114 protein-coding genes and 7 pseudogenes (2 of these 121 cut by a window edge) are annotated in these 110,685 nt (G+C 69.0%); 70 read left to right on the top strand and 51 right to left on the bottom strand.

Annotated features, from left to right (window positions below; all coding sequences use genetic code 11):
* On the bottom strand, positions 1-456 hold the 5' portion of the coding sequence (locus tag A4R44_RS07310) for a hypothetical protein (protein WP_198545195.1). It extends 414 nt beyond the left edge of the window; the window shows 456 of its 870 coding nt (coding positions 1-456); it begins with the start codon at positions 454-456; the stop codon falls past the left edge of the window.
* 61 nt (positions 457-517) lie between these two features.
* Here A4R44_RS07310 and A4R44_RS07305 point away from each other — a divergent pair, with 61 nt between their 5' ends.
* The 12 genes from A4R44_RS07305 (at position 518) to A4R44_RS07250 (ending at position 10,534) form a co-directional block, all read left to right on the top strand.
* Positions 518-1,285 carry an SDR family oxidoreductase gene (locus A4R44_RS07305; RefSeq protein WP_067577532.1) on the top strand — a complete coding sequence of 256 codons (768 nt, stop codon included), beginning with the start codon at positions 518-520 and terminating at the stop codon, positions 1,283-1,285.
* 78 nt (positions 1,286-1,363) lie between these two features.
* Complete coding sequence (locus A4R44_RS07300) at positions 1,364-2,110, top strand: ABC transporter ATP-binding protein (RefSeq protein ID WP_067577530.1); 747 nt, start codon at positions 1,364-1,366, stop codon at positions 2,108-2,110.
* A 14-nt stretch (positions 2,111-2,124) separates the two neighbouring features.
* Positions 2,125-4,548: an FtsX-like permease family protein gene (locus A4R44_RS07295; protein ID WP_338080352.1), complete on the top strand. Its 2,424-nt coding sequence runs from the start codon at positions 2,125-2,127 to the stop codon at positions 4,546-4,548.
* A 40-nt stretch (positions 4,549-4,588) separates the two neighbouring features.
* A complete protein-coding gene (gene pyrE, locus A4R44_RS07290; RefSeq protein WP_067577527.1) occupies positions 4,589-5,152 on the top strand; it encodes an orotate phosphoribosyltransferase in 564 nt (187 codons plus the stop codon).
* 92 nt (positions 5,153-5,244) lie between these two features.
* Entirely contained in the window at positions 5,245-5,799 is a 555-nt protein-coding gene (locus A4R44_RS07285) for an RNA polymerase sigma factor (protein WP_067577526.1), read from the top strand.
* Positions 5,790-6,347, top strand: coding sequence for a hypothetical protein (locus A4R44_RS07280; protein ID WP_067577524.1), 558 nt, complete (start codon positions 5,790-5,792; stop codon positions 6,345-6,347). Before A4R44_RS07285 ends, A4R44_RS07280 begins: the two co-directional genes overlap by 10 nt.
* Entirely contained in the window at positions 6,344-6,706 is a 363-nt protein-coding gene (locus A4R44_RS07275) for an Asp23/Gls24 family envelope stress response protein (protein ID WP_067577519.1), read from the top strand. The genes A4R44_RS07280 and A4R44_RS07275 overlap by 4 nt, the downstream gene beginning before the upstream one ends.
* Positions 6,703-7,005 (top strand): hypothetical protein, encoded by a 303-nt coding sequence (locus tag A4R44_RS07270; protein WP_067577517.1) that lies wholly within the window; start codon positions 6,703-6,705, stop codon positions 7,003-7,005. Before A4R44_RS07275 ends, A4R44_RS07270 begins: the two co-directional genes overlap by 4 nt.
* 51 nt (positions 7,006-7,056) lie before the next feature.
* Complete coding sequence (locus A4R44_RS07265; protein WP_067577515.1) at positions 7,057-7,320, top strand: hypothetical protein; 264 nt, start codon at positions 7,057-7,059, stop codon at positions 7,318-7,320.
* 276 nt (positions 7,321-7,596) lie between these two features.
* Positions 7,597-7,995, top strand: a complete 399-nt coding sequence (locus A4R44_RS07260; RefSeq protein ID WP_067577513.1) for a DUF2784 domain-containing protein — start codon at positions 7,597-7,599, stop codon at positions 7,993-7,995.
* Positions 7,996-8,011: 16 nt separating this feature from the next.
* Positions 8,012-8,671 carry an RNA methyltransferase gene (locus A4R44_RS07255; RefSeq protein WP_067577511.1) on the top strand — a complete coding sequence of 220 codons (660 nt, stop codon included), beginning with the start codon at positions 8,012-8,014 and terminating at the stop codon, positions 8,669-8,671.
* Positions 8,672-9,538: 867 nt separating this feature from the next.
* Entirely contained in the window at positions 9,539-10,534 is a 996-nt protein-coding gene (locus A4R44_RS07250; protein WP_067578108.1) for a glycoside hydrolase family 76 protein, read from the top strand.
* A 3-nt stretch (positions 10,535-10,537) separates the two neighbouring features.
* On the opposite strand, the gene A4R44_RS07245 is transcribed toward A4R44_RS07250, so the two are convergent.
* On the bottom strand, positions 10,538-11,404 hold the full coding sequence (locus A4R44_RS07245; RefSeq protein WP_067577509.1) for a LacI family DNA-binding transcriptional regulator: 867 nt from the start codon (positions 11,402-11,404) through the stop codon (positions 10,538-10,540).
* A gap of 134 nt (positions 11,405-11,538) precedes the next feature.
* Positions 11,539-12,558 carry a LacI family DNA-binding transcriptional regulator gene (locus A4R44_RS07240; protein ID WP_067577507.1) on the bottom strand — a complete coding sequence of 340 codons (1,020 nt, stop codon included), beginning with the start codon at positions 12,556-12,558 and terminating at the stop codon, positions 11,539-11,541.
* 131 nt (positions 12,559-12,689) lie between these two features.
* On the opposite strand from A4R44_RS07240, the gene A4R44_RS07235 reads away from it, so the two are divergent.
* From A4R44_RS07235 to A4R44_RS07200, 8 genes are all read left to right on the top strand, one after another.
* Positions 12,690-13,709 (top strand): substrate-binding domain-containing protein, encoded by a 1,020-nt coding sequence (locus A4R44_RS07235; RefSeq protein ID WP_067577505.1) that lies wholly within the window; start codon positions 12,690-12,692, stop codon positions 13,707-13,709.
* Positions 13,706-14,695 (top strand): ABC transporter permease, encoded by a 990-nt coding sequence (locus tag A4R44_RS07230; RefSeq protein ID WP_067577503.1) that lies wholly within the window; start codon positions 13,706-13,708, stop codon positions 14,693-14,695. Before A4R44_RS07235 ends, A4R44_RS07230 begins: the two co-directional genes overlap by 4 nt.
* Positions 14,692-15,513, top strand: a complete 822-nt coding sequence (locus tag A4R44_RS07225) for an ATP-binding cassette domain-containing protein (protein ID WP_067577501.1) — start codon at positions 14,692-14,694, stop codon at positions 15,511-15,513. Before A4R44_RS07230 ends, A4R44_RS07225 begins: the two co-directional genes overlap by 4 nt.
* A 7-nt stretch (positions 15,514-15,520) precedes the next feature.
* On the top strand, positions 15,521-16,387 hold the full coding sequence (locus A4R44_RS07220) for a PfkB family carbohydrate kinase (RefSeq protein ID WP_095213248.1): 867 nt from the start codon (positions 15,521-15,523) through the stop codon (positions 16,385-16,387).
* Positions 16,384-17,019 carry a nucleoside/nucleotide kinase family protein gene (locus A4R44_RS07215; protein ID WP_009084950.1) on the top strand — a complete coding sequence of 212 codons (636 nt, stop codon included), beginning with the start codon at positions 16,384-16,386 and terminating at the stop codon, positions 17,017-17,019. Before A4R44_RS07220 ends, A4R44_RS07215 begins: the two co-directional genes overlap by 4 nt.
* A gap of 7 nt (positions 17,020-17,026) precedes the next feature.
* Positions 17,027-17,545: a hypothetical protein gene (locus tag A4R44_RS07210; protein WP_067577497.1), complete on the top strand. Its 519-nt coding sequence runs from the start codon at positions 17,027-17,029 to the stop codon at positions 17,543-17,545.
* Between the two features lie 12 nt (positions 17,546-17,557).
* Positions 17,558-18,301 (top strand): SDR family oxidoreductase, encoded by a 744-nt coding sequence (locus A4R44_RS07205; RefSeq protein ID WP_093572385.1) that lies wholly within the window; start codon positions 17,558-17,560, stop codon positions 18,299-18,301.
* 132 nt (positions 18,302-18,433) lie between these two features.
* The gene (locus tag A4R44_RS07200) at positions 18,434-18,844 is read left to right on the top strand and encodes a VOC family protein (RefSeq protein WP_067577494.1); all 411 of its coding nucleotides are present in this window, start codon (positions 18,434-18,436) and stop codon (positions 18,842-18,844) included.
* 4 nt (positions 18,845-18,848) lie between these two features.
* Here A4R44_RS07200 and A4R44_RS07195 read toward each other — a convergent pair whose 3' ends face one another.
* The 4 genes from A4R44_RS07195 to A4R44_RS07180 all read right to left on the bottom strand — a co-directional run bounded on the left by A4R44_RS07195 (position 18,849) and on the right by A4R44_RS07180 (position 23,655).
* Positions 18,849-19,526, bottom strand: a complete 678-nt coding sequence (locus tag A4R44_RS07195) for a DedA family protein (protein WP_067577492.1) — start codon at positions 19,524-19,526, stop codon at positions 18,849-18,851.
* Between the two features lie 165 nt (positions 19,527-19,691).
* Positions 19,692-20,516 (bottom strand): YceI family protein, encoded by an 825-nt coding sequence (locus A4R44_RS07190; RefSeq protein WP_067577490.1) that lies wholly within the window; start codon positions 20,514-20,516, stop codon positions 19,692-19,694.
* Positions 20,513-23,131, bottom strand: a complete 2,619-nt coding sequence (locus A4R44_RS07185; protein WP_067577488.1) for an MFS transporter — start codon at positions 23,129-23,131, stop codon at positions 20,513-20,515. Before A4R44_RS07185 ends, A4R44_RS07190 begins: the two co-directional genes overlap by 4 nt.
* The gene (locus A4R44_RS07180) at positions 23,128-23,655 is read right to left on the bottom strand and encodes a MarR family winged helix-turn-helix transcriptional regulator (protein WP_067577486.1); all 528 of its coding nucleotides are present in this window, start codon (positions 23,653-23,655) and stop codon (positions 23,128-23,130) included. The genes A4R44_RS07185 and A4R44_RS07180 overlap by 4 nt, the downstream gene beginning before the upstream one ends.
* A gap of 251 nt (positions 23,656-23,906) precedes the next feature.
* On the opposite strand from A4R44_RS07180, the gene A4R44_RS07175 reads away from it, so the two are divergent.
* The gene (locus A4R44_RS07175) at positions 23,907-24,332 is read left to right on the top strand and encodes a PPOX class F420-dependent oxidoreductase (protein WP_067577484.1); all 426 of its coding nucleotides are present in this window, start codon (positions 23,907-23,909) and stop codon (positions 24,330-24,332) included.
* Positions 24,333-24,366: 34 nt separating this feature from the next.
* Here the strand turns inward: A4R44_RS07175 and A4R44_RS07170 are convergent, their stop codons facing one another.
* Positions 24,367-24,978 (bottom strand): TetR/AcrR family transcriptional regulator, encoded by a 612-nt coding sequence (locus A4R44_RS07170; protein ID WP_067577481.1) that lies wholly within the window; start codon positions 24,976-24,978, stop codon positions 24,367-24,369.
* 89 nt (positions 24,979-25,067) lie between these two features.
* Between A4R44_RS07170 and A4R44_RS07165 the strand changes: the two genes are divergently transcribed.
* Positions 25,068-26,582, top strand: coding sequence for an MFS transporter (locus A4R44_RS07165; protein WP_067577479.1), 1,515 nt, complete (start codon positions 25,068-25,070; stop codon positions 26,580-26,582).
* A gap of 895 nt (positions 26,583-27,477) precedes the next feature.
* Here A4R44_RS07165 and A4R44_RS07160 read toward each other — a convergent pair.
* On the bottom strand, positions 27,478-28,053 hold the full coding sequence (locus tag A4R44_RS07160; protein WP_067578106.1) for a TetR/AcrR family transcriptional regulator: 576 nt from the start codon (positions 28,051-28,053) through the stop codon (positions 27,478-27,480).
* A gap of 90 nt (positions 28,054-28,143) precedes the next feature.
* On the opposite strand from A4R44_RS07160, the gene A4R44_RS07155 reads away from it, so the two are divergent.
* From A4R44_RS07155 to A4R44_RS07145, 3 genes are all read left to right on the top strand, one after another.
* A complete protein-coding gene (locus A4R44_RS07155) occupies positions 28,144-29,025 on the top strand; it encodes an SDR family oxidoreductase (protein ID WP_067577477.1) in 882 nt (293 codons plus the stop codon).
* Between the two features lie 74 nt (positions 29,026-29,099).
* A complete protein-coding gene (locus A4R44_RS07150) occupies positions 29,100-29,681 on the top strand; it encodes a bifunctional 2-polyprenyl-6-hydroxyphenol methylase/3-demethylubiquinol 3-O-methyltransferase UbiG (protein WP_067577475.1) in 582 nt (193 codons plus the stop codon).
* A 50-nt stretch (positions 29,682-29,731) separates the two neighbouring features.
* Positions 29,732-31,126 (top strand): FAD-binding oxidoreductase, encoded by a 1,395-nt coding sequence (locus A4R44_RS07145; protein WP_067577473.1) that lies wholly within the window; start codon positions 29,732-29,734, stop codon positions 31,124-31,126.
* A gap of 62 nt (positions 31,127-31,188) precedes the next feature.
* On the opposite strand, the gene A4R44_RS07140 is transcribed toward A4R44_RS07145, so the two are convergent.
* From A4R44_RS07140 to A4R44_RS07125, 4 genes are all read right to left on the bottom strand, one after another.
* Positions 31,189-31,893: a DedA family protein gene (locus tag A4R44_RS07140; protein WP_067577471.1), complete on the bottom strand. Its 705-nt coding sequence runs from the start codon at positions 31,891-31,893 to the stop codon at positions 31,189-31,191.
* Positions 31,894-32,033: 140 nt separating this feature from the next.
* Entirely contained in the window at positions 32,034-32,633 is a 600-nt protein-coding gene (locus A4R44_RS07135; protein ID WP_067577470.1) for a hypothetical protein, read from the bottom strand.
* 32 nt (positions 32,634-32,665) lie between these two features.
* A complete protein-coding gene (gene nagA / locus A4R44_RS07130; protein ID WP_067577468.1) occupies positions 32,666-33,856 on the bottom strand; it encodes an N-acetylglucosamine-6-phosphate deacetylase in 1,191 nt (396 codons plus the stop codon).
* Positions 33,857-33,908: 52 nt separating this feature from the next.
* Positions 33,909-34,484, bottom strand: a complete 576-nt coding sequence (locus A4R44_RS07125; RefSeq protein ID WP_051172562.1) for a SigE family RNA polymerase sigma factor — start codon at positions 34,482-34,484, stop codon at positions 33,909-33,911.
* 197 nt (positions 34,485-34,681) lie between these two features.
* Here A4R44_RS07125 and A4R44_RS07120 point away from each other — a divergent pair, with 197 nt between their 5' ends.
* A complete protein-coding gene (locus A4R44_RS07120; protein WP_067577466.1) occupies positions 34,682-34,960 on the top strand; it encodes a YciI family protein in 279 nt (92 codons plus the stop codon).
* Here the strand turns inward: A4R44_RS07120 and A4R44_RS07115 are convergent.
* The 4 genes from A4R44_RS07115 to A4R44_RS07100 form a co-directional block, all read right to left on the bottom strand.
* Positions 34,957-35,955 (bottom strand): PDR/VanB family oxidoreductase, encoded by a 999-nt coding sequence (locus A4R44_RS07115; protein WP_067577464.1) that lies wholly within the window; start codon positions 35,953-35,955, stop codon positions 34,957-34,959. The two genes, A4R44_RS07120 and A4R44_RS07115, sit on opposite strands and share 4 nt — an antisense overlap.
* Positions 35,952-36,812 (bottom strand): metal-dependent hydrolase, encoded by an 861-nt coding sequence (locus A4R44_RS07110; protein WP_067577462.1) that lies wholly within the window; start codon positions 36,810-36,812, stop codon positions 35,952-35,954. The genes A4R44_RS07115 and A4R44_RS07110 overlap by 4 nt, the downstream gene beginning before the upstream one ends.
* Positions 36,809-38,278: an NAD(P)/FAD-dependent oxidoreductase gene (locus A4R44_RS07105; protein ID WP_067577461.1), complete on the bottom strand. Its 1,470-nt coding sequence runs from the start codon at positions 38,276-38,278 to the stop codon at positions 36,809-36,811. Before A4R44_RS07105 ends, A4R44_RS07110 begins: the two co-directional genes overlap by 4 nt.
* Positions 38,279-38,353: 75 nt before the next feature.
* The gene (locus tag A4R44_RS07100) at positions 38,354-39,121 is read right to left on the bottom strand and encodes a helix-turn-helix transcriptional regulator (protein WP_067577459.1); all 768 of its coding nucleotides are present in this window, start codon (positions 39,119-39,121) and stop codon (positions 38,354-38,356) included.
* A 69-nt stretch (positions 39,122-39,190) separates the two neighbouring features.
* On the opposite strand from A4R44_RS07100, the gene A4R44_RS07095 reads away from it, so the two are divergent.
* Complete coding sequence (locus A4R44_RS07095; protein ID WP_067577457.1) at positions 39,191-40,234, top strand: zinc-binding dehydrogenase; 1,044 nt, start codon at positions 39,191-39,193, stop codon at positions 40,232-40,234.
* On the opposite strand, the gene A4R44_RS07090 is transcribed toward A4R44_RS07095, so the two are convergent.
* The 3 genes from A4R44_RS07090 to A4R44_RS07080 all read right to left on the bottom strand — a co-directional run bounded on the left by A4R44_RS07090 (position 40,231) and on the right by A4R44_RS07080 (position 42,599).
* Positions 40,231-40,704 carry a pyridoxamine 5'-phosphate oxidase family protein gene (locus A4R44_RS07090; RefSeq protein WP_067577455.1) on the bottom strand — a complete coding sequence of 158 codons (474 nt, stop codon included), beginning with the start codon at positions 40,702-40,704 and terminating at the stop codon, positions 40,231-40,233. The genes A4R44_RS07095 and A4R44_RS07090 overlap by 4 nt on opposite strands.
* 8 nt (positions 40,705-40,712) lie before the next feature.
* The gene (locus tag A4R44_RS07085; RefSeq protein ID WP_067577453.1) at positions 40,713-41,603 is read right to left on the bottom strand and encodes an SDR family oxidoreductase; all 891 of its coding nucleotides are present in this window, start codon (positions 41,601-41,603) and stop codon (positions 40,713-40,715) included.
* Positions 41,604-41,684: 81 nt separating this feature from the next.
* Entirely contained in the window at positions 41,685-42,599 is a 915-nt protein-coding gene (locus tag A4R44_RS07080) for an aldo/keto reductase (protein WP_067577451.1), read from the bottom strand.
* 62 nt (positions 42,600-42,661) lie between these two features.
* On the opposite strand from A4R44_RS07080, the gene A4R44_RS07075 reads away from it, so the two are divergent.
* The 3 genes from A4R44_RS07075 to A4R44_RS48845 all read left to right on the top strand — a co-directional run bounded on the left by A4R44_RS07075 (position 42,662) and on the right by A4R44_RS48845 (position 45,172).
* On the top strand, positions 42,662-43,483 hold the full coding sequence (locus A4R44_RS07075; protein WP_067577449.1) for an LLM class F420-dependent oxidoreductase: 822 nt from the start codon (positions 42,662-42,664) through the stop codon (positions 43,481-43,483).
* Positions 43,484-43,587: 104 nt separating this feature from the next.
* Positions 43,588-44,619 (top strand): class II fructose-bisphosphate aldolase, encoded by a 1,032-nt coding sequence (fbaA, locus tag A4R44_RS07070; protein ID WP_067577447.1) that lies wholly within the window; start codon positions 43,588-43,590, stop codon positions 44,617-44,619.
* Between the two features lie 106 nt (positions 44,620-44,725).
* On the top strand, positions 44,726-45,172 hold the full coding sequence (locus A4R44_RS48845; protein WP_198545194.1) for a hypothetical protein: 447 nt from the start codon (positions 44,726-44,728) through the stop codon (positions 45,170-45,172).
* Between the two features lie 474 nt (positions 45,173-45,646).
* Here A4R44_RS48845 and A4R44_RS52225 read toward each other — a convergent pair whose 3' ends face one another.
* Both A4R44_RS52225 and A4R44_RS07060 read right to left on the bottom strand, forming a co-directional pair.
* Positions 45,647-45,847 (bottom strand): alpha-L-fucosidase, encoded by a 201-nt coding sequence (locus A4R44_RS52225; protein ID WP_369805854.1) that lies wholly within the window; start codon positions 45,845-45,847, stop codon positions 45,647-45,649.
* A 166-nt stretch (positions 45,848-46,013) separates the two neighbouring features.
* Positions 46,014-47,183: a hypothetical protein gene (locus A4R44_RS07060; protein ID WP_198545193.1), complete on the bottom strand. Its 1,170-nt coding sequence runs from the start codon at positions 47,181-47,183 to the stop codon at positions 46,014-46,016.
* A 234-nt stretch (positions 47,184-47,417) separates the two neighbouring features.
* On the opposite strand from A4R44_RS07060, the pseudogene A4R44_RS07055 reads away from it, so the two are divergent.
* Positions 47,418-47,832 (top strand): annotated as a pseudogene (locus tag A4R44_RS07055) (DUF3151 domain-containing protein).
* Positions 47,833-47,942: 110 nt separating this feature from the next.
* Positions 47,943-48,821, top strand: a complete 879-nt coding sequence (locus A4R44_RS07050; protein WP_067577441.1) for a Scr1 family TA system antitoxin-like transcriptional regulator — start codon at positions 47,943-47,945, stop codon at positions 48,819-48,821.
* On the opposite strand, the gene A4R44_RS07045 is transcribed toward A4R44_RS07050, so the two are convergent.
* The 3 genes from A4R44_RS07045 to A4R44_RS07035 all read right to left on the bottom strand — a co-directional run bounded on the left by A4R44_RS07045 (position 48,818) and on the right by A4R44_RS07035 (position 52,157).
* Positions 48,818-49,324, bottom strand: coding sequence for a GNAT family N-acetyltransferase (locus A4R44_RS07045; protein WP_067577439.1), 507 nt, complete (start codon positions 49,322-49,324; stop codon positions 48,818-48,820). The two genes, A4R44_RS07050 and A4R44_RS07045, sit on opposite strands and share 4 nt — an antisense overlap.
* Before the next feature lie 65 nt (positions 49,325-49,389).
* Positions 49,390-50,574: a GGDEF domain-containing protein gene (locus A4R44_RS07040; protein WP_067578104.1), complete on the bottom strand. Its 1,185-nt coding sequence runs from the start codon at positions 50,572-50,574 to the stop codon at positions 49,390-49,392.
* A 323-nt stretch (positions 50,575-50,897) separates the two neighbouring features.
* Positions 50,898-52,157 carry an MFS transporter gene (locus tag A4R44_RS07035; RefSeq protein WP_067577437.1) on the bottom strand — a complete coding sequence of 420 codons (1,260 nt, stop codon included), beginning with the start codon at positions 52,155-52,157 and terminating at the stop codon, positions 50,898-50,900.
* A 317-nt stretch (positions 52,158-52,474) separates the two neighbouring features.
* On the opposite strand from A4R44_RS07035, the pseudogene A4R44_RS07030 reads away from it, so the two are divergent.
* Positions 52,475-54,297, top strand: a pseudogene (locus A4R44_RS07030) (FAD/NAD(P)-binding protein).
* On the opposite strand, the gene A4R44_RS48835 reads toward A4R44_RS07030, so the two are convergent.
* The 4 genes from A4R44_RS48835 to A4R44_RS07015 all read right to left on the bottom strand — a co-directional run bounded on the left by A4R44_RS48835 (position 54,287) and on the right by A4R44_RS07015 (position 56,682).
* The gene (locus A4R44_RS48835; RefSeq protein WP_198545192.1) at positions 54,287-54,439 is read right to left on the bottom strand and encodes a hypothetical protein; all 153 of its coding nucleotides are present in this window, start codon (positions 54,437-54,439) and stop codon (positions 54,287-54,289) included. The pseudogene A4R44_RS07030 and the gene A4R44_RS48835 sit on opposite strands and share 11 nt — an antisense overlap.
* Positions 54,440-54,546: 107 nt before the next feature.
* Complete coding sequence (locus A4R44_RS07025) at positions 54,547-55,170, bottom strand: glycosyl hydrolase family 18 protein (protein WP_198545191.1); 624 nt, start codon at positions 55,168-55,170, stop codon at positions 54,547-54,549.
* 49 nt (positions 55,171-55,219) lie between these two features.
* Complete coding sequence (locus A4R44_RS07020) at positions 55,220-55,858, bottom strand: HNH endonuclease family protein (RefSeq protein WP_067577435.1); 639 nt, start codon at positions 55,856-55,858, stop codon at positions 55,220-55,222.
* Between the two features lie 152 nt (positions 55,859-56,010).
* Positions 56,011-56,682 carry a hypothetical protein gene (locus A4R44_RS07015; protein WP_202506295.1) on the bottom strand — a complete coding sequence of 224 codons (672 nt, stop codon included), beginning with the start codon at positions 56,680-56,682 and terminating at the stop codon, positions 56,011-56,013.
* 76 nt (positions 56,683-56,758) lie between these two features.
* Between A4R44_RS07015 and A4R44_RS07010 the strand changes: the two genes are divergently transcribed.
* Positions 56,759-58,045 carry an adenylosuccinate synthase gene (locus A4R44_RS07010; RefSeq protein ID WP_067577432.1) on the top strand — a complete coding sequence of 429 codons (1,287 nt, stop codon included), beginning with the start codon at positions 56,759-56,761 and terminating at the stop codon, positions 58,043-58,045.
* A gap of 51 nt (positions 58,046-58,096) precedes the next feature.
* Here the strand turns inward: A4R44_RS07010 and A4R44_RS07005 are convergent, their stop codons facing one another.
* Complete coding sequence (locus A4R44_RS07005; protein ID WP_067577430.1) at positions 58,097-58,594, bottom strand: OsmC family protein; 498 nt, start codon at positions 58,592-58,594, stop codon at positions 58,097-58,099.
* 150 nt (positions 58,595-58,744) lie between these two features.
* Here A4R44_RS07005 and A4R44_RS07000 point away from each other — a divergent pair, with 150 nt between their 5' ends.
* Positions 58,745-59,647 (top strand): TIGR03564 family F420-dependent LLM class oxidoreductase, encoded by a 903-nt coding sequence (locus A4R44_RS07000; protein WP_067577428.1) that lies wholly within the window; start codon positions 58,745-58,747, stop codon positions 59,645-59,647.
* Here A4R44_RS07000 and A4R44_RS06995 read toward each other — a convergent pair.
* A complete protein-coding gene (locus tag A4R44_RS06995; RefSeq protein ID WP_067577426.1) occupies positions 59,628-61,265 on the bottom strand; it encodes a Na+/H+ antiporter in 1,638 nt (545 codons plus the stop codon). The two genes, A4R44_RS07000 and A4R44_RS06995, sit on opposite strands and share 20 nt — an antisense overlap.
* Positions 61,266-62,433: 1,168 nt before the next feature.
* Complete coding sequence (locus A4R44_RS06990; protein WP_067577424.1) at positions 62,434-63,978, bottom strand: amino acid permease; 1,545 nt, start codon at positions 63,976-63,978, stop codon at positions 62,434-62,436.
* A gap of 168 nt (positions 63,979-64,146) precedes the next feature.
* On the opposite strand from A4R44_RS06990, the gene A4R44_RS06985 reads away from it, so the two are divergent.
* A complete protein-coding gene (locus A4R44_RS06985) occupies positions 64,147-64,599 on the top strand; it encodes a hypothetical protein (RefSeq protein ID WP_095213221.1) in 453 nt (150 codons plus the stop codon).
* Positions 64,600-64,667: 68 nt separating this feature from the next.
* Here the strand turns inward: A4R44_RS06985 and A4R44_RS06980 are convergent, their stop codons facing one another.
* On the bottom strand, positions 64,668-65,804 hold the full coding sequence (locus A4R44_RS06980; RefSeq protein WP_067577422.1) for a glycerophosphodiester phosphodiesterase: 1,137 nt from the start codon (positions 65,802-65,804) through the stop codon (positions 64,668-64,670).
* Between the two features lie 241 nt (positions 65,805-66,045).
* On the opposite strand from A4R44_RS06980, the gene purD reads away from it, so the two are divergent.
* From purD to A4R44_RS06935, 10 genes and pseudogenes are all read left to right on the top strand, one after another.
* On the top strand, positions 66,046-67,305 hold the full coding sequence (gene purD / locus A4R44_RS06975; protein ID WP_067577420.1) for a phosphoribosylamine--glycine ligase: 1,260 nt from the start codon (positions 66,046-66,048) through the stop codon (positions 67,303-67,305).
* Positions 67,306-67,404: 99 nt separating this feature from the next.
* Entirely contained in the window at positions 67,405-67,794 is a 390-nt protein-coding gene (locus A4R44_RS06970; RefSeq protein WP_037354127.1) for a PE domain-containing protein, read from the top strand.
* A complete protein-coding gene (locus tag A4R44_RS06965) occupies positions 67,775-68,377 on the top strand; it encodes a DUF3558 domain-containing protein (RefSeq protein ID WP_095213220.1) in 603 nt (200 codons plus the stop codon). The genes A4R44_RS06970 and A4R44_RS06965 overlap by 20 nt, the downstream gene beginning before the upstream one ends.
* A 9-nt stretch (positions 68,378-68,386) precedes the next feature.
* Entirely contained in the window at positions 68,387-69,985 is a 1,599-nt protein-coding gene (locus A4R44_RS06960) for a PPE domain-containing protein (RefSeq protein WP_067577419.1), read from the top strand.
* A complete protein-coding gene (locus A4R44_RS06955) occupies positions 69,982-70,740 on the top strand; it encodes an ESX secretion-associated protein EspG (protein WP_067577416.1) in 759 nt (252 codons plus the stop codon). The genes A4R44_RS06960 and A4R44_RS06955 overlap by 4 nt, the downstream gene beginning before the upstream one ends.
* A gap of 187 nt (positions 70,741-70,927) precedes the next feature.
* Positions 70,928-71,239 (top strand): hypothetical protein, encoded by a 312-nt coding sequence (locus tag A4R44_RS06950; RefSeq protein WP_067577414.1) that lies wholly within the window; start codon positions 70,928-70,930, stop codon positions 71,237-71,239.
* 22 nt (positions 71,240-71,261) lie between these two features.
* A pseudogene (locus tag A4R44_RS50060) lies at positions 71,262-71,546 on the top strand (WXG100 family type VII secretion target); the annotation flags it as partial.
* 1,734 nt (positions 71,547-73,280) lie between these two features.
* Positions 73,281-73,496, top strand: a pseudogene (locus A4R44_RS45365) (transglycosylase SLT domain-containing protein); the annotation flags it as partial.
* A 41-nt stretch (positions 73,497-73,537) separates the two neighbouring features.
* Complete coding sequence (locus A4R44_RS06940) at positions 73,538-74,704, top strand: pyridoxal phosphate-dependent aminotransferase (RefSeq protein WP_067577413.1); 1,167 nt, start codon at positions 73,538-73,540, stop codon at positions 74,702-74,704.
* 124 nt (positions 74,705-74,828) lie between these two features.
* Complete coding sequence (locus A4R44_RS06935; RefSeq protein ID WP_067577411.1) at positions 74,829-75,014, top strand: hypothetical protein; 186 nt, start codon at positions 74,829-74,831, stop codon at positions 75,012-75,014.
* 66 nt (positions 75,015-75,080) lie between these two features.
* Here the strand turns inward: A4R44_RS06935 and A4R44_RS06930 are convergent, their stop codons facing one another.
* Together A4R44_RS06930 and A4R44_RS06925 are read right to left on the bottom strand one after the other, a co-directional pair.
* Positions 75,081-75,662: an HAD family phosphatase gene (locus tag A4R44_RS06930; protein ID WP_067577409.1), complete on the bottom strand. Its 582-nt coding sequence runs from the start codon at positions 75,660-75,662 to the stop codon at positions 75,081-75,083.
* Between the two features lie 16 nt (positions 75,663-75,678).
* A complete protein-coding gene (locus A4R44_RS06925) occupies positions 75,679-76,695 on the bottom strand; it encodes a low specificity L-threonine aldolase (protein WP_067577407.1) in 1,017 nt (338 codons plus the stop codon).
* 141 nt (positions 76,696-76,836) lie between these two features.
* On the opposite strand from A4R44_RS06925, the gene A4R44_RS06920 reads away from it, so the two are divergent.
* The 3 genes from A4R44_RS06920 to A4R44_RS06910 are packed head-to-tail and all read left to right on the top strand — an operon-like array spanning position 76,837 to position 78,671.
* Complete coding sequence (locus A4R44_RS06920; protein ID WP_037808752.1) at positions 76,837-77,346, top strand: SigE family RNA polymerase sigma factor; 510 nt, start codon at positions 76,837-76,839, stop codon at positions 77,344-77,346.
* Positions 77,339-78,028 carry a hypothetical protein gene (locus A4R44_RS06915; RefSeq protein WP_067577405.1) on the top strand — a complete coding sequence of 230 codons (690 nt, stop codon included), beginning with the start codon at positions 77,339-77,341 and terminating at the stop codon, positions 78,026-78,028. The genes A4R44_RS06920 and A4R44_RS06915 overlap by 8 nt, the downstream gene beginning before the upstream one ends.
* Positions 78,029-78,065: 37 nt before the next feature.
* The gene (locus tag A4R44_RS06910) at positions 78,066-78,671 is read left to right on the top strand and encodes a TetR/AcrR family transcriptional regulator (RefSeq protein WP_067577403.1); all 606 of its coding nucleotides are present in this window, start codon (positions 78,066-78,068) and stop codon (positions 78,669-78,671) included.
* Between the two features lie 6 nt (positions 78,672-78,677).
* On the opposite strand, the gene A4R44_RS06905 is transcribed toward A4R44_RS06910, so the two are convergent.
* Together A4R44_RS06905 and A4R44_RS06900 are read right to left on the bottom strand one after the other, a co-directional pair.
* Entirely contained in the window at positions 78,678-79,091 is a 414-nt protein-coding gene (locus tag A4R44_RS06905) for a Rid family hydrolase (protein WP_067577401.1), read from the bottom strand.
* Positions 79,092-79,104: 13 nt separating this feature from the next.
* Entirely contained in the window at positions 79,105-79,761 is a 657-nt protein-coding gene (locus A4R44_RS06900; RefSeq protein WP_067577399.1) for an HD domain-containing protein, read from the bottom strand.
* A 72-nt stretch (positions 79,762-79,833) separates the two neighbouring features.
* Between A4R44_RS06900 and A4R44_RS06895 the strand changes: the two genes are divergently transcribed.
* Positions 79,834-80,766 (top strand): GlxA family transcriptional regulator, encoded by a 933-nt coding sequence (locus A4R44_RS06895; RefSeq protein ID WP_067577397.1) that lies wholly within the window; start codon positions 79,834-79,836, stop codon positions 80,764-80,766.
* On the opposite strand, the gene A4R44_RS06890 is transcribed toward A4R44_RS06895, so the two are convergent.
* Genes A4R44_RS06890 through A4R44_RS06880 form a run of 3 tightly spaced genes read right to left on the bottom strand, consistent with a single transcriptional unit; the run spans position 80,742 to position 83,046 of the window.
* The gene (locus tag A4R44_RS06890; protein WP_067578098.1) at positions 80,742-81,452 is read right to left on the bottom strand and encodes a FadR/GntR family transcriptional regulator; all 711 of its coding nucleotides are present in this window, start codon (positions 81,450-81,452) and stop codon (positions 80,742-80,744) included. The two genes, A4R44_RS06895 and A4R44_RS06890, sit on opposite strands and share 25 nt — an antisense overlap.
* On the bottom strand, positions 81,449-82,435 hold the full coding sequence (locus tag A4R44_RS06885) for a beta-propeller fold lactonase family protein (RefSeq protein ID WP_067577395.1): 987 nt from the start codon (positions 82,433-82,435) through the stop codon (positions 81,449-81,451). Before A4R44_RS06885 ends, A4R44_RS06890 begins: the two co-directional genes overlap by 4 nt.
* Entirely contained in the window at positions 82,432-83,046 is a 615-nt protein-coding gene (locus tag A4R44_RS06880; protein ID WP_067577393.1) for a bifunctional 4-hydroxy-2-oxoglutarate aldolase/2-dehydro-3-deoxy-phosphogluconate aldolase, read from the bottom strand. The genes A4R44_RS06885 and A4R44_RS06880 overlap by 4 nt, the downstream gene beginning before the upstream one ends.
* 80 nt (positions 83,047-83,126) lie before the next feature.
* Between A4R44_RS06880 and A4R44_RS06875 the strand changes: the two genes are divergently transcribed.
* The 7 genes from A4R44_RS06875 (at position 83,127) to A4R44_RS06845 (ending at position 89,639) form a co-directional block, all read left to right on the top strand.
* A complete protein-coding gene (locus A4R44_RS06875) occupies positions 83,127-83,807 on the top strand; it encodes an SDR family NAD(P)-dependent oxidoreductase (RefSeq protein ID WP_067577391.1) in 681 nt (226 codons plus the stop codon).
* A gap of 8 nt (positions 83,808-83,815) precedes the next feature.
* Positions 83,816-84,964, top strand: coding sequence for a galactonate dehydratase (dgoD, locus tag A4R44_RS06870; protein WP_067577390.1), 1,149 nt, complete (start codon positions 83,816-83,818; stop codon positions 84,962-84,964).
* Between the two features lie 34 nt (positions 84,965-84,998).
* Complete coding sequence (purB, locus tag A4R44_RS06865) at positions 84,999-86,426, top strand: adenylosuccinate lyase (RefSeq protein WP_067577388.1); 1,428 nt, start codon at positions 84,999-85,001, stop codon at positions 86,424-86,426.
* A 145-nt stretch (positions 86,427-86,571) separates the two neighbouring features.
* Positions 86,572-87,375 (top strand): ABC transporter substrate-binding protein, encoded by an 804-nt coding sequence (locus A4R44_RS06860; protein ID WP_067577386.1) that lies wholly within the window; start codon positions 86,572-86,574, stop codon positions 87,373-87,375.
* Between the two features lie 20 nt (positions 87,376-87,395).
* Complete coding sequence (locus tag A4R44_RS06855) at positions 87,396-88,157, top strand: ABC transporter substrate-binding protein (RefSeq protein ID WP_067577384.1); 762 nt, start codon at positions 87,396-87,398, stop codon at positions 88,155-88,157.
* A gap of 4 nt (positions 88,158-88,161) precedes the next feature.
* Positions 88,162-88,902, top strand: a complete 741-nt coding sequence (locus A4R44_RS06850; protein WP_067577382.1) for an amino acid ABC transporter permease — start codon at positions 88,162-88,164, stop codon at positions 88,900-88,902.
* A complete protein-coding gene (locus A4R44_RS06845; protein WP_067577380.1) occupies positions 88,899-89,639 on the top strand; it encodes an amino acid ABC transporter ATP-binding protein in 741 nt (246 codons plus the stop codon). The genes A4R44_RS06850 and A4R44_RS06845 overlap by 4 nt, the downstream gene beginning before the upstream one ends.
* Before the next feature lie 249 nt (positions 89,640-89,888).
* On the opposite strand, the pseudogene A4R44_RS50055 reads toward A4R44_RS06845, so the two are convergent.
* Positions 89,889-90,068 (bottom strand): annotated as a pseudogene (locus A4R44_RS50055) (NUDIX domain-containing protein); the annotation flags it as partial.
* 113 nt (positions 90,069-90,181) lie between these two features.
* Here A4R44_RS50055 and A4R44_RS45355 point away from each other — a divergent pair.
* Positions 90,182-91,076: pseudogene (locus A4R44_RS45355) on the top strand (MOSC domain-containing protein).
* Here A4R44_RS45355 and A4R44_RS06840 read toward each other — a convergent pair.
* Positions 90,959-91,753: an S-adenosyl-l-methionine hydroxide adenosyltransferase family protein gene (locus tag A4R44_RS06840; protein ID WP_067577378.1), complete on the bottom strand. Its 795-nt coding sequence runs from the start codon at positions 91,751-91,753 to the stop codon at positions 90,959-90,961. The pseudogene A4R44_RS45355 and the gene A4R44_RS06840 sit on opposite strands and share 118 nt — an antisense overlap.
* 47 nt (positions 91,754-91,800) lie before the next feature.
* Here A4R44_RS06840 and A4R44_RS06835 point away from each other — a divergent pair, with 47 nt between their 5' ends.
* The 4 genes from A4R44_RS06835 to A4R44_RS06820 all read left to right on the top strand — a co-directional run bounded on the left by A4R44_RS06835 (position 91,801) and on the right by A4R44_RS06820 (position 95,821).
* Positions 91,801-92,682, top strand: a complete 882-nt coding sequence (locus tag A4R44_RS06835) for a phosphoribosylaminoimidazolesuccinocarboxamide synthase (protein WP_067577375.1) — start codon at positions 91,801-91,803, stop codon at positions 92,680-92,682.
* A 61-nt stretch (positions 92,683-92,743) separates the two neighbouring features.
* Positions 92,744-93,565: a helix-turn-helix transcriptional regulator gene (locus A4R44_RS06830; RefSeq protein WP_095213217.1), complete on the top strand. Its 822-nt coding sequence runs from the start codon at positions 92,744-92,746 to the stop codon at positions 93,563-93,565.
* Between the two features lie 30 nt (positions 93,566-93,595).
* Positions 93,596-94,432, top strand: coding sequence for a patatin-like phospholipase family protein (locus A4R44_RS06825; protein WP_067577373.1), 837 nt, complete (start codon positions 93,596-93,598; stop codon positions 94,430-94,432).
* 858 nt (positions 94,433-95,290) lie between these two features.
* Positions 95,291-95,821, top strand: coding sequence for an NADPH-dependent FMN reductase (locus A4R44_RS06820; RefSeq protein WP_095213216.1), 531 nt, complete (start codon positions 95,291-95,293; stop codon positions 95,819-95,821).
* Here A4R44_RS06820 and A4R44_RS06815 read toward each other — a convergent pair.
* Both A4R44_RS06815 and A4R44_RS50050 read right to left on the bottom strand, forming a co-directional pair.
* Positions 95,811-96,095, bottom strand: a complete 285-nt coding sequence (locus tag A4R44_RS06815) for a hypothetical protein (protein ID WP_067577371.1) — start codon at positions 96,093-96,095, stop codon at positions 95,811-95,813. The two genes, A4R44_RS06820 and A4R44_RS06815, sit on opposite strands and share 11 nt — an antisense overlap.
* A 264-nt stretch (positions 96,096-96,359) precedes the next feature.
* The gene (locus A4R44_RS50050) at positions 96,360-96,641 is read right to left on the bottom strand and encodes a hypothetical protein (protein ID WP_232791518.1); all 282 of its coding nucleotides are present in this window, start codon (positions 96,639-96,641) and stop codon (positions 96,360-96,362) included.
* On the opposite strand from A4R44_RS50050, the gene A4R44_RS50045 reads away from it, so the two are divergent.
* Entirely contained in the window at positions 96,525-97,118 is a 594-nt protein-coding gene (locus tag A4R44_RS50045) for a class I SAM-dependent methyltransferase (RefSeq protein ID WP_369805853.1), read from the top strand. The two genes, A4R44_RS50050 and A4R44_RS50045, sit on opposite strands and share 117 nt — an antisense overlap.
* Positions 97,119-97,207: 89 nt before the next feature.
* Entirely contained in the window at positions 97,208-97,906 is a 699-nt protein-coding gene (locus A4R44_RS06805; RefSeq protein ID WP_198545190.1) for a DUF2334 domain-containing protein, read from the top strand.
* Here A4R44_RS06805 and A4R44_RS06800 read toward each other — a convergent pair.
* Positions 97,903-98,538 carry an MBL fold metallo-hydrolase gene (locus A4R44_RS06800; protein ID WP_067577367.1) on the bottom strand — a complete coding sequence of 212 codons (636 nt, stop codon included), beginning with the start codon at positions 98,536-98,538 and terminating at the stop codon, positions 97,903-97,905. The two genes, A4R44_RS06805 and A4R44_RS06800, sit on opposite strands and share 4 nt — an antisense overlap.
* A gap of 200 nt (positions 98,539-98,738) precedes the next feature.
* On the opposite strand from A4R44_RS06800, the gene A4R44_RS06795 reads away from it, so the two are divergent.
* Both A4R44_RS06795 and A4R44_RS06790 read left to right on the top strand, forming a co-directional pair.
* The gene (locus A4R44_RS06795) at positions 98,739-100,235 is read left to right on the top strand and encodes an aldehyde dehydrogenase family protein (protein ID WP_067577365.1); all 1,497 of its coding nucleotides are present in this window, start codon (positions 98,739-98,741) and stop codon (positions 100,233-100,235) included.
* 9 nt (positions 100,236-100,244) lie between these two features.
* Positions 100,245-101,408, top strand: a complete 1,164-nt coding sequence (locus A4R44_RS06790) for an alpha-hydroxy-acid oxidizing protein (RefSeq protein ID WP_067577363.1) — start codon at positions 100,245-100,247, stop codon at positions 101,406-101,408.
* A gap of 4 nt (positions 101,409-101,412) precedes the next feature.
* Here A4R44_RS06790 and A4R44_RS06785 read toward each other — a convergent pair whose 3' ends face one another.
* Positions 101,413-101,754 carry a hypothetical protein gene (locus A4R44_RS06785; RefSeq protein WP_067577361.1) on the bottom strand — a complete coding sequence of 114 codons (342 nt, stop codon included), beginning with the start codon at positions 101,752-101,754 and terminating at the stop codon, positions 101,413-101,415.
* Positions 101,755-101,852: 98 nt separating this feature from the next.
* Between A4R44_RS06785 and A4R44_RS06780 the strand changes: the two genes are divergently transcribed.
* Positions 101,853-103,037 (top strand): glycosyltransferase 87 family protein, encoded by a 1,185-nt coding sequence (locus A4R44_RS06780; protein ID WP_067577359.1) that lies wholly within the window; start codon positions 101,853-101,855, stop codon positions 103,035-103,037.
* Here the strand turns inward: A4R44_RS06780 and A4R44_RS06775 are convergent.
* A complete protein-coding gene (locus tag A4R44_RS06775; protein WP_067577357.1) occupies positions 103,034-103,846 on the bottom strand; it encodes a bifunctional 2-polyprenyl-6-hydroxyphenol methylase/3-demethylubiquinol 3-O-methyltransferase UbiG in 813 nt (270 codons plus the stop codon). The genes A4R44_RS06780 and A4R44_RS06775 overlap by 4 nt on opposite strands.
* Positions 103,843-105,423: a GMC family oxidoreductase gene (locus A4R44_RS06770; protein ID WP_067577355.1), complete on the bottom strand. Its 1,581-nt coding sequence runs from the start codon at positions 105,421-105,423 to the stop codon at positions 103,843-103,845. Before A4R44_RS06770 ends, A4R44_RS06775 begins: the two co-directional genes overlap by 4 nt.
* 311 nt (positions 105,424-105,734) lie before the next feature.
* Between A4R44_RS06770 and A4R44_RS47790 the strand changes: the two genes are divergently transcribed.
* The 3 genes from A4R44_RS47790 to purQ all read left to right on the top strand — a co-directional run bounded on the left by A4R44_RS47790 (position 105,735) and on the right by purQ (position 106,986).
* Positions 105,735-105,893: a hypothetical protein gene (locus tag A4R44_RS47790; protein ID WP_157904831.1), complete on the top strand. Its 159-nt coding sequence runs from the start codon at positions 105,735-105,737 to the stop codon at positions 105,891-105,893.
* A gap of 179 nt (positions 105,894-106,072) precedes the next feature.
* Entirely contained in the window at positions 106,073-106,312 is a 240-nt protein-coding gene (gene purS, locus A4R44_RS06760; RefSeq protein ID WP_037808692.1) for a phosphoribosylformylglycinamidine synthase subunit PurS, read from the top strand.
* On the top strand, positions 106,309-106,986 hold the full coding sequence (gene purQ / locus A4R44_RS06755; protein WP_067577351.1) for a phosphoribosylformylglycinamidine synthase subunit PurQ: 678 nt from the start codon (positions 106,309-106,311) through the stop codon (positions 106,984-106,986). Before purS ends, purQ begins: the two co-directional genes overlap by 4 nt.
* Before the next feature lie 63 nt (positions 106,987-107,049).
* Here the strand turns inward: purQ and A4R44_RS06750 are convergent, their stop codons facing one another.
* From A4R44_RS06750 to A4R44_RS06740, 3 genes and pseudogenes are all read right to left on the bottom strand, one after another.
* Complete coding sequence (locus A4R44_RS06750) at positions 107,050-107,469, bottom strand: pyridoxamine 5'-phosphate oxidase family protein (RefSeq protein WP_067577348.1); 420 nt, start codon at positions 107,467-107,469, stop codon at positions 107,050-107,052.
* 73 nt (positions 107,470-107,542) lie between these two features.
* Positions 107,543-109,285 (bottom strand): ABC transporter ATP-binding protein, encoded by a 1,743-nt coding sequence (locus tag A4R44_RS06745; protein WP_067577346.1) that lies wholly within the window; start codon positions 109,283-109,285, stop codon positions 107,543-107,545.
* Positions 109,282-110,685: pseudogene (locus A4R44_RS06740) on the bottom strand (ABC transporter ATP-binding protein); it runs 224 nt beyond the window's last position. The gene A4R44_RS06745 and the pseudogene A4R44_RS06740 overlap by 4 nt, the downstream one beginning before the upstream one ends.

Below are 110,685 nucleotides of genomic sequence, written 5' to 3'. Positions count from 1 at the left end.
GCCGGCCAGACCGGACTCGGCGCTCGTCTTGCTGCTGGAGAGCGCTTCGGTGCCACCGGGCAGCCGGACTCCGTGCCGCATCGACTGGTCCAGACCGGCCACGTGCGCACCGTCGAACGGCTGTGTGTGGTGCACGCCGAGGTCGTTGCCGGTGAGCACCCGGCCTGGCTCGCCGAGACGCAGGTCGTGGGTCTGGGACTGGCCCGCGGCGTCCGGAGCGAGCGCCTGGTGCAGGTTCGACGCGGCGGACGCGGGCAGGTCGTGCGTCGCGATCGCCTCGTCGCGGGTGAACTGGAGGTCGGAGGAGGAACCGTGCTGGTGCAGGTCGAGCGGCACTTCCCTGCTCGGGGTGTCCGCCAGCGCCGCAGCCGGGCCGGCGAGCAACAGAGCGAGGGGTGCCGCACCGGCGGCCATCCGGGGCAAATATCCGGGCGTCCGCTTGGTGTGCTTGCCCATGTGCCGGACCATACTGCGCCACCAGCGCAAACGCAGCTGAAAAACGGGTAGCTTCACCCACATGACCACCACTGCCATGATCACGGGAGCCACCGCGGGCATCGGTGCGGAATTCGCGCGCCGGCTCGCCGCCGACAAGCACGCACTCGTCCTCGTCGCCAGGAACGAAGAGCGGCTGACCGCGCTGGCTGAGCAACTGCGCGCGGAGCACGGCGTCGAGGTGACCGTGCTGTCCGCCGATCTGTCCGAAGTGGATGGTCGCAGCCGGGTCGCTGAGCTGCTCGAAACCCGGCCGGTCGACCTGCTGGTCAACAACGCCGGCTTCGGGCTGAGCGGCGAGTTCTGGGAGATCCCGGCCGAGGACCTGCGACGCCAGCTCGACGTGAACGTGACCGCCGTGCTGCAGCTGACCCGAGCGGCGCTGCCCGGCATGGTCGACCGCGGCCGCGGCGCCGTCATCAATGTCAGCAGCGTCGCCGGTTTCTTTTCCGGCCGCGGCTCGACCTATACCGCCAGCAAGAACTGGGTCACGTCGTTCACCGAGGGCATCGCGATGTCGCTGCCGGAGGGCGTGCAAATGATGGCGCTGTGCCCCGGCTTCACCCACACCGAGTTTCACGAGCGTGCCGGGCTGCGGCGGGAGGGACCGAAGGCGTTCTGGCTCGACGTGGTGCAGGTCGTCGACGAAGCCCTCGCGGACCTGCGTCGCGGCAAGGTGATCTCGGTGCCGAGCCTGCAGTACAAAGCCCTGGTCGGGATCGGCGGACTGCTGCCGCGCCCGGTGCTGCGCAAGCTCGCCGGCGGGTTCGGCAACCGCCGCCGGACCTGAGAGGTAGGGAGAGCCCTACCCCGTCCCGGCGTGTGCGCCCCAGGGTGTTTTCCCCCGGCAGGCCATAGCGTTTTCCCCATGGCGACTGGGGAAGCGGTGCGGCTCGAATCCGTCCGCAAGGAATACGGCCGGGTTACGGCACTGGACGGGGTGAGCCTGTCCTTCCCGCGCGGCGGGTTCACCGCGGTGATGGGCCCGTCGGGCTCGGGCAAAAGCACGTTCCTGCACTGCGCGGCCGGGCTCGACCGGCCGACGAGCGGTTCGGTGCTGCTCGACGGCCAGGAACTGGGCAAGCTCTCCGAAACGCAGCTGACGAAGCTGCGCCGGGACAAGATCGGGTTCGTCTTCCAGGCGTTCAACCTGCTGCCCGCGCTGACCGTCGAGCAGAACGTCGTGCTGCCGCTGCGGCTGGCCGGCCGTCGTCCGGACCGCCGCCGCGTCGCCGAGATGCTCGGGCACGTCGGGCTGGGCGACCGGCGCAAGCATCTGCCGGGTCAGCTGTCCGGTGGCCAGCAGCAGCGGGTGGCCATCGCTCGCGCGCTGGTCAGCCGCCCGGCGGTGCTGTTCGCCGACGAACCGACCGGCGCGCTCGACACCCGTACCGCCGGCGAAATCCTCGGCCTGCTGTCGGAATCGGTGCGCGGCGGACTGACCGTCGTGATGGTGACACACGACCCGGTCGCGGCCTCCTACGCCGACCGCGTCGTCTTCCTCGCGGACGGCCGCGTCGCCGGAGAACTGCACCGGCCGACCGCGACGGCGGTCGCCGAACGCATGACGCACCTTGGCACCTGGGCCGACCGGATGCCGGTGGGCGGCTTCTGATGTTCAGTCTTGCCTTGCGCACCTTGCGTTTCCGCACCGGCGGGTTCATCGCCGCATTCGTGGCCGCGTTCCTCGGCGCGGTGATCGTGTCCGCCTGCGCCGGCCTGATGGAGACCGGGATCCGGTCCGCCACGCCGCCGCATCGACTGGCCTGGGCGTCGGCTGTCGTTGCCGGACAACAGGATTTCGAGCTCCGGAAGCATTCCGAGAAGCCCAAGACCCAGTCGGTCGCGCTGCCGGAGCGGGTCCGGTTGGACCGGTCGCTGGCGGAGACGATCCGCGCGACGCCCGGCGTGTCCACTGTGGTCGGTGAGGTGAACTTCCCGGTATCGCTGGGAAAGCAGCCTCTTGTCGCGCACGGTTGGGAGTCCGCTCGGTTGCCCGGACCCGCGCCGCGTGCTGACGAGGTGGTGCTGCCCGTCGCCAGCGGCGTGTCGGCGGGGACCACGGTTGACCTTGCAGTACAAGGGAAAATCAATCGCTACCGCGTCGCTCGGACGATTGATGGCTCTGACGTGTTCTTCGCAGGCGACGTGGCCGATCAGCTTTCCGGGCACCCCGGCAAGGTCGACTACTTCGGTGTCGTGACGGACAATCCGGCCGCGTTGCACCTCGGATCGGGGGTGTCCGTGCTCACTGGGGATGAGCGCGGCCTCGCCGAATTCCCAGCGGCGCAGGCGAGCGGCGGTCGGCTGATCCCGCTGTCCGGCGTCGCGGGCGGACTGTCCATTTCGGTCGCGGTGTTCGTCATCGCCAGCACGCTGATGCTGTCGGTGCGCCAGCGGCAGCGAGAATTGGCTCTGCTGCGCGCGATCGGCACGACACCGCGGCAGCTGCGGCGCATGGTTCTCGGCGAAGCGCTGGTCATCGGCGTGCTCGCGACCGGAGTCGCGGCCGCACTGGGCCCAGTGTCCGGCCGATGGCTGTTCGAACAGTTCACCTCGGGCGGGTTCATCTCGCCCGCCGTGCAGTTCCACCAGGGCTGGATCCCGATGATCATCGCGGCCGGCGCGACGCTGCTCGCTGTCGGGATTTCCGCACTGGTGGCCGGATTCCGGGTCGGCCGCATCCGGCCGACCGAGGCGCTCGCCGAGGCCTCCGTGCCGCGCGGCTGGCTGACTCCGTTGCGGCTGATCGTCGCGCTGCTGTGCTTCGGCGGCGGGACCGCGCTGGGCATCGTCACGCTCGCGGTGATGACGGGACCCATCGCGGCGAGCACGGCGGGTCCGGCGGTGATGCTGTGGGCGATCGGCGTCGCGATGATCAGCCCGGGCGTCACGAAGCTGACCGCGATCCTGTTGCCGGGCCCGATGCGGCTGATCAGCGGCGTCACCGGCTGGCTCGCGATCACCAACACGCGCAACGCGGCCACCCGGGTGGCCGGCGCGGTCACGCCGATCATGCTCGCCGTCGGCATCGCGACCGCCAACATCTACCTGCAAACCACGACCACCGCCGCTTCCGCGCAGGCCTTCGCCGAAGACCTCCGTGCCGACGCGGTCGTCGCGGGCCCGACCGGGGTCTCTCCGGAGACCATCGACCGAATCCGGAACGCGGACGGCGTCGCGGCGGCCTCGCCGTACGTCGCCAGCCGCGCGTTCATCACCGCGCCGTTCGACGGCAACCAGACCAAAAAGGGCTACCCCGCGCTCGGCTTGACCGACGCGTCGACCAATGCCGCCACGGTCGTGCGCGGCAACCTGGCCGACCTCACCGGCGACACGATCGCGCTGCCGGACACCGCCGAGGTGTCCCGATCGGTCGGCGAATCCGTCACGCTCCGTCTCGGCGACGGGAGCGACCGGACCCTTCGCATCGTCGCGATCGTGCACCAGCGGGCCGGAGCCGAACAGCTCCTGCTGCCCGCCGACCTGCTCGCCGGACACACCACGTCCGGTCTCGCCCGGCAGGTGCTCGTCCGCGCCGAGCCCGGCGTCGACCAGGCCCGGCTGACGCGAAGCCTGACCGCCGCGACCGCGGGTCTTCCGGTGTCCGTCGGCGACCGGAGCACGCTGGCCGCCGCGAACACCAAGAACGACGAGACCGGCGCGTGGGTGAACTACCTGCTGGTCGGCATGATCGTCGGCTACACGGTGATCTCCGTGGTGAACACCCTGGTCATGGCCACCTCGCGACGCCGGCGGGAGTTCGGGCTGCAGCGGCTCGGCGGCTGCACCCGCGGCCAGGTGCTGCGGATGGCCGCCGGTGAAGGCGGTCTGATCGCCGCGATCGGCATCCTGCTGGGCACCGTGGTGTCGGCGGGCGCGATCGTGCCGTTCTGTCTCGTCGCGACCGGCCGGGTGCTTCCGGAGGGACCGGTGTCCATCTATCTGGTGATCATCGCGACCGCGATCGTGCTCGCGCTGACCGCCGCGGTCCTGCCCGCTTGGGTGGCCACGCGGACGCGTCCGGTGACGGCCGTCGCGACCGGGGAGTGACACGCGGAAGTTGTCGGTGCCGTGTGTAAGACTCTCGGCCGTGGCGTACCCCGGGTTGGATCAAACTGCGAAGCTCGAACTGGCCAGGCTGGTCAGCGAACTGGCCGTCGTGCACGGCAAGGTCACCTTGGCCTCGGGCAAGGAAGCCGACTACTACATCGACCTCCGGCGGGCGACGCTGCAGCACGCGGCCGCCCCGCTCATCGGCAAGCTGCTGCGGCAGCTCACCGCTGACTGGGACTACGTCGCGACCGGCGGGCTCACCCTCGGCGCGGACCCGGTGGCGCTGGCGATGCTGCACTCCGCCGCCGCCGAGGGCGTGGTGCTCGACGCGTTCGTCGTCCGCAAGGCGATCAAGGAACACGGGATGCAGCGCCGGATCGAGGGCGTGGAGGTGCGCGGGCAGCGGGTGCTGGCTGTCGAGGACACCTCCACTACCGGCGGGAGCGTGCTCACCGCGGTCGAGGCGCTGCGCGAAGGCGGGGCCACCGTGGTCGGCGTCGCGACGGTCGTCGACCGCGACACCGGCGCGCGGGAAGCCATCGAGAAGGCCGGGCTCGAGTACCGGTACCTGCTGAGCAAGGACGACCTCGGGCTCGATTGAGGGCTTGGCCGAGCGCGAGTGAGCACAGTCACTCACAATGCGTGCGTGACGAATGCCCGCCTCACAGTGTCCCCCTGACGGAAGGGGGTGCCGTGACCACGACCAGTGTCCCGCTCGACGACGCCACCCTCGTCGGCCGTGCGCGAGACGGCGACGTACGCGCGTACGAACAGCTTGTGCAGCGTTATCAGGCCCCGATGTTCCGGCTTGCCCTGAAAATGCTGCATCATCGCGGCGACGCCGAGGACGTAGTGCAGGAAGCGTTCCTCGGCGCGTGGCGGAAGCTGGCGCAGCTGAACGACGACAACGCGTTCGTCGGCTGGCTGTACCGCGGAACGACCAACCGCTGCCTCAACGTGATCCGGGCGCGCCGCCCGCAGGCCGACGTCGACCTCGACCTGGCCGAATCGCCGCGCCGCGATACCCAGCCGGAGCACGCGGTGCAGGTCAGCGGCCAGCTCGCGGCGCTTGACGAGGCGCTTCAGACACTCACCCCGCAGCAACGGGCGTGCTGGCTGTTGCGTGAGGTGCACGGCCGGTCGTACGACGAGATCAGCGAGATCGTCGGCGCGAACCCCACCGCGGTCCGGGGGCGCATCGCCCGGGCCCGTGCGCAGCTGGCGGAGGTGATGAAGCCGTGGAGGTGAACCAGGACTACGGATTGCCGTGCGGCCGGGAACTGGAAGCGGTTTGGGAGCACCTGGACGAGGCCGACGACCACCAGGCGGAATGCGTCCATTGCCGCACCGCGCGGGAAAGCCTGCTGTCCCTGCGCTCGGCGACGCAGGAACTGATCGACGAGCCCGACCCGACCCCGCCGGACCTGGTCGGCCGGATCATGTCGGCCGTCCGCGCCGAAGTGCGCCGCGGTCAGATGCTGGATCTTTCCGCTGGTGAACCGGGTTCGGTCGAAGTGAGCGAGCAGGCGGTCGCGGTCGTGCTCCGCTACGCGGCCGACTCCGCGGGCAACGTCCGCGCCCGCCGGGTCCGGGTGCGCAAGGTCGGCCTCGACCTGTCCGGCGCGGCCCAGATCGAGGTCGAACTCACCCTTGCGACGCGGCTCGGGAACACCAGTGGTGCTGACACGTTGGCCCGCGTACGGGAGCTGGTGTCCGCTGCCGCGACCTCGCGAGTGGGTATTTCGTTGGCCAGGCTGGATTTGCTGGTGGAAGACGTGTACGAGGACGGGGAATGACCGCCGAATACGTGATCGCCGACCCGGTGATCGCGAGCGTTGCCGCCCGTGCGGCCGCCGAAACCGCCGGAGTCGTGCGCCTGGAACCCGGCCTGCTCGGCTTGGCGACCGCCTGGACCCGCACCGCCCGGCAACGCTGGAAGGGCCTGGAACCAGCCCCCGCGGACGGCGTCCGGGTCCGCGCCCACGAGGACCGCCTGACCATTGAGGTCGACGTGGTCATCTCGGACGCGGACCAAGCCGCCGCCGTGGGCCGCGCCGTGCAGCGAGCGGTGTTCCGGGAAGTCCTCGCGCAGACCGGCCGCTCCGTGGACGCCGTCCGAGTGTCCATTTTGGACATCGAAGTGGGGCGGCGGTGACCGATCCGCGTTCGCTGGCCGGAAGAATCGCCGACGCCCTCTCGGCAGTCGAGGGCCTCCGTCCTGCGACGAGCGTGGCCGCGGAGATCAGCTGGCTCCCGACCGATCCCGCTGGTGGATCAGTGGATCTGAGCACGGAGTCGGTGGAGATCCGGGTGGTGGCTTTGCGGTTGCCGCTGCCGCCCTTGCTCTCGGCAGCCGAGGCACGAGTGCGTGCGGTACTCGATGGGACGGAGTGGGCGGACGCGCGCATCCGCTTGGTAGTGACGGACATCGACGGGGCAGCGTTCGCTGACTGAACGCGGCCTTTCCCTCGCCGGTATCGTCGGCTTCGCGCCGCGGGAGGGCCGATGATCCGGATCCAGGTGACCAACAAGGACGACAAGCCCCGGACCTGGAACGTCGAACCCTATGGCGACGAAGTCGTGCTCGCCATCGATGACGTGCTCTCGATCGAGTCCGCGCACCCCGTCGACATGGCCTTCGAGGTGACCCTTTACCTCGACTCCGAGGTCCTCTGGGCGACGGCGGACCCGGACGGCCATCCCCTGCTGCCCGACGACCTCAAGCTCAACGGGGTCACCCTCTGGCCGGGCTTCGGCGGCGCGGGCTGAGTTCCTTCTCCCGCGTTTGTCAAGCGCGTTTCCGCCCGCTTTCGCCAACGATTCGCGTGCTGTCCGCGGGTACGGAACGAAGTCATTTACGTCGCGTCGGGTCCCCTCGCGCGGGTGTTCCGGCCAGTCTCCTACCCGGAGTGATCCCTCCGTTACCTGCCGGGTGAACTCGTTGCTCCGGTGGGTCGAACATCACATCAGGTCCCCCTATTTCCCGCTTCCTGGACCGGTAATCGGAGTAGCGTCGCTGGTGGGTGCACTGGGAAGGGGGCGAAGGTGGACACGACGGTCGCGCACGTTCTGGCCGATGTCACCGTGGCGGTGCACGTCCTCGCCCTGCTCTTCATCGGCTTCGGCGGGTTCCTCGCGTGGCGGTGGCCGAAAGTCATTTTCGTGCACATTTTCTTCGCGGTGTGGGGCGTGCTGGTCAATGTCACGCCGATTCCGTGCCCGCTCACCGCGCTGGAGGATTTCTTCCGGCATCAGCAGGGTCTCGGCGACCTGCCCGGCGGGTTCAACGCGTATTACCTCTACGGCACGGTGATCCCGCGCTCGCTGCTGCCGGTGGTGGTCGTGGTGGCGCTGGCGGTGCTGGTGATCTCGTACCTGGGCGCGTACCTGAGGTGGCGCCACCGCCACGACGACAGTCCGGCGCACGGCGTCAGCCTCGGCTGAGCGAGAATCGTCCTTCGTGACGACGGAACAACCCGAAGCGGGCCCCACCGAGTGGGTGAACCGCGAGGAGGTAGGCGTCGGTCCATGGCCAGGCCCCTGGCCGGACGACCCGCGCTACGACCCCGAACTCCTGACCAACGGCGACCGCCGCAACGTGGTCGACGCCTACCGCTACTGGCGCCGCGAAGCAATCGTGTCCGATGCGGACACCCGGCGGCACGCGTTCCACGTCGCGATCGAGAACTTCCAGCACGACCACAACATCGGCACGGTCGTCCGCACGGCGAACGCCTTCGCCGCCGCGGAAGTGCACATCGTCGGCCGCCGCCGCTGGAACCGCCGGGGCGCCATGGTGACGGACCGCTACCAGCACCTCCGCCACCACGAGAACGTCGCGAGCCTGCTGGAATTCGCCACGACGGAGGGTTTGACGGTGGTAGCGGTGGACAACACCCCCGGTGCCGAGCCGGTGGAAACCGCCGAGCTGCCCCGGAAGTGCCTGCTGCTGTTCGGCCAGGAAGGCCCCGGCCTATCCGAAGCGGCCCAGACCGACTCGGCGAAAGTGGTGTCCATCGCCCAGTTCGGCACGACAAGGTCGATCAACGCGGGGGTCGCGGCGGGCATCGTGATGCACGCGTGGATCCGGCAGCACGCGGACCTGTCCAAGGCCTGGTGACCTCCGCCGCCTCACCACCGCCGGGTTGCTCGTGAGTGGCTACGCCGGTTAGAACCGGGATAGCCACTCACGAGCACCCAAGCGTTGGCCGCACGATTCCGGCAGGGCGGGCGGCGTGGAGAGGCAAGTTTTCCGCAGCGCAGGCAGAATCAATCCATGACCGCCGATTCTCCCGAGCCCGCCAATTCCGCTGCACGCGGCGCCGCGGCCCACCCCGCCACGGCGCGCGCGGTCACCCCGGCTGACCGCCCGGCGACGGCTGATCGCGCGGCAAACCCGGCCAAGGATGCGGCAAACCTCGGCGAGGGGCCAGCGCACGATGCTGAACGTCCAGCGGCGGCCGGGGGCGCGGAAAGCCCGGCCGAGGGTGCCACGAGCCCGGCCGGGGGCGCGGCGAACCCGGCTAGAGACGCGGAGAGCCCGGCTGAGGGTGTCGCGAACCCGGCTAGAGACGCGGAGAGTCCAGCTGAGGGTGTCGCGAACCCGGCTAGAGACGCGGAGAGCCCGGCCGAGGGTGCCGCGAACCCGGCCAGAGGCGCGGAGAGCCCGGCCGAGGGCGCGGCGAACATCGGCGAGGGGGCAGCGGCCACCGCTGAACGTTCAGCAGTGGCCGAGAGCGTGGCAAACCCGGCCAAGGACTCCACCCACCCAGCCGGACGCCCCGCGACGGCCGGGCACCCCACAGCGGCCAGGCGCCCTGCGGCGACCGAGCGTGCCGCTGTAGCCGAGCGCCCCACAGTGGCCGGGCGTCCTGCGGCGACCGAGCGTGCCGCTGTAGTCGAGCGTCCTGCGGCAGCCGAGCGCCCCACAGCGGCCGGGCGTCCTGCGGCAGCCGCGCGCCCCACCGCAATCGAGCGCCCCACCACAATCGAGCGTGCAGCCGCAGCCGAGCGTGCGGTCTGCGCCCGGCACCTCCGCCGCCTCTGGGCCCTTCCCGGCACCGTCCTAGGCCGCAGTGGGTGGCCGCCCACTGTGAGTCAACGACTGCACTGGCACTGGAACTACTGGTGGCAGGCCCATCTCCTCGACAGCCTCGTTGACGCGCAGCTCCGCCAACCCACCGACGAACGCGCACGGCTGATCAACCGCTTCATCGCGACCGTGCACCGGCGCAATTTCGGTTCCTGGGTCAACGACTACTACGACGACATAGCCTGGCTGGGGCTCGCGTTGCAGCGAGTACGCCAACTCCAACTATCCACAGTGGACGAACCGATCGACGTTATCGGCAGACGGCTGCACGAAGGCTGGACAGACGACCTTGGCGGGGGAATTTGGTGGCGGCGCGGCGACTCCTTCAAGAATACTCCCGCCAACGGCCCGGCCGCTATCTTTCACGCCCGGAAGGGTGATCAAGAACGCGCCGGCGCGATGACGCGATGGCTCACCGACACTTTGGTCGACCCGGAGACCGGCCTCGTCTGGGACGGGATCCGGGCCGGCACCGGCGAGGTGGTCAAGCATATTTTCTCGTACTGCCAAGGGGTTTACCTCGGGGCATGCCTGGAGCAGTCCCGCTGGGGCGAGGCAGCGAGCACCATCCAGGCCGTGGAGAAGCACGTGGCACCACAAGGAATCCTCCCCGGCTCGGAGGGTGGCGACGGCGGGCTCTTCTCGGCGATCGCCGCCCGCTATCTGGCGCTCGCGGCCAAGAACCTGCCCAGGCCGGAAGCGGAAACAGCGAAGAAGCTGGTGCGAAACTCAGCGGAAGCGTGCTGGAACGGGGCGGCACAAGAGAAAACCGGACCGTTGTTCAGTGCGTACTGGGAGAAGCCGGCACCAAAACCGCCCGGTAAGGCTGAGCGGGACTTGTCTGTCCAAATTGGAGGATGGATGCTGCTGGAGGCCGCGGCAACCCTGTGAAGCTCAGCAGCCGCACGAAGCGCGATGCAGGAACCGCGGCGCGAGGCGAACAGACTCCGGCCGACGCTCCGGCTCGCGGCAGCGTGCCAGCAGCAACTGCACCGCCCGGCGGCCGATTTCCGAGATGGGTTGCGCCATCGTCGTCACGCCAGGGGAAACCGTGCGCGCCCAGTCCATGTCGCCGTAACCGACGACCGCCAGTTCCGACCCGATCCGGATGCCGCGGCGGTGTGCTTCCCACTGCACGCCGATCAGCATCGCTTCGCCGGCGACCACCAGAGCGGTGGGCGAAGGCCAGCCGTCCAGGAGTTTCGCCGCAGCTCGGGCAGCGCCGCCTGCGGTGGATTGGCCGGACGCCACCAGTTCCGGGTGGTATCGCAGCCCGGCGCGGCCAAGGCCAAGGCGGTAACCCAGCGCGCGTTCTTCGCTGACGGTGGTGCCCTCGGTGCCGGTGATCAGCGCGATCCGCCGGTGCCGTCGCGTGGCCAGATGCTCGACCAGCGCGGACATGGCCTGGAAGTTTTCCGAACCGACCTGGTCGACGTCGTTGCGGCCGGCGATCCGGTCGACCAGGACCGTCGGCACGCCGGTTCGCACGAGTCCGTTCACCACAGCCTCGTCACCAGGGGCGGGCACCAGAAGGACGCCATCGACGTGATCCGCCCGCAGCGCGCGCAGCACTTCGGCTTCCTCGCGCGGGCAGTCGCTGGTGTCGGCCAGCAGCAGGTCGCAGCCCGCCCGTGCGGCAGCGCCGCGGATGGCACGCAGCAGCTGGTCGTGGTACGGGCTGGCGTGCCTCCCCAATGCCACCCCGAACCGATGGGTGACCGGCAGATCCCAGTGAGGGACCTCCGGCGCCAGAACGGTCATTTCTCATGGCCCTCGTCGTCGGTACCTACCCAACAGTAGCCACTGTCGTGCCGCACAAGAGAGGGTCCGAGACGATCGGGTCCCGAGAATCACTGAGGTGAGTGAACGGCTGCGTGCCCGGTTACGCGGGGCAGTCAGGACGCGCACCCGCACGAGGCCCGGTGCCGCAAGGTCGGCGGCAACCGCACAGTCTCGGCGGGCCGTCCGGGATCCGCCAGCCGAGCGAGCAGCAACTGCACCGCCCGGCGGCCGATTTCGTCGATCGGCTGGGCCATGGTCGTCAGCGGCGGGNCGAGATCGGCCCATTCGACGTCGTCGTACACCACCACCGGCAGGTCCTGGCCGATCCGCAAACCCCGTCGCCGCGCCTCGTGCAGGACGCCGACCATCATGCTGTCGTTGGCCACCACCAGCGCGGTCGGCGGGTCCGGCAGCGCGAGCAGCGTGCTCAACGCCAAGCCGCCACCGTCGCGCGAGGACTGTCCACCTGCCACCAGGTCAGGCGACCAGCTCAAGCCCGACCGGCCGAGTCCGAGCCGGTAGCCCAGGACGCGTTCGTCGCTTGTCGTGAGCCCTGGCGCGCCGGAGATCATCCCGATCCGGCGATGGCCCAGCGACGCCAGATGCGCGGTCAGCGCCGAGGTCGCCTGGATGTTCTCCGCGCCGACCTGGTCGATGTCGGTCCGGGTGGTCAGCCGGTCCATCAACACGGTCGGCACGTCCAGTGACACCAGTTCGCCGAGCACCGACCCGTCGCCGGGCGCGGGTGTGATCAGCAGGCCGTCGACCCGGCGCGACCGCAGCGCGCGCACCACGTCCCGTTCGGTGCCCGCGGTGTCGTGCGTGTCCGCCAGCAGCACGGTGTATCCGTTTGCCGACGCCTCTCGCTCGATCGCGTGCATCAGCGCCGCGAAGTACGGATTCGCGACCAGCGAGATCGCCATCCCGATGGAGCGCGTGCCCCCGGTGACCAGCGAACGCGCGATCGCGTCGCCGGTGTACCCGGTGGTCTCGATCGCCCGCAGCACCGCGGCTTTCGTCTCCTCGGCCACCGCCCGCGTGCCGTTCACGACGTGTGAGACCGTCGTGATCGACACGCCCGCCATTTCGGCGATGTCGCGCTGGGTCGGGCGGGCGGAGCGGGGTCGCGGCATGTCTGTCCTTCACCAAGAGAGCGAAACCAAGAACGTCGGCAAGCGTTTGCGCAAACGCTTGCGCCAGCCTCAGAGTCTGTCTACCTTCCCGTCCATCGGCAAGCTCGCACCTCGATTCGGAGGGCATCTCCATGAGACACCGGAGTCTCACCGCACTCGCCTTGGCGGCCGCTGTCGCGGTCTCCACCGCCGGGTGCACCGTCGAACGCCACTGGGGCGGCAGCTCCAAGACCGGCGGCAGCGGCAAGGCCAAGGTCGGCCTCGTCACGAAGACCGACACCAACCCGTACTTCGTCGAACTGCGCAATGCCGCGTCCGCCGCGGCGAAGGCCAATGGCGCGGACTTCAGCGCGCTCGCCGGGCAGTTCGACGGCGACAACGACGGCCAGGTGCGCGCCATCGAGAACCTGATGCAGCAGGGCGTCAACACCATCCTGATCACGCCGAGTTCGTCCACCGGTGTGCTCAAGGCCATCAAGGACGCCCGCGACGCCGGCATCCTGGTGATCGCCCTCGACACCGCCACCGAACCGCCGGACGCGGTCGACGCCACCTTCGCCACCGACAACTTCGCGGCGGGCGAGCAGCAGGGCGCCTACGTCAAGGCGGCGCTGAAGGGCGCGGACCCCAAGCTCCTGATGGTCGACGGCACCGCGGGCAGTTCAGTCGACACCCAGCGGCACGGCGGCTTCCTCAAGGGCATCGGGCTCAAGGACGGCGCGCCGGAGATCAAGGGCCACACCAACGCCAACGGCGATCAGAGCCTCGCCCAGCAGGGCATGGAGAACCTCCTGCAGCGCACTACCGATCTCAACGCGGTGTACACGATGAACGAGCCGATGGGCCGCGGCGCGTACGCGGCTCTGAAGGCGCGCGGGCTCAACACCCAGCTCACCGTCGGCTCGATCGACGGCGGCTGCGAGGGCGTGCAGAACGTCAAGAACGGCCAGTTCGCCGTCACCGTGATGCAGTTCCCGCGGAAGATGGCCGAACAGGGCGTGCTCGCGGCGGTCGAGTACGCGAAGACCGGGAAGAAGCCGAGCGGGTTCGTCAACACCGGCTCGACCGCGATCACCGACCACCCGATGCCGGGTGTGCCGAGCAAGGACACCGCCTGGGGTCTGCAGAACTGCTGGGGAGGCGGGAAATGACGAGCGCGACGGTCAACAACCGCGAGCGCGAGACGCTCGGCGAGTTCTTCCTGCGCGCCCCGGCGGTCGGCCCGGCGCTGGCGCTGGTCGTGGCGGTCCTGGTGTTTTCCTTTGCCACGGACACCTTTTTCAACCTGGACAATCTGTCCACGGTGGTCCAGCAGTCGCTGGTGGTGGGCACGCTCGCGCTCGGCCAGACGCTGATCATCCTGATCGCGGGCATCGACCTTTCCAACGCGTCGTCGATGGTCGTGGCTACGCTGGTGATGGCGAAACTGGCGGCGGTCACCAACGTTTTCTTCGCCCTGCTGGCCGGTGTCGTGCTGACCGTCGTCGTCGGCCTGTTCATCGGCACGCTGGCGACGCGGATCAAGTTGCCCGCCTTCATCATCACGCTCGGCACGTTCACCGGCTTGACCGCGGTGGCGAAGCTGATCGCGGGCGGCCAGGCGGTTCCGGTGTCGGACGGGCTGCTCACCTGGCTCGGCACGAAGCGGTACCTCTTCGGCGGCATCCCGATCACCTACGGCATGACGCTCGCGCTGCTGATGTTCCTCGCCGTCTGGTACGCGCTCACGAAAACCGCGTGGGGCAAGCACGTTTACGCCGTCGGCAACGCGCCGGAGTCCGCGCGGCTGTCCGGGATCAAGGTCAACCGCACCGTGCTTTCGGTCTACCTCGTCGCCGGCCTGTGCTTCGGCATCGCCGCGTGGCAGGCGCTCGGCCGCACGCCGAACGCCGACCCGAACCAGTTCCAGCTCGGCAACCTCGACTCGATCACCGCGGTCGTGCTGGGCGGCACGAGCCTGTTCGGCGGACGCGGTTCGGTGCTGGGCACGTTGTTCGGCGCGCTGGTCGTCGCCGTGCTGCGCTCGGGGCTGACACAGATGGGCGTCGACGGCAACTACCAGGACCTGGCGACCGGCGCGTTGCTGATCGCCGCGGTGGTCGTGGACCGGATCGCACGGAGGCAGCAGCAGTCATGACTACTACGCAGCAGCAGCCGACTCTTTCCGCCCGCGGCCTGGTGAAGCGCTACGGCCGGGTCACCGCCATCGACGGTGCCGATTTCGACCTCTACCCCGGCGAAGTGCTCGCCGTGGTCGGCGACAACGGGGCCGGGAAGTCCAGTCTCATCAAGGCGTTGTCCGGCGCGCTGGTGCCGGACGCCGGTGAGATCAAAGTGGACGGCAAGACGGTCCACTTCAAGTCCCCGTTGGACGCGCGGCACTACGGAATCGAGACGGTGTACCAGGATCTGGCGGTCGCGCCGGCGCTGGACATCGCGTCGAACATGTTCCTCGGCCGGGAAAAGCGGCTCAAGGGGCCGTTCGGCATCGGGCTGCGCAAGCTCGACACCGCGACCACGCGCACCGAAGCGCAGCGGATCCTGGACGACCTCGGCATCAAGGTCAAATCCATTACCCAGCTGGTGGAAACGCTGTCCGGCGGGCAGCGGCAGGGCGTCGCGGTGGCGCGCGCGGCGGCGTTCGGCACCAAAGCGGTGATCATGGACGAACCGACAGCCGCGCTGGGCGTCGCGGAATCCGCGAAGGTGCTGGAACTGATCGGCCGGATCCGCGACCGCGGCCTGCCGGTGGTGCTGATCAGCCACAACATGCCGCACGTCTTCGAAATCGCCGACCGCATCCACGTGCACCGGCTCGGCAAGCGCGTCGCCGTGGTGACGCCGAAGTCGCACAGCATGAACCAGGTGGTCGGCCTGCTCACCGGTGCGTTGAAGCTCGATGACAACGGTGAGGTCGTCGAGGTCGCGTCCACCACGCACGCCGGGTTGACCTGACGTGCGAGTGCTGCTGGCGGGATTGTGCACCGTCGATGTCGTGCAGCGGGTCGCGGAATTTCCGGAGCCGAGCGAAAAAGTGCAGTCGCTGCAGGTGGATGTCGCGGCCGGTGGGCCGGCGACGAACGCCGCGGTGACCGTCGCGGCGCTCGGAGCCGAAGCGACCCTCCTGACGGCTCTCGGCACCCACCCGCTGGCCGCGCTCGCCCGAGCTGACCTCGAAGCCTGCGGCGTCGACCTGGTCGATCTCGCTCCAGAACGCACGCAGGCACCGCCGGTCAGCGCGGTCGTGGTGCGGGACGGCGACGGCGAACGCACCGTCGTCTCCCGCAACGCCGCCGCCGGCAAGCCGGTCGAACTGCCTGACCTCGCCCCGATTTTCGAGCGCGTGGACGCCGTCCTCGTCGATGGGCACCACCCCGAGCTGGCGCTTGCTGTCGCCAACGAAGCCCGCACCCGCGAAGTGCCGGTCATTCTCGACGCGGGCAGCTGGAAACCGGTACTGGACCAGTTGCTGCCACTGGTCCGCGTGGCAGCCTGTTCAGCGCGGTTCCGTGCTCCCGCACCGAGTTTGGCCGAACGCGGAGTGTCAGTGACGATCACGACGGCAGGCCCGGAGCCGGTCGCCTGGAGCACTACGGAAGACTCTGGGCAGGTCCCCGTGCCGCTCGTCGAAGCGCGGGACACCCTGGGGGCCGGAGACGTGTGGCACGGGGCGCTCGCGTACGCGGTCGCGACGCGCGAAGGCGCGGTCGCCGACTGGATCGGATACGCGAACGCGGTGGCCGCGGAACGGGTCCGGCACGTCGGTCCGCGTTCGTGGACCGGGCCGGTCGGGGAACTGGCGAAGAGCAGAGAAGAGGGAGTGCGATGACGGCGTTCGAGGATCTGCTGGCGCGGGCCGAGAAGCTGGCCAAACCGCGGGAACGGCACGTGCTCGGCATCATCGGCGCGCCCGCCTCCGGCAAGACCACGCTGGCCTGGGCGATCGCCAACGCGCTCGGTTCGCGGGCCGCGGTCGTCGGGATGGACGGTTTCCACCTCGCCCAGGTCGAACTGCAGCGGCTCGGCCGCACCGATCGCAAGGGCGCGCCGGACACCTTCGACGCGGCCGGCTACGTGCACCTGATCCGCCGGCTCGCCGAAGGCCGCGAGACGGTGTACGCGCCGGAGTTCCGCCGCGAGATCGAGGAGCCGATCGCCGGTGCCGTCCCGGTCGCGCCCGAGGTGCAGCTGGTTATCACCGAGGGCAACTACCTGCTGCTTCCGGACGACCCGTGGAGCGGCGTGCGGCAGTACCTCACCGAGGCGTGGTTCCTCGCCCCGGACGAGCCGGAGCGGATCGAGCGGCTGGTGTCCAGGCACCGGCGCTACGGCCGTTCGCTGGTCGAGGCCCGGCAGCGCGCGCTCGGCTCCGACCAGCGCAATGCGGACCTGATCGCGAACACCCGCGACCGCGCCGACCTCGTGCTCGAGAACCTGCCGCTGACGAATTTCGCCCTCTGAGCAGGTGATGTTCGACGATCCGGCGACGAGGGATCCCTACGCCGGCGCGGTCACCTGGGATCGTGCCGGCGACGCCCGGATCGCCGTGCTGTACCCGCCGTACATCCCGCTCGTGCGCACCCACCTGAACGGGCTGCGCGCGCTGGTCGAGCGGCGGTTGTCCGAACCCGCTGGTCAGGGGTCGGATCCGAGGCTGGCGTTGCTGGTCGAGCGGATGCGGGAGACCACCAGCGAACCGCAGCTCGAACCGGAGGTGCTCAGCGAGGTCCGGACCCGGCTGGACTGGGCGTTGTCGGTGCTGCCGGAGCACGGCGGCGTCCTCGAACTGCACACTCCGATGCACCAGTGGTGGTGGGGACGCGCGCTGCTCGACGTGTGCACGGCGATCACCGCGCTGCTGGGCGCGTGGCTGCGGGGCGAAGCGGTCGACGGGCAGCACTGTCCAGACGATGCGACGTGGTGGATGTGGATGGCGCAGATGCGCTGGCTCGACGCCCAGTTCGTCGAGCCGCTCAAGCCAGGCTGACAAGGAGTGCTCGTGGGGGTTTTGGTCGTCACCGGCGGCAGCCGGGGCATCGGCGCGGCGATCTGCGAACTGGCCGCGGCCCGCGGTTACGACGTGGTGGTGAACTACTCCGGCGACCCGGCCCCGGCCGAGGAGGTCGCCGAACGGGTGCGGTCCCACGGTGGGCAAGCGCTTGCGCACCGCGCCGATGTGTCCGACGAGCAGCAGGTCAGCGACCTTTTTTCGGCGGCGGCCGAGCTGGGCCCGCTCGTCGGGGTGGTGAACAACGCGGGCGTCACCGGCAACACCCCCGGCAGGCTCGACGAGCAGAGTGCCGAGACCGTGCGCCGGGTGCTGGACATCAACGTCACCGGGGTTTTCCTGTGCTGCCGCGAGGCGGTGCGGCGGCTGTCGACGCGGCACGGCGGTTCCGGCGGAGGGATCGTGAACATCTCGTCCACGGCGTCGCGGACCGGTTCAGCGGGCGAATGGGTGCACTACGCGGCGTCCAAGGCAGCGGTGAACACGCTCAGCTTCGGCCTCGCCCAGGAAGTCGCCGACGAGGGAATCCGGGTCAACGTCGTGTCGCCCGGCCTGGTCGAGACCGGCCTGCACGCCGCCGCGGGGATGCCGGACCGGCCCGAGCGGTTCAGCGCCGTGATCCCGCTCCGGCGCGCGGGCCAGCCGGAAGAGATCGCGGCGGCCGTGCTGTGGCTGCTGTCCCCGGAGGCGTCCTTCACCGTCGGCGCGGTGCTGGAGGTCGGCGGCGGCCGCTGATTCATCTCGGACAGTGAGACGCCCGGAGACGGGCAGATCACGATTGACCCCAGAACTCGGTGAACTCGCCAGTAGCGGCCGTTCCGGTGTGCGAGTCTGGCACGAGGGGTTGAAAGGACGGCCGCGAAAGTCATGCCCAAGCTCACGTCTGTGCACCATCTGGCGCTCACCGTGACCGATGTGGACCGAAGTGTTCCCTGGTACGTCCGGGTGCTCGACCTTGAGGAAAGCCATCGGCGCGAAGACCCGGAAACCGGGGTGCGCAAGGTAGTTCTGCGTTCGGCGGGAGACGGTTTCTCCGTGGTGCTCGTCCAGCATCCAGACACCGAACGGCCCGCGTTCGACGAAAGACGCACTGGTCTGGACCATGTCGCGTTCTCGGTGTCGTCCCGCGCCGAGGTCGCTGAATGGGAGGACCGCCTGCGCGAGTACGGCGTCTCCTACCTGCCCGCGACGCAGTCGCAGACCTTCGAAGGTTCCGCGGTGATCGTGTTCCGCGATCCGGACGGCATCCAGCTGGAAGTCTGGTCCGACCCGTCCTGAAAACTCAGGCGCGCGCGTCGTCGGGCTCGTCGACCGGACGCCGCATTTCCTGGCGGTAGCGCAGCACGCCGTAGGCGGTGCCGAACACGAAGAACGCGATGCTCGCCCACAGCGCGGCGGTCTTGACCCACGGGATGGCGTCGAGCAGGCCCGCCCCGTAGTAGCCGAGCAGCACCAGCGTCGGCACCCACAGCAGGCCGCCGACAGTGGTGGCGAGCAGGAACCGCCGCGAATCCATCCGTGCGGCACCGGCGATGAGCGGGGCCAGCGTGCGGATCCACGGGATCCACCTGGCCGCGACGATCGCGAAGAATCCCTTGCGGTCCAGGAAGGCTTGCGCGCGTTCGAGGTTGTGCCGGTTGAGCATCCGCCCGCCGCGCCGGGCGATCAGCGTGGTGCCCGCGCCGCGGCCGATGTAGTAACCGATCTGGTTGCCGAACACGGCGGTGACCAGCGCGGCTCCGGACAGCAGCCACGCGTTGAGGTCCGAGCCGTGCTGTGCGAGCACCACGCCCGCACCGAACAGCAGCGAATCGCCCGGCAGGAACAGTCCGATGATGAGCGCGCATTCGACGAGCACGAACGACAGCACGATGACCCAGACGAGCACCGGGCCGGCGGTGTCCAGCCAGCTCAGGCCGATCCCCGCGGCGTGCGCGGGCTGGGCGGCGTCGAGGTTCACGCGAAGAGCCTACGTGGCTGGGACCGGCTGCAGTACGCAACCATCGAATCCTCCGCATTCGGTGACTTTGGGTATTGCTGGGGTAACCAGACTGTTCACCCTTTTCGCCCAGGACAACGAACCGGCCGCCCGGAACAGTTCCCGGGCGGCCGGTCGCGGTTTTCTCTAGAACTGCGGCAGGGACTCGCCCTGCACCGCCTCGATGTCCAGCTCCACCTTGACGGTCGTGCCGATCGCGGCCACGCCCGCCCGCACCATCGCGCTGTAGTTGATCGCGAAATCGTTGCGGTGCAATTGCGTTTCGGCGTGGAACGCGGCACGCACGCCGCCCCACGGGTCCGGGCCGTGCCCGGTGTAGCGCAGGTCGAGCGTGACGTCGCGGCGTTCGCCGTGCAGCGTCAGCACGCCGCGCAGCGCCCAGTTGTCCGTGCCGAGCTGGGAAAGCCCGGTGCTTTCGAACGTGATGAGCGGATACGCGTCGACGTCGAGGAATTCGGCCGAGCGCAGGTGGTCGTCCCGCATCTTGATGCCGCTTTCGATGCTGCCCGCCTTGATCTCGGCGTGCACGCTCGACCGCTCGATCGGCCGGGCGACCTCGATCCGCCCGGCCACGTCCGGGAACCGCACCTTGATGCTCGCGATGCCCATGTGCCGCGCGGTGGCGACCACTGACGAGTGCATCGGGTCGATCGTCCACGGACCCTCCGGCGGCAGCTCGACCGCGCCGGAGACCGGCACGAGCGCGATGTCGCCGAGCAACCCGGCCCCGTCGGAGCCGATCTGCACGGTGCGGGCCAACGGCGTGTACCCCGGCGCGGTGATCACGGCGGTGTAGACGCCCGGGGGCAGCGGGTCAGTGACCACTGCCCCCTTCGCGTCCGTGACCTGCCGCGCGACCTGTCGTCCGTTCAAGTCGGTGACCGTGAGCACCGCGTTCTCGACCGGCCATCCGCCGTTCGAGCGCAGCTGTGCGCGCAGGCCCCCGCTCATGACCGATCGACCAGCTCGTCGAGCGCCTGGTCGTAGCTCAGCCGCACGTCGTGCTGGGCTTCGCCGTCGTTCAGCGTCACCTGGCTGGTGGCGGGCGGGTAGCCGCTGGCCACGACCGTGTAGGAGCCGATCGGCAGATCGCTGACCACGTAGCGGCCCTCGCTGTCAGTGCGGGCCACCGCCGCGACGTTGCCGTTCGCGTCGAGCACGGTGATCCGCGCGTCCGGCACGATCCGGTCGCCCTCGGTACGCGCGACGCCCTGGAGCAGCACCGCGCCGGCGAGTTCGACGTCGTGGCGCAGCACGCCGCTGTCCGGCACCGTCAGCGTGACCGCGACCGGGCGGTAGTGCGGGCCGCTCGCGACCAGCGTGTACTGCCCGGCGCCGACGCCGCTGAAGGTGTAGACGCCGTCCTCAGCGGTGATGAACGCGCCGTTGACCTCGCCGCGCGAGTCGGTCAGCGTGACCGTCGCGTTCGCCAGCGGGGTCGCGGTGCCGATCGAACGGACCACCCCGGTCAGCTCGCCGGAACCGGTGAGCGTGACGTCCAGGTTCGCCGGGTGCCCGCCGACCACCACGCTGGAGGCCTGCGGCTGGTGTCCGGGAGCGGACACGATCAGCACGTACGTTCCCGGACCCTGGGTCGGGATCGAGTAGCTGCCGTCGCCGTTGCCGGTCGCCCGCGCCACCTGACGGCCCTGCTGGTCGATCAGGGTCAGCGCGGCCGCGCTCACGTGGCTGCCGTCCTGACGGCGCACGTGGCCGGTGACCGGGACGCCGCCGGTGGACGTGCCGAATTCGGTGTCGGCCACCGAGTTGGTGATCGGCATCGGCCGGGCATCCGCCACCGCCTGCGCGTCGCCGTGGCCGTTGGTCAGGGCGTGCCTGCCACCGGCTCCGACGAGCATCGGCTCCTTCGGGGCCTCCTCGAACAGCGAACCCGTCTTGATCTCGGCGGTGTCGTCCGCGGCCGGAACCGGCTCGTCCAGGTCTTCCAGCAGCGCCTCGCCGCCCTCGACCGCGGCGGCGGCCGGGTTCATGCCCGCCAGCGGGATCTCCTTCATGAACAGCAGCACCAGCGTGGCCAGCAGGGCGACACCGCCCGCGACCCAGAACACCGTGGTGATGGACTCGGTGAAGCCGATCAGGATCGGCGTGCGCACCGCTTCCGGCAGCGTCTGGATGACGCTCGTGTTGCTCGACAGATCGCCCAGCTGACCGCCCGCGCCCGGAGGCATGTGGCCGCCGAACGCCTTGCTGATGTTGCCCGGCAGCACGTTGAACAGAATCGTCAGGAACACCGCGACACCGGCGGTACCGCCGATCTGGCGGAAGAACGTGGCCGACGCGGTCGACACGCCCATGTCCTTGCGCGGGCCCGCGTTCTGCACCGCGATGATCAGTGTCTGCATGCACTGGCCCAGGCCGAGGCCGATGATCAGCGCGGCCACCAGCGGGTGCCAGATCGGGGTGTCGTACTTGACCATGGCGAAGAAGAACGCGCCCGCGGCGATCAGGATCGTGCCGATGACCGGGAAGATCTTGTAGCGCCCGGTCTTCGAGGTGATCCGGCCGGAGATGATCGAGCTGGACATGATGCCGACCATCAGCGGCAGCATCAGCAGACCCGATTCGGTCGGCGTGTAGCCCTGCACGACCTGCAGGTACTGCGGGATCATCGTGATCGCGCCGAACATCGCCACACCGACGATCACGCCGCCGATGATGGCCACGGTGAAGGTCGAGTTCTTGAACAGCCGCAGCGGGATCAGCGCGGCGTCCTTCATCAGTTTTTCGACGACGATGAACAGCACGACGCCGACGCCGCCGATGATGTACATCCAGATCGACTTCTGGTCGCCCCAGCCCCACTTCTGGCCCTGTTCGGCGACGATCAGGAACGGCACCACGGCGATGACCATGGTGAGCGCGCCCCACCAGTCGATCTTGTGGTCATGACGGTTGTGCGGGACGTTCAGCACCTTCGCGACGACGAACAGCGCGATGATGCCGATCGGCACGTTGATCAGGAAGACCCAGCGCCAGCCGTGCAGGCCGGCCAGGCTGTCGAAGCCGGCGAAGAAGCCGCCGAGCACCGGGCCGAGCACGGTCGAAATGCCGAACACGGCGAGGAAGTAGCCCTGGTACCGCGGGCGTTCCCGCGGCGGGACGACGTCGCCGATGATCGTCATGGCCAGCGACATCAGACCGCCTGCGCCGAGACCCTGCACCGCGCGGAACGCGGCCAGTTCGTACATCGACGTCGAGAACGACGCGGCCGCCGAACCGGCGACGAAGATCGCGATCGCGGCGAGGTAGAACGGCTTGCGGCCGTAGATGTCGGAGAGCTTGCCGTAGATCGGCGTGGCGATCGTCGAGGTGATCAGGTACGCCGTGGTCGCCCACGCCTGCAGGTCGAAGCCGTGCAGGTCGTTGGCGATCCGGACGATCGAGGTGCCCACGATCGTCTGGTCGAGCGCGGCGAGGAACATGCCGCACATCAGGCCGCTGATGATCGTGACGATCTGGCGGTGGGTCAGCCCCATGGCGCCGTCGCTGTGGCCAGCGGGCGCGCCCCCTTGCGGCTGAGGTTGTTTTTCAACGGTGGACGTCATGCGTTCGAGGCCCCCTTGGCCTGTGCCGTCGCCGCGGTGTCGGACAGCGACGGATTGTTCTTTTCGATACCTGTGTTGAGCCGCGCGAGAAGCTCGTTGAGCGTCTCGCGCTCCTCCTGGCTCCAATCGCCGAGTACATCGGCCAGCCACCGGGCGCGGTGCTTGCGGTTTTCGTCGAAGACGCGGATGCCTTCGGCGGTCGGCGCGAGCAGGCAGGCGCGGCCGTCCTCGGGGTCGGCCTGCCGTTCGACGAGTCCGTGCTGCACGAGCGAGCTGGACTGCCTGCTGATCGTGGAGATCTCGGAATGCAGGAACTCGGCCAGCTTGCTGGTGCGTTGCGGGCCTTCGTGGACGAGGCAGAAGAGGATCGCGTACGCGGCCCTCTCGATCCCGTCCGGCCCGTGTTTGGCGACCTGGGACTTCGCCTTGGTGATCAAGCGCATGAACCGGACCAGCTCGTGCCCGAGCTGGTCGGCAAGGTCGAGGTCGGCCTCTGGCCTGACGGCGGAGTTCTGAGGTGCCATGTGGGTCTTCCTTGGGGTGGAGCAAACCATTGGTTGGCGACTGCAACTAGTTGCCTTAAGCAAGAGTGTGCCCGTACGGCGTATTTCGCAAGCGGCCGACCCCTGGTTGTGTCACAAGACACTTTAGTTGCCGCATGCAAGCAGATTTCAACCGGAGGGGTATCGTCCGGTTTCTCCCGATATGGGGACGCCGCTGGTCACTAGGGGTTTCGGGCGGGAACAGATCCCTTGCGCCGGGGTTACATAGAGGTATGACTGACGACACAGCGCTCTACGACCTCATCGCGGCGGGCAAGCAGGGGGTCCTGGCAACCCTGAAACGGGACGGCCGTCCGCAGCTGTCGACGGTGACGCATTACTTCGATCGTGACGCCCGCCAGTTGCAGGTGTCGATCACGGACGCGCGTGCGAAGACGAAGAACATGCGCCGGGATCCGCGGGTGAGCTACCACGTGGCGTCGTCGAACGGGTGGTCGTACGCGGTGGCAGAGGGGCGCGCGGTGCTGTCGCCGGTCGCTTCGGCGCCGGACGACGAGGCGGTGGAGGCGCTGATCGCGCTGTATCGCAAGGTGTCGGGCGAGCATCCCGACTGGGCGGAGTACCGCGCGGCGATGGTGGCGGATCGGCGGCTGGTGCTGACGGTGGAGATCGAGCGGGTCTACGGACTGGCCCGCTGAGGTCTCGGCTGGGTTTGCGGTACGTGCGGGGAAATCAGAGATCTCCCGGGTTCCCCTCACGTACCTGAAGCCGGGCGCCGCTGAGGTGTCCCGCCGCGACCGTCGCCTTGGCCGGTGCCCCGGCCTCGATCCGGTCCGCGATTTCCTCGATCTGTTCCAGCAGGCTGCCGGTCACCTCTTCGCCCAGTGCCGCGCGCATGTAGAGACCCTCGCCGACCAGCATCACCAGCTCCGCCGTCACCGGGTCCTCGACGTGCTCCAGCATCAGCTCGCGGGTGCGCTCGGTGCAGCGCCGCGACACCTCCGCCGCGATCGGGTCGTTGAGGACCAGGCGGAGCGCGGCCATCGTCGTGCGGTGCAGCGCCAGGTCGCGGGTGACGTCGGTGATCGACGAGCGCAGGTAGTGCCGGACCACGCCCTCGGGAGCGCTCCGCGCGCGTTCGAGGTCATCGTCGGTCAGCCGCTCCAGCCGTTCGAGCAGGCCGTCGCGCAGCGCGTCCTTCGAGCCGAAGTGGTAGAGCAAGCCGCCCTTGGACACCCCGGCGTGCGCCGCGACCGCGTCGAGCGTGATCTCGGCCGGGCCGCGGTCGGCGAGGATGACCTCGTACGAACCGAGGATGCGTTCACGTGCTGAAGGTTTAGCCATCACCTTGACTGTACCGTCCGGACGGTTTATCTTCTACCTCAGGAACGAAACTGTACCGTCTGGACGGTACAAGGAAGGAAGAGTGCGCCATGGTGCGGCGCGGAGGCCAGTGGTGGGCTTTGGCGGTTCTGGTGCTGCCGGTCCTGTTGATCAGCGTGGACACGACAGTCCTGGGGTTCGCCCTGCCCTATCTCAGCGAGGATCTCGCGCCCACGGGCGCGGAACAGCTGTGGATCGTCGACGTCTACTCGTTCGTCCTGGCCGGATTGCTGGTCTTCATGGGCACGCTGGGCGACCGGATCGGCAGGCGGCGGCTGCTGCTCATCGGCGGTGCCGCGTTCGGTGCGGCCTCGGTGCTGGCGGCGTTCGCCACGTCGCCGCTGATGCTGATCGTTGCGCGGGCGCTGCTGGGCGTCGGCGGCGCGACGTTGATGCCGTCCACGCTGTCGCTGATCCGCAGCATCTTCACCGAGGACCGCACGCGGCGCACCGCGGTCGCGATCTGGAGCGCGGCGTTCTCCGGCGGGATGGCGGTCGGCCCGGTCGTCGGCGGCTGGCTGCTTGAGCACTTCTGGTGGGGTTCGGTCTTCCTGATCAACGTGCCGGTGATGGTGCTGCTGCTCGTGGCGGGCCCGTTGCTGCTGCCGGAGTTCCGCGATCCGAACCCGGGCCGCTTCGACCCGTGGTCGGCGCTGCTGTCGCTCGGCACGATGCTGCCGGTCGTCTACGGCGTGAAGGTCGCCGCGACGGAAGGGCTGACCTGGCCGGCCGGTGCCGCGATGGTGCTCGGCCTCGCGCTGGGCGCGGCGTTCGTGCGCCGGCAGCGGCGGCTCGACCAGCCGATGCTGGACCTCGGGTTGTTCGCCAACCGCAGGTTCGCCGGGTCGGTGATCACGAACCTGCTGGGCGTGTTCGCGCTGGTCGGGCTGCTGTTTCTGCTGCCGCAGTACCTGCAGCTGGTCCTCGGCCTGAAGCCGCTGGTCGCGGCACTGTGGATGCTGCCCGCGACGGTCGCCGGCGTCGTCGGCGCCCTCGCCGCCGCCTGGCTCGCCCGCCGAGTCCGGGTGCCGGTCCTGATCAGCCTGGGCCTGCTGTTCGGCGCGGCCGGCTTCCTGGTCCTGACCACCATCGGAGCCGACGCCGGACTGGCCGCGGTCGTAGTCGCGTTCGTCCTGGTCGGCGGCGGGGTGGCCCTGTCGGAAACCCTGACGAACGACCTCGTGATCTCCGCCGCCCCGGTCAACCGCGCCGGTGCCGCGTCGGCGATCTCGGAAACGGGCTACGAACTGGGCGGCGCACTCGGCACGGCCCTGCTGGGCAGCCTCGCCACGGCGGTCTACCAGTCAGGCCTGCCAGCCACCGCGCCCGCCGCAGCCCACGACACCCTGGGCGGCGCGGTGGCCACCGCGCACTCCCTGCCCGTCGCCGAGGGTGCGGAGCTGCTGAGCGCCGCCCGAGAATCCTTCGTGACGGCACTGCACACGAGCGCGTGGGTGGGTGCCGCGATCCTCGTGTACACGGCGCTGCAGGCGTACTTCCTGTTGGGTCGTCGGCGAAACCGCCTGAAGAAAGCCCAACCGGAGGAGCCCGCGATGTCTGCGTGATTCGGTCCCTGTCAGGCAGGTGAGCACAAACCACCTGCCTGACGGGCGGCGCAGTTTCGGTTGCTGGGCAAGGGAATGCTTCAGACCGAACGGCTATCCGCCAACGCGGGTGCCACCCGGCCGAGGAGGCGCGGGCGGGTGGATTCGCTGGCACTGCTCGGATCTCGCTTGGTCAGTCCAGCCAAGCGCTTGCCGCGCAGGGCTCTTCCAGATACTCCGCTGGCTCGTCGTCGTCTTCGTGGCCGCTCTCGGGCGATGCGGGGTTGCCGCGTGTGTCGGTCAGGGCCCCCGGTTCGCTGGCGAGGGCGGTCGGTNCGGCGATGCGGGGTTGCCGCGTGTGTCGGTCAGGGCCCCCGGTTCGCTGGCGAGGGCGGTCGGTCCAAGGCGGGCGGGATTGGGCTGGGTTCGGCTCCCGTCTGGTCCGCCCCGTGAAATGCTTGCCGCCCGAAGCTCCCTCCAGCGCTGCGACCGGAACTCCGCTGGGGCACCGTCGCCTTTGCAGCCGCTCCCCGGCGATGCGGGGTTGCCGCGTGTGTCGGTCAGGGCCCCCGGTTCGCTGGCGAGGGCGGTCGGCCTAAGGCGGGCGGGATTAGGCTGGGTTCGGCTCTTGCCTGGTCCGCCCCGTGAAGCTTCCCCTGTGCTGCGACCGGAACTCCGCTGGCTCGTCGTCTCCGTGGCGATGCGGGATTGCCGCGCTTGACGGTCCGCGCTTCCGGGTGCACTGGCGAGCGCGGCGGATGCCGTCCAGCTCAAGGCGTGCGGGAGCGGCTGCTGGCGCGGGCGGTTCGGCTATTCCTTGATGGTGCAAGCTCCCGCTGGTGAGGGTCGAGGTCTCTTGTCCGGCCCGGATCCCGTCCGGCCCAAGGCGTGCGGGAGCGGACGGGCTCCCGTCTGTTCAGTCCAGCGAAGCACTCGCCGCCCGAAGCTCCTCCAGCGCTGCCACCAGAAACTCTGCCGGATCGACATCCCCGCGATCGCTCTCCGACCATTCGAAATACCCCCGCTTGAAAGCCAGCACCCCCAACTCGCTAGCGAGCGCCGCAGTCGCATCGGGCAGCCCCCGAGCGGTCAGGGCCGCAGTCATCGCGGCAGCGAGGCCGACGCTCTTCAACGCGTCCCGCTCCTGGAGTTCCGTACTGGCCGCAACGGCAGCCTTCAGCCGAGGGGCGAGTTCCCGGTTCATCGGGCCCATCGCGGTCGCAGCGCGGCGCAGGCCGCCGGCGACGGCTTCCAGCGGGCTGGCGTCAGCGGGAGCGTCGGCGATTCCTTCCGCGAGCAGTCGGCTCAGCGTTTCCTGACCGGCCACCAGCAGTTCCCGCTTGTCCGGGAAGTGCCGGAAGAACGTGCTCTTGGTGACGCCGGCGCGCTCAGCGATCTGCGCGACCGTCGTGGCGTCGTAGCCCTGTTCGGCGAACAGGTCGACGGCCGCTACGACCAGCCGTTCGCGTGCTCCGGGTTCCCATCGGGCCATGAAAACCATCCTATGTGACGAGACCTTTGTCCCGTCACTCTGGTAGTGTCTGACGGGACAAGAGTCCCATCACTGTGAGGGGGAAATCCCATGCGCGTGTTCGTCACCGGAGCGACCGGTTTGATCGGCTCCGCGGTCGTCGCCGAACTGCTGGGCCACGGCCACTCCGTCGTCGCGCTCGTTCGGTCCGACGCCTCCGCCGCGGCGGCCGAGAAAGCGGGGGCTGAGCCGGTGCGGGGTGCACTGGCTGACTTGGATGTCATCCGCGAGGCCGCGGCCAACGCCGATGGGGTGGTTCACCTCGCTTTCGCCAATGCGTTCAGCAGCGACGAAGCCCTCGCGAACGCGGTCGCCGAGGAAACGGCGGCGCTCAAGGCGCAGGCCGAAGCGCTCCTCGGAAGCGATCGGCCGTTGGTCACGGTTTCCGGGACGCCGTATGCGCCGGGTCGCGCGTCGACCGAGGCTGATCCGGTTGCGACCGACGGGCCCGTCGGCGGGAGGGGGCGCACGGTCGCCGAGATTGTGGAGCTTGCGGATCGTGGGGTCCGGACATCCGCGGTACGCATGCCGCGCACGGTGCACAACAACGGGAAGGGCGGGTTTGCCGGTCTGCTGACCACCATCGCCCGGCAAACGGGAGTGTCCGGTTATCCGGGCGACGGCACGCAGCGGTGGCCGGCGGTGCACGCGCTCGACGCGGCGGTTCTCTTCCGGCTTGCTTTGGAAAACGCGGAGCCCGGTACGTCCTGGCACGCGGTCGCCGACGAAGGCGTTCGGGTCGCTGACATCGCGGCGGTGATCGGACGGCGGCTGGGGCTCCCGGTCGAATCGGTGCCGGAGGAGACTTACGGGCCGCTCGGGCCGGTTTTCGCGGCCGACCAGCCCGCGTCCAGTGCGCACACCCAGCAAGTGCTCGGCTGGGCACCGGAACATCCCGGCCTGTTGGCGGACCTGGAGAACCTTCGGGGCTGATGTGCGGTTCCGGCAAAGAACCTTGCCCTCCGGCGCGCTCAGCGGAATCGTGCACGGCGGAGGTGGCAGCGAAAATGGTTCCGTCCGGGGAGACCGCGCAGTTCTGGGAGGACCTCTACCGCAGCCGTGAGCAGGTGTTCAGCGGCGAACCCAACGGGGTGCTCGTCACCGAGGTCGAGGAGCTGCCGCCGGGGCAGGCGTTGGACGTCGGGTGCGGCGAAGGGGCTGATGCGCGGTGGCTGGCCGCGCACGGCTGGCAGGTGACGGCACTCGACATCTCGCGTACCGCGTTGCAGCGGGCGGCCGCGACCAGCTCCGGGATCGCCTGGGTCTGTTCGGATCTGGCCGCGATTCCGGTGCCGGCGAGGGCGTTCGACCTGGTCAGCGTTCAGTATTTCCCGCTTCGCGAAGCCGACGGGGTGCTGCGGAAGCTGCTCGACGCCGTCGCGCCCGGCGGGACGTTTCTCTTCGCCAGCCACGATCCTCGGGAGCTGTCGCCGGAGCATGCCGGTTACTGCCAGGCTGACGACATCGCGCGGGCTCTCGGCGACGAGTGGACCGTCGTCGTCAACGAGAGCCGGCCGCGGGTGATGCCAGCTCCACCGGGCACCACGCACACCCGTGACACTGTGCTTCGCGCGCAGCGGACCAGCTAATATCGGAATTAATATTCCACACTGCGGAGATTCCGGTTTACCATGCGGAGATGAGCAACGACGCCCTCCTCCAGCGGCTTCGGGACGACCTCGGCCCGGCCGCGGTGCTCACCGACGCTGACGTCACCGATGCCTACGCGCGCGACATGATGCCGCTCGCTCCCTCGGGAAAACCGTTGGCGGTGGTGCTTCCGGCGGATACCGCAGGAGTGCAGGCGACTGTCCGGGCTTGTGCCGAAGCGAGAGTCCCCATCGTGCCGCGCGGGGCGGGCAGCGGGCTTTCCGGCGCGGCCAACGCCATCGACGGCTGTGTCGTGCTTTCGCTCGTGAAACTGAACGAGATCGTCGAGGTCGACGCGGGCAACCGGCTCGCCGTCGTGCAGCCGGGCGTGGTCAACCTCGACTTCCGGTCCGCCGTCGAGAAGCACGGCCTGTTCTATCCGCCCGACCCCTCCAGCTACGACTGGTGCACCATCGGCGGCAACCTCTCCACCAACGCAGGCGGCCTCTGCTGCGTGAAATACGGCGTGACCACCGATTCGGTGCTCGGCCTTGAGGTCGTGCTCGCGGACGGATCGCTGCTGAAAACCGGCCGCCGCACGGTCAAGGGCGTCGCGGGCTACGACCTCACCAAGCTGTTCATCGGCAGCGAGGGCACGCTCGGCGTCATCACCCAGGCGACCGTCTCGCTGCGGCCCCTTCCGCAGGCCCCGGCCACTTTTGTCGCCGGATTCAACACCACCGAGGCGGCCGGCGAGGCGGTCGCGCGGGCGGTGCGCGAGGGGTTGGTGCCGTCGCTGCTGGAGATCATGGACGCGGCGTCGATCAAGGCCTCCGAGACCTACCTCAACACCGACCTCGGCGCGGGCTCGGACTGCCAGGCGCTGCTGCTCGGCCAGTCCGACGCGGGCGGCGAGGCGGCCCGCCGCGAACTGGCGCTGCTTGAGCAGATCTGCACCGACTGCGGGGCGGACCTGGTCTACGCCACGGACGACCTCGAAGAGGGCAAGATGCTGCTGCAGGCCCGCCGCGTCGTGCTGACCGCGCTGGAGACCTACGGCGTCTGGCTCACCGACGATGTCAGCGTGCCCCGCACCCGGATCGCCGAGCTCATCCGCGGCTGCGAACGGATCAGCGAAAAAGCCGGGCTCAAGATCGCCGTCGTCGGCCACGCCGGGGACGGGAACATGCACCCGACCATCGTGTACGCGCCCGATTCCGAGGACGAGTTCGCGCGCGCCCAGCAGGCGTTCGACGAGATCCTCGACGTCGGCCTGTCGCTCGGCGGCACGGTGACCGGCGAGCACGGCGTCGGCAAGATCAAGCGCGAATGGCTCGCCCGCGAGATCGGCCCGGTCGGGATCCGTGTGCACCGGCAGATCAAACAGGCCCTCGACCCGGAAAACCTCTTCAACCCGGGCTCGATGTTCTCGATGACCGACTGACCCCGGAAACGACGAAGCGGCGTCCGGAACCCCGGACGCCGCTTCGGTCGAATGCGGAAACCTCAGTCGCGCACGCGCGGAATCTGCTGCGTGACGTCGGCCGAATCGTCGGCCGGGCGGTCCTTCTTCTCGCGGCGGCTCTTCAGGTACTCGATGGCGATCGGCACGACCGACACCAGCACGATGAGGACGAAGATCGCGTCGACATTGTCCCGGATGAAGCCGATGTTGCCCAGCAGCGACCCCAGCACGGTGATGCCCGCGGCCCACAGGATGCCGCCGATGACCGTGTAGGTGAAGTAGCGCTTCGGGTCCATCCGGCCGATGCCGGCGATCCAGGTGATGAACGTCCGCACGAACGGCACGAACCGGGCCAGCACGACGGCCTTCGGACCGTGCTTCTCCAGGAACGTGTGCGTCTTGTCGACGTACTCCTGCTTGAAGAACTTGGAGTCCGGCCTGCTGAACAGCTTCGGCCCGGCGAAGTAGCCGAGGTAGTACCCGACGACGTTGCCCAGCAGCGCGGCGACCGTGACCAGCACGCACACCAGCCACAGCGGAGCCTTCAGCGTGCCGTTCGCGATGAACAGGCCCGCGGTGAACAGCAGCGAGTCGCCGGGCAGGACCGGGAAGACGCTGCTCTCGATGAAGATGATCAAGCACAGCACGGCGATCACGGGGGCCGTCAGCCCGTTCAGCAGATGCTGCGGGTCCAGCCACGACGGCAGCAGGGACATGGTGGTCACTGTGTTCTGGGCGAGAATCACACCGAAAACGGTACAGGGTGACTCAGTGTCGCCTCATCGGGCAAGGAATCGCAGGTCATCGGTGTGGGATCGGGGTTAAGAACTCGGCCCCGGAGTGCCTGCCGGAATGGTCGTCCGGGCAAGCGGGCGCGGTGGCGGGCTCAGATCAGCGTCAGCAGGCCGATGACGGACCCGGCGGCGAGGCCGAGCAGCACCGCCAGCAGCAGGACCCAGTGCGCGGGCAGGGGGCCGCTCTGTGCCGCCTGAGCGGGGCGGCGGACGGTCGCGTCGGAGGCCCCGACCGGCGGGATCGAGCCGGTGGTGCCGGGCGAGGTGCCGGCCGCGTCGAGGGCGGCGCGCTCGCGGGCGAGCGAGTCGGCTCCCGCCCCGGACAGCAGACCGTAGTTGGGCGGCAGTTCGGTGGTCGGGCCGGTCTGCGACGGCGCGCCAGTCTGGGCCGAGGCTCCGAACGAGCCGGTTCCGGAGGCCGGAGTGGCGCCGAACGAGCCGGTTCCGGAGGCCGGAGCGGCGCCGAACGAGCCGGTTCCGGAAGCGCCAGGGCCGGAGATGCCGGGACCACCGGCCGCGCTGAACGAGCCCGTGCCGGAAGCGCCGGGCTGGACCGCGCCCGGCGAGCCGGTGCCCGAAGCTTCGGAACCAGCCTGTTCTTCTGCCGGGTTCGCCACGGCGTGCGGAGCGAAGACGGCTTGTGCACGCAGCGCGTCGGCCAGTAACCGTTCCGGGTCTTTCGGCTCGCTCATCCGCTCCGTCCGCCTGTCGAAGTGCTAGCTCGTCACGTGCTCAAGGTAGCCCGGCCCGCCTCGGCCACCCATTCGCCCCGGTGCAGTACCCGGGACGGGCGCAGGTCGTCGTCCAGGATCACGGCGTCCGCGGCGAGGCCGGGGCGCAGTGCGCCGGTGCGGTCGGCGATGCCGAGCAGTTCGGCCGGTCGAGCCGACGTCGCCCGGACGGCGTCCAGTACGTCGAGTTTCGCACCCTTCACCAGGTTGCGGAAGGCGTTGTCCATGGTCAGCGTGCTTCCGGCGAGTGAACCGTTGTCCAGGGTGGCGACGCCGTCGTGGACGTCGACCTCCAGCCTGCCCAGGGTGTAGCGGCCGTCGGCGGCGTCGGTGGCCGACATGGCGTCGGTGATCAGCACCGTCCGGCCGCGGCCCGCGTGCTGCGCGGCCAGCCGCACGACCGTCGGGTGCAGGTGGACCAGGTCGCAGATCAGCTCGACCGTCACGCGCTCGTCGTCGAGCAGCACGCCGACCGGGCCCGGTTCGCGGTGGTGCAGCGGGCGCATGCCGTTGAACAGGTGGGTGGCGACCGTCGCGCCGGCGTCGATGGCCGGAACCAGCTGGTCAGCGACGCCGTCGGTGTGGCCGATCGCGGCGATCACGCCGGACTCGGCGAGCTGCCGGACGGCCTTGACGCCGCCGTTCAGCTCGGGTGCGAGCGTGACCATCCGGATGGAGCCGTGTCCGGCGCGCAGCAGCTTCTCGACGGTGCCGGTGTCCGGTTCACGCAGAGTGTCCGGATCGTGCGCGCCGCAGCGGGCCCGCGAGATGAACGGGCCCTCCAGGTGGATGCCCGCGAGGTCGCCCTCCTGCACGAGTTCGCGCAGCGCGGCGATCTGCTCGGTGAGCAGGTCGATCGGGTCGGAGACCAGGCTCGCGAGCATGGTCGTGGTGCCGTGGCGCCGGTGCGCGCGGACCGCGGTGCGGATCTCGTCCGGGTCGAGCGTCGAGAACGACGCGCCGCCGCCGCCATGGCAGTGGGTGTCCACGAAACCGGGCACGACCAGCGCCCCGGCGACGTCGACCGGCGCGGCATCCGGGCTGCTCGGGGGCGTTCCGGTGCCTACCGCGGCGATCTGCCCGCCGGACACGGCGAGCCAGCCGTCGTCGAGTACGCGGTCCGGGGCCACGACGCGGCCGCCCGTGATGACGAAGTCTCCGGGGTGCTTCACGCGGTCCAGCATATATTGGTCTGGACCAAGGGGGGTCGACCAGCGCGAGATTGGTCCGCCCAGGTCACTGAGGCGGCTGCATCGCCTTTTGCAGCGCCTCCAGCGCCCGGCTGGCGGTTGACTTCACGGTGCCCTTCGAAATGCCCGCGGCTTCCGAAATCTCCGCTTCGCTCAGCCCGCCGTAGTAGCGCAGCACGAGCACCTCGCGCTGGCGCGGCGGAAGCTTCGACAGGGCGTTGACCACGGCCTGGTGCTCGCTGGAGAGCATCGCGAGGCTTTCCGCGGACCGGGCGTTCACCGCGTGCGGGGGCACGTACTCGCGGGCGGTCTTGCGCCGGCGCAGCACGCTGCGGGATCCGTTGACCACTGCGGTGCGCAGGTAGCCGACGGCCGCGGCGGCGTCGCGCAGCCTGCCCCAGTTGCGGTGCAGGCCGGTGAACGCCTCCTGCACGACGTCCTCGGCCGTCGCGGGCTCGTCGACCAGCAGGATGGCGAGGCGCACGAGCCGCATCCGGTGCTGCCGGTAGAGGTCTTCCAGGTTCAACGGGGCAGTCGGCGGCTGCGCCGGGACCGGCCCGTCCATGGTCCGCAGGTGGCCGAGGGTCGCCTCGACGCTGCGTTCCGCGTTCCCCTCCAGCATGTATCCCCGCCTGTCCTCGACGTGTCCGCTCCGCAGGCCCCAACGCGTGCGCGATAGGCACAGCGTGCACACAGGTTCCGCCCGCGCCTAGCCTATCGGGTTGGCCTCCCGCTGCCACCGCTCGCATGGTGCGTCCGCCCGGCGGTCACCGGTAGCGTCTGCGGCGTCACTGTCGTGCTCACCCCAGGAGTAAGCGCATGGCCTGGTACCTCGTCGAGATCCGCTACGTCCCGGAGAAGCTGGCCGACGTCCGGCCGCGGCATCGGGACTACCTGAAAGAGCACGTCGACGCGGGCCGCGTCGCGGTGGCCGGTCCCCTCGCCGACAACTCCGGCGGGCTGGTGCTCTGGCAGGCCGAGGACGAGACGGCGCTGGCCGAGCTGATCGACAACGACCCGTATGCGCTCGAAGGCGTCGTGGCCGAGCGAACGGTGCGCGAGTTCAAGCCGGTGCTGGGGACCTGGGTCGAGCCCTAAAGCTCCAGGACGGCGGGCCCGCGGTCGACGCAGATCCGCACGCGCCCGCCGTCCTCGGCCGCCACCTCGCAGGTGCCGCAGAAGCCCTGGCGGCACGAGTACGGCACGTCCGGCAGCACCTCGCGCACCACGTCGAGCGTGGAGCGGTCGGCAGGTACGTCGAGGGTGCGGCCGCTGCGCCGCAGGACCACGCGGAACGGTTCGCCGTCCACGATCGGCGGCGGCGAGAACCGTTCGAAGTAGACCGCGGCGGCACCCGTGCGAGCCAGGTCGACGCGGACGCCGGTGATCATCGGCATCGGGCCGCAGCAGTACACCGACGCGCCGGCGGGCATTTCCTCCAGCAGTTCCGCGCCGGACGCCGGGATGCCGAACTCCGTGTCCGGCCGGATCCGCACTCGCTCGGCCGGAAGTTCGTCGAGGAACGGCATCGACTCCCGGTCACGGCCGGTGTAGACCAGCCGCCAATCCGCGCCGCTCGCTTCCGCGCGGTGCACCATCGGCAGGATCGGCGTGATCCCGATTCCGCCCGCCACGAAGTGGTACGCGGGCGCGGCGACGAACGGGAAAGCATTGCGCGGCCCGCGCACGGTGACGCGGGTTCCGGCGGTGAGCGCGTGCACCTCGGCCGATGCGGAACCGATGCGCCGCACGGCAATCCGGTAGTGCGACAGGTCCGAAGGCGAGCCGCACAGCGAATACTGCCGGACCGTTCCGGAAGGCAGGATCAGATCGATGTGTGCGCCTGGCCGCCACGCGGGCAACGAGGTCGAGTCGGGCCGCACGAGCCGGAGACTCACCACGCCCTCGGCCTCAGCGCGCACGGCCTCGACGACCAACGGCAGCCGACGGTCGATCTCCCGCACCGGCGGACGCCGTCGACCGGAAACCTCGGCCAGCCTTCGATAAGCCGCGCCGACCGCGACCAAAGTGGACATCAGCCGGTCGCGCCTGCCGCTGCCGTCGAGCCGGGGCGGGAACCGCGGTGCGGTCATCGCGGAGCGTCGGCGGCCTTGGCCGCGGGCGAACTCGCCAGGTACGCCACCGCCTGGTCGGTGTTGCCGGTTTCGGTGGGGTGATAGGACTTCCGGAAGTACGGCCGGATCTCGCGCAGCAGGTCGCGCGGTCCCGGCAAGAGTCCGAGCCGGGCGGCGCGCCGGTAGGCCCGCCAGCTGGTGCGGCCGGGGCGCGTCGGGTCGTTCTTCATCAGGAACCGGGTGCCACGCAGGAAAATCCACGCCAGCACCGGCGTCACCACGAGCATCGAACGCACCCGCCGACCGTAGCGGCCGTCGAGGTGGCAGAACAGGTCGTAGGCCACCGACCGGTGCTCGACCTCTTCCGCACCGTGCCAGCGAAGGAGATCCAGCATCGTCTCGTCCGCGCCGGCCGCGTCGAGCGCCTTCGCGTCGAGGATCCACTGGCCGAGAAACGCGGTGTAGTGCTCGATCGCCGCGACCAGCGCGAGCCGTTCGATCAGCCATTCCCGGCTCGATCCGGGCCGGTCGCCCAGCAGCCGCCGGAACATCCACTCCATCTGCGCGATGTAGGGCCGCACGGAAACCCCGGCGGACTCCAGGTGCTCCGCCGCGCCGTCGTGCGCCACGGCGTGCATCGCCTCCTGGCCGATGAACCCGAGCACGTCCTCCTTGAGCCGCTCGTCGCGGATCAGCGGCACGGCCTGCTTGAACACCTCGACGAACCAGCGTTCGCCCTCGGGCAGCGCCAGGTGCAGCACGTTGATGCTGTGCGTGGCCTGCGGCTGCCCGGGAATCCAGTGCATCGGCAGCTTCGACCAGTCGAACTCCACGTCGCGCGCGTGGAGCACGATCTGCTCGTGGTCGGCGCTCATGACCGGCCGCTCAGTTCGTAGTCGCTCGGCTCGACGCGCCGCGTCTCCAGCCAGTAGCGCCAGGTGAAGCCCGGCCAGATCGTCCGGTTGACGCCCTTCGAGTCGAGGTACCAGCTCTTGCAGCCGCCCTGGGTCCACACGCCCTTGACCAGCTTGTCCTGGATCTGTTCCTGGAACTCGTCCTGCACTGACGGCCGCACGTCCAGTGCCGCCGCACCGCGGGAATCGGCCAGCCGGATCGCGTCGACCACGTAGCGGGATTGCGATTCGATCATGAACACCACGGAGTTGTGGCCGAGCGCGGTGTTCGGGCCGAGCAGGAAGAACAGGTTGGGGAACCCGGACACGGTGATCCCCTTGTGCGTCTGGATCCCTTCGGTGGCCCAGGTTTTCGCGAGATCGCGGCCGCCGACGCCGGTGATGTCGAGGTACTCCAGCGCGTCGGTCACCTTGAAACCGGTGCCGTAGATGATCGCGTCGACCTCGTGCTCGACCCCGGCGGTGTCGACGATGCTGTGCGCGCGGACCTCGGCGACGCCGTCGGTGACGACATCGACGTTCGGCCGGTCCAGTGCCGGGAAATAGTCATTCGACAGCAGGACGCGTTTGCAGCCCATCGTGTAGTCGGGCGTGACTTTCCGGCGCAGCGCGGGGTTTTTGATGCCCTTCGCGATGTGCCTGCGCGCGAGAACCTCGGCGGCCCGCATGAGTTTCGGATGCCCGTTGAACCCGATCGCGCGGGATTCGAGCATCCAGTACAACGCGTTGCGGTACAGCCGCTGCGTGCCCGGAACGCGTTTGAACAGCTGCCTTGCCCAGCCCGGCATCGCGTGGTCCGGCTTCGGCATGATCCACGGCGGCGTGCGTTGGAACAGGGTCAGTTCGCCGACCTCGGGCGCGATCTTCGGCACGAACTGCACCGCGCTCGCGCCGGTGCCGATCACCGCGACCCGCTTGCCCGCCAGGTCGAACTCGTGGTTCCACTGCGCCGAATGCCAGGTCTGGCCCTTGAACTTGGAGATCCCGGGCAGTTTCGGGATCTGCGGGATGTGCAGTCCGCCGACGCCTGCGACGAGGAACTGCGCGGAGAACTCGGCACCGCCCTTGGTTTCCACGGTCCAGCGGCGTTCGCTCTCGTCCCAGTGCGCGCCGGTGATCTCGGTGCCGAACCGGATCTTCTCGCGCAGCCGGTACTTCTCGGCGACGCCCTTGAGGTAGTCGAAGATCTCCGGCTGCGGCGAGAACGACCGGCTCCAGTCGGGGTTCTGCGCGTAGGAGAACGAGTACATGTGGGACTGCACGTCACACGCGCAGCCGGGGTACGAGTTGTCCCGCCAGGTGCCGCCGACCTCGTCGGCCTTCTCCAGGATCAGGTAGTCCCGGATGCCCGCTTTTTCGAGCTGGATCGCCTGGCCGAGCCCGGAAAACCCGGTGCCCACGATCACGACCTTGAACCGCTCGGTCATCTTGTCGGCCTCCGCTGCGCTGGGGGTCTGGCAGCGTTGATGTTACCTCAGGTAACAGTTACTCGAAAGTACTTCCTACTCGTCAGTACCGCTCGGCAGGCGGTAGACCACCAGCGTCTGCTCCGGACGCTCGGCCACGTGGAACGCGGCGTGCGTCGCCGTCACCACGCCAAGCCTGGGGTGCCGAAAGCGCTTCTGACCCGCGTGGCTGAACTGGATTTCGTAGTGCGGCCACCACTCGCGCACCTCGGGGCTCGCCTCGGTCAGCTCGGCCACCAGCCGGGTCACCCGCGGGTGGCCGGGATGGCGTCCGGCGATCGCGCGCAGCCGGGCCAGGATGTTGCGCGCTTCCTGCTCCCAGTCGACCAGGACCTCCCGGGCGGCGGGATCGGTGAATATCCAGCGGACGACGTTCGCGCCCGGCTCGATGTTCCGGAACAGCTCCGCCGCGGCGTCGTTGTAGGCGAGCAGGTCGTAACAGATGCCGGTGACGTACGCGGGGTTGTCGCCCAGCATCGCCGGGACGCCCGCCACCTCGGGCGCGGCTTCCTCGGGTGCGTCTTCGGTGGCGCCGCCGCCACCGGCGAGGCGGCGCAGGTGTTCCTGCTCGGAGCTGGTCAGCCGCAGTGCCCGGGCCAGGGCGTCGAGCACTTGGTCGGATGGGCGGACGTCGCGGCCCTGTTCGAGATAAGTGAGCCAGGTGGCGCTGATCCCGGCCAGCAGGGCCAGTTCCTCGCGGCGCAACCCGGGCGTGCGGCGGCGTCCGGTGATCGGCAGGCCCGCGTCGGCCGGGGCGATCCGCTCGCGGCGGCTGCGCAGGAAAGTGCCCAGTTCGGCGCTCACCCTAGCACCTCCAGTACCAGAATAATGCGATTCTGGATACCAGCTTAACGGTGCGCGAAGCTAAGTCGCATGCGAGCTTGGAACGTTGATGCGCAAGGCCTGCGCCTCTCTGAACTTCCGGAACCCGCGCTACCGGGCGGCGGCGTGGTCGTGGAGGTGCTCGCCGCGCATCTCCCGGCCTACACGAAGGCGGTGGTGACGGGCGGTCGCGGCGGTCTGCCGCTCCCGCTGATCCTCGGCCCCTCGTGCATCGGCCGCGTGACCGACGTCGCGCCGGACGTCTTCCACGTCGCGCCGGGCGACCTCGTGCTGGACACAGCGCTGCTCAACGCGGGCGACGGCGACGAGATCCTGGTCGGCTGGGCCGGCCTCGGCGCTTCCGGCGGCAACGAGCGCACGGACCGCATGCGCGAGATGTGGCGGGACGGCACCTTCGCGGAGAAAGCGTTGTGCGCCAAGGAAACAATGGTCAAGCTGCCCGGTGCCGAGAATTACCCGGACCCCGCGCGGCTGGCGTTTCTGCCGTGGCTCTGCGTGGCCGCCGCGGGCTTGCACACCGCGGGTCCGCTGGCCGGACGCGACGTCGCGGTGATCGGTGCGACCGGTCAACTGGGTGGCGCTGCCGTGCTGCTGGCGCTGGCGGAGGGTGCGGCGACGGTGACGGCGGCGGGCCGCAACAAGGTGGCGCTCGACCGGCTGGCCGAACTCGGTCCGCGCGTGCGTACCCACCAGCTGACCGGCGATCGTGCGACGGACGCGGCGGCGATCGGCCCGGTGGACGTCGCCCTCGACGCTCTCGGCGCCACCCCGACGGCGGACGCCACGATGGCGGCCTGCGACAGCTTGCGGGTGCGCGGCACCCTGGTGCTCATCGGCGGTGTGCGCCAGGACCTGACCATTCCGTACGGAGAATTCACGCACCGCAGGCTCACCCTGCGCGGCTCCTGGATGAGCGACGACGAGACGGTGCGGACGGTGTGGAACCTCGTCCGCTCGGGTGCGCTGGACCTCTCCGCCGTCGAGCTGCTGAAGGTGGGTCTCGACGATCCGGAATCCGCTCTCGACCTGGCGGAACGTACTGCCGGGCTGAGTCTTGTCGCCCTCGTGCCCTAGTAGCCGCCGCCGAGTTTCGAGTGGTCCCAGCTCGCGATCTTCGTCGGACGCAGGATCAGCCCGATCCGCTTCGGAGCCTGCCCTTCGATGAAGGTCCGCAGCTCGGCAGGCGCCGGCGCGCCCGGTTCGGCCCCGGAGTAGCGCATCATCAGCGCGATCCCCATCGCCGTGACCTGCTCGGTGTCCTCGACGAACTCGACGTCTGCCTCGAACGAAAGCCCGCGCAGCTGGTCATACGAATCGCCGCTTTCGATCAGCACGGTCGCCTCGGGCAGCCGGCGCAGGTTCTTCGCTTTCTGCGAGGTGCCATAGGTCCACGTCGCGACCCCGCCCTCGTGCGGGTAGTACCAGAGGGCGGTGAGGTGCGGCCTGCCGTTCGGGCCGATCGAGGCCACGGTGATGACCTTCTGCTCGGCCAGGTAGGCCTGCACCTCGTCCGGTGTCATCCGGATCTGGTCGCGACGGGACATGGCGCTGCTCAGTTGCGCTTGGTGGCCGCGCGCCCGCCGTGGCCGTTGACCGACGACTCGAACGCGCCGCGCTCCTCGACGTCCTTCAGCGCGGCCCGGTCCGCCGCCGGCACCCGCGTCCGCGCGCCGAGTTCGACGATCGGCGGCAGGAACGAGCGCAGCAGCTTGAGCCCGCCGACCCAGCGTGGCACGTGGATCGTCCGGGCGCGGCGCAGAATCCCGGCCTCCAGGTCGTCGAGCGCGACGTCCAGCGGGTAGGTCTTGCCGAGCAGGCCCGGCATCCCGGAACGCAGTTTGCCGAACACCGGGTGCGCGTCGGCGCTTTCGACCAGGTCGGTGCGGATCCAGGTGGGGTGCGCGACGCCGACCTTCACGCCGAGGTGCGCTACCTCCGCGCGCAGGCTGTTGCAGAACGCTTCGACGCCCGCCTTCGCGGCGGCGTAGTTCGCCATGCCCGGCGCGTGCGTGATCGCGGCGAGCGAGGAGATGCCGAGCAGGTAGCCGCGGCGTTCGATCACGTGCGGCATCGTGACGCGGAACGTGCGCCACACGCCGAGCAGGTCGACCTCGATCACCCGCTCGAACGCGGCGCGGTCCACCGAACGCACGAACCCGGCGGTCGCGATGCCCGCGTTGGCGATGACGATGTCGATGCCGCCGAAGTGCTCGACCACGCCCTCGGTGACGCGCTCCAGGTCGTCCCAGCTGGTCACGTCGGCTTCCCAGGATTTCGCGCTCGGGCCGATCCGCTTGGCGACCGCTTCCTGTTCGGCTGCCTCAAGCCCGACGAGCGCGACCTTGGCTCCGCGCGCGGCGAGCCGCTCGGCCAGGCCGGCTCCGATCCCGCGAGCGGCTCCGGTGATGAGCACGACCTTGCCGTCGACCTGCTTCTGAGCCACGGTGCCCTCCTGAGCCGGTTTTGCCTGTCCGGAGGGCACCGTACAACAACCTACCCGCAGTAAGCTACTCTTCGGTAAGTATCAGTTCGACGCTTCGCCCAAAGCGGTGAGTTCGGCGTCGGTCAGGGTCAGCTCGACCGAAGCGAGCAGGTCAACGAGCTGCTCCGGGGTCCGCGCGCTGGCGATCGGCGCGGCGACGGTCGGCTGCTGACGGAGCCACGCGAGCGCGACACTGGCGACCGAAGCCTGGTGCGCGGCAGCCACTTCGTCCAGCGCGGCGAGCACTCGTTCGCCGCGGGCGTCGAGGTACTCCAGCGCCCGCGGAGCGCGCGGCGAGTCCCCCGGCTCGTCCTTCGAACGGTACTTGCCGGTGAGGAATCCCTTGGCCAGTCCGAAATACGGCAGTGTCACCAGGTTCTCCCTGGCGACGAGCGGGGCCAGCTCCCGCTCGTAATCGCGCTCGACCAGGTTGTAGTGCGGTTGCAGGGCAACGTATCGGGCGAGGCCATTCTGGTCCGAAATGGACAGTGCGGAGGCGAGCCGGTCCGGCTCGTAGTTGGACGCCGCGAGGTAGCGGACCTTGCCGTCGCGGACGAGCTGGTCGAACGCAGCGAGGGTTTCTTCCTGCGGGGTGTCCGGATCGTCCTTGTGCGCGTAGTACAGGTCGATGTGGTCGGTTCGCAGGCGGCGCAGCGATTCCTCGACCGCCTCGGCGATGTTCTTCGCGGCGAGGCCGGGTCGCTCGTCTCCCGCGCCGACCTTGGTGGCGATGACGATGTCGTCGCGGCGGCCGCGCTTGGCGAGCCAGTCGCCGATGATCGTTTCGGAACCGCCTCCGCCGCCGTAGGTGTTGGCGGTGTCGAGGAAGTTTCCCCCGGCCGCGGTGTACGCGTCGAGAACAGCGAATGACGTGGGTTCGTCCGCGGTGTGGCCGAAGACGTTGCAGCCGAGGTTGAGGCCGTGGATATCCAATTCCGTGGTGCCGAGCTTCGTCATGCTTTCGAACCTAATCCGGCCGGGACGGGAGGAAAACCGGGTTCTCGCGCGTTGGGCGGGACATGGCTATCGAACTGGGCAAGCTAGGCGTTTGGCGGAACTCGACCGCGGTCGACGGCGCGTTCGCCGCCGAGGTGGAGAAACTGGGCTACGGCACGATCTGGCTCGGCGGTTCTCCCGGCGGCGACCTGGCGATCGTCGACGAACTGCTGGCCGCGACCGAGGGGATCAAGATCGCCACCGGGATCGTCAACATCTGGGCCGACGCGCCCGAGGACATCGCGCGGGCCTTCCACCGCATCGAGGGCAAGCACCCGGGACGGTTCCTGCTCGGCGTCGGCGCGGGCCACCGCGAGCACACGCAGGAGTACAAGAAGCCCTACGCGGCGCTGGTCGAGTACCTGGACGCACTCGACGCGGCCGGGGTGCCCACGGAATCACGCGCGCTGGCCGCGCTCGGCCCGAAGGTGCTCGAACTCGCCCGCGACCGCACCGCGGCCGCGCACCCGTACCTGACCACCCCGGAGCACACCCGGGCCGCTCGGGAGATCCTCGGCTCCGCGGCGGTGCTCGCGCCCGAGCAGAAGGTCGTCTTCGACACCGACCCGGAGCGGGCGCGCGAGACCGGCCGCAAGACGGTGCAGGTCTATCTCGGCCTGTCCAACTACACCGCGAACCTGCGCAGGCACGGCTTCTCCGAGGAGGACGTCGCGGGCAAGGGCAGCGACCGGCTGATCGACGCACTCGCGGTCCACGGCGACGGAAAAGCGCTGGCCAAGGGCCTGCGAGCACACCTCGACGCGGGGGCTGAGCATGTCAGCGTGCAGCCGCTGGACGAGGATCCGTTCCCTGCCTACCGGGCAATCGCGGCCGAGCTGCTCTGAATCGCTCCAGTCGGTTTCGTCTCGTGTGCGGTGGGACCGGTCGCCCCGGCCGGTCCACCTCGTACGATGCCGCTGTAGAAGCCAGTCGTCTCGAGGAGGAACCGATGCCCATCGCCACCCCCGAGGTGTACGCGGAGATGCTCGACCGGGCGAAGAAGGACGAATTCGCCTTCCCGGCCATCAACGTGACCTCGTCGGAAACCGTGAACGCCGCGATCCGCGGGTTCGCCGAGGCGGAGAGCGACGGGATCATCCAGTTCTCCACCGGCGGCGCGGAGTTCGCGTCCGGGCAGAAGGTGAAGGACATGGTTGTCGGCGCGACCGCGCTGGCCGAGTTCGCTCAGGTGGTGGCGGCGAAGTACGACGTCAACGTCGCGCTGCACACCGACCACTGCCCGAAGGACAAGCTGGACGGCTTCGTCCGCCCGCTGATCGAGATCTCCGCCGAGCGCGTCCGCGCCGGCGGGCTGCCGCTGTTCCAGTCCCACATGTGGGACGGTTCGGCCATCGACCTGGACGAGAACCTGCAGATCGCGCAGGAACTGCTCGCCAAGGCCGCGGCGGCGAAGATCATCCTCGAGGTCGAGATCGGCGTCGTCGGCGGCGAGGAAGACGGCGTCGAGGCGGAGATCAACGAGAAGCTCTACACCGCCGAAGGCGACTTCCTGAAGACGATCGACGCGCTGGGTGCCGGCGAGAAGGGCCGCTACCTGCTGGCCGCGACGTTCGGCAACGTGCACGGCGTGTACAAGCCGGGCAACGTGAAGCTGCGCCCGGACGTGCTCAAGGGCGGACAGGAAGCGGCGTCGAAGAAGCTCGGCCTCGCAGCCGGCTCGAAGCCCTTCGAACTGGTCTTCCACGGCGGCTCCGGCTCGCTCCCGGAGGAAATCCGCGAGGCGGTGTCCTACGGCGTGGTGAAGATGAACGTGGACACCGACACGCAGTACGCGTTCACCCGCCCGATCGCGGACCACTTCTTCAAGAACTACGACGGCGTGCTGAAGATCGACGGCGAGGTCGGCAACAAGAAGGTGTACGACCCGCGCAGCTACCTGAAGGCCGCCGAAACGGGCATGGCGACCCGGGTGGTCGAGGCTTCGCAGGCGCTCGGCTCGGCTGGCAAGAAGCTGGGCTGACGGGGTTTTCCCGGGAGGCTGTCTCGATCTTTTGATCGGGGCGGCCTCCCCGTTTTTTCCCGCGAGGCAGCTCGCTTGGCGCATTGCGGAACCGGCCACTGAAGTGGTGCTCGATGCGATCGAGAAGTCCTCAGGGGCCGCGAAAAGGTCGGCAACCGGCGCGCAATCGGTTGATCTGGCTGGCGTCGCACCGGGATTGCCTGGCGGGACGGCAATCGAGGCGGCGCGGATGCTCGGCGACAGGTGGGGGCGCGAGTTGCTGGCCTGGACGAAAAACATGGACGAGTATGCTGGCCAGCTTACTGCGGCGGCCCGCCGGTACCGCGCAGAAGCACATGATCTGCGGGTTGTCCCTGTGCGCTGGAACGCCGCAGCTGTCGGCGGGGGTTCTGACGCGCTTAACCAGCGCTGCAACGCTCTTCACCTCTGGTGGCAGATCCACAACTTCCGCGTGCCCGGCAACACTCCGTCGAACGAGTACCTCTGGGTCGAGAACAACGCGGACAGTTTTCGTATGGCGTTTGAAGCGAACCCGCAGGGCGGTTTTTCCTGACCAGCACCTCGCCCTGCGTATGGCCGAATGGGACGCCCCGCCCCATCTACGACCGAGGCCGGAGTCGCCAGGATGACCCACGGCCGTCGGAGCTCGCAGCTGGAGCGGAGCCCGGGCAGCGCACAGTGGTCATTGATAAGGTACGAGATCTCGTCTTCTTCGAACAGGTCATCGAATATTTCACAGCCCTCGATGAACAATCGAGGTTCACTGTTGGCATATTGAAAGTAGGATTCGAGCAAAAGCCCGGGTTCGCAACGGCTTGCTCAAGGCCAGGCTAACCCAGGCCTTCTGTGAGGTCAGAACGCCGGTGACGGTGGACGACACGACGCCAGCCAACCCTGATATGCGGCAAGAATCTGTACTTTTCCACGATTAACCTGCTGGCAGTGGATCGTCATGGGCATCCTCCTTCGGCCGACTCCAAGGCGTCTGGGTCGGCAAGCGACCAATCACCCGGCCAATGGAGCGGGCTCAGGTTGAACGCGCCGCGCGTTCGGGTGTAACAAAGATCCCCGTCCATGGCTCGGGTCCACCGCACGCGCGGCTGGTGATACGCAGCCAACGGCCCAGGTCCAGCAGGCGCGAACTCAACCAGTCCGCGATCGTGCCGTCCTCTCGTGGGCCGATGTTGAGCAGCAGGTTTCCGTTCTTGCTGACGACTTCGGCGAGCAGGCGGAGCAGTGCGCACCGCCAGCTGCCAGCCTTCGGCGGTCCGCTCCGGAAACCCGGCCAACGCGTTGCGCCGGAAGGGATCCCGGAACCGCTCCGCGATCAGTCGCGTGGCTTGCCGCTGGACCTGCCTGCGGGCGTGCGCGCTGAGTCGCACGGCACCCCCGCGTTACGCCGCGACCGCACGCCGCGAAGCCCACCACTCCTTAGCCGGACCGGCCCCAGCCCACAGCGCGAACACCGCCGCCAGCGCGACCAAAGCCGTCCAATACGCCACCGGCGGCGCGGATTCGGTCTGTTGCTCCCCGAGCAGCCAAGGCCGCAACTGCGACTGCACCCAGAACGCGCCATACCCGAGCGCGGTCACCAGAACCGCCCCCGCCACCGCAGGCCGCGGCAGGAGGAAAGCCAGGTCCACCGCGATCCCGACGGCCAGCAGATAGAACGGCACCGTCGACACCGGGAAGCCCAGCGCCAGCAGCAGCGGCCACATCACGCACCGGTACGCGACGTACGCACCGGCCACGGTCAGCCCGGCCCAGCGCCGTCCGACGGTCTTGCGAGCGAGCACCAGGATCAGCGCCGAAACCCCGATGCCCCACAGCGGGTACACCCACTCCGGGATCGGCATCGTGAAGTGCACCACCGCGGCCCGGTCGACCGGGTGGCCGATCTGGTTGGCGGCGAAGGAAAGCAGCGTCGGCTCCGCCTCGGGCGCGCCGCGTTCCCAAGCCCGCAGGCCGAGGATGCCGTACTCCTGCTGGCCGTTCGGGAAGAAGGTGTTCTCCAGGAAGAACGCCCACAGCGCGAGCAGCACCCCGGTGCGGAAGCGGCCCGGCGGGGACAGCCGCAGCCAGCCGAGCAGGACGCCCGCCTGCATGATGCCGGTGCCGAGGTACAGCATCATGTGCGACGGGCTCCACGCGGTCAGGTCGAGGCCGTTCACGCGGTGGTTGATCACGTCGAGCGGCGCGGCGACCAGGAACACGATCAGCCCGGCCTGCATGAGCCGCAGCGAGCGCCGGTCGCAGCCGAGGCCGGTGTAGCTGTGGATCGCCACCAGCACGACGATGATCACCGTGCCGACGGTGTTGATCAGGTGCGGCGGGGCGAGGTCGTCGCGCAGCCACTTGAAGTGCCACGACATGTCCCACGACGACCCGACGAGCTTGAACGCGAACGCGGTCAGCCACATGCCGTAACAGAACCGCAGCACCCATGCCGGCGTCGGTGCTCCCGGCGCGCCGCGGTGCCAGTGCGTCGCGAAGAAAAGCCTGGTCTTGCCCACGGGTCCGCGCGGGACCGCGGGGCCGGCGACGTCTTCAACCGCCTTCGTCATAGGCGCCATCATTCCCTGCCGCAAGAGACCGCGGCGGGAGAAGGGGCAAAAACCGGGGTTCACCCCTACGGGTGGCGGACTTGCCCTCGCGCCTTCTGGCACGGCAGGGTGTCGGCCCATGATGCCGAAACGAGCTGTCGCCGCCGTGCTGATCGCAGCACTCGTTCTGGCCGGCGGAGGCGTGCTGACCAGCCTGTTCCTCTGAGCTGGGAGCATCGTGGGCACAATGGCGGCATGACGCACAACCTGCTGGGCCCCGAGCCCACGCTGCTGCCCGAGCACACCGAAGCGCAGGCCGCGCTCGACTCCGGGACGGACCCGTCCGCCGTGGCCGCCGAACACCCCGGCTACAGCGAGGCCTGGGCCACGCTCGCCGAACGCGCGCTCGCCGACGGCGAGACCGTCGCCGCCTACGCCTACGCCCGCACCGGCTACCACCGCGGCCTCGACCAGCTCCGCCNGCCGCGCCGGCTGGAAGGGCTTCGGCCCGGTGCCGTGGGCGCACCGGCCGAACCAGGGTTTCCTGCGCGCGCTCGCCGTGCTCGGCACCGCGGCGGGCCGGATCGGCGAGTCCGAGGAGTACGAGCGCTGCAAGACGTTCCTCGCCGACTCCGACCCGGCCGCGGCCGAGGCGACCGGCCTGAAGTGACGCGGGCCGCCGGTCGCGCACGGGCGAAAACCAGGGCGCGACCGGCCGTCTGCCCACCTTCGGGTGACAGCTAGAGGTGTTCGCATTTGGTGACACCTACAAAGGCGGCCATGCGAGGCACGGCCATGCTCACCCCCCGGATCCGCACCCTCGGCACCGCGTTGCGCGAGGCCCGGATCGACGCCCGTTTCGGACTGCGCGAACTCGCCCGGCGAGTCGGCACCAACCCCGCGCTGGTGTCGAACTGGGAGCTGGGACAACGGATTCCCGCGCTGGAGGACGTCGCGGGCATCCTCGGCGCGCTCGGCGTCGTGGGTGCGGAGAAACAACGGATCCTGCAACTGGCGCGCGGCACCGCCGAACCGGGCTGGGTCGCCCGCGGCAAGCAGTCCGCCCCTGACCACCTCGGCGGGCTGCTCGCCTGCGAACGCGCCGCGACGTCGGTCGTCGAATGGCAGCCGCTTCTCGTGCCGGGACTGCTGCAGATCCCGGATTACGCGCGGGCGCTGTTCCTCGCCGACGGATTGTCGCTGAAGGACGCGGAACGCCAGGCGGAGCTCCGGATGATGCGCCGTCCGCTGGTGGTCGGTCCCGGCGCGATTCCGTGTGAGGTGTTGCTGGGCGAGGCAGCATTGCGCAATCCGGTCGGCGGACCCGCGACGATGGCCCGGCAGCTGCGTTTCCTCGCCGACCTGATGGCGACGTCGGCGAAGCTGTCGGTCCGCGTCGTGCCCGCGGGCAACGGCGGGCATCCGGGTCTGGCCGGCCGGTTTTGCGTGTACCACGTGGAGGTCGGCGACCCGATCGTCTACTTCGAGCACCAGCACTCGGGGGCCTTCCTCCTCGACGAGGGGAACGACACCTACTGCGAGGTCGCGGACCGGATCCGCGAGGTCTCCCTGGATTCCCGCGCGTCGGCGGCGTTCGTGCAGCGCACCGCGCAGGAGTTCAGGGAGATCGCGCAGCGGAAAAAAGCCGGAGGGGCCTAGGGACAGGCTCGGTTAGCCGGTACGTCGGCCGCGATCCGCAGGTCGCTTTGCAGCAGGTTCTTCGACACCGAAAACCCGTGCCGCAGATAGGCCGGGATCGCGCGATCCGAGGAATGCACGGTCACCCGCTCCAGTCCGGATTCCGCGGCCAGCCGCAGCGTCGCCTCGATCAGGAGCCCGCCGACGCCGCTGTCGCGCGCTTCCGGCACGACGTAGACGCATTGCACGTCGCCGCAGACCCGCGAAAAGTCCTGCGGTGTCGGCACTCTGGGGGTCAGCGCGAGGAACGCCATGCCGAGCACGTGTTCATCCCGCACCGCGACCACACAGCGATGCGTTTCGGCGTGTGCGCGGGCCCAGGCGGCGAACTCGCGTACGAAATCGGCCTGATCACCGTGCAGCGGACCGCCTTGGCCGGCAACCCATCGCCAGCGCAACGCGGCGACGGCGGGGAATTCTTCGTCGTGGGCTGGGCGGATCTCGGTGAGCGACACAGGTGTCATTTCCGAAGCTGGCGGAAGGATGGACCCGGCCGGCCGGGGGAGGGTGCCGGCCGGGTCCGAGGTCGTCAGGCGACTGCCGCGAGTTCCCGGGCCGGCGTGACCGAGCCGACGACCCGGTTGCGGCCGCTGTCCTTCGCCGCATACACCGCAGCGTCCGCCGCGGCCATGACTTCTTCGATGCTTGTCCCGTCCAGCGGGAACGCGGCTACCCCGATCGACGCGGTCCGGTTCTCGATCGAGACCGACTCGCCTTCGTTCGTCTGGGTCGGGATCACCAGTTCGCTGATCCGCTGCCGGATTCGTTCCGCTGTCACGATCGCGTCTTCCTTCGACGTCGACGGCAGCAGCGCGACGAACTCCTCGCCGCCGAACCGGCCGACGAGGTCGTGTGCCCTCGTCTCCTGTTTCACCACGGCGGCAACGGCCTTGAGCACGGCATCGCCCGCGAGGTGGCCGAACGTGTCATTGATCCGCTTGAAGTGGTCGAGGTCGATCATCAGCGCGCCGAAGCTGCCGTTCTCGCGCTCGGCGCGGGAAATCTCGCGCTGCGCGCCGTCCTGCCAGGTGGTGGCGTTGAGCAGCTGGGTCTTCTGGTCCGTGGTCGCGAGTTCCTCAAGCCGCTTGATCAGCATCGACCGCTGCAGCACGTACAGCGGGAGGATCACCAGCACCGACAGCAGCGGTTCGTGGCTCAGCACCATCACGAGCAGTCCGCCGACGCACAGGGTCGCCAGTTCCAGCAGGTTGTCGTCCATTGTGCCCAGGCACGATTCGGGCGTCGCCTTCGCCGGGTCGGTCAGGTACAGGCCAAGGCCGGTCAGCGCGGTGTTGACCAGGAAGTATCCGAGCGCGCCCGCCACCACGGTGGTGACGCTGTGGCCGTCCGCGAGGTGTCCGGCCAGCGCGGCGCCGAAACCGGACAGGATCATCGTGGTCGCGTTGGCCGCGACGCGGTGCGCCTCACCGGGGCGCGTGCCGTTCCAGCTGCGGAACGCCAGGTAGACGTAAATGATCACGCCCAGCGCGGCCACCAGCTGCGGCGGCACCAGCAGCGCCGCCGGAAGCAGCCACACCGAGGTGACGGTGATGTGCGGGCCCTGGCTCAGCATCCGGCGCTGCCGCTCGATCTGCCGCGTGACCTCGGTCTGCGCGATCGCCAGTCCGGCGAGCATGCCGAGGATGCCGATCTGGCCGAGGCTGACCGGGAACACCAGTGTGCTGACCACGGTGAGCACCACCGTGACGGCCATGCTCGTCAGCGTGACCGCGACCCACTGCCGCGGCCGGGACCAGAGCGACCACCGAGAAACCGCATCGCGCAGCCCCAGAGCAGAAAATTCCCCCGATGTGACCATTCTTCCCCCCGAGTCTTGCGCGGATCTCCAGTGACGCTCGCCTTACTCACAGTTTCAGACCGTTTGCCGCCTGTCCACAAGGGCCTTAGGTGTGTACATTTTTCCCGAACACGCCGGATGAAGGGTGACCAGCGATGCGCAGCAAGGAACAGTGACCGCGTAGCAGCACCGCAAGGTCGCGCAGGTCAGAGCCTCACGCGCGGGGCATGTCGGGGTATTCAGGCATGTTCGGCGCGTGTGGCTTCCTTCGCTGACCCGTCTTCAGCCTGTCCGGAAAAGCTCCGCTGCCACGCGATCGCGAGCGGAATCGTGATCAGCAGGCCGGCCAATCCAAAGATCCCGACCGTCGTCTGCGCGCTCACGTGGTCCGCGATGACCCCGCCGATCAGCGGCGTCACGCCCATCGTCGTGGTCAATCCGGTGTTCGACAGTCCCATCGTCTGCGCCCGGCTCTCGTCCGGGACCGCGACCGTCAGCGACGCCGTCGCCTGCAGCAGCGCGATCGTGCCGAAGCCGCCGGAGATCACGAACAGGATCACCGAGACGATCGGGCCCGGCTGCAGGAAGCAGAGCAGCAGCGGGATCGCGGCGAGTGCGGTCATCGGGCCGATCAGCTTCGGCCGGATCGCGGCGGGCACCCAGCGCGTGTAGATGAACGTGAAGATCACGCTGCCCACCGGATCGGCGGCAAGCAGAAAGCCGATCATCTCGGACCCGCCGCCCGAGGAAGCGACGTAGGGCGCGGCAATGCCCTCGTACACCGGCATCAGCCCGGCGAGCCAGGTGAAGACCATCAAGGAACGCAACGCCGTGGTCGCGAAGGCGACGCGGCCGCCCGCGCTCAGCGAGGAGAAGAACGGCTTGCGCTTTTCGCCGCTGGCCGCCGCGGGGCGGGCCTTGAGTCCGAAGCGGAGGAAGAGCGCGGAGAGCACGAAGGTGCCCGCGTCGAGCACCAGGGCGAGGCGGGCGTCCATCGCGAGCAGCAGCGCGCCGCCGCCGGCGAAACCGAGCAGCTGCGCGGATTGGACCGTCATGCTCCGGATGCCCATGCCGACCACGAATCGGTCGCCTTCGAGCACCTGCGGAAGCAACGCCAGCTGAGACGCCTTGAACGGCGGATTCAGCAGCGAAACACAGCCGACGAGCACGCATAGTGCCCAGAACGGCAGTCCGGGAATGGCAACGCACAGAATCAGCGCCGCGCGGGTGAGGTCGACGGTGACCATGACCGCCCGGCGCGGGAAGCGGTCGGCGAATCCGGTGAGGAAGATGCCGCCCAGCAGCGACGGGAAGAATGTGAGCGCGTAGGTGAGGCCGGTCAGCGTCGCCGAACCGGTGTTGGCGTAGACCAGGACGGACAACGCGACCCTGGCGAGCTGGTCACCGGCGATCGACAGCAGTTCGCCGAACCACATCGCGCGGAACTCGGCGACTCCGAACACCTCGCGGAACGTGACCCGGTGTGGTGCTGTCGTCATGCGTGTTCTCCCCGCTGCTGTGTGCGGACTGTGCCGCACTGGTGACCAACGGGTGACCCTAGATCCTCCTGGTCACGGGCCGGTCACACGAAGTGAGTTGTCAAGCTCAGTGTCTCGTGACTGTTGGTGATTCTCTAGGTTCTTTCGCCGGTATCCGACAGGTCACGGTCAGTTCGCCACGTGTCCAGACGATAGCGCTCCGCACTCCCCGCTGGGGCCGCTTCGATATTTGTGGTTTGTGACACATCCTTTCGGGTGGCTCGTCCGCAGTGTGGAACGGCCGCCGCCCGGCCGTCTAGCCGCGTAGCTTCGCCCAGGTGACCGCTCTCCCGACGTTCACGCTCGCCATCGTGGGCGCCGGACCTCGCGGGGTCGGCGTCCTCGAACGGCTGTCCGCGAGCGCCGCCGGCCTGCTCGGCGACCGGCGGATCGAAGTCCATCTCATCGACCCGTTCCCGCCCGGCCCCGGCCGCGTGTGGCGGTACGAGCAGTCGCCGCTGCTGCGGATGAACTCGATGCCCGAGGACGTCACCGTGTTCACTGACGACACCGTCCGGATCGACGGTCCGGTGCGGCCCGGCCCGTCGCTGATCGAGTGGGTGCGGCAGGTGCGCGCGGGAACCCTCGCCTTTCCGGTGCCGGAAGACGTCCGCGCGGAGTTCGAAACCCTCGCCGCCACGGATTTCCCGACCCGGCGGCTGCAAAGCCGGTACCTGGAGTGGTTCTACCGCAAGGTGGTGGCCGAATTGCCGCCTGGCATCACGGTGGTCGAGCATCTCGCCACGGCCGAGAGCATCGACGACGACGAGACCGTGCGGCTTTCCGACGGCACGACCGTGCCCGCCGACGCCGTGGTGCTCACTGTCGGCCACCTCGACGCGGTCCCCGACTCTCGCGAACGCGAGCTGGAGTCGTTCGCCGAGCGGCACGAGCTGTCCTACTACCCCGCTGGCTACACCGCGGACGTCGACTACTCCGCGGTGCCTGCCGGAGAACCGGTGCTAGTGCGCGGTTTCGGCCTCGCGTTCGTGGACCTGATGCTGTTGCTCACGGAGGGGCGCGGCGGCCGATTCGAGGAACTGCCGTGCGGCGGCCTGCGCTACCACCCGAGCGGCGCCGAGCCGGTGCTGCACGTCGGCTCCCGGCGCGGGGTGCCGTATCACGCGAAGACCGGNNNNACGGGCTGGCCGGCCCGCTCGACTTCCGTGCGGACGTGTGGCCGCTCATCGCGAAAGAACTCGCCTGGGCGTATTACACCGAGCTGTTCACCGGACATCCGGATCGTGTGCGCACGGATTTCGCGGTCTTCGCGGACAAATTCGCCGACCTGCCGTGGTTGTCGCCCGAAATGGACGCTCTGATCGCAGCCGCGGTGCCCGCCCTGGAAGACCGGCTCGACCTGGAGCGGCTGAACCGCCCGTTCGCGGGCCGCCGGTTTGATTCCGGCGAGGAATTCGGGAAAGCGGTGCGGAAATACATCGAGTCCGACCTCGCGCGCCGGGCGGATGTGCACCACAGCGCGGACCTCGGCGCGTTCCTGGCCCTGCTGTCAGTGATCGGTCAATTGCCCGCGCTGCTCGCGACCGGACGGCTGACCGCCGCGTCTCAAGTGTCCGATATGGACGGCTGGTTCCATGGCTTCTTCTCTTACTACGCAAGTGGTCCGCCGCCACGTCGGCTCAACGAGCTGCTCGCTCTTGAGGACGCTGGCGTCGTGTCGTTCCTCGGGGCGGAGATCTCGATCGCCGCCGACGAGACGGCCGGGACGTTCGTCGCGGCAAGCGCCAGCCATCCGGACACCGTCACCGCGCGTACGTTGATCGAGGCGCGACTGCCGGACGCGAGCGTTCCGCGAGTGTCCGACCCGCTGTTGCGCAATCTGCGGGACACCGGTGCGCTGGCCGAGGAAACCGTGCCGGATGTCGACGGTGCGACGTTGCCGTCCGGACGGATCGCCACGACCCTCAACGACTTCCGGCTGGTCACTGTGGACGGAGTGGCGCATCCGCGGCGGTTCGCGGTGGGCCCGCACACGAGCGTCCGCTCGGCGGGAGCCTTCACCCGGCCGCGTACGAACGCGATCTCGTTCCGGCAGAACGACGCGCTGGCAAGGGAAATCCTCCGGCTGGCTAACCCTTGACCGCCGGTGCGATCTGCTGCGCCCATTCCCACGGTGCGGCGGTGTCGCCGGGCAGCGAGTTGAAGTACTCCCAGCCATCGATGCCGCCGAAATCCGAGTACTTCTGGACCAGGCTGCCGACTGTGTTCTTCAGCGTCGGCATGTCGACGTAACCGTTGCAGTTAGCGGGATTCGTGACCGTTCCGGCGACGACCTTGCTTGCCGGGACGACGCCGTGGGCGATGATCTGGTCGTAGCCCGACGGGTCGGCTAGCGAGCCCCAGCCGCAGTAGAACTGGGCGTTGAACCAGGAGATCTGGTCGCCGCGTTCGCGGTAGAGCCGGTCGTAGTCGAGACCGGAAAGNGTTCGGTCGCGACCGGCGCGAGGGTGATCAGGAAGTCCGGGCCGAAGTCGCCCCGCAGCGCGTCGATCACCCGGTTCAGCGCGTCGTTCGACATCTGCTCCTCGACGTCGAGGTCGATGCCGGACAGCGAATGGTCGCGGATCAGGTTGCGCAGCAACGGATAGTAGGTGTCGAAGTCCTGCTCCAGGCGCTGGAAGCTGCCCTTCGCCGCGCCGCCGACGAAAGCGAGTGCGTGCACGCCTTTGCTCTGCATTGTGGCGAGGTCGGCCCACATCTGCGTGAACTTGGCGTCCGACGGCGGATCGTCGTTGAGCGTCATGGTTCCGCCGTCGTTGAGGTGCACGGCTCCGACGATCACGTCAGTGACGCCGGTGTCGTGGTCGGTGAGCCCCAACGGGGAGATGTACGACCCGTTCTGGTGCGTCGTTTGGTAGTAGACAACGACTCTGCGTCCGTTCGCCGCCGTCGCCGGGGCTGCTCCGCAGAGCACCAGGAACACCGCCAGCACCGCCGCCGTGATCTTCCGCATGGGTTCGGACCATAGGACGGCGGCGGTGCCCGCGGTAGGGCCGAAAGCGTCAGCAGCGGCCCAGCATGTCCGTCAGCGCAGACTTCTCCGCCGAATTCACGGTGAGCTTGAACTTGTACTTGACCGTCACCCACATCTTGGCGTAAGTGCACCAGTAACCGGTGGACGGCGGCTTCCACTGGTCCGGCGACTTGTCGCCCTTTTGCTGGTTCACGTTGTCGGTCACCGCGATCAGTTGCGGGTCGGACAGGTCGTTGGCGTAGGCCTGCCGCTGCGCGGTGGTCCAGGACGACGCGCCGGTGCGCCAGGCGTCGGCGAGCGGCACCACGTGGTCGATGTCCACATCGGAGGGAGAGCTCCACGTCGCGTCGTCGTAGGGCGAGGTCCAGGTGCCCGACGTCGGGTAGCAGTCGGAGCCGACTTTGACGTTCGTGCCGTCGCGCTTGAGGACCGCCTCGCGCGTGTTGCAGTTGTTGCCCTGGTCGATCCAGTGCGGGAACTTGTCGCGGCTGTAGCCGTCCTGCGAGCCGTCCGGTTTCACCGTGAGACCGGAGAGCTGGCTCTTCGCGGTGGCGGCCGACGGGATGCCCGGCGGGGTGGCGTCGGCGACGCCGACCGTGACCGAGCCGAGCAGCGCGACGCCGGCCAGGACGGTCAAGGAGTTGCGAACTGTACGTGTGGTCGGCATATTGCTGCCTTCCTGGTCAGATGCGGGACTGATTCACTTTTGACCACGAAAGTGGCGTGCGCAACACCGTCAGGTGACAGGAAGCCGACCTTCTGTGAACAGAAAGTCACCGAGAGTCCCAGCTGGCCTGAACCTCGCCCGGGGCGGGAGGGTCAGCCGCGGACCGCGCGAAGGTCGGCGGTATGCCGGTACCAGGTCCGCCGGGTGATCGCGCGATCCTGCGGGACACCGTCGATGACCAGCGAAGACGTCGGCACGCAGCCGAGCTGGAAGGCGCGGCCGCGGAAGGTCGAGGACCGTTTGAGGAGCTTGCCGCGGGTGATTCGAGCGGTCACCCCGGAGTCGTCCGGCGCGACCTCGATGGCGGAAACCGAGCCGTCGAAAGCCACCTGTTCGTCGCAATACGCCTGGCCCTTGACATCGCGCAAGGTCGCGTGCCCGAGGAGCACGCCGCCGGTGTCGTCGCGCACGAGGGAGATTTCCGCGTCCGTGCCCTTCCAGGCGAGCGCGAACGCCTCGTCCGGGTCCGAAGGCAGCCGCCAGTGCGCGGCGACGCGAGAGGCGGGCTCAGTGGCCACGAAACCCACTGACACGCCCGGGAGGAGTTCGCGGCGCATGAGACGCACCACCACGGCGGCGAGGTCGGCGTCGGAGCCAAGCACGACCAACCGGTCGTGTTCCCCCTGCAAGGAGTCGATTTCCGCCTTGCCGGGACGGGGCCCGGCGTGCACCAGCGGGACGTCGCCGAGCCGCGCGGGGAGATCCGCCGCGGCACCGCAGGCCACCACGATTCCGCGCACTCCGGCGTCCTCCGTTAAAGTCATGCACCGGCATTTACCAGCGCCACCCGTGTCCCCGTCCGGGGCCACTATTCCTATTGCCGAACACCTGGAGTGTCACATGCCGGCCATCGTGCTGATCGGTGCCCAGTGGGGGGACGAGGGCAAGGGCAAGGCCACCGACCTGCTCGGCGACCGCGTCCAGTGGGTCGTCCGCTACCAGGGCGGCAACAACGCGGGCCACACGGTCGTGCTGCCGAACGGCGAGAACTTCGCGCTGCACCTCATCCCGTCGGGGATCCTGACGCCGGGCGTGACGAACGTCATCGGCAACGGCGTGGTCATCGACCCCGGTGTGCTGCTGGACGAGCTGGCCGGTCTCGAGGAGCGCGACGTCGACACCAGCAAGCTGCTGATCTCGGCCGACGCGCACTTGATCATGCCCTACCACGTGGCGATCGACAAAGTCACCGAGCGCTACCTCGGCAGCCGCAAGATCGGCACCACCGGCCGCGGTATCGGCCCGTGCTACCAGGACAAGATCGCCCGCGTCGGCGTCCGCGTGCAGGACCTGCTCGACGAGAAGATCTTCCGCCAGAAGGTCGAGGCGGCGCTGGAGTTCAAGAACCAGGTGCTGGTCAAGGTCTACAACCGCAAGGCACTCGACGCGGACCAGGTCGCCGACGAGGTGCTCGCGGCGGGCGAGAAGTTCGCGCACCGCATCGCCGACACCCGGCTGCAGCTGAACCAGGCGCTGGAGCGCGGCGAGACAGTGCTGCTGGAGGGTTCGCAGGGCACGCTGCTCGACGTGGACCACGGCACGTACCCGTTCGTCACGTCGTCGAACCCGACGTCCGGCGGAGCGGGCTCGGGTTCGGGCATCGGCCCGGGCCGCATCACGACCGTGCTGGGCATCCTGAAGGCGTACACGACCCGCGTGGGCTCCGGCCCGTTCCCGACCGAACTGGACGACGAGTCCGGCGAGTACCTGCGCAAGCAGGGCGGCGAATTCGGCGTCACCACCGGCCGCTCCCGGCGCACCGGCTGGTTCGACGCGGTGATCGCCCGCTACGCGGTGCGGGTCAACGGCATCACCGACTACTTCCTGACCAAGCTGGACGTGCTGTCCGGCCTGGAAAAGGTCCCGGTGTGCGTCGGCTACGAGGTGGACGGCTTCCGCACCTCGGACATGCCGATGACCCAGACCGACGTGCACCACGCGGTCCCGATCTACGAAGAGCTGCCGGGCTGGTTCGAGGACATCTCGAACTGCCGCACGTACGACGAGCTGCCCGCCAACGCGCGGGCCTACGTCGAGCGGATCGAGGAACTGTCGGGCGCGCGGGTTTCGGCGATCGGCGTCGGTCCCGGGCGGGAGCAGACGATCGTGCGGCACGAGTTCGCCTGATCTTTCCGGTTGAGCGCCCAGGCTGGTTTCCCGCTGGCCTGGCCGTTGTGCCTAGCGAACCGTTGTGGTGACCGGGGTTTGGTTGCGGAACAGGTCGAGCACCGGGCAATGCTCGTCCGCCGCGCGGCGGAGTTGTTCGTAGACCTCGGGTGCGGCCGGGCCGTCGAGTTCCACGGACACCCGCACGTCGCTGAAGCCGGGCCGGGTCGATTCGTCGAAGCCGAAGAAGCCGTGGAGGTCCAGGTCGCCGTCCACCTGCACGCGCACTGCGTCCAGCGGGATGCCGAGGCGGGCGGCCCAGAACTGGTACGTGATCACCTGGCAGGACCCGAGCGCGGCCAGCGCGTACTCGACCGGGTTCGCCGCCTGGTCGGTGCCGCCGAGTTCGGGCGGCTCGTCCACAGTGAACGCGTGGTCGCGCACCCGGACGTCCACCACGGTCGCGGTGTTCTCGGCCAGCGCGTGCTCGACGCTGAACGACACCGCCGCGTTGTGCCGGTCCGTCCGCACGGCCTGGCGGGTGCCGTCGATGACGTCGGTCAGTGACATCGGTCCTCCTGGATTCGTCGGACGTCCAGGGTGCGGGTCTGCTGGGGCACGGGGCAGGGGCTCTCGGCGGCTGAGAACGCGGCTGGCGCAAAGGCACCGGGTTGTCCTAATTGGCGGGAAACCGGCGGTGTACCTGGATAATTGGAAGGTATGAGCGTCGGACTGACCGTGCCTGCCCGTCCGCAGGCGAACATCACTGTGCCCGAAGTGCTGGACCAGGCGCGCGAGGCCGAGGAGGCGGGCGCGGCGTCGATCTGGTTCTCCCAGCTGCCCTCCGGTCACGACGCGCTGGCGCTGGCCGCGCTGGCCGGCCAGGTGACGTCGCGAGTCGAGATCGGCACGTCCGTCGTGCCGATCTATCCGCGGCATCCGCTGACGCTGGCCGCCGCGGCGCGCACGGCGAGCGAGGCGTCCGCCGGGCGGTTCACGCTGGGCATCGGTCTTGGCGCGAAGAACTTCCTCGAACCCGTCTACGGCACGCCGTATCCGCCGCCGGTGCGGCACCTGCGCGAATACCTGACTGTTCTGCGGGCGTTGTTCGCCGGCGAGCAAGTCGACTTCACCGGCTCGACGGTCGAGGTGCACCTGTCGGAACCGGCACCGGCCGCGCCGGTGCCGGTGCTCGTCGCCGCGATGGGGCCGCAAGCATTGCGGGCGACCGGGGAGCTGGCTGACGGCACGCTGCCGTACCTGGCCAGCCCGCGGGCTATCTCGAACCTGATCGTGCCCGGGATCGGTCCTGGCAAGCGCGTGATCGCGGCTGTCCCGGCAGTGGTGACCAGCGACGTCGACGCGGTGCGCGAACTCGCGGTGCAGCAACTCGGCTTCTACGGTTCGATCCCGTCGTATCAGCGCATCCTGAAGGAGGGCGGCGTCGAAAGCGCGGCGGAGCTGGTGTTGATCGGCGACGAGGAGACGGTCGCCGCCGGCGTGCGGCGTTACTTCGACGCCGGCGCGACCGACGTGCTGCTCACCCAGACCGCCCTGCACACCGACGAGGACCGGCGGCGTACCTGGCGATTGACGGGCGAGCTCAACTCATCCGGTTCGTAAGCGTTGTCGTTACGGACATCTCTTCCAGGTCGAGTTCGCGCAGGACCTTCTGCAGGACGTCGTCGTCAAGGCGGCCGGCGCGGTTCTCCTCGATCATCGCTGCTCGCTGGGTGATGAGAAGTTCCCGCCGCGCCTTGGCGAACTGCGCTTGCGGACTGTCGCGGCGCTCCTCGCCGGACAGGGTGATCGCGGCCTGCGCGAACCGGTAACGGGTGTCCACCACGCGTTCCAGTCGTTCTTCGAGCCGTTTCATCTTCTCCGGCTCTATGTCTAAAGTGGACAGTTGGTCCCGGGCGAGTTCACGCAGCCGTTCGTGCGCGGCTTTCTGCGCGATCTTGCGCGCGGCCAGTTCCTCGGCCTGGTCGCGCGCGTCCTCGTCCGGGTCTTGGACTTTGAGCAGCCGGATCAGTGGTGGCAGCGTGAGCCCTTGGATGAGCACGGTCCCGACCGCGACGGAGAACGCGAACAGCTGGATCTCCGCGCGACCAGGCGTATCCGCAGGCACGCCGGACGCGGCGGCGATGGTGACGACGCCACGCATCCCGGTCCAGGAGATCACCGCCAGCGAACGCCAGGCAGGCGGATCGTGCTTCGTGCGTCTGAGAAGTTGCAGCGACCGGGGCAGGTAGCTGGACAGGAAGACCGCGGGAATCCGCACGAACATCGTGGCGAGCAACACGACGATCGCCGACAACGCGAGCGTCCCGTTGTCTCGTGCGGCATGCTGCGCCCCGTCGAGCACGAACGGCAGCTGCAGCGCCATCAACGCGAACACCAGCGCCTCAAGCATGACGTCGATCGACGCCCAGACAGACCGGTCCTGCACCCGCGTCGCAGGCGAGGCCCGCAACGACCGGTGCCCGAGGAACAGCCCCGCCGTGACGACCGCCAGTACGCCGGACCCGCTGAACTCCGCCCCGAACGGATGCAGGTGTTCAGCGGTGACGTATGCCGCGAACGGCACCACGATCCCGAACGCCGATTCGAGCAGCGGGTCGTCCAGCCTCGTGCGGATCAGCTCGACGACCCCGCCCGCGACCAGCCCGACGAGAATGCCGAGCACCGTCGCGACAGCGAAGACCGCGAACCCGTGCCCGAGCGATCCCGCGGTCCCGACCACCGCCGCGAGCGCGACCTTGTACAGCGTGAGCGCGGCCGCGTCGTTCACCAGGCTTTCGCCGGTGAGCACCGTCATCACGCCGCGCGGCAGCCCGAGCCGCCGTCCGATCGCGACAGCCGTGACCGCGTCCGGCGGAGACACGACCGCCCCGAGCACCAGCGCCGACGCCCACGGCAAATCGGGCAGCAGCAGATGCACGACGAACGCGATCACGAACGCGGTCGCCACCACGAGCAGCACGCCAAGCGTGATGATCGGCCGCAAGTTCGCACGAAAGTGGGAGATCGAACTCTCCAGCGACGTCGAGTACAGCAACGGCGGCAGCACGACGGTCAGGATCAGCTCGGGCTCCAACTCGACCCGCGGAACACCGGGAATCAACGCGATCCCCAGCGCGACCACCACGATGAGCAGCGGCGCGGACAGGTTGAACCGCCGGGCGACCGCGGTCAGCCCCAGCGACCCGGCGAGCACGCCGACCAGCGTCAAGGTCTCCATGCTTGGCATCTTGACTCATCGATCCGGCGGGACGCGGATGGCGTGGGTTCGTGTCGGGACTCCCTTCGACGTGAGGCGGACGGGTTGGCCGCGGCCGGTTTGCTGGCGGGCCGCGTGGGGCGCTGGTGAGCGGGGCGGGCATGAGCCTTTCCGGGGCTGAGGTGTCGGGTGGATCCGCGCCGGTGCCGGGGTTCGTTGCCTTGGGGACAGTTCCCACGGGGTTAGCCGGCGGTGGCGCTGGGTGGGCGAGGAATGGGTGGATCGACGGCGGGTGCTGGGGCTCGCTGTGTGCGGGACAGTGCCGTCGGGTCGGCTGGCGGATGGTGAGGGGACGGGTGCCGGGCTGGTGGATCGACGGCGGGTGCCTGGGTTCGCTGCTTGGAGGCAGTGCCCACGGGTGTTCGTCGCCGGGTGGCAGGGCGGCCCGGTGTTGCCGTGGTGGTCGGTTATGGGTGGGCAGTGGCGTGGCTGGGCGGAGAGGATGGCTGCTCGGCGCTGAGGCGAGGACGAGTCGGCGGTGCGGAGGTCGGGGGCAGTGAGGGGTGAGGTCGCCGGACGGTGCCGCGTGAATCGTGGTCGGGCGACACGGAGGAAGCCCAGGAATGACGGACGTGGCGACGTGCCGGTTGGCGGGTTCACCCCGCCGCAGAGCGGACTCGTGGTCGGCGCACGGCGATTCGGCGAATGGCCGGCCCTGCTCGCGGACGCCGGTCAGGTGCTTCGCGGCGAAGCGGTGCCGGGCCAGGCGCTGCTGGGTGGAGTGGTGCCAGGCATGGGCCGCCGGACGGGGCGGTGCAGGGCGGTGGGCCGCGCCGGACGAAGCGGTGTCCGGGTCGAGTGGTGCCGGGCCAGGCGCTGCTGGGTGGAGTGGTGCCAGGCATGGGCCGCCGGACGAAGCGGTGCAGGGCGGTGCGCCGCGCCGGACGAAGCGGTGTCCGGGTGGAGTGGTGCTGAACGGAGTGGTGTCCGGGTGGAGTGGCGCTGGGTGGAGTGGCGCTGGGTGGAGTGGTGCTGAACGGAGTGGTGTCGGGTGGAGTGGCGCCAAGCGCGGGCTGTCGGACGGAGCGGTGCAGGGCGGTGCGCCGGGCGAAGCGGTGTCCGGGTGGAGCGGCGCCGAACGGAGTGGTGCCGGGTGGCGGAAGGTCGTCCGTCTTGGGAACCCTCGGGATTAGCCGAGTTCCTTCAGTTCCTTCTCCACCGCGGCCAATTCCTCCGCCGAACCCTGCACCTTCGGGCCGGTGAACCACTTCCGCGCCGACAGGGCCCACCACAGGGCCGCTCCGCCCAGGACTACCAGGAAGGCGATCGGCGTGTAGTTGAACGAGTCGACTGTGATCGGGCTTGCTTGGGGGAGCATGAAGAGCACGAAAATCACCACGACCCATCCCGTCGCGACGATGCCGATTGGTTTGCCCCAGCGGCCCAGGTTCCACGGGCCCTTCTCGAAGCTGTCGCCGCGGCGGACGCGGAGGAAGACCGGGATCACGTACGCGACGTACAGGCCCACTGTCGCGATCGAGGTGACTGCTGCGTAAGCCGTCGCGCTCCACAGGTACGGCAGCGCCAGCACCAGTGCACCGACCGCCGCTAGCCATACTGCGTTGGTCGGGGTCTGGGTTCGTTTGTTGATGTTGTGCCAGATCTTCGAGCCCGGGATCGCACCGTCGCGGGCGAAGGCGTAGATCATGCGGGAGTTCGCGGTCACCGAGGCCATGCCGCAGAACAGCTGTGCGCCGATGCAGATCAGGAGCAGGAATTTGCCGGTCACCGCGCCGGTCGCGTCGATGAAGATCTGGGCTGGCGGGACGCCGGTCGCCGAGTTGACGGCTCCGTCGTAGTCCTGGATCGCGAACGTCAGGCCGATCAACAGGATCCAGCCCGCGACCAGCGACACGAGGATCGAGTTGATGATTCCGCGCGGGCCCGCTTTCGCGGCGTTCTTGGTTTCCTCCGTCATGTGCGCCGAGGCGTCGTAACCGGTCAGGGTGTACTGCGCCAGCAGCAAACCCAGCAAGAACACGTACGGTGCGGAACCCCAGCCGGTCTGGTTCACGAAGCTGCCGAACACGAACGACGCTTCCTGATGCTTCGCCGGCACGAACACGAGCACGCCCACGATCACCAGCACGCCCAGCAAATGCCACCACACGCTGACGCTGTTCAGTACCGCCACCACTCGCACGCCGAAGGTGTTCAGCACCCCGTGCGCGACAAGAATGATGGCCAGCAACAAAATCGTGTGGCCCGGCGTCGCGCTGAAGCCCCACTGCAGATCGAGGAACGCGTTGAGGAAGAGCGCGGCTCCGAAGTCGATGCCCGCGGTCACCGCGATCTGTCCGATCAGGTTGAACCAGCCGGTGAACCACGACCACGCCGGGCCGTTGCGGGTCGCCAGTTTCGCGGCCCAGTAATAAAGCCCGCCCGCGGTTGGGTAGCTTGAGCACACCTCCGCCATGCCCAGCCCGACNAGCCCGACCAGCACCACGAACAGCCCGACCAGTGGCCAGCCCCAGATCATCGCCGCCGGGCCGCCGGTTTTCATGCCGAAGCCGTACAGCGTGAGACAGCCGGACAGGATCGAGATGATCGTGAACGACACGGCGAAGTTCGAGAACGCCGACATCGTGCGTTTGAGTTCCTGCGCGTAGCCGAGCGCGTGCAGGCGAGCGCTGTCTTCGTCGGATTGGCCGGTCTGCTGGTCGGAGACATCCATCGGGCACCCACCTGAAAGGTATGCGGACAGACCATTGAGAGTGCGCAGAAGTTAGCTCCCGGCGTTCGCGGGTGTCAAGGTTTCGCTGGTGGCTGGGCGGAAGCTCCTCCGAACGGCGCAGGGCGGTCCGGGTCTGAGTGATCAACACAAGACCAGTATCTCGAACAATTGTTCGAGATCGCATCACTCGAACCGGTCATCTGCGGGAGGACTGCGGGCGCAGGCCATGATCTGCTGGTGAGAGCCGAAGAGTTGGTCGCGATCGAGTTGGCCGACGACGAGCGCAAAGTACTGGGTCGCGGACTGGCCGAGTGGGGTGGGCCAGCACATTGCACTGAAGCGCTCGCGGTGGCGATGGGCTTCCGGAGCGTGGCTGATCTGTACGAAGAGGGTCGTCGTCTGCATGCGGCTCTCACCGCTGGCGATCCGCTCGGCCCTCGGGGCTGGCGGCGGATGCTGGTGGCTACCGAAATCGTCTTCGCCAGCGATGTGTTCGGTTCAGGCTGTGATTGGTCGATAACCACCGGCTTCTCGGACGAGGAGACGATCAAGATCCTGCGGCGGTTGCAGCGAACGATCGCTCGCGCGCTTCGCGGCGCACTCCATCGTCACGATCATTGAGCAACCGCGAAAACGGCCCGCCGGCGACGCGAACGTCACCGGCGGGCCAGGCGGAACCAGCGGAAAACTCAGCGACCGGCGAAGTCCCGCACCGATTCCAGTGCGGTGTCCGGCTGGTCGGCGAAGAATCCGTCGACCCCGGCCTTCAAGAACGCCGCTTCCTCCGCGAACACCTTGCCGAAAGCACTCGGGCTGGCCGAGGAGCGCAGGTTCGCGGGCAGGAACGGGTTTTCGTTGCGGAAAGTGTAGGGCTGCACCTCAAGCCCGGCGCGGTGCGCGTCGGCGATCAGCGCGGTGGGCTTGCCGAGGTTGTCCTGCGCGTCTCGCGGGATGATCTGGCCTTTGTCCGGGCCGAGGTACTTCGCGTACTTGGCGATCTCGCGCAGGCCGGCGGGCGTGACCAGGTCGGCGTACGTGCGCTTGTCGCCCTTCGCGACGAAGTCGGCCGGAGCGCCCGTCGCCTCGGTGAGCTGCAGCAGCGGCACCCGCACCTGCTTGTGCAGTGCCTGGAGGTTCGACACCTCGAACGACTGGATGATCACCGGCGCGTTCGGCCGGTTCAGGCCGTTGCGGTTGAGGATCGATACCAGCTTCGGTTCGGTCGGGTTCCCGATCGAGCTGAAGTACGTCGAGTGCTTGACCTCGGGGTAGGTGCCCAGCGTCCGGTGCAGTTCGTGGCCGAGCCGCCGGGTCAGGTCGAGCACCTCCTGATAGGTGGCGATCCGGTAGCGGCCGTCGTAGAGCTGGTTGTTCGGCCGGTTCTGCGGGATCCGCTCCTTGGCGTAGAGCGTCTTCAGCTCGGCGAGGGTGAAGTCCTCGGTGAACCAGCCGGTCATCGTGGTTCCGTCGATGACCTTCGTGGTCTTGCGCGAGGCGAACTCCGGATGGTTCGCGACGTCGGTGGTGCCGCCGATCTCCGGCTCGTGCCGGGCGACGAGCTGGCCGTCCTTGGTCGGCACCAGGTCGACGTCGACGTAGTCCACGCCCATCCGGTAGGCGAGTTCGTACGACGCGAGCGTGTGCTCCGGGCGGTAGCCGGGCGCGCCCCGGTGTCCGACGATCACCGGGCCATCGTGCCGGGGACCGTGCGCGGCCGCACCCGCGGCCGTCTCCTCGCTCGCGGCGGCCGGGCCGATCGCGAGACCGGCGACGCCGAGCAGGGCCAGGCCGGACAGGGCGAGCACGCCGAGGCGTTTGCGCTTCATGGGGGACCTTTCTCTACCGGGCGATCCGCAGCTCGCCACGACTACCGCGTCACCCTCGCCGCCGCAAGCGTCGGGCGCGCGGCACCAGCCGGACGGGCGGTTGACAACCGGGTAAACGGTGGATGGCACCCGAATCCGGACACCATGCGACCGGCACCGGACCAGTCGCGCACCTGGTCCGCTGCCGGGGTCGCGGACGGCGCGCTGCCGCGGCGCGACACGCACCGTTACGCTGTCCGGCGTGCGCGTACTGGTAATCGGCTCCGGCGCCCGGGAGCATGCACTCGTCCTCGCGGTGGCAGGCGACCCCGCGGTCACGGCGCTCGCTTGCGCCCCCGGCAATGCCGGCACGACTGCGGTCGCGGAGCAGCTCGGGGTCGAGCTCGCCGAGCCGGAGGCCGTCGCGGCTCTGGCCAAGGAGTGGAAGGCCGACCTCGTCGTGATCGGGCCGGAGGTGCCGCTCGTCGCGGGCGTCGCCGACGCGGTGCGCGACGCTGGCATCGCCTGCTTCGGACCGTCTGCTGCGGCCGCGCGCATCGAGGGGTCGAAGGCGTTCGCGAAGGACGTCATGGCGACCGCGAAGGTGCCGACAGCTCGCAGTGAGGTCGTCGACACTCCCGCCCGCCTCGACGCCGCTCTTCAGCGGTTCGGGCCCACCTGGGTCGTGAAGGACGACGGTCTCGCCGCGGGCAAGGGCGTGGTCGTGACCCAGGACATCGAGGTCGCGCGCAAGCACGCGCTGATGCTGCTCGACGGCGGTCACCCGGTCCTCCTGGAGTCCTTTTTGGACGGCCCGGAGGCCTCGCTGTTCTGCTTCGTCGACGGCCGCACCGTGGTGCCGATGCTGCCCGCGCAGGACTTCAAGCGTGTCGGCGACGGCGACACCGGTCCGAACACCGGCGGCATGGGCGCGTACGCACCGCTGCCGTGGGCCCCTGCCGATCTGGTGGACGACGTCGTCGCGCGGGTCGTGCAGCCGGTCGTGGACGAGCTCGCCGACCGGGGCAGCCCGTTCTCCGGCCTGCTCTACGCCGGTCTCGCGCTCACCTCGGAAGGCCCGCAGGTGATCGAGTTCAACTGCCGCTTCGGCGACCCCGAGACGCAGGTTGTGCTGGCACTGCTGCGTACGTCGCTGGCCACTGTGCTGAATGCGACGGCCACCGGGAAGCTGGCCGAGCTGCCGCCGCTGGAGTGGTCGGGTGGGGCCGCGGTCACCGTCGTGATTGCTGCGGACGGGTACCCGGGCAAGCCGCGCACTGGTGACGTCATCACCGGCGGAGAGATCGAAGGCGTGCTTCACGCGGGTACGCGGCGTCGCGACGACGGTGCGGTGATCTCGGCTGGCGGACGCGTGCTGTCGGTTGTCGGCACCGGTAAGACGCTTAAGGCGGCGCGTAAGCACGCGTACGAGACTGTCGAGCGTGTACACCTCGCGGGCTCGCACCATCGCACCGATATCGCACTGCGCGCGGCCAACGGGGAAGTAAGCGCTCCCGCCTGAACAGCTTCTCCACGAAGTTCGCCTCGGGTTCACGCGCCGGTTGGTAGCCTCGAAACGGGTCCGTACGGTCACCGTCCGTATCACGGGAGGGGTTAGCGCATGCCGGGAAGCACACCGCTCACCGACCTGGCTTCGTCGGTTCCGGCAGCGCCGGGCGTGGCGGACATCGTGGTCGAGCCAGCGAAGCTGCTTGAGGTCGCGCGGGTGGTCGACGAGCAGGTCAGCGCGCTCGAAGACAAGCTCCTCACGCGGCTGGGCGAGCTGCGCGTCGACACTCCTTCGTCGGACACGGTGAGTGTGAACGCCATGGCTGCGTGGAACACGGTTGTCGCGGAAGGCGATCAGTCGTATGCGGCGCAGGTGCGCGCGTACGTCGCCAATCTGCACAAGCTTGTCGGACAGCTGCGCGAAGCAGCGAAGACGTACGAGGCCAGCGACGCGGACAAGGCCGCGGCGTTCGGGGACCGCGGTGCGCACGGCATCCACTAAGCCGATCCTCGCCGTCGTCGCGGTGCTCGGGGTCGCGAGCTGCTCCTCGGGCGAGCAAGGCACTGCGTACCCCGTACAGCCCGCGATGAGTTCCCTGGCGCAGCAGACGAAAGCGGCCGCATTGCCGCAGCGGCCATCGGACTTGCCGATCGCCGGAACCGATCCGTGCGACCTGCTGGGCCAGGCGCAGCTCGACCTGCTGAAGGTGACGAGCGTGCCGCGCAAGGCCGCCGCGCCGAAGGACGGGCCCACCTGCGTGTTCGATTCGGACAAGACCGAGCCGTTCCACGTGCTGCACCTGCGGATCGTCAACGCGGACCTGCAGGAGTGGCTCACCGGATCGCGACGCAAGAACAGCATGACCACAGCGGCCACCAGCGTCGAGGGCTATCCGGCGATCACGAACTACCGAGCGGCGGGCACCCCCGCCGACTGCGAGGTGCTCGTCGGCGTCGCCGCGGGACAGACCATGGCGGCACAGGAGTTCGCGGTCACCGCGGGCGCGTTCAGCCAGCCGCAGTTGTGCGACATCGCCACCCAGGCCGCCGGCCTGGCCGTGCAGGGCCTGAAGAACCGGACCTAGGGAGGGCGCGTGGAGATTTCCGAACTCGCGGGCAGGATCCGCGACCACCGTTTCGACGGATGGACCGACACCGCGATCGCCGACGAGATCGAGAAGTTCGGCACCGGCGATGGTATCGCCAGCATCGCCACCGCTGTCGAGGCGCTGCGGGAAATCGCGACCGCGCTCGCGGGTACCGATCACACGCTGCGCGACCAGCTGGCGAAGCTCGGCGTCGAATGGCAGAGCCAGGCGGGCGGACAGGCCGGGCAGGTGCTGTCGGACCAGGCTGGCTTCTCCCAAGACGCGATGCAGAAGGTCACCCACACCGCGGAAATGCTTTTCGCGCAGGGGGAAGCGTTCAACCGCACCAAGTACAAGCTGCCCGACCCGGCGGCGGTGCGCAAAGGCGCGGAGAGCCTCACCCTCATTGATTCGGTGGCGAGCTTCCTCGGATTCGAGACCGATCACGCGGCACAGGTGCAGGCCGCGGACAACGCGCGCGGCCAGGCGGTCGAGGCGTTGAACGCCTACGCCCAGCAGAGCGGCGAAAACCTGCTGTCCACCGAGCCCTTGAGCCAGCCGCAGTCGCTCACGATGGTCCAGCCTGGCAGCGGGCCGAGCCCGGTCGACCGCGCGGCCGCCGCGGTCGAGGTGACGCCGGACGGCCAGGTACGGCCCGCCGCGGCGTCGGTGAAGTCGCAGTACGTTCCGCCGCCGCCTCCGGCCCCGCCGGTCGTGGATCCGCCGACGCCCGCGTACGGCACGGCTTCGCAGGCACCGGTTCCTCGGCCAGCCGCACCGGTGATCGCGGCCAGCTACGTGCCGCCGTCCTCGCCGCCGCCCGCGGGGTGGGAGAAGGGATCGGTGCCGCACGGCAATCCGCCTCGGTCGGTCGGTTCGACCAACGGGCCGGGAATCCCCAGCGGGCCAAGCACTTCGGGCGGACCCTCTGGGACACGGGTTCCGGGCGCGGTACGGCCCGGGGAGCCTGGCACGTTCCTGCCGACTGGTCCGCGCGGCACGAGCAGCGGACCCGAGAGCACGCCGGCCAACCGCGGAACTGTGGGCAGCTCCGAAAGCCTGGGCGGCACAAGCGGATCCGGTCGTTCCGCGGTCGGCGGCTCGGCCGGGGACAGCTACCCTGGCGGCGGGCACGAAAACCAGGCGCTGCAACGAGGTCGGCTGGTCGGCAGCGTCCCGCAGGCACCGCCGCCACCCGTCGCCGAAGCTCCCGGCAACGCCCCGGCCCCGCGCGCAGGAGGCGCGTCTGCCGGAGAAATCGGGGCAGGCGCTGCTGCTTTGGGCGCGGGAGTAGCCGGTGGCGCGCTTTCCGGCGACCGCGAACGGCAAGGCCGCGCACAAGACGGTCAGCCGAAGGGTTTGGTCCGGCCGTTGCCGGTGGACGAGCTTCCCGAGGAAGAAGCCGTCGCGCTGCGCAAAGCCGAGCAGATCGCGCCGAAACCGGGCGGCGGCGACGCCAAGTACCTCTCCGAAGCCGCGCCGCAGGAAAGCGACGACGAGCACGTGCGCCGCTTCGGAGTCGACGACAAGGACCTGTTCGCCGACGGCCGGATGGTGACGCGCGACGTCCTCGGTGACGGCACCGGAGACGTGCGCCGGCCGTGAACCTGGTACTGACCGCCCTCGAATTCGATGTGCTGTGGGAATCGCTGGACCTGGGCGGGCGTCCCGCCACGCTCGCGGTTCCGTCGCCAGGGCGCACGCACACCGAACGGGCCGAGCTGATCGAGTCCGTCTGGGATTCGCTCGCGCAGCGACGGCTGGCGCGCGGCCGCCGTCCTTCTGGGACGGTGCTCGATCAACTGCATTTGCTGGCGCGTCCGCGGGAAGCGGTGGACGTCTGGGTGTGGGCGGACCGAGAGATCCGCGGCCGCGCGGTGAGCCGGGGCAGCCAGGCCGTGCTCGCGGTGGTCGACCGGGACGAGGTGTGGCTGATCCCCGCTGACGCCAGCGGGCTCGCCGCCGCCGCGGTGACGGTGGCCGGATCGCTCGACCCGGGTGTCGGCCAGTCGGTCTCGGTACCGCACAGCACGCTCGTTGCCGCCGACACGGCTGCCGCGGGTGATCCGAAAGCAATGGTCACGGCCTTGGAAGACCGGGGCGTGGCGTTGTGGGAGGCGCAGGAACTGGCGGGCATGCTGATGGGACAGGCGGCCCGCGGCCAGTTCTGCGCGGAACACATCCTGCGGGACGGGACGGTGCGCCGGTCGCCGCACGTGGCGGCGTTCTACGACACCGATTCCGGGCGGTATCTGTTCCAGCTCACCGATGATCCGGACGGGCATACCTGGGCGACGGTGAGCCCGGCGGACAACGCGGTGCTCGTGGAGCGGGTGCGGGAGTTGCAGGCCGCGATCTGACGCTTTGACGTGACCGTTTTACCCCTTTTCGATCGCGCTATAACCCGGTCCGGGGGTTCGCGGCCGGAAGTCGGGCAGAACTGCACACGGCACGTGCTCGAAGTCTTAGAGTAAGCAGGGAACCGACCTGGTGAGCGGAGCGTCCGAACTGGTCGGGAAGCGAGTGTCGCGAAGGGGATGACGAACGGTGCCTGTCTACGATCCGGATTCCATGGCCATTGCCGCCAGGAACGTGGAGAAGCTGAAGGACGAGTTCGAAAAGTCCAAGAAGCACCTCACCGGCGTTGACGACGAGCCGGAAAGCCCGTTCGGCACGATGGGCGGCTCCAAGGACGTGCACGGCGCGGTCGGCACGTTCAAACAGGGCGTGCACAGCGAGTTCGACGCGGCCGGGAAGCTGATGGAGGCGACCAGCTTCATTCTCAAGAAGGCCGCCGGGCTGATCCAGGAAACCGATCAGGTCCACAAGACCGACCTGACCGTCCACGAAGACCGCTGAGCAGGCACGAGGGGGCTAGAGCATGGCGCTGATCGACTACCCGCCGAACTGGAACGGCATTGTCGAGAAGTCCAAGAAGGTCGACAAGATCAACCCGGACGCGATCAGCAAAGCGGGGCAGCAGTTCAGCGACGCCGCGAAGCAGGCGGGCGACCACAGTGCCGCGCTGAACAATTCCACGAAGTCGTTGGCAGGCGGAGTATGGGAAGGCCCGGCGGCGGACTCCTTCGTCGAGTACGTCACGCAGATCACCAAGGCCGGCGACAAGGTGCAGGGGCATCTTGACGACGTCGGCAAGGACCTGACGCAGCTGTCGAGCGACCTCGGCGGGATCAAGAGCAAGGTCACCGAGGCCTTCAACACCGCCAAGACGAATATCGACAACCGCATCAAGACCGAGTCGGACAAGGCACAGAAGGCGCAGACCGCCGAGGCCGAGTACGCCAAGTCGGACAAGAAGGGCCCGGCGCCCAGCCCGACGTCGCAGTCGATCATCGACGCCGCGAACAAGGCCAACCAAACCGACGCCACCAATGCCGAGCAGACCATCGATCCGCTGCTGGGCCAGGCCGACGACATGGTCAAGAAGTCGCAGGACCTGATGAAGACGCAGATCGAGGGCGGTTACTCGAAGGTCCCGCTCCCCAACTCGGACGGCACCATCCCGCAGAGCGCCGGCGGCCTGCACACCGGCCACGGCGGCGGTGGCGGCGGCGGTCATCACGGTGGCGGTGGCGGCGGTGCCAGCGGTGGCGGCGGCGGTCTCGGCCCGAGCGGCGGTCCGCCCTCCTCTCCGCCGCCCGGCAACGTTCAGCAGTGGATCCAGGAAGCGATCAAGGAACTGCAGGCCGCGGGCGTGAACGTGACCGACGCGGACATCAAGAACATCTGGGCGATCATCCAGCACGAGTCCGGCGGCAATCCGAACGCGATCAACAACTGGGATTGCGTGCCGCTGGACACGATGGTGCTGACTCGGCGGGGCATGCTGAAGCATCGCGACGTCAAGGTCGGGGACGAGACCATCGGGTTCAATCCGGTGACGCGGCGCAGCGAGTGGACCAAGATCACCCGGGTGGTGCACCACGAGAACGCACCTCTTGTGCGACTGGTCAACACTCGCTGGCAGGCCACGACGACGCCGAACCACCGGTGGCTCACTTTCCCCCGGGGTACCGAAGCACAGCCGATGGGTCCGCTGGTGTGCCCGGAATGCGGATGGGTGCCGCGGGCTTCGGTTCAACCAGCTAACGGCGTCGCGGTTCACCGGCGCAAGATTCACGGCGTGCGGTCGGCTCCGGCCCGCTCCGAGTACGCCGTTGCGGGCAGGTTCGTCACGACCAGCGAGGTCGGCAGCCGCGATCGGTTGCTCCTGTCGGCAGTCGCCGACACCGGGGAGGGGCTAGCGGTCACTGTGCGCGAGGCCGCGATCCTCGGGTGGATCGCCGGAGACGGGCATCTCGAATCTCGCCAGTACCGGCCCACCGCCTCAATCGCTCAGTCGAAGCCGGACATGGTCGCGAAGATCAGCAAACTCCTGACGGACGTACCGCACGCGGAGTACGTGGACGATCGAGGCGGTCGCGGACTGCGGCACCAGTTCCGCCTTGACCACGATTACGTTCGCGATCTGCTGCGCCGGGCAGGCAATCCGAAGTCGGAGGCCTTCAGCCAGGTCCTCGCGATGTCGGCTGACCAGCGCTCCGCGTGGCTGGAAGCGATCACCGACGCGGAGGGCACCAAGCACCTTCGTCCCGGTTACACCCAGCCGAAGGTCACGATCTACCAGGCACCAGGTGAAGTCCTCGACGCGATCATGCTCGCGGTCTATCTGTCCGGGGCCCGGCCTCGGGTGTCCTACAGCGACCGGACAGCGGAACATCACACCTGGCAGGTCGAGGGCGCGGTTCGGGCGAACAACCCGATCGTCACCGGTGCGTTCCTTCGCGAGGAGAGCGCCGGGCGGGGCGATGTCTGGTGCGTGACGACCGAACTGGGCACCTGGACGGCAAGGGAGGGTGACCACCTGTTCCTCACCGGCAATTCGAACGCCGCGGCCGGGCATCCGTCCAAGGGCCTGATGCAGTGCATCGACTCGACGTTCAACGCGCACAAGCTGCCCGGGCACGACAACATCTACAACCCGGTCGACAACATCATCGCCGGAGTGCGGTACTCGCTCGACCGGTACGGCTCGATGTCCAACGTCCCGGGCATCGCGGCGATGGCGCACGGCGGCGCGTACCGCGGTTACTGACGGCGCACCCCGCACGCGGTTCCGCCGGTTAGCCTGGCCGCATGGTCGACATCGGTGCTTTCGGCGGACCCGCGTTGCGGGCAGGCGTGCCTCCTTTTCACGTGATGGACGTGCTGTCCGCGGCGCAGGCCCGGCAGCGCAGCCACGGCGACCTGATTTCGCTCGCCGCTGGGCAGCCGTCCGTGCCCGCTCCGGCGGCGGTGCTCAAGGCCGCCCAGGAAGCGCTCGCGAAGCACACCCTCGGCTATACCGAACAGCTGGGCATTCCTGAGCTGCGGGAAGCCGTCGCCGGGCATTACCGGCGCACCTACGACGTCGACGTGATCGCCTCCGACGTCGTCATGACCACCGGTTCGTCCGGCGGGTTCCTGCTGTCGTTCCTCAGCGCGTTCGACCCCGGCGCGCGGGTCGCGATGGCCCGCCCGGGCTACCCGGCGTACCGGAATCTGCTGAACGTCCTCGGTTGCGAGGTCGTCGAGTTCGCGACCACGGCGGAGACGAATTTCCAGCCGACCGTCGAGCAACTCGATCGGCTCGGGCCGATTGACGGGCTCATCGTCGCGAGTCCCAGCAACCCCACCGGGACCGTGCTGCCGCCGGGCGAGCTGGCCGCGATCTCCGGCTGGTGCGCCTCGCACGGCGTGCAGCTGATCAGCGACGAGATCTACCACGGCATCTCGTATGGCAAGCAGCTCGATTGCGCCTGGCAGTACGGCCGGGAAGCGCTGGTGCTCGGGTCGTTCTCGAAGTACTTCGCGATGACCGGATGGCGGCTCGGCTGGATGCTGGTGCCGCAGCGCCTGCACCGCGCGGTCGACGTCCTCACCGGCAACTTCACCATCTGCCCGCCCGCGGTCTCGCAGTACGCGGCGGTCACGGCGTTCACCCCGGAGTCGTACGCCGAAGCGGACGCGCACGTCGAGCACTACCGGCGCAACCGCGACCTGCTCTTCGCCGGGCTCCGCGAGATCGGGCTCGACAAGCTCGCCCCGGCCGACGGCGCGTTCTACGCCTACGCCGACGTCTCCGACCACACCACCGACAGCCTGAGCTGGTGCCAGCGGCTACTCGCCGACACCGGCCTCGCGATCACCCCGGGAATCGACTTCGACCCGGTCGACGGCGGCCGCTACGTGCGGTTTTCCTTCGCGGGCGCGACCGAGGACGTGACCGAGGGACTGCGTCGGCTCGGAGACTGGCTGGGGTGAAACCGGTCAGGGGGAACCCGGAGATCCCCCTGAACGTTGGGCTGGCGTAGAGAGTTTCCGTCGCACGGATGGCACGCTGGAGGGCACCGGGCCGACGTGGCGCGGAAACGGCATCGGAGGAGCCATGTTCTGGAAGATCGTCGGAGCGCTCATCGTGGCCTGGATCGCCTTCATGGTGCTCGGGTCAGTGATCGGCTTCGTGTTCAAGGCCGTGCTGTGGATCGGCATCATCGGCGGGGTGCTGTTCCTGGGCACCGCGGCCTACGGGGCGATCACCGGGAAGAAGCAGTCGAAGCGCATCAGCCGCTGACCGGCGCCGAACCATACTGGGCACCCGACGGCTCCCGCACCGAAAGGGGCGGGAGCCGTTCGCGGTTCAGGCCAGCGCTGCGCGGGCGGCCTCGGCGCCGTCCCAGAGGTGCGCGCGGATTCCGACCGCGCGGGCGCCGTCGATGTTGACCTGGCGGTCGTCGAAGAACAAGCACTCCTCCGGTGCGGCACCCAGTTTGTCCAGCAGCAGCTGGAAAATCTCGGCGTCCGGCTTCGCGACCTTCACGTCGCCGGAGAACAGCGTGTGCTTGAACAGCTTCGCCCACTCCTGCTCGCGCACCCAGACGCCGAACGCCGACGGCGCGTTCGACAGCAACGCGAGCGAGGCTCCGGCGTCGGACAGCGACTGCAACAGGTCCAGCGATCCCGGCGCGAGCTGTCCCCACCCCGCGACGTCGAGCGCGGTCAACTCGGCCGACAGCGCGTCGTCCACCTTCGCGCCTACCTGGTCGCCGATCGACGTCCAGTACTCCAGGTCAGGGCAGCCGCGGTCGTACGGGTCGCGCACGCTCCAGTACACCGGTTCGAACGTCTCGGGCGAGACGCCCATGGCGGCGGCCAGCTTCGGCACCGCGGCGGTGCGGAGGCTGAGCACCTCGCCGTAGTCGAACACGATCCAGTTGGTCACCCGAGTCCCCCAGGGTTCAGGCACCGGCTTTGATCCGGCGCAGTGCTTCGGCGATGTCAGCGGACGACAGGTCCCGGTGCGTCACGAACCGGACCTTGCCCGCCATGGGCAGAGCCTGGATGCCGAGCGAGCCGAGCCAGTTCAGCGCGGTCGGCACGTCCGGCACCCCGGCGAGAACGATATTGGTATCCGGCGTCCGCACGTCCCAGCCGTGTTCGGACAGGCCGTCGGCCAGCCGTTTCGCGAACTCGTGCGTCTCGGCCAGTTCGTCGACGCGGTCCAGCGCGACCAGGCACGCAGCGGCGAGTACTCCGCCTTGACGCACGCCGCCGCCGAGCATCTGCCGCATCCGGCGGGCCTGTTCGACGAACTCGGCGCTCCCCGCGACGACCGAGCCGACCGGCGCGCCGAGGCCCTTGCTGAAGCATGCCGACACCGAGTCCACGCCGACCGTCAGCGCGGCGGGCGGCACCTGCAACGCGACAGCCGCGTGCCAGATCCGCGCGCCGTCGAGGTGCACGGTGAGCCCGGCCTGCTTGGCGACGGACAGCAGCTGCGCGTGCTCGTCGGGCGGAGTGACCGCGCCGCCGGCCGCGTTGTGGGTGTTCTCCAGGCACAACAGCGTGGTGCGGAGCGTGAAGTACGGGCCAGGGTTGCCGATCGCCGCTTCCAGCGTTTCCGGCAGGCACCGGCCAGGGCCCGCGTCGTGTTCGAGGATGTCGGGCATGCCGCCGGCCAGCCAGGCGGCCGAGCCGAGTTCGTTGGTGAGCACGTGCGCGCCGCGGGTGGCGAGGAACCGGTCGCCGCGTCGCAGGTGGACGCTCAGCGCGATCAGGTTCGCCATCGTCCCGCTCGGCGTCCACAGCGCCGCGGGCATCCCGAGCGTCTGCGCGGCCCGGCGTTCGAGTTCGGCGATGGTCGGATCGGTGCCGATGACGTTGTCGTCGACCTCGGCCTCGGCCATGGCCGCGCGCATGATCGCGTCCGGGCGGGTGACGGTGTCGGAACGGAAGTCGATCAGCTGCCCAGTCATGGTCACAGTCCGATCACATCACACAGCTGGGCGCGGCATCAATGCGACGGGGGGTGGAACGTTTCCGGCCGGACGTGCAACCGTGGACGCCCCCGGATCCGTCCCTACACCGGACATGGCCAGAGCGGAGCTGCAAAGCGCGTGGACCAGCGCGACGAACAGGAGTTCGCGGAGTACTTCGCCGCGAGGAGGGACGCCGTGCGCCGGACTGCCTACTTGATGTGCGGGGATTGGCACAAAGCCGACGACCTCGCGCAGACGGCGTTCGTCGCGTTGCACCGGAGGTGGAAGAAGATCAGAGACCGCGCGGCGACCGACGCGTACGTGCGCAAGACGCTCGTGCGCGCGGTCATCGACGAGTCCCGCCGTCCGTGGCGGCGGGAGCGGCAGACCGAGGTGCTGCCGGAGCCTGTCGACGACAGTCCCGGGCTGGCCGAACGCGTCGCGACGCGCGAGGACCTGCTCGCGGCGCTGAAGGAAGTGCCGCCGAAGCAGCGGGCGGTGCTGGTGCTGCGGTTCTTCGACGGACTGGACGTCGGGGCCGCGGCGACGGCGCTGGGCTGCAGCGAAGGCAACGTGAAGAGCCAGACGGCACGCGGGCTGGCGAATCTGCGTCAGGTGCTGGAACGGGAGGTGGAGACCAATGGATGAGCGGGAAGCCGAGACGTTGTTCTCCGCTGTTCCCGGCGAGGTGCCGCCGCCGACGTTCTCGGTGGACGACGTGGTGCGCCGGTCGAAGCGCGAGACGCTGCGCCGGCGTAACCGGATCACCGCCGGCGCGGCGGCCGTGCTCGTGGCCGCCGGGTTCGGCACCTGGGGAATTGTGGGTATTTCGAGTGAGAAGTCCGATTCCAGCGCGAATTCCGTAGCCGCACCGGTGCAACCCGGCGGGTCAGCGGCGCGTCCTTTCAGCAATGGGGATGACTTCCCGGGTCAGCCGTCTCGGCAGGGAGCCGGCGAAACCGGGAGGACCGGCCCTCGGGTCGAAGGCACCTCCGGGTGCGGACGGGTGGACTGGGAGCTCGCCACTGCCCTCGCTGGCGAGCTCCCAGGCCACTTGAATGCCGCGCAGGCTTCCCCGGGCAGCGTTTGTACGACGTCGTCGCGCGGCGCGGGGTTCCCGCTTCCGGACGGGACCATCGGCGCGGCGGTATTCGCTCGCGGTGCCGCGGTGAACGTGCCCACGCAACCGGCAGGAGCCCTCACCGTGCGTAAGCAAACCGGCACTGGCGGGACTCTCGTGCTGGTCAGCGTGCCGGGGACTTCCGGGCACCCGGCACCGTACGCAACCGACCTGGCGCGCTTCGCCGCTTCGCTGGCCATCCGGTTCTGATCGGCGGCCATCGGGGCGGCTGGCAGAATGACCGGACATGACGGCAGCAGCCACCACCCCCAAGGGCGAGCGACGGCGGGCAGCGCTGGTCGAAGCCGCCGCCGAGCTGCTGGCCGAGGGCGGTTTCGACGCGGTCCGGCATCGCGCGGTCGCCGAACGGGCCGGTCTGCCGCTGGCGTCCACGACGTACTACTTCGACTCACTGGAAGAACTCGTCACCGCCGCGGTGGAGCACCACGGCCAGACCGAGCTGGTGAACGGACGACGGCGGCTCGACGACCTGACGACCCGGAACCGGGGCGTGCAGGCGACCGTGGAACTCGTGCTGGACATGCTGCTCGGCCCGCCGAGCGGCGACCCGGAAGCCGACGCCGAGGCGGTCCTGCTGCGCTACGAACGCCTGGTCGCGACCGGCCGCCGGCCGTACCTGCGCCCGCTGATGCGGACGCTGTCCCAGCAGCTCAACGAACTGCTGACGGAGATCCTCGCCCGCTCCGGGACGCCGGTGGCCAAGGACGAACTGGACCGGCTGGTCGCGCTGGTGGACGGGGCCGTGGTCAACGCGCTGATCGCGGTCGACCCGGCTCCGCGCGCCGCGGCCGGACGGATGCTGCGGACCGCGCTCGCCGAGACCGTCCATTGAGGACAGTCATTCCGGATAGGCCGCCGTGGCGCGAATTTCGATCAGCAGCCCCGGGCTGGCGAGCCCGCTGACGCCGATCATCGACCACGCCGGATAGGGCTCGGCGGTCACGAGTCGCTTCTTGGCTTCCAGGAAACCGGGCAGGTGCTGGTGGATGTCGACGTGGTAGCTGGTGATGTCGGCCAGCGCGGAGAGGTCGAGTCCTTCCAGCCGAAGGATTTCCTCGATCCGGCGGAGCGCGATCTCGGTCTGTTCCTCGATGGTTTCGGCGATCTCTCCGTCGGGGCGGCGGCCGATCGTCCCGGCGATGAAGAGGTGGTTGCCCGCGCGAACAGCGGCCGAGTAGCCGAAGCGGGCGAAGGCGGAGGCCCCGGACGGTCCGAAAACCTCGGAGTCCTCGGGGATTTTGACGGCGTACATGTGGCTTCCTTTCTCAGTTGCCCCAGCGGGAGGTGCGGGCGGCACGCTCCAGCCGGGTTTCGCCGTCGGCCGCACGCTCTCGCAAGAAGTCAGCGGGAGTGGACGGCACGGGCGCGTTCTTCGGGTTTTTCGCGGCCTGCGCGACGATCGCGTCGGTGAGCGAGCGGACCATCTCGAGCCGGGGATAAATGGCGTGGATCGCCCCGCCCTCCTCGTCGGTGACGGTGGTGAGGTACTCGGCGGCGATCGGACCGCCGAAGTCGACGGAGACCCCGGCGCGGACGAGCAGGCACAGCGGACCCCGGTGTTCCGCGATGCCCGCGGTGGTGTGCAGGGCGATGGCTTGCCAGACCTCGTCGGCGTCCGCGGTGGAAATCCCTTGCTTCAGCAGGAACCCAGCAGCCCGGTCGGCGCCTTCGACCTCGAAACGCTCCACGTGCGGGCCGTCCGGCGCCACGCCGATGTCGTGCATCACGCACGCGGCGAACAGCAGGTCGTCGTCGAAGCCGGACACGGCCAGCCGGTCGGCGACCAGCCGCGCGAACAGGTAGGTACGGACGCTGTGGTTGAACACTGACTGCGATTCCACCGGGCGGACGAGCTCGACGACGGCGTCCGCCAGCGGAGTCGCGGGCAGCGCGACCACCGGGTCCGGAAGGAGTTCGGTCATGGCTTCAAGCGTGGTCCGCAACGCGCTGACCTGGCGAGTGGCAAGTTTGCCGGACTTCGATAGAATCTCGCCATGACAGTGCATCGGGTCGCGGTGCTGGCGCTCGACGGGGTCCTTCCGCTGGATCTGGCGATCCCGGCGCAGGTGTTCCAGGTCCGGCCGCAAACGCACTACGAGATGACGCTGTGCGCGCTCGGTCCGACGGTTGCCACCAGTGCCGGATTCGAGCTGGCCGCCGAAGGCGGGATCGAGGAGCTGCGCGCTGCGGACACGCTGATCGTGCCGGGGTACGACCCGATCCGCGAGACGCCGGACGCGGCGGTCGAGCTGCTGGCCGACGCCCGCGACCGGGGACGGCGGGTGGTGTCCATCTGCACGGGTGCGTTCGCGCTGGCTGCGGCGGGAGTGCTGGACGGCTTGCACGCCACGACGCATTGGGAATATATCGACGAATTCGAGCGGGAATACCCTTCGGTCCGGGTTGCTCGGGATGTGCTTTACGTCGACGAGGGCGACGTGCTCACCTCAGCGGGCGTGTGCTGCGGCATCGATCTGTGCTTGCACATCGTGCGCCGCGATCTGGGTGCCGCCGTCGCCAATCGCATCGCGCGCGGTCTGGTCGCTGCCCCGCATCGCGAAGGCGGACAGGCCCAGTACGTGCCCGCGCCGCTCGCGGAGGCTGGCGACGCTTCGCTGTCGGCCACGCGGGAATGGGCGTTGCAGCGACTGGACGAATCGCTCAGCATCCGGCTGCTCGCCCGGCACGCGGAGATGTCGCAGCGGACTTTCCTGCGCCGGTTCGCCGAAGAAACCGGGACAACGCCGTTGCAGTGGCTGCTCAACGCCCGGCTCGGCAAAGCGCGGGAACTGCTGGAAACCACGGACCACTCGGTGGACCGGGTCGCGCGGGACTGCGGTCTGGGCACCCCGGCCAACCTACGGCTGCACTTCCGGCGGACCCTCGGAACCACGCCGACTGCCTACCGCCGCGCGTTCACTTCCTGATCTGTCCGCTTCGCGTCGGCGGCGGATTTCACCAGCAGTTCCAGCATCGCGGTCTCCGCGTCGATCGGGTCGTGCGCGGCGATGGCGTCCAGCACTCGCCGGTGGCTCGGAACCGGATCGTCGGCGGGACCGGCGCTGTGCACGAGCTTGTCCCGCTCTGCCAAGCCGATCGCGATGACGCGTTCGATCTGGAGCAGGAAGTTGTTGTGCGCTGCGGTCAACAGGCCGCGGTGGAACGCCAGATCCGCTTCGACGCTCGCTTCCAGGTCCGGTGCGGAGACCATCGCGTCGAGCGCGGACGCCAGCGCGGCAAGGTCTTCGGCGGTCGCGCGTTCTGCCGCCAGCCGTGCTGCCGCGGGCTCGACCACCGCGCGTACTTCGGCCAATTCGTCCAGCAGACCGGCGTTTCCGCGTGCGGTGGTTTGCCAGCGCATGACGTCGGCGTCGAGCAGTTGCCAGTTCTCGCGTGGTTGCACGTAGGTCCCGTGTTTCTGCCGCGCGCCGATCATTCCCTTTGCTGCCAGCACCTTCAACGCTTCCCTCAGCGCGGTGAGGCTGATGTCCAACTCCTCGCGCAGCGCGGGAAGGTCCAGCACCATGCCCTCGTGCCATTCGCCGGACAGAATGCGTGCGGCGAGCGTTTCCACGGTCTGTCCGTGCAGGCCGCGAGGGCGATAGTCGGTCACCGGAGCGGGAGCACGCACGTCGGGGAGCCGGTCGGATACTTCCGGACCTCTGCGTTTCCCAAGTCTTTCAATGGGAAAACGGAAACGACATCGTCCTTGAAGGCCGCGGTGTAGCAGGTTCCGTCCGCTACCGCGAAGTTCCACGGGTACGACCCGCACGGCTGATCGGCCGTCGCGCGCAGCGGGGTTCCGGCGAACGACGTGATGCATTCCGGCCCGCGATTCGACAGGTAGATCCCGGAATCGAGCACTTCCAGGTGTGCCACCAGTGATTCGCCGCCAGTCGCCGTCGCCGGAGTCGCGGCGACGAACTCGAACGCTCCCGGCGAAGTCTCCCGCAGCGTAATCAGCTCGCCGGACAATTCCCCGGCCATGTAAGCGATTCCGTCCTCGCCGCGCACGAGCTGTCGTGGCCCGGTGCCCGGCGGTAGCGACGAAACGGCCAGCGGAGTGAGTTTTCCTTCGGGAGACAGTGTGTAGCTGCGGATTTCGTCAGTGCCCAGATCGACGGCACTCACCACTGAACTGTCCGCTGACGATACCGCCATGTGGACGTGCGGGCCTTCCTGCCGGTCGGCGCGCGGCCCGCTTCCAGTGTGCTGCACCAGGTCCGTGCGTCCCTCGATCCGGCCGTCCGCGCGCAGGGAGAAGACGGCGAGGCTGCCGCCGCCGTAGTTGGCACACAACAGAAACCGGCCGTCCGGCGTCACCGCGAGGTGACACGGGCTGGCCCCGCCGGATTCGACGACGTCGAGTGCGACCAGGCCGTCGGTGACCGACAAGGAGGTGATTTCGCCGTAGCTCGTCTCGTTGGTCGCGTACACCATCGGCAGCGCGGGATGCTGGGTCAGCCAGGTCGGCGACACCATCGGCAACGTCGAATCCGCGGCCAGTTCGCCACCGGAGCGCCGGAAAACCGCGATTCCGGTGCCGTTCCCGCCGGTTTCGGCGGTACGGCAGCCGACGAGTACGACGTCGCTCACAAGCTCTCCCTCACCAATGCGGCCACTCGGGCCCGGATGTCCTCGGCGGATCCACGGGTCAGCGCCGACCCGATCCCGCAGGCGACGGCGCCCGCGTCGAGCCAGCGTGGCACGTCCTCGGGAGCGATTCCACCCGTTGGCACGAGCGGGGCTTGCGGAAGCGCGGCGCGCACGTCCTTGATCCATTGCGGGCCGAGCGCGGACGCGGGGAAAACCTTTACGGCGTCAGCACCTTCCTCCATCGCGCGCACGATTTCGGTGACCGAGCCGGTGCCGGGCAGTGCCGCGATGCCGTACCGATGAGCGGTACGCAAGACCGCGGTGTGCAGTGACGGGGACACGAGAAACTGGGCCCCTGCCCGGATCGCGGCCGTTGCGGACGACTCGTCGAGCACCGTGCCTGCCCCGATAGTGGCGTCCGGATACGCGGCGCTCAGCTCCTCGATCGCGACGAGCGCGCCCGCGTTGGTGAGCGGGATTTCGACCGACTTCAACCCGGCGTCGAGCACTGCCCGCGCGGCGGCGACGGCCGAGGCGGCGTCCGCCGTCCGCACGATTCCGACGACGCCCTGGCGCACCGCTGCGCGCGTGATCTCCCACCGGTATCCCATGGCGGCCAGCCTAGCAGGCAAATTATAAATTACTAATTATTCTTGACCGCTGCTCCGGTGCCGCGGCATGCTTGCGAACCATGCGCACTGCCGTGGTGACCGGTGCGGCGTCCGGGATCGGCGCCGCGACCGCCCGTCAGCTCGACGCCGACGGCTACCGGGTGATCGGCGTCGACCTCGCCCCGGTGCCCGGCGGCGTACCGGGCGACGTGACGGATGACCAGACGTGGCAACGAGTTCTCGACCTTGCGGGCGAAGTCGACGCAGTGGTCAGCAACGCGTACCTGCCGACTTTGGGCCCACTGCACGAAACAGACCGCGCGCAATGGCAACGACAGCTCGACGTGAACCTCACCGCGTCCTACCTCGCCGTCCGGACCTGCCTGCCTTCGCTGCGGTCTCGGCGCGGCTCGGTGGTGCTGGTTTCCTCGGTACACGCCCGTTTCGGGCTTCCCGGACATCCGGCGTACGCGGCCAGCAAAGGCGCGTTGGTGTCTCTGGCCCGGCAACTGGCCGTGGAGTACGCGCCGGATGTCCGGGTGAATTCGGTGCTTCCCGGTCCGGTCGAGACCGAGGCATGGGGCCGGATCAGCGCGGAAGACCGCGAACGCAGCACTCGCGCGACACCCGCCGGACGGCTCGGCGACCCGGCCGAAGTCGCCGCGGTGATCGCGTTCCTGCTCTCGCCCGCGGCTTCGTTCGTGACAGGGGCGGAGCTGACCGTCGACGGCGGCTGGTCGGCCGCGAAAGATTCCGCTTAGGAGACAGGGTGCAGATCACCGGGATCGAAACGTTCCTCGTCGCGCCGCGCTGGTTGTTCCTCAAGATCAGTACCGACGAGGGCATCACCGGCTGGGGCGAACCGGTCGTGGAAGGGCGTGCCGGTACCGTCCGCGCGGCCGTGCACGAGCTGGCCGAACTGCTCGTGGGGAAGGATCCGCTGCGCATCGAGGACCACTGGCAGGTGCTGCGCCGAGGCGGCTTCTACCGTGGTGGTCCGGTGCTTTCGAGCGCGCTCGCCGGGTTCGATCAGGCGTTGTGGGACATCGCGGGCAAGGCCCGGAACGCACCGGTGCACGAGCTGCTCGGCGGTCCGGTGCGCGACCGGGTGCGGGTGTATTCGTGGGTCGGCGGCGACCGTCCGTCGGGGATCTTCGACGCGGTGTCCGCGCAGGTCGAGCGGGGTTTCACGGCGGTGAAGATGAACGTCGCCGGTCCGCTCGGGCCGATCGCCGCTCCGGCCGAAGCGAGTGCCGCGCTGGCTCGCGCCAGGGAGGCCAGGGAAGCGCTCGGACCCGACCGGGACCTGGCGATCGACTTCCACGGCCGCGTCGCGCCCGCGATGGCGCGCCGGCTGGTGAAGATGCTCGAAGAAGTACAGCCGATGTTCGTCGAGGAGCCGGTGCTGCCGGAACTGCCCGCTGACGTGGTCAGATCGGTGGTCGAGGCAGCCACCGTGCCGATCGCGCTCGGGGAACGGCTGTTTTCGCGCTGGGAGTTCAAACCGGTGCTGGACGCGGGCGTCGCCGTGGTGCAGCCGGATCCGTCGCACGCGGGCGGCATCTCGGAGCTGCGCCGGATCGCCGCGCTGGCCGAGGTGTACGGCGCGAACCTGGCCCCGCACTGCCCGCTCGGCCCGATCTCGCTGGCCGCCGCACTGCAGGTCGCGTTCGCGACGCCGAACTTCCTCATCCAGGAGCAAAGCCTCGGCATGCACTACCACGACGGTCGCGAGCCGGTGGCTTATCTCGCCGACGACGCGTTGTTCCGGTTCACCGACGGCTACGCCGCGCGCCCGACCGCGCCCGGCCTCGGCATCGAGGTGGACGAGGAGGCGGTCCGCCGCGCCGACGAGACCGGACACGCCTGGCGGTCGCCGGTGTGGCGGCTGCCCGACGGCAGCTTCACGGAGTGGTGACCGCCGCGCTGACCTGCGCAGGTATCGTGGCCGCGTGACGGACAAGCCCCGCATTCCGAACGTGCTCGCCGCCCGCTACGCCTCGCCTGAGCTGGTGGCGCTCTGGTCGCCCGAACGTAAGGTCGTGCTCGAGCGACGGCTGTGGCTCGCCGTGCTGCGGGCTCAGGCCGAACTGGGCGTCGAGGTGCCCGAAGGCGTTCTCGATGACTACGAGCGTGTGGTCGAGCAGGTCGACCTCGACTCGATCGCCGCGCGCGAACGCGTCACCCGGCACGACGTGAAGGCCCGGATCGAGGAGTTCAACGCCCTCGCCGGGCACGAGCACGTGCACAAGGGCATGACCTCGCGCGATCTCACCGAGAACGTCGAGCAGCTGCAGCAGCTGCGGTCGCTGGAACTGGTCCGCGGCCGCGTCGCCGCGGTGCTGTCCAGGCTGGCCGCGCTCGCCGTCGAACACTCCGATCTGGTGATGGCCGGCCGCTCGCACAACGTCGCCGCGCAGGCGACCACGCTCGGCAAGCGCTTCGCGACCGCCGCCGACGAGCTGCTCGTCGCGTTCTCCCGGCTGGACAACCTCATCGAGCGCTACCCGCTGCGCGGCATCAAGGGCCCGGTCGGCACCGCGCAGGACATGCTCGATCTGCTCGGCGACGAGTCCACTTTGGACCAGCTGGAATCGCGGATCGCCGAGCATCTGGGCTTCGGCAACCGGTTCGTCAGCGTTGGCCAGGTGTATCCGCGTTCGCTCGATTTCGATGTGTGCTCCACTGTGGTCCAGCTGGCCGCCGCGCCGTCCAGCCTCGCCAAGACGATCCGGCTGATGGCCGGGCACGAGCTGGTCACCGAGGGCTTCAAACCGGGCCAGGTCGGGTCCTCGGCCATGCCGCACAAGATGAACACCCGCTCGTGCGAACGCGTGAACGGCCTCGCCGTGGTGCTGCGCGGCTACCTGTCGATGATCGGCGAACTGGCCGGCGACCAGTGGAACGAGGGCGACGTCTCGGATTCCGTCGTGCGCCGCGTCGCGCTGCCGGACGCGTTCTTCGCGCTCGACGGCCTGCTCGAAACCTTCCTCACCGTGCTCGGCGAATTCGGCGCGTTCCCGGCCGTGGTCGAGCGTGAGCTTGATCGCTATCTCCCGTTCCTCGCGACCACGAAGGTGCTCATGGCGTCCGTGCGCCGGGGCGTCGGGCGTGAGACGGCTCACGAGGCCATCAAGGAGAACGCCGTCGGAGTCGCCCTCGCGATGCGCGAACGGGGGGCGGAGAACGACCTCCTCGACCGGCTCGCGGCCGACGAACGCCTCCCGCTCGACCGCGCTGACCTGGACGAACTCCTCGCCGACCGGATCTCGTTCACCGGCGTCGCCCCGCGTCAGGTCGAAGAAGTCGCGGCGCGCGTCGAGGACGTGCTCAAGCGGTTCCCGGACGCCGCGGCGTACGCGCCGCAGCCGATTCTGTGAGTGCGCGCACGTCGTCCACGTGCTGAGACGGCATTACTCGATCGGGCGAAGCTTTTAGTCTTCCTGCCGAACCCGGAAGCGCCAGGCCGCCACCCGCGGCCTGGCGCTTTCCTGTCTGCGCATCCCGGATATTCAGGAAGAAGTCATGAGAAAGATCCTCAGCACGCTCGCCGTCGTAGTCGCCGCCACCGCGGGCCTTACGGCGTGCGGATCCTCGGACGCTGCCGGGGAAACCCTGCGCGTCGGCACCCTCGCCGACGCCCCGCCCAGCATCTACCTCGAAAACGGCCAGTTCACCGGGTACGACAACGAACTGCTGCGGGACATCGCCAAGCGCGAGGGCTTCCAGGTCGAGTTCGTCGGCACCGAGTTCTCCGGCCTGCTCGCCAAGGTCGCCGGCGGACAGCTCGACATCGGCAGCTCGACGATCTCCGCGACCGCCGCGCGCAAGAAGACCGTGGCGTTCAGCAACGGCTACGACACCAGCTACACCACCGTCGTCAGCAAGAAGGGCGCCGCGCTGCCCGCCGCGAACTCGTTCGCCGGCAAGCGGGTCGGTGTCGTGCAGGGTTCGGTGCAGGACGAGTTCGCGGGCAAGCTCGCCGGTGCGCAGGTAGTCCGGTTCCCGGACTACAACGCCGGTTTCGCGCAGCTGAAGACCGGCGGTCTCGACGGCTGGGTCGTGCCGAAGGACATCGGCCAGAAGTACCTCGACCAGAACCCGGCGATTCCGCTCGAATTCGGCTACACCGTCGCGGACAAGGACACCCCGTCGGCCTTCGCGGTCGCCAAGTCGAACCCCGAGCTGCTGAAGAAGATCAACGACGGTCTCGCCAAGGCGATCGCCGACGGCACCGCGGCCCGGCTGCACGCGCAGTTCTTCAAGGAAGCGCCGGTCGCGAAGGAGCTGGAGAAGGGCGGCCCCGGCCTCCCGGTGGCGAACTCCTGATGCGCGGGCACACTGGTGGCATGAAGAAACTGATCGTCACCGCCCTCGCGGCGGCACTGGTCGCCGGTCTCACCGCGTGCGGTGGCGACGCGGGCGAGACCCTGCGGGTCGGCACGCTGAGCGATTCCCGGCCCAACGCGTACCAGGAGAACGGTGAATTCACCGGCTTCGACAACGCGTTGCTGAAGGACATCGCCGCGAAAGAAGGCCTGAAGCTGGAATTCGTGGCGACCGATTTCTCGGCGCTGCTCGGCAGCGTCGCGAACGGCCGGTTCGACATCGGCAGCTCGGCGATCGCGCAGACCGACGAGCGCAAGAAGACGGTGGCGTTCAGCGATCCCTACAACTACCAGTCGCTCGGCATCGAGGCGAAGGCGAGCGCGGGCATCTCCGACGAGAACTCGTTGACCGGCAAGCGGATCGGCGTGGTGCAGGGCACGGTGTCGGACACCTGGCTCGCCGCGAACGCGCCGAAAGCGCAGGCGGTCCGGTTCCCGAACGACGCGGCGGCGCTGAGCGCGCTGAAGTCGGCGGCGATCGACGGCGCGGTGTTCGACCAGGTGTCCGCGGAGGACTACGCGACCAAGAACCCCGAACTGAAGGTCACGAAGGCGATCACGACCAGCATCCCGCACGGATACGCGGTGCGGAAGGGCAACACCGAACTGCTGGGCAAGCTGAACGACGGCATCAGGAAGGCCGTCGCGGACGGCACCTGGGCGAAGGTGCACCAGCAGTTCGAGCCGAGCATTCCGGTTCCCGCGGATTTCAAGACGAAGTAGCCCGATGGATCAGTTTTTCGACACTTTCCTCAACTGGACCTACATCTGGGAAGTTTTCCCGGACCTGCTCAGGACCGGCCTGCTGAACACCCTGATCCTGTCGGTGGCGGCGGCTATCATCGGGACCCTGCTCGGCATGGTGCTCGCGGTGATGGGCCTGTCCACCAAGCGCTGGCTGCGCTGGCCCGCGCGGGTGTACACGGACATTTTCCGTGGCCTGCCCGCGATCCTGACGATCCTCGTGATCGGCCAGGGCGTCGGCCTGCTCGCCCGTAGTGTGGTGGGGAACAACCCGTACCCGCTGGGCATCGCCGCGCTGAGCCTGATCGCCGCCGCCTACATCGGCGAGATCTTCCGGGCGGGCATCCAGAGCGTCGACAAAGGACAGCTGGAAGCGAGCCGCGCGCTCGGCATGAGCTACCCCAAGGCGATGCTGCTGGTGGTGATCCCGCAGGGCGTGCGGCGGGTGCTGCCCGCGCTGGTGAACCAGTTCATCGCGCTGGTGAAGGACTCGACCCTGGTGTACTTCCTCGGTTTCCTTACCTCGCAACGGGAACTGTTCCGCATCGGTCAGGACCTCGCGGCCAACACTGGCAACTTGTCGCCGCTGGTGGCCGCCGGGGCGGTCTACCTGGTGATCACCGTGCCGCTGACGCACCTGGTGAACTACATCGACAAGCGGCTGCAGACCGGTCGCAAGGTGACCGCGGAGAGCAACGAAATGCTCGCGGGTGGGACGGTATGAGTACAGCGATTCGTTCGTCTTCGGTGGAACTGAAGGACATCCACGTCCGGTTCGGGACGCTGGAGGTCCTGCGCGGGGTGAACCTGAAGGTGCCGAGCGGCAGCACCACGTGCGTCATCGGCCCGTCCGGTTCCGGCAAGTCCACGCTGCTGCGCTGCGTGAACCGCTTGCAGGAGCCCGATAGCGGGGACCTGCTGCTGGACGGGGAAAGCGTCATCTCCTCGGATCCGGACGCGTTGCGCCAGCGGGTGGGGATGGTGTTCCAGCACTTCAACCTGTTCGGACATCGTTCGGTGCTGGACAACATCGTGCTCCCGCTGCGCAGTGTGCGCGGTCTGTCCAAAGAGGACGCGGCAGAGGTCGCCCGGACGCGACTGGCGGAAGTCGGCCTAGCGGACAAGGCCCCGTACCGTCCGGCGGCGCTTTCCGGTGGTCAGCAACAGCGGGTGGCGATCGCTCGTGCGCTGGCGATGGAACCGGAAGTGATGCTCTTCGACGAGGCGACGAGTGCGCTGGACCCAGAACTGGTGAAGGGCGTCCTGGACCTGATGGCTGGGCTGGCTTCGCGGGGTCTCACTCTGATCGTGGTGACGCACGAGATGGGGTTCGCCAGGAGCGTGGCCGACGAGGTCGCGTTCATGGACGCGGGGCGGATCGTGGAGCAGGGGACGCCGGAGCAGGTGTTCGAGGCTCCGGCTAGTCCTCGGTTGCAGCAGTTCTTGTCGCAGGTTTTGTGAGGGGACGGCCGTCTTCGCCGACACTGTCGCCGGTCCGCGCGGCTTGCCCGGGCAATCTGGAGCCGCCGGACCGGCGATGGTGTTGATCGCTGAGTGGCCTCGTCGATCGGCAGCAGGTGCACGGCCAGGATCTCCGGGTCGGTGAGGGCGCGGCGGGCGGTTTCCTTCGAAGATGAACGCGAGCCCATCCGGCATCCGGCCGTCGTCCGGTGCGTAGTCGATGGCCAGCAACGGGCCGAGCGGGCGCTCGATCCCGGTTTCCTCGGCTTGTTCCCAGCGCGCTGTGCGCCATGGCGGCTCGCCCGCGTCGCACACCCCGCCGGGTATGTCCCAGCTGTCCTTATCGGACGGCTCGACGAGCAGGACGAGTCCGGTGTCGTCGCGAAGCAGGGTGCCTGCCGCGATCCGCTTCCGCGGCAGCGAGCGCACATATTCGTCGAACGGCAGCAGCTCCACGGGTCCGCAGGGGTACCGGCGCGGCGACGGTCCGTGCGGGATCGTGCGCCCCAGTCGCCTTCGGGCGAGCAGGTACCGTAAATCCCATGGGGACGATCTCGCGGCTCACCTACTACCCGGTCAAAGGCTGTGCCGGCACGACCGTCCAGTCCGCCGACGTGACCCCCGCCGGTCTCGCGCACGACCGCGAGTTCATCGTCACCGCGGCGGACGGCGACTTCCGCAGCCAGCGCCGCTTCCCCGTCATGGCCGCCATCCGGCCCCGCCTCCTGGACGGCGGCACTCGCCTCGCCCTGTCCGCGCCGGGGATCGAAGACCTGACCGTCGAGGTCCAGAAGGACGGCCAACGGCACCCCGCGTCCACCTTCAACTGGACCGGCGAGGGCGTCCACCAGGGTGCCGACGCCGCTGAGTGGTTCTCCATCGTGGTGGGTCAGCCGTCCGTGCTGCTCGGCGTCACCCCGGAGCATGACCGCGTCACGAGCGGTGAGACCCCGGGCACCGCGAGGTTCGCCGACGGCCACGCGATCCTGGTGATCTCCGAGTCCTCTTTGGACCACCTGAACGAACGGATCGCCGAGCGCGGCGGCAAACCGGTGCCCATGGATCGGTTCCGNGTTCCGGCCCAATCTCGTGATCCGCGGCTGGGCGGAACCGCACGCCGAGGATTCGGTGCGCCGGATGGAAGCCGGCGGGGCCGAGTTCGCCTACGCGAAGCTGTGCGTCCGCTGCGCGGTGCCGATGGTCGACCAGGAAACCGGCAAGCGCTCCGGTCCGGAGCCGATTCGCTCGCTCGCGGCGTACCACCGCGACCCGGCGGGCGGCGTCCTCTTCGGTATGAAGGCGGCGGTGACCCGGCCCGGTCAGCTGGAGGTCGGCGACGAGGTGATGGTGCATTCCTCGGTCGGCCCGATCCGCAGCACCGAAGCCGCCGAACCGCCGTTGACCGCGACGGCCAGTTTGCCTGCCGAGTCGGTGTAGACGAGGTTCGCGCCACGCGGCACGTCGGCGAAGGTCCGGCCGATCGTGGCGGACACCGCGACGTGCGCGCTGTGCACGGTCACCGCACCGGCCAACCCGGTTAGTTCGAGGTCGGCGGGGGCGGCGGCGAGCTGGACGTTGCCGAAGTGGTCGACGGTCAGCACGTCCGACACGAGCTTGCCCGGGAACGCTGCGATCAGCGGTTCTGGCAGTCGCACCAGGTCGCGGATCGCGGGGCCGAAGGAGCCGGGGTGTGCGCCGAGAGCGAGCTTCGCAGCGACAGGGGCGAAGATGTCGCGGCCGTGAAAGGTCGCGGACGTCGGCGTGCGCACGTCGATCACGTACGCCGCGTACACGCCGCCTAGCGCCTCTGCGGCGGGTAGGAGCAGACCGTTGTCCGGGCCGACCAGGATGCCGTGCGTCGCGACGACCACGATGCCGCGACGCGCAGTGCCGACGCCTGGGTCGACGACAGCGAGGTGTACGGCCTCAGGCAGCGACGGCACGGTCTGCGCGAGCACTGCCGCGCCTGAGCGCACCTGCTGCGGCGGTACGAGGTGAGTCACGTCGAGAACACGTACGTCGGGCGCGATGCCGGCGATGACCCCGTGGCAGGCGGCCACGAAGCCGTCGTGCAGCCCGTAATCGGAGGTGAACGAAATCCAGCGGTAGGCCATGACCTGCATCATCCTCGCTGTAGCGGTGCTCGGGTTAGGGTGCAGCAGTGACGACGCTCGCCGATTACCCGAAGATCGCCGCCGGAAAAGTCCGGGACCTGTATGCGGTCGGGGACGACCACCTGCTGCTGGTCACCTCGGATCGCATCTCCGCTTATGACTTCATCCTGGACCCGCCCATCCCCGACAAGGGCCGCGTGCTCACGGCGATGAGCGTGTTCTGGTTCGAGCAGTTGTCGGACCTGGTCCCGAACCATCTTGACGCGTACGACGACCCGCGCATCCCTGCCGAGGTACGCGGGCGCGCGCTGCTAGTACGCCGCCTCGACATGCTTCCGGTCGAAGCTGTCGCACGCGGGTACCTCACGGGGTCCGGTTACTCGGACTATCAGCGTACGGGCGCAGTGTGCGGCGTAGAGCTGCCCGAAGGGCTCGTCGAGGCATCGAAGCTGCCGTCGCCGATCTTCACGCCAGCGACGAAGGCGGCGTTCGGCGAGCACGACGAGAACGTTTCGTTCGACGCAGTGGTCGCGACTATCGGCGCGAAGCGCGCGGAGGAGCTACGCGAGGCGACGCTCGCGGTGTACCACCGTGGCGCGGAAGTGGCGGCGAAGCGCGGAATCCTGCTGGCGGACACGAAGTTCGAGTTCGGCGTGGACGAGACGGGCGCGCTGGTGCTGGCGGACGAAGTGCTGACGCCGGATTCGTCGCGGTACTGGCCGGCGGAGGGGTACGAGCCGGGAAGGGTGCAGCCGTCGTTCGACAAGCAGTACGTGCGCAATTGGCTGACGGGACCGGAGTCGGGCTGGGACAGGGCGTCGAACGTACAGCCGCCGCCGTTGCCGAGTGAAGTGGTGGAGGCGACGAGGGGAAGGTATGTGGAGGCGTACGAGAGGATGACGGGGTTGTCGCTGGAGGACTGGATGTAGCAGGGGAAGGCCCAGGGAGAGAACCCCGAAAACTGTCGGCACCCCCTGACAGACTGCAACCATGACCACACCGTACGCAACACCGCGCGCGAGGGCATTGGGCCTGGAGTTACGCGCGGCGCGGGAGAGAAGAAGACTGGGTGTAAGAGAGTTGGCCCGGTTGCTGGGGATGACGCCTGGTTTCGTGACGAACTGGGAAAGAGGACTGCGGCTGCCGAAGCCGGAGGACATCGGAGCGGTCCTGGCGCACTGCAGGGTGATCGGGCCGGATCGCAGGCGAATAGTGGAGATGGCGCGAGGAGCGCGAGAGCAGGACTGGATAGACAGCGGCGGAGAAGAGCCGTACCTGGAGTGGGAACGCACGGCGGAGGCAGTGTTCGGCTGGGAGCCGGAAGTAGTGCCGCCGCTGTTGCAGACGAGCGGATATGCACGAGCGCTGTTGTCGAGTGCTTCGGGCGTTGTCGCGGACGAAGTGGACGCGCGGGTAATCGAGAGGTTGTCGCGGCGAGCGGTGCTCGATTCGGGCACGCGGTGTGTGCTGGTGCTGGGGGAAACGGCGCTGCACAAGAGGATCGGTGGCGCGGAAGCGATGGCGGAGCAGCTGTGGCACCTGCGCGAGCGGCTGGCGGAAGGCAAGGTCGAGGTGCGAGTGGTCCCGGCGGACCGTCGTCCCGATCTGGGCAGGGCATTCACAATTTTTGATTTCGAGGACCTGCCCTCGATCGTCCACGAGCGGTTGCTGCGGGAAAGCGCGAGCAGTTCGAGTCCCGCGCGAGTGGCGAAATATCGTGAGGTAGCGGAAACGTTGCTGGAGCTGGCCTTGCCGAAGCCCGAGACGGACGCCCTGCTGGAGTCCGCGCTTCGGAAATTGTCGGTGCCGTAGGGCAGAGTGGGTTCCGGTGAAAGGAGCGGCATGAGCCGAGCTTTGGTGTTGGGCGGCGGTGGCGTCGCCGGGATCGCGTGGGCGACCGGTTTGCTGACCGGGCTGGCGGAAGCGGGCCAGGACGTGACCGATGCCGACGTGCTGATCGGCACGTCGGCGGGCGCGGCGGTGGCGGCACAGCTGGGCAGCGGATTGCCGCTGCCGCAGTTGTACGCGCGGCAAACCGATCCGGCCCGGCAAGCGGCGGAGATCGCGGCCGAGTTCGACCCGGAAAAGTTCGGCGAGGAGTTCGCCGCGGTGCTGGCCGACGGCGGCACCGCGGCGGAAATCCGCCGGGCGATGGGGAAGTATGCCCTGGCCGCGGAAACCGTCCCGGAACCGCGACGGCGCGCGGTGATCGAATCCCGCCTGCCGTCCCACGAGTGGCCTGCGCGTGCGGTGAAAATCGTTGCGGTGGAAGTGGAAACCGGTGAACCATCGGTGTTCGACAGCTCGTCCGGCGTCTCGCTGGTCGCCGCGGTGGAGGCAAGCTGCGCGGTGCCCGGCATCTGGCCAGCGGTGCCAATCAACGGCGGGTGGTACGTCGACGGCGGCGTCCGCTCCTCCGCGAATGCCGACTACGCAACAGGTTTCGCCCAGGTGACAGTGGTCGTCCCGATGGGCGCGGCGGAGGCATTCCCGGTGGAGCGGCCGTTCGATCAGGTGCTGGCGGACCTGCGCTCGGCAGGCGCGAAGGTGGCGGTACTGGAACCAGACGAGGCATCGGTCACGGCGATCGGCCCGAACCCGCTGAACCCGGAAACCCGATCCACCGCCGCGGCGGCGGGGTTGGCACAGGGACAACGGGGAGGGGTGGTGTGGGAGTGAGGTCAATGCGCCACCAGGCGGCTGGTTGTTGACCCAGCCGTTCTTCGGTTCGGGTTGGGTGTTGGCCTTGGCGGGTCGTTCTTCGGTTCGGGTTGGGTGTTGGCCCCGGCGGACCGTTCTTCGGTTCGGGCTGGTTGCTGACCCCGGCAGGCCATTCCCGGTTCGGGCTGGTTGCTGCCGGTTTCGAATCGGCGTGGTGCCTGAGCTGGGCTGGCCATCGGCGGGTTGCCGGTTCCGGCGAGGGTTGGCTTGCCGTGGGTTTGAGGCGTGGGCGGAGCCTTCGCTGGGTGGACTCTGCCTACGAGCTGCCGGTTCCGGCGCGGGCTGGTTGCTGCTGGTTTCGAGTTAGCGCGGAGTCTGAGTTGGGCGGCGGGCTTGTCGGTGGCCTGTCCGGTTCCGATGAGGTCTGGTCGCTGCCGGTTCCAGCTTGGCGCGGAACCTGAACTGTGCTTGTTGCCGGTTCAGCGCGGGCTGGTTGCTGCTGGTTTCGGGTCGGCGCGGAGCCTGAGGTCGGCGGGTTGCCTGCCGTTGCCACTTCCGGTGGGGCTGGTCACTGCCAGTTCCAGGTCGGCACGCAAGGCGCATCCGGCTGACTTTCGCCGAGTCCTGCCAGTGTCGGAGCGGACTTGTCGGCTCCAGGCCGCTCCGGAGTCGGTACGCCGCGATGGCGACCTGATTCGCCGCCAATCGTTCACCGCCAAGCTCGGCACGTCCGGGAAGCGCGTCCGGGAAGCGCGTCCGGGCCGGCGCGGCCGGGGTCGGGCGGCGATTGTGTTCGCGGGGTAACAGCGGGTGAAAGTCAGGAGCGCCCCGAAAAGGCGACCCCGCGACAGCCGCCGCGCTGGCACACTGGGCTTCGTGCTTCTGCTCATCAGCGGCAGTCTGCGGGCCGGTTCGGTCAATGGGGCTGTCATCACGACCGCGGCCGGCTTCGCGGCGTCCACTGTGTACGGTGGCCTCGACGGGTTGCCGCACTTTAATCCGGACTGCGATCGGGATCCGTTGCCCGTTGAGGTCGTGGCGTTGCGGGAAGCGATCGCGGCGGCGGACGGTGTCCTGTTCTGCACCCCGGAGTACGCCGGCGGCCTGCCGGGTTCCTTCAAGAACCTGCTCGACTGGACCATCGGCGGTGGCGAGATGTACGGCAAACCTGTCGCGTGGATCAACGCGTCTTCGGTCGCCGCGCCGACTGGGGGCGCGGACGCGCACGACTCTCTCCGCAAGACTCTCACCTACGCGGGCACCCGCATCGTCGACGACGCTTGTGCGCGGATTCCGATTCCTCGCCAAGCTGTCGAGAACGGGACCCTCATCGACCCCGACCTGCGGGGGCGGGTCGCGGTCGCGGTGCGGCGGCTCGTGGAGGCCGCCAAACCGGTCAATCCGTGAGTCGCTGAGCCCAGTCGAGAAAACTGTCCCGCTCGGCACCGGTCAATACCGCGGCGGGCGGGGTGTTCGGAAGGGCTAGCACTACGGCGTCCTTCGGCAGGTCGCGAACCTGTTCTTCGGCAAGGGAAGTCGGCGCCACCGCCGAAGCCCGGAACAGGAAGGCCAGCGGTCCGGACCCCGAAGACTCCACGATTTCGACGCGGCCGCGGCCGAAATCCCGCAGTTCCCTGGGCAAAACAGCGGCCTGCACGGAACCTGCGGACAGAACGATCACGGGCCGCGTTTTCCCCGGGATGGAGCCTGGTTCGGCGCGTAATCCGCTGCCTTCCCAGGGTATTGCCGGAACAGCGGATTTCCGTCGCCACAGGGCCATGGGGCGCAGACTAGTGCGAAAATCGGTGGCACTGCGGCATTTGCCCGGTTATCGTCCGCAAGCGTAAGTTACGAGCATCCCCTCGCTTACCTCATCGGCATCGAAGGAGCGGCGCTGCTCCGCGCGTTCACCGGCGAGCACGATCGCGAGTTTGTCGAAGCGCGGTTAGCTGAGATCCGCGCGCTGCTTGCTGACGACGACCTGGCCAAGGGGGTCGAGGTAACGCAGCTCGCCCCGCAAGATGGTTACGCTCGTTGGGCCGCCGCGTATGACTCCGGCGAGAACGTTGCCTTCGCTGACGAGCCCCACCTCGCGGCGATCCTCGACGCTATCCCTCCCGGTCGTGCGCTCGACGCTGACTGCGGCACCGGACGTCTCACCCGCCTTCTGGCCGAACGCGGCCACCACGTCGTCGCCGTTGACGGTTCGCCCGAGATGCTCAGCCACGCCAAGGCTGACTCGACTCTCGTCGCTGACCTGCATGAACTTCCGGTCGACGACGGTTCGCAGGACGTCGTGCTGTGCGGTCTCGCGCTGTCGCACATGCCGGACCTGGGACCGGTGATCGCGGAGTTCGCCCGGGTCCTCGCCCCGGGCGGGCATCTCGTCCTCTCCGATGTGCACCCTGAGCAGGTCCAGCGCGGATCGATCCCGTCCGTACGCACAGCTGACGGTGACCCGGCTCGGGTACGGACGAGTCATCACCGCGTCGGTGACTACCTGCGTGCATTCTTCGCCGCGAGCCTCGCGCCGGTGAGTTGCGAGGAGCCGACGCCCGCATTAGCCGAACCTCGCCACGTCCCTGGCGGTGGGCCGTGGGATCTCTGGCCGTGGTCGCTGAACGGCCTGGTGCCGGACGCCTTGGCTGCGGCGGCGAAGGATGTGCCGTCGATGCTCATCTGGCACTGCCGCAAAGCCGAATAAACCCAGCGGTGACTGTCCGCCGCGTAAGTCTCACTCGTAGTTCACGGAGCGGTCAGGCGGTCGCCACCCGGCTGCGGCGCAATGGTGGCGTGGATGCTCGCCTGCTGGTCTCGCTGTCCGGGGTCACCACGCGCACGCTGCACCGATGTGCGCATCTGGCGGCCGAACTCGAACGTCGGCATGTCCCGCTGTCGATCCTGCATGTCGCGCGCACCGAGGACGGGCCCGTCACGGCCTGGGTCCGTACGCGCGCCGCAGCGGGCGACTCGGTGCTGCTCAACGGCTACGACCACCGCATTCCGCCGACACATCGTGCCGTGCACCTGGGGCGTAAGGCCGAGTTCGCCGTGCTTCCTGCGCACGAAGCGCGGCTTCGGCTCATCGCCGCGAAGGCCGCCCTCGACGCGACCGGTGTGACTGTCGACGGCTTCGCGCCACCGCGTTGGCTCGCGTCGCCTGGCACGGTGCAGGCGTTGCGGGAGCACGGCTTCACGCTGTGTGCCGACCAGAACGCCGTACGGGACCTGGTGACCGGCGAGATCCAGCGCGCGCGGGTACAGGACTTCACGAGTCAGTCGCACCGTACGGAGACTGTCCGCTGCTTCGCGCTCGTACTGGCCTCCGCGCGGGCCGCTCGCCGAGGCGGGTTGGTACGGCTTGGCATTGACGCCGCTGACCTCAGCCGCCCCGGCTTGCGGCAGGCGTTGCTGGACGCGGTGGACGTCGCCCTCGAAAACCGGGCTTTCGGAAGCACCTACGGCTCCCTGCGTCACACCGCTCCCGCCTAGACCTCTGTCGCGACGCCTCGCTCCAGCACCTTCACATCGGTGCCTTCCGGGGCGAGGTTCTGGAACAGCCCGTAGTGCATCGCCGGGTTGGCCAGCACCGCTTCGTGGATCGGCACCGAACGGCGCGGCCCGACCGCGCGCAGGAAGTCCACGGCTTCGCCCGCCTTCAGCCACGGGGCCCCGGTGGGCAGGCCGAGCACGTCGACCTTCTGCTCGGGCACGAAGAACGAGTCGCCCGGGTGGTAGAACGCGCCATGGTCGACGAGGTAGCCGATGTTCGGGATCACCGGGAAGTCGGCGTGGATCACCGCGTGCTCGCCGCCGACGACCGACACCGAGGTGCCGCCGAACTCGAACGCGTCGCCGGGCCGCGCGACCTCGAACTCCAGGTGCAGCTTCTCGATCGCCTCGGCCGAGCCGGGGTCGACGATCAGCTTCGCGTCCGGGTTCGCCTTGAGCAGGCCGGGCAGCCGCTCGACGTCGAGGTGGTCGAAGTGCTGGTGGGTGATCAGCACCGCGGACAGTTCGCGCTCGTCCTCGAAGCCGGTGGAGAACGTGCCGGGGTCGAGCAGAATCCGCTCCGCGGCGGTCTCGAGCAGTACGCAGGAATGTCCGAAATGGACGATCCGCATCAGGTTTTCTCCTTATCAAGATCGGTCGGTTCAACCTTACGCTCCGGGCCTGGTCCACGAGGGCGTCCAGCGAGGGCTCCCGGTCGGAGGACTTTCCGCGCCAGCTCCTGAGATGCCATGCTGACGGGAAGCCCGGGCAACTGTTGGCAGAGTGTCAGCAACCTCGTAGCCTGGGGGTTCACCGAGACGGGGAGACGCCGATGACCGCGGTCCAGCCGAAGCCGACGCCCGTCGGCGAGACGTTCGAGTCGCTCAGCCCGGCCACCGACGAGGTCGTGGGCACCTACCCGGTGCACACGGCCGAGCAGGTCAGCTCCGTTGTCGAGCGGGCGAGGGCGGCCGCGCGCTGGTGGGACGGCCTCGGCTTCGCCGGCCGCGCGGAGCGGCTGCAGCGCTGGAAGGGCGTGCTCACCCGGCGGCTCCCGCAGCTGTGCCAGGTCGTGCGCGACGAAACCGGCAAGCCGATCGCGGACGCCCAGCTTGAGAGCGTGCTGGCGATCGAGCACATCGCGTGGGCGGCGAAGAACGCCCGCAAGGTGCTCGGCAAGCACCGCCGCTCGTCCGGCCTCCTGATGGCCAACCAGGCCGCGACCGTCGAATACCTCCCGCTCGGCGTCGTCGGCGTGATCGGGCCCTGGAACTACCCGGTGTTCACCCCGCTCGGCTCCATCGCGTACGCGCTGGCCGCGGGCAACGCCGTCGTCTTCAAACCGAGCGAGTACACCCCCGGCGTCGGGAAGTGGCTGGTCGACGCCTTCGCCGAGGTCGTGCCCGAGCAGCCGGTGCTGCAGCTGATCACCGGCTTCGGCGAGACCGGTGCCGCGCTGGTCGGCTCCGGCGTGGACAAGATCGCGTTCACCGGCTCCGCGGCCACTGGCAAGAAGATCATGGCCGCCGCCGCGAACACCCTGACCCCGGTCGTGATCGAGGCGGGCGGCAAGGACGCGCTGCTGGTCGACACGGACGCGGACCTCGAAGCGGCGGCCGACGCCACCGTCTGGGGCGCGTTCTCCAACTCCGGCCAGACCTGCATCGGTGTCGAGCGCGTCTACGTGCACGAACGCGTCCACGACGAGTTCGTCGCGCGGGTCGTGGAGAAGGCGAAGAACGTGCGCGCCGGCTCCGACGAGGACGCGCAGTACGGCCCGATCACCATGCCCTCGCAGCTCTCGGTGATCCGCAGCCACATCGAGGACGCGCTGAAGCGCGGCGGGAAAGCGCTGGTCGGCGGCGTGGAGAGCGTCGGCGACCGCTATGTCCAGCCGACCGTGCTGGTCGACGTGCCGGAGGACTCCGAGGCAGTGCGCGAGGAGACGTTCGGTCCGACGGTCACCATCGCCAAGGTCCGCGACATGGACGAAGCGGTCGAGAAGGCCAACGCGACCAAGTACGGCCTCGGTTCCACGGTGTTCTCGCGGGCGCGCGGTGCCGAACTGGCGTCGCGGCTGCGCGCGGGCATGACCGCGGTGAACGCGCCGCTTTCCTTCGCCGGCATCGCTTCGCTGCCCTTCGGCGGCGTCGGCGACTCCGGCTTCGGCCGGATCCACGGCCCGGAAGGGCTGCGCGAGTTCGCCCGCCCGAAGGCCGTGGCCCGGCAGCGGTTCACCGCGCCGCTCACGCTCACTTCCTTCTCCCGCAAGGAATCCACGGACGCGCTGGTCGCCAAGCTGGTCACCGTCCTGCACGGCAAGCGTTAAGGAGAACTGTTGCCCGGCTTCGGCGATTTCCAGCACGAGATCTACTTCGCCGGGTTGTCCGGCCGCGTTCCTGACCTGCCGATGTCGTACGCGGAACTGGAAGCGCGTGCGGCTCAGGCGCTTCCGCCGTCCGTACTGTCCTATGTGGCCGGTGGTGCGGGCGACGAGCGGACCCAGCGCGGGAACGTCGAGGCATTCGAGCGCTGGGGCTTGGTCCCGCGGATGTTCGTGGGCGCGAAGGAACGCGACCTGTCGGTGGACCTGTACGGGATGAAGCTGCCGTCGCCGCTGTTCCTCGCGCCGGTCGGGGTGATCGGCCTGTGCGCGCAAGACGGCCACGGCGATCTCGCGACCGCGCGGGCCAGCGCACGAACGGGCGTGCCGATGGTCGCTTCGACGCTGAGCGTCGACCCGGTGGAAACGCTCGTCCCGGAACTGGGCGACACCCCTGGGTTTTTCCAGCTGTACACGCCGACTGACCGTGACGTCGCCGCCTCGCTCGTGCAACGCGCCGAGGCAGCGGGTTTCCGCGGCATCGTCGTCACGCTCGACACCTGGGTGACCGGATGGCGTCCGCGCGACCTGTCGACGGCGAACTTCCCGCAGCTGCGCGGGCATTGCCTGGCCAACTACTTCACCGACCCGGTGTTCCGGAAACGGCTCGGCAAGGCTCCGGAGGACGACCCGGCGGCCGCCGTCGGACTGTGGGCTCAGCTCTTCGGCAATCCGCTGACCTGGGAAGACCTGCCCTGGCTGCGGTCGCTGACCAAGCTTCCGCTGCTGGTGAAAGGCATCCAGCAGCCCGACGACGCCCGCCGCGCCATCGACGGCGGGGTCGACGGGATCTACTGCTCCAACCACGGCGGACGGCAGGCCAACGGCGGTCTCCCAGCGCTGGACTGCCTCGCCGAAGTGGTCGACGCCGCGGACGGCACGCCGGTGCTGTTCGACTCCGGCGTTCGCTCCGGAGCCGACGTGGTCAAGGCGCTGGCCTTGGGTGCGACCGCGGTGGGCGTCGGCCGCCCGTATGCCTGGGGGTTGTCGTTGGCTGGTGAAGACGGCGTTGTCCATGTGCTGCGTACCTTGCTCGCTGAAGCTGACTTGATCATGGCTGTGGACGGCTATCCGACCCTGGCCGATCTCACCCGCGAAGCACTGCGGAGAGTCGGCTAGACGCTTACGAGGGCAGGAAGTACCCCTCGCTCTCGTCCCACGGGATGTCGAAATCGTCCAGGTGCACGTGCCACTGCGCGTTCGGAAGGGCTCGGCGCAACTCGGTCACCGAGCTCAGCACGTGTTCGAGCGCCGGCATCACGTGCTCGACATCGAACGGCATCTTGGTGGACCCGGCCACGATCGCGTCCGGCTCGCTTCCGCCTTCCTCGTACAGGAAGAGGGATTCCTCGTCCGGGTAGGGAAAAGACGACTGGCGTGCGGTGACGACGCGCTCGACGGCGGCGGTCTCGGCAGCGGTGAGCGCGGTCGCCCGGCTCGCGTTGTAGTAAAGGGAAGTGCTCATGGGCCAGACTGTAACGACGGGGTACGACAATTCCGCGAAAACGGTCATCCGGAACAGCCCGCCCGCCTGCCGGGAAGGCAGCTACAATCGCCGCCCGTATGTGGTTTCAAGGAAAGGCCGGGCGGATCCTCGCCTGGTTGCCCGCACTCGGCGCGGTAGCCCTCGTCGCGAGCTTAGCGGCCGTCATCAGCAGCTTCAATCCGGTTGACTTGCAGGTTTACCGCTTCGGCGCGGACGCCGCCGTCCATGGCGGCGACCTTTACGGTCCGCTCCCGACCACCACGGCCGGGTCCATGCTGCCGTTCATCTACCCGCCGTTCGCCGCGATGCTCTTCTCGGCCCTGTCGCTCCCGCCGCTCTCGATCGCGTCAGTTCTGCTCGATCTCCTCTCCGCCGCGTCGCTCTGGATCGTCTTGTACACCACGGTCCGTCGCCTGTGGCGCGACTGGAACCGCCGGATCACCGTCCTCGCCGCGTCCGCGCTCACCGTTGTGGCACTTGCCTTCGAGCCCGTGCGCTCCACTATCGGCTTTGGACAGATCAACCTCGTCCTGATGGCACTGGTCGCCGTGGATTGCCTGGCGCTCAACCCGCGATGGCCGCGCGGATTGCTCGTCGGGCTGGCCGCCGCGATCAAAGTGACGCCCGCCGGTTTCCTTCTTTTCTTCCTGCTCGCCAAGGATTTCCGCGCCGCTCGCAACGCACTGCTCACCGGTGCCGGAGCGACCTTGCTCGGCTTCTTGGTCGCCCCGCACGCGTCCGTCGAGTACTTTTTCGGTGGCGGCCTCACCGGTGCCGACGGCTTCAGCGGCTCGCCCTACGCGACCAACCAGACCATCCAAGGCGCGCTCAACCGCCTCGCCCTGCTGCCGCGGACCCACGACCTGCTGTGGCTGGCGTTGTCCGCGTTCGTCCTGGTCGCCGCCGTACTTGTCATGCGGCGCGTCGACAGTTCACTCGGCTTCGTCGTCAACGCGGCGGCAGTGCTCGTCCTGTCCCCGATTTCCTGGTCGCACCACTGGGTTTGGGTGGTGCCCGCGACGCTCGTCCTCGCCGCCCGCGTCCGCACGCTTCGCGCTGCCGCGGCGTTGGCGGCGGGTGCCGCGGTCTTCATCGCCGCGCCGTACACCTTCGTGCCCTCCAGCGGCATGAAGGAGCTGGCGTGGGAACCGTGGCAGCACCTCGTCGGCGACTCTTATGTCCTTCTCGGCTTAGGTTTCCTTGCCTGGCAACTATTCGCGGTGCAGTTCGCCCGTGTTCCCGCGCTTGAGCGGGTCCGTTAGGCGGAACCAGGCCACACCAGTGTCACCAGGTCCCGGCCGGACGACCCGAGATCGGGCGGCGTCTCCGGATCTATCCCCATTTCCAGCAAGGCCCGCTCGACGTCCCCGGCCGCGCCGGCAGGCAAGCACAACCGCCGCCGGACGACGTCCACCATGGTCGCGAACTCGGCGTACTCCGGCTCCGGCGGCCGCCGCCATTCCACGACTTCCGGCTCGATCCCCACTTCCGCGAGCGCCGCGAGACAGTCCTCGGCAGTCGGTCCATCCGATCGTTCGATGCCGTGAAACCGTTGCCACAACGGATTGAGCTCAGTCAATGGATGCCGCGCAGCCGTCTCGACCACCACCCGCCGGCGCGCCGCAGCAGTGAGTGCCGCGGCGAACGGAGCCAGGTCGGGGACGTTGTAAACCACGTTCCCGCACACGACAACGTCCGCCACGCCAGTTTCGTCGGCGAGATCGGGCCAGCGGCCAGGCAACAGCCGATGCTCCATCCCCGTGGCTCGCTCGGCGAACGCCGCGAGCAACTCGTCGTCGGTGTCCAACGCCGTCACCGCGGTGACGTTCGACCGGCCGACCAGGGGCAGGCTCGCCGCCCCGGCCGCCGCGCCGATGTCGAGCACCGTGCCTGGCTCCTGCAACGCCTCAGCAGCCAGTTGGTGAGTCGCCCCGATCGGCGCGGCGATCTGCCGGTCGGCGCGCCGCAGGAACACCTCCCGCGGAAGGACCCACGGCGATTCCGGAGGGTGCACGGTGTCCGGAATCGCCAAGGCGGCAAGGAGATCCCGCCAGGTTGTCAGAGCGGTCATCGAGCCCGAATCAGATCCGCCGCTTTCTCCGCCACCATGATCGTCGGCGCATTCGTATTCCCGCGCGGCACCACCGGCATCACCGAAGCGTCCACCACCCGCAGCCCCGAAACCCCGCGTACCTTCAGGTCCGGATCCACCACCGCGTGCTCGCCATTGCCCATCGCGCACGTGCCGACCGGGTGATACAGCGTCTGCGTGTTCTCCCGGACATGCTCGGTCAACGCCTCGTCCGACAGCTCATGCGTCGCCGGAAGGAACGGCCGATCCAAGAACTTCGCCAACGGACCCGACCGCCCGACCTCGATCAGCGACCGCAACGCGGACTTCACCGACTCCAGATCGATTGGCTCCGCGTAATAAGCCGGGTCGATTTCCGGCTTCCACAACGGATTCGCCGACTTCAACCGCAGCCGCCCGCGGCTCGCGACGTCGACCAGCGTGGCCGCCGACGTGAAGCCAGGACAGGTCGGTTCGCGCATTCCGTTGTCGTAGAACAACGTCGGGGCAACGTGGATCTGCATGTCCGGCGCGGCGAGCCCGTCGCGGGTCGAGTAGAACGCGCCAGCCTCGCCGATGTTCGACGCGAGCGGGCCGCGTTTGGTCAGCTGGTAGCGCATCAGCCCGGCCGGCGTCGCGGAGTCCGCGATGTCTGTCGTGCCCTTCGTCGACCAGATCACGCCGACCGCCGGGTGGTCGTGCAGGTTGTCGCCGACGCCGGGCAGTGCGGTGACCACGTCGATGCCCAGTTCGCGCAGCTGCTCGGCCGGTCCGACGCCGGACAGCAGCAGCAACTGCGGCGAGTTGATCGCGCCGCCGGACAGCAGCACTTCAGCGTCCGCGCGGACCGTCGTCGGCACGCCCTGGTCCAGGTAGGACACTCCGACCGCGCGGGTGCCCTCGAAGACCACCCGCATGACCTGTGCGTTCGTCCGCACGGTCAGGTTCGGCCGCGACAATGCGGGCCGCAGGTAGGCGTCCGCGGTGGACCAGCGGCGGCCGCGCTTGCAGGTGACCTGGTAGAGCCCGGCCCCCTCCTGCGACTCTCCGTTGAAGTCGTCGGTGTGCTTGAGCCCCCACGCGACCGCGCTGTCCACCCACGCGTGGGACAGTTCGTGGGTGAACCGCCGGTCCTCCACGTGCAGCGGGCCGTCCGTGCCGTGCAGCGGGCCGCCGAGGCGCTGGTTGCCCTCGGCGCGCTTGAAGTACGGCAGCACGTCGTCCCAGCCCCAGCCGGTGGCTCCGTGCGCATCGCGCCAGCCGTCATAGTCGGCGCGGTTGCCGCGGATGTAGATCATCGCGTTGATCGACGAGCAGCCGCCGAGCATCCGGCCGCGCGGCCAGTACTCCCTCTTGCCGGTGTGCTTCTGCTCGACGGTCTCGTAGTTCCAGTCCCACTTGGTCTTGAACAGCGACGCGAACGCCGCCGGGATCCGGACCTCGTCCGCGGTGTCCTCGCCGCCTGCCTCGAGCAGCAGCACCCGCGCGGACGGGTCCTCGCTCAGCCGGTTCGCCAGCACGCAGCCCGCGCTGCCCGCGCCGACGATCACGTAGTCGAAGGAGTCCTGCTCTGGCACGCTGCCTCCCGGTGGTGTTGACGGACTGTCAACGACACATCATGGCGCAGGTCACGCTACGCGCAAGTCCCCGGAAAACCGATCGGTCGGAAGTGCGGCCGAAGGAGGTGGTGCACGCGCCGTCGTCGGTCTCCACCCGGCCCTCGCTGGAGGTGCCGTCGGCCTTGGCGTCGACGTGCACGATGGTCGCCCCGGCGGTCCGCAGCACATCCGTCCTGTGCACGCTCAGCTTCGGTTCGCCGTAGATCCGCTGCTGGGGTGTCCGGTGCGCCCCGGCACGTGACCGGCAAGGCCGCCGGGATGTCGCGCGCGTGGACGTCGACGAACTTCGTCGCGGCGGCCGTGCCGTCCTTGACCTGGGGCGCGGCTTCGGATCGGTCGACAGGCTGGCCAGCGGGGCTGGTTCGCCGCCGGACTTGGCGTCGCGCACGCACCAGCCGTTGCCGTCCGGGATGATCGCGATGCTGTAGGTCAGGTCGGATGCACCGGATCGCTGATCTTCGCGTTCGGGAAGAACTCGTCGGCGGGGTAGGTCCGCTTCGACCGGATCTCGCACCACAGCTGGTCCAGCCCGGTCTGTCTGCCGGTCAAGCTAGTGAAGTACGCTTCAACTGCACCCACGACCTGCAGAAATAAGGAGCAGCCAGCCGTGGCTCGAGTCGTTGTCGACGTCATGCCCAAACCCGAGATCCTCGACCCGCAGGGCCAGGCGGTGGCGCGCGCGCTGCCGCGGCTGGGCTTCTCCGGGGTCGCCGACGTGCGCCAGGGGCGGCACTTCGAACTCGAGGTCGACGACGACGTCGATGACGAGACGCTGGCCAAGATGGCCGAGGGCTTCCTCGCCAACCCGGTGATCGAGCAGTGGACGATCCGGCGGGTGGAGGCGTGAGCGCCCGCATCGGCGTCATCACCTTCCCCGGCACGCTCGACGACGGCGACGCCGCCCGCGCGGCCCGCTACGCCGACGCCGAGGCGGTCTCGCTCTGGCACGCCGACGACGACCTGAAGGGCGTCGACGCGGTCGTCGTCCCCGGCGGCTTCTCCTACGGCGACTACCTGCGTGCCGGGGTGATCGCCCGCTACGCGCCGGTGATGGCCTCGGTCATCGACGCCGCGCACAAGGGCATGCCGGTGCTCGGCGTCTGCAACGGCTTCCAGATCCTGTGCGAGGCCGGTCTGCTGCCCGGCGCGATGATCCGCAACGTCGGACTGCACTTCGTGTGCCGCGACCAGTGGCTGCGCGTGGACAACAACTCCACCGCGTGGACCACGCGCTACGAGGCGGGCGCGGAAATCCTGATCCCGCTCAAGAACAACGACGGCTGTTACGTCGCCGACCAGTCCACTGTGGACATGCTGGAGGCGGAGGGCCGGGTCGCGTTCCGCTACGTCGGCGGCAACCCGAACGGCTCCCGCAACGACATCGCGGGCGTCACCAGCGAGAACGGCCGCGTGGTCGGTCTCATGCCGCACCCGGAGCACGCGATCGACGCGCTCACCGGCCCGTCCGACGACGGCCTCGGCATGTTCTACAGCGCGGTCGACGCGCTCGTGAAGGCCTGAGCCAAGGTCTGTGAAGGACCCCTTGCGGGAATCAGATCCCCGCAAGGGGTCCTTCACGGCTTTCTACTTGCTGTGGTCGCTGGAGAGCCAGCGTTCGGTGCGCACCCGCACCAGCACCGAGGTCTCCTTCAGCGAGCCCTCGACGAACTTCCGCGCCTCGGCCTCGGGCGCGTACCGAGAGGCGATGGCGAGCGCCTGCTCCTCGGTCGGCGCCGAGGACCGGTCCACGACCGGACCGGACACCGTGACGTACTTGTAGGGCTGGGTTTCCTGCTGCACCGTGAGGCTCAGCTTGCCCGCCGCCTCGATCGCGCGGTCCTTCGCCGATCCGCGGTCCATCCAGATCAGCAGTTCGCCGCCGGGCTGGTAGTCGTACCAGACCGGCACGGCGAGCGGGGCCGCGCCTCCCCGGCCGATCGACAACACGCCCACGCGTTCCCCGGCGAGGAATTTCTCTCGTTCGTCCACCGTCATGACCGCCATCCGGCGTCACCCCCAGGCTAGGAAGATCAGGATCCGCTTGAGGCCAACGCCGGATCCCCGGCGGACATTCCGCTCAGCTGGCCGCCTCGACCAGCCGCGAGTACGGGCCGCCCGCCGCGATCAGGTCCTGATGCGGGCCGAGTTCGGTGATCTTGCCGCCCTCGACCACCGCGACCCGGTCCGCCGCCGCGGCCGTGTGCAGCCGGTGCGCGATCGCGATCACCGTGCGGCCTTCGAGCACCGCGTTCAGCGACCGTTCCAGCTCGCGCGCCGAGCCGGTGTCCAGCAGCGACGTCGCCTCGTCCAGCACCAGCGTGTGCGGGTCGGCAAGGACGACCCTGGCCAGCGCCAGTTGCTGCGCGAGTCCGGCCGGGACCGAGTACGCGCCGGAGCCGAGCTTGGTGTCCAGACCGTCCGGCAGCCCAGCCGCCCACTGCGCGGCACCGGCGGACGCGAGCGAGGCCAGCAGTTCCTCGTCGGTCCAATCCCCGCCGTCGCGCCGGGCAGGCAGCGCCAGGTTTTCCCGCAGCGTCCCGGAAAACGTGTGGTGCTCCTGCGTCAGCAGCAGAACCTCGCCGCGCAGCACGTCGTCCGCGAGCGTCGACACCTCGGTGCCGCCGACTTGGATCGAACCCGCCGTCGGCGCCGAAATCCCGGCCAGCAACCTGCCCAGCGTCGACTTGCCCGCACCCGACGGCCCGACGATCGCCAGCCGTTCGCCTCGCGGCACGCTCAGCGTGATGCCGTGCAGCACCTCGCGGTCGGCGCTGTAGCCGAACCGGACGTCGCGCACCTCGATGTCTCGCCCGCGCGGCACCTCGGTGACCTTGTCCGCCGATTCGGCCGGCTGCACGCCGATGATCCGGCGCGTCGCGGCTATCGCGACCTGCAAGTCCTCCAGCCAGAACAGCGCCTCGCTGAGCGGAGCGGTCATCGCCTGCGCGTACGCCAGCATCGTCGTGATCGTGCCGAGCCCGGCCCAGCCCTGGCTGTAGGCGAACAAACCGAGCAGCAAGAGCGCGGCGATCGGCAGCACGTAGCTGATCTCGAGCGACGGCAGCCAGCGCATCTGCAGCGCCCGCATCCGGCGTTCGCCGAGCGTCGCCTGGTCGAGCGCGTGCTGGCCGGCACGCACTCGCCGTTCGGTGAGGCTGAGCGCCTCCGCGGTCCGCGCGCCCTCCACGGTCTCGTGGGTGATCGACTGCAGGTCGCCCCAGCGGTCGAGCATCCACGCGAAGGCGCTCGGGATCTTCCGCTGGTACCAGATGTTCACCGGCACCAGGAGCGGAATCGCCACCAGCAGGGCCAGCGCGAGCAGCGGCGACGTCACGATCATCGCGATGGTGGTGAACAGCACCGTCACCGCGGCGATCAGGATTTCCGGCGCGGCGAACCGCACCGCGACGTCCAGCCGGTTGATGTCGCTGGTCGCCCGGCTGAGCAGGTCGCCGGTGCCGGCCGCTTCGACGGTGCCGAGCGGCAGGTCGAGCGCGTTCGTGACGAACCGTTCGCGGGTCTGCGCCAGCACGCGCTCGCCGAACATCCGGCCGCGCAACCGCGCCGCCTTCCTTGCCCATGCCTGCAGCACGAGCACCACCACGAACGCCACTGCCAGCAGGTCGACCCGCAGCGTCGTGCCGTGCTCGACCACGCCGTCCACGAGCCTGCCGAGCAGCTGCGGTCCGGCCAGCCCGACCACGGTGGCCAGGCAGAACAGCCCGAGCATCACGGAAAACTCGCGCCGGTGCTCGACCGCCACGCGTTTCGCCCAGCGCCGCACTTCGCGTTTCGACGCCAGCGGGAGCCGCGTCGTCATACCGTCACTGCCTTTCCGTGCACGACCTCGTCGGCCACATTCCTCCACAGTGGACTCTGACTGAACACCACCGTGGTCCTTCCGGCCCGCAATTCCTTGGCGCGCTGGGTGATCCGGGCTTCGGTGTGCGCGTCGACCGCCGATGTCGGCTCGTCGAGCAGCAGCACGTCGGAGTCGATCGCCAGCGCACGGGCCAGGCTCAGCCGCTGCCGCTGTCCGCCGGACACCTCGCGGCCGCGTTCGCCGATCAGCTCGTCGACCCCGCGCGGCAGGGCCTCGATGATGTCCTCGGCGTCCGCCGCGTGCAGCGCCGAGAAGATGTCGACCTCGCGCGGGTGCTCCGGGGTCAGCTGATCACGCAACACCCCGGAAAACCACAGGTCCTGGTTGTGCGCGTACACCACCCGCCTGCGCAGTTCGGCGAGCGCGACGCGATCCGCGGGCACCCCGCCGACCAGCACCTGTTCGCCCTCGTCCGCGTCGGCGAACCGGCTCATCCGCGCGGCGATCGCCTCCGCCTCGGCTCCGAGGTCGACCACGGTCAGCTTGCCCGGCGCGATCCGGATGCCGCTGGCGGTGTCCACCAGCTCCAGCGGACCGTCCGGCAGCGGCTGCGGCGACACCGGCTCGGCGAGCTTCGGGCGCAGAGCCAGCAGACCGCACACCTTGCGCGCCGCGACCAGCCCCGAGCTGAGCGAGCTGACCTGTTCGGTCGNACCGGCACCACCAGGAACGCCGAAAGGCCGTAGAACGCCACCAGTTCGCCGACGCTGATCGTGCCGTCGAGCGCGAGCCGCGCGCCCAGCCAGGTGATCGCCACCGTGACCAGGCCGGGCAGCAGCACCTCCGCGCCTGCCAGCCAGGATTCGCTGCGCCCGACCTCGACGCCGGAGCGCCGCACCAGCTGGCTCGCGTCGCGGAACCGGGCGAGGAACCGCCGTTCGCCGCCGACGCCGCGCAGGATCCGCAGCCCGGACACGATGTCCGCGCCGAGCGCGTTCACCTCGCTCAGATTCTCCCGCTGCGCGGTTTTCCGCTTCTGCAGCGGCGCGAGCAGCGGACCGATGCCGAGCACCGCGAGCGGGACGCCGACCAGTGCGATCGTGCCGAGCACCGGCGAGGTGCCGAGCATCGCGATCCCGATGACCACGAACGCCACGATCGAACCGAACGTGCGGCCGATGACCTCGAACGCGTTGCCGACCCAGTTCATGTCCGACGACGTGACCGCGACGACGTTGCCGGTGGTGGTGGCGTCGCGCAGGGACGCGCCGAGCCGGGTCGTGTGGTCGGTGACCAGGCGTTGCGTGGTGCCCGCGCCGTGGATCCACATGCCGTACGAAGCGAAGTGCAGTCCGGTGCCGAGCAGCGCTTGCGTCACGCCGAGCACGCCCGCGATC

The sequence above is a fragment of the Amycolatopsis sp. M39 genome (assembly GCF_001651785.1).
GTDB classification, from domain to species: Bacteria; Actinomycetota; Actinomycetes; order Mycobacteriales; family Pseudonocardiaceae; genus Amycolatopsis; species Amycolatopsis rubida.
Note: the sequence above shows the minus strand (reverse complement) of the source record. Positions and strands in the feature narration are given on the sequence as shown.

Bases quoted from the DNA above. Each gene is read 5' to 3' on its own strand.
- A4R44_RS07305 (WP_067577532.1), top strand. From the start codon at position 518: ATGACCACCACTGCCATGATCACGGGAGCCACCGCGGGCATCGGTGCG.
- A4R44_RS07300 (WP_067577530.1), top strand. From the start codon at position 1,364: ATGGCGACTGGGGAAGCGGTGCGGCTCGAATCCGTCCGCAAGGAATAC.
- A4R44_RS07275 (WP_067577519.1), top strand. From the start codon at position 6,344: ATGACCGCCGAATACGTGATCGCCGACCCGGTGATCGCGAGCGTTGCC.
- A4R44_RS07265 (WP_067577515.1), top strand. From the start codon at position 7,057: ATGATCCGGATCCAGGTGACCAACAAGGACGACAAGCCCCGGACCTGG.
- A4R44_RS07245 (WP_067577509.1), bottom strand. From the start codon at position 11,404: ATGACCGTTCTGGCGCCGGAGGTCCCTCACTGGGATCTGCCGGTCACC.
- A4R44_RS07235 (WP_067577505.1), top strand. From the start codon at position 12,690: ATGAGACACCGGAGTCTCACCGCACTCGCCTTGGCGGCCGCTGTCGCG.
- A4R44_RS07230 (WP_067577503.1), top strand. From the start codon at position 13,706: ATGACGAGCGCGACGGTCAACAACCGCGAGCGCGAGACGCTCGGCGAG.
- A4R44_RS07225 (WP_067577501.1), top strand. From the start codon at position 14,692: ATGACTACTACGCAGCAGCAGCCGACTCTTTCCGCCCGCGGCCTGGTG.
- A4R44_RS07215 (WP_009084950.1), top strand. From the start codon at position 16,384: ATGACGGCGTTCGAGGATCTGCTGGCGCGGGCCGAGAAGCTGGCCAAA.
- A4R44_RS07210 (WP_067577497.1), top strand. From the start codon at position 17,027: ATGTTCGACGATCCGGCGACGAGGGATCCCTACGCCGGCGCGGTCACC.
- A4R44_RS07200 (WP_067577494.1), top strand. From the start codon at position 18,434: ATGCCCAAGCTCACGTCTGTGCACCATCTGGCGCTCACCGTGACCGAT.
- A4R44_RS07190 (WP_067577490.1), bottom strand. From the start codon at position 20,516: ATGAGCGGGGGCCTGCGCGCACAGCTGCGCTCGAACGGCGGATGGCCG.
- A4R44_RS07185 (WP_067577488.1), bottom strand. From the start codon at position 23,131: ATGACGTCCACCGTTGAAAAACAACCTCAGCCGCAAGGGGGCGCGCCC.
- A4R44_RS07180 (WP_067577486.1), bottom strand. From the start codon at position 23,655: ATGGCACCTCAGAACTCCGCCGTCAGGCCAGAGGCCGACCTCGACCTT.
- A4R44_RS07175 (WP_067577484.1), top strand. From the start codon at position 23,907: ATGACTGACGACACAGCGCTCTACGACCTCATCGCGGCGGGCAAGCAG.
- A4R44_RS07170 (WP_067577481.1), bottom strand. From the start codon at position 24,978: ATGGCTAAACCTTCAGCACGTGAACGCATCCTCGGTTCGTACGAGGTC.
- A4R44_RS07165 (WP_067577479.1), top strand. From the start codon at position 25,068: ATGGTGCGGCGCGGAGGCCAGTGGTGGGCTTTGGCGGTTCTGGTGCTG.
- A4R44_RS07160 (WP_067578106.1), bottom strand. From the start codon at position 28,053: ATGGCCCGATGGGAACCCGGAGCACGCGAACGGCTGGTCGTAGCGGCC.
- A4R44_RS07155 (WP_067577477.1), top strand. From the start codon at position 28,144: ATGCGCGTGTTCGTCACCGGAGCGACCGGTTTGATCGGCTCCGCGGTC.
- A4R44_RS07150 (WP_067577475.1), top strand. From the start codon at position 29,100: ATGGTTCCGTCCGGGGAGACCGCGCAGTTCTGGGAGGACCTCTACCGC.
- A4R44_RS07145 (WP_067577473.1), top strand. From the start codon at position 29,732: ATGAGCAACGACGCCCTCCTCCAGCGGCTTCGGGACGACCTCGGCCCG.
- A4R44_RS07135 (WP_067577470.1), bottom strand. From the start codon at position 32,633: ATGAGCGAGCCGAAAGACCCGGAACGGTTACTGGCCGACGCGCTGCGT.
- nagA (WP_067577468.1), bottom strand. From the start codon at position 33,856: ATGCTGGACCGCGTGAAGCACCCCGGAGACTTCGTCATCACGGGCGGC.
- A4R44_RS07125 (WP_051172562.1), bottom strand. From the start codon at position 34,484: ATGCTGGAGGGGAACGCGGAACGCAGCGTCGAGGCGACCCTCGGCCAC.
- A4R44_RS07120 (WP_067577466.1), top strand. From the start codon at position 34,682: ATGGCCTGGTACCTCGTCGAGATCCGCTACGTCCCGGAGAAGCTGGCC.
- A4R44_RS07115 (WP_067577464.1), bottom strand. From the start codon at position 35,955: ATGACCGCACCGCGGTTCCCGCCCCGGCTCGACGGCAGCGGCAGGCGC.
- A4R44_RS07110 (WP_067577462.1), bottom strand. From the start codon at position 36,812: ATGAGCGCCGACCACGAGCAGATCGTGCTCCACGCGCGCGACGTGGAG.
- A4R44_RS07105 (WP_067577461.1), bottom strand. From the start codon at position 38,278: ATGACCGAGCGGTTCAAGGTCGTGATCGTGGGCACCGGGTTTTCCGGG.
- A4R44_RS07095 (WP_067577457.1), top strand. From the start codon at position 39,191: ATGCGAGCTTGGAACGTTGATGCGCAAGGCCTGCGCCTCTCTGAACTT.
- A4R44_RS07090 (WP_067577455.1), bottom strand. From the start codon at position 40,704: ATGTCCCGTCGCGACCAGATCCGGATGACACCGGACGAGGTGCAGGCC.
- A4R44_RS07080 (WP_067577451.1), bottom strand. From the start codon at position 42,599: ATGACGAAGCTCGGCACCACGGAATTGGATATCCACGGCCTCAACCTC.
- A4R44_RS07075 (WP_067577449.1), top strand. From the start codon at position 42,662: ATGGCTATCGAACTGGGCAAGCTAGGCGTTTGGCGGAACTCGACCGCG.
- fbaA (WP_067577447.1), top strand. From the start codon at position 43,588: ATGCCCATCGCCACCCCCGAGGTGTACGCGGAGATGCTCGACCGGGCG.
- A4R44_RS07060 (WP_198545193.1), bottom strand. From the start codon at position 47,183: ATGACGAAGGCGGTTGAAGACGTCGCCGGCCCCGCGGTCCCGCGCGGA.
- A4R44_RS07050 (WP_067577441.1), top strand. From the start codon at position 47,943: ATGCGAGGCACGGCCATGCTCACCCCCCGGATCCGCACCCTCGGCACC.
- A4R44_RS07045 (WP_067577439.1), bottom strand. From the start codon at position 49,324: ATGACACCTGTGTCGCTCACCGAGATCCGCCCAGCCCACGACGAAGAA.
- A4R44_RS07040 (WP_067578104.1), bottom strand. From the start codon at position 50,574: ATGGCCGTCACGGTGGTGCTCACCGTGGTCAGCACACTGGTGTTCCCG.
- A4R44_RS07035 (WP_067577437.1), bottom strand. From the start codon at position 52,157: ATGACGACAGCACCACACCGGGTCACGTTCCGCGAGGTGTTCGGAGTC.
- A4R44_RS48835 (WP_198545192.1), bottom strand. From the start codon at position 54,439: ATGCCGACGCTGAAGAACACAGTCGGCAGCCTGGTCCAGAAGTACTCG.
- A4R44_RS07020 (WP_067577435.1), bottom strand. From the start codon at position 55,858: ATGCCGACCACACGTACAGTTCGCAACTCCTTGACCGTCCTGGCCGGC.
- A4R44_RS07015 (WP_202506295.1), bottom strand. From the start codon at position 56,682: ATGACTTTAACGGAGGACGCCGGAGTGCGCGGAATCGTGGTGGCCTGC.
- A4R44_RS07010 (WP_067577432.1), top strand. From the start codon at position 56,759: ATGCCGGCCATCGTGCTGATCGGTGCCCAGTGGGGGGACGAGGGCAAG.
- A4R44_RS07005 (WP_067577430.1), bottom strand. From the start codon at position 58,594: ATGTCACTGACCGACGTCATCGACGGCACCCGCCAGGCCGTGCGGACG.
- A4R44_RS07000 (WP_067577428.1), top strand. From the start codon at position 58,745: ATGAGCGTCGGACTGACCGTGCCTGCCCGTCCGCAGGCGAACATCACT.
- A4R44_RS06995 (WP_067577426.1), bottom strand. From the start codon at position 61,265: ATGGAGACCTTGACGCTGGTCGGCGTGCTCGCCGGGTCGCTGGGGCTG.
- A4R44_RS06980 (WP_067577422.1), bottom strand. From the start codon at position 65,804: ATGAAGCGCAAACGCCTCGGCGTGCTCGCCCTGTCCGGCCTGGCCCTG.
- A4R44_RS06970 (WP_037354127.1), top strand. From the start codon at position 67,405: ATGCCGGGAAGCACACCGCTCACCGACCTGGCTTCGTCGGTTCCGGCA.
- A4R44_RS06940 (WP_067577413.1), top strand. From the start codon at position 73,538: ATGGTCGACATCGGTGCTTTCGGCGGACCCGCGTTGCGGGCAGGCGTG.
- A4R44_RS06935 (WP_067577411.1), top strand. From the start codon at position 74,829: ATGTTCTGGAAGATCGTCGGAGCGCTCATCGTGGCCTGGATCGCCTTC.
- A4R44_RS06925 (WP_067577407.1), bottom strand. From the start codon at position 76,695: ATGACTGGGCAGCTGATCGACTTCCGTTCCGACACCGTCACCCGCCCG.
- A4R44_RS06915 (WP_067577405.1), top strand. From the start codon at position 77,339: ATGGATGAGCGGGAAGCCGAGACGTTGTTCTCCGCTGTTCCCGGCGAG.
- A4R44_RS06910 (WP_067577403.1), top strand. From the start codon at position 78,066: ATGACGGCAGCAGCCACCACCCCCAAGGGCGAGCGACGGCGGGCAGCG.
- A4R44_RS06905 (WP_067577401.1), bottom strand. From the start codon at position 79,091: ATGTACGCCGTCAAAATCCCCGAGGACTCCGAGGTTTTCGGACCGTCC.
- A4R44_RS06900 (WP_067577399.1), bottom strand. From the start codon at position 79,761: ATGACCGAACTCCTTCCGGACCCGGTGGTCGCGCTGCCCGCGACTCCG.
- A4R44_RS06895 (WP_067577397.1), top strand. From the start codon at position 79,834: ATGACAGTGCATCGGGTCGCGGTGCTGGCGCTCGACGGGGTCCTTCCG.
- A4R44_RS06880 (WP_067577393.1), bottom strand. From the start codon at position 83,046: ATGGGATACCGGTGGGAGATCACGCGCGCAGCGGTGCGCCAGGGCGTC.
- A4R44_RS06875 (WP_067577391.1), top strand. From the start codon at position 83,127: ATGCGCACTGCCGTGGTGACCGGTGCGGCGTCCGGGATCGGCGCCGCG.
- A4R44_RS06860 (WP_067577386.1), top strand. From the start codon at position 86,572: ATGAGAAAGATCCTCAGCACGCTCGCCGTCGTAGTCGCCGCCACCGCG.
- A4R44_RS06855 (WP_067577384.1), top strand. From the start codon at position 87,396: ATGAAGAAACTGATCGTCACCGCCCTCGCGGCGGCACTGGTCGCCGGT.
- A4R44_RS06850 (WP_067577382.1), top strand. From the start codon at position 88,162: ATGGATCAGTTTTTCGACACTTTCCTCAACTGGACCTACATCTGGGAA.
- A4R44_RS06845 (WP_067577380.1), top strand. From the start codon at position 88,899: ATGAGTACAGCGATTCGTTCGTCTTCGGTGGAACTGAAGGACATCCAC.
- A4R44_RS06840 (WP_067577378.1), bottom strand. From the start codon at position 91,753: ATGGCCTACCGCTGGATTTCGTTCACCTCCGATTACGGGCTGCACGAC.
- A4R44_RS06830 (WP_095213217.1), top strand. From the start codon at position 92,744: ATGACCACACCGTACGCAACACCGCGCGCGAGGGCATTGGGCCTGGAG.
- A4R44_RS06825 (WP_067577373.1), top strand. From the start codon at position 93,596: ATGAGCCGAGCTTTGGTGTTGGGCGGCGGTGGCGTCGCCGGGATCGCG.
- A4R44_RS06800 (WP_067577367.1), bottom strand. From the start codon at position 98,538: ATGCGGATCGTCCATTTCGGACATTCCTGCGTACTGCTCGAGACCGCC.
- A4R44_RS06795 (WP_067577365.1), top strand. From the start codon at position 98,739: ATGACCGCGGTCCAGCCGAAGCCGACGCCCGTCGGCGAGACGTTCGAG.
- A4R44_RS06785 (WP_067577361.1), bottom strand. From the start codon at position 101,754: ATGAGCACTTCCCTTTACTACAACGCGAGCCGGGCGACCGCGCTCACC.
- A4R44_RS06780 (WP_067577359.1), top strand. From the start codon at position 101,853: ATGTGGTTTCAAGGAAAGGCCGGGCGGATCCTCGCCTGGTTGCCCGCA.
- A4R44_RS06775 (WP_067577357.1), bottom strand. From the start codon at position 103,846: ATGACCGCTCTGACAACCTGGCGGGATCTCCTTGCCGCCTTGGCGATT.
- A4R44_RS06750 (WP_067577348.1), bottom strand. From the start codon at position 107,469: ATGGCGGTCATGACGGTGGACGAACGAGAGAAATTCCTCGCCGGGGAA.
- A4R44_RS06745 (WP_067577346.1), bottom strand. From the start codon at position 109,285: ATGACGACGCGGCTCCCGCTGGCGTCGAAACGCGAAGTGCGGCGCTGG.